Origin of the sequence: Chitinophaga sp. (assembly GCF_039596155.1) — a bacterium.
Lineage (GTDB): Bacteria > Bacteroidota > Bacteroidia > Chitinophagales > Chitinophagaceae > Chitinophaga.
The window spans coordinates 115344-230686 of the sequence record NZ_JBCNKF010000006.1; the positions used below are offsets into that span (position 1 = coordinate 115344).

Consider the following 115343-nt stretch of genomic DNA (forward strand, 5'->3'; position numbering starts at 1 on the left):
TCTGCGAATGGAAAGATTTATCCGGAAACAGAAGTAAAAGTTAGTTCTGACGTATCCGGTGAAATCGTTGACCTGCCGGTTATAGAAGGAGACTCTGTAAGAAAAGGACAAGTGCTGGTGAAGATCTATGCCGATGTGTATGGTTCAATGAGAGACAAGGCGAATGCAGCCCTGAGCCAGGCGCAGGCACAGCAGGCGAACAGCGCTGCCGCACTGGCCGCTTATAAAGCCAAATTGGATCAGAATAAACTGGCTTATGAGCGTAATAAGGAACTATTCGCTCAGAAAGTAGTATCCCGCAGTGAATTTGAAACAGCAGAAGGTACTTATCGTTCTGCATTGGCAGATTACAATGCTGCTGTTGAATCAGTGAACAGTAATCGTTTTGCCGTGGCGAGTGCCCGTGCCGGCCTTACAGAAGCCAATACTAACCTGAACCGTACTACAATCGTTGCACCCATGAATGGTATCGTATCACTCCTGCCTATGAAGAAAGGTGAGCGTGTGGTAGGTACTGCACAAATGACCGGTACAGAAATTATGCGTATTGCTGATCTGAATACCATGGAAGTGCAGGTTGATGTGGGAGAAAATGATATTCCGCGTGTAAAATATAATGATACTGCTATCATAGAAGTAGATGCCTATAATAACCGTAAGTTCAAAGGTATCGTGACCCAGATCGCCAGTTCCAGTAAAAATGCAGCCAGCAGTACGACTACCACCTCCTCTTCAGCTGATCAGGTGACAAACTATGTTGTACATATTCGCATCCTGCAGGATAGTTACAAAGACCTGATCACCGGCAACAAACCTTATCCGTTCCGCCCGGGCATGAGTGCTTCTGTAGATATTCAGACCCAGCGCAAGAGTAATGTACTGGCTGTTCCTATTAATGCCGTTACTAAAGAAAGAGGGGATAGTTCCAAAGATGACGCGGAAGTGGTCTTCATGCTGCAGCCTAACAAAACTGTGAAACAGGTTAGAGTCACTACCGGTGTACAGGATAATGATTATATAGAGATTGTAACCGGCCTTAAAAAAGGAGACGGTGTTGTATCTGCTCCTTATTCTGCCATTTCGAAAGACCTGGCAAATGATAAGAAGGTGAAAGTAGTTCCAAAGAAAGATCTTTTCGAAAGCACTAATACAAATCAATAGTTACTATTGATAGCCGAATTATAAAAAACGCTTCTGCCACGGGCAGAAGCGTTTTTGTTTTTTATTAACATATACTGGTTAGACGTTTGTACAGGTGTTGTAACACATAATTGACTAAACCTACAACTGTTTCAATGCAATTTTGCCGGGATGAGGATAGTAAAAACAGCGCAGTGGGAATAATATAGTATGGGGCATATTCAACTGGGTGGATATGCCCATTTTCGTTTTACGTGACGGTGTCATCAAAAACTTAACATTGCCCAATGTTAATTTAACATTAATTTTATGTTATCACATTAAGCAAATATTTAAGAGGTTATGTCAAGTACCAAAACACCCAAGGCTGGTAAATCTACCAGCAAAGATGCCCGTCATGATATTGAGAAGAAACTGGATCTACTGCTTGTCGATTTGAAGAAAGATCTGGGAGACACAAAGTTCAAGAGCAGAATTAAGAAGGCTGCAAAGCTGTTGAGTAAAGGTGTAGCGAAAGCAAAAAAGAAAGCGGTAACCGCCAAGAAAAAAACCAAACCTGCAAAAGCTGTTAAAACCAAGAAAGCGGCAGCTGCCACTGCAACAGCAGCAGTAGCTGAGTAAGTAACATACGTTTTGTTACGACGCCCACTTATACAGTACTCACTGGTATATGTGGGCGTTCTAGTATATATTTAGGCCTTTTAGTATGAAAAGGCTTATCATATACATCTTGAGCCTGCTGCCTTTGGTGGCGGCGGGTCAGCAAAGCAGTCAGGTGAATGTATTCCTTGGCTCATCCGGAGACCATGGGCAAATGTCCCCTGCAGCATCCTATCCTTTTAGCATGCTCAGTATAGGTCCGGAAACCTATCCATCTACCCACACGGGGTACGAGTACCTTGCAAAAGAATTCCTGGGTTTTACCCACAATCGTATGGAAGGTGTGGGCTGTCAGGGGTGCGGCGGCAACCTGCTGGTGCGACCTTTTCTGGGAGATGCGCCTGCAAAAGGAGACCTGATCAAGGCTGCAGAAAAAGCGTCACCTGGTAATTATGCGGTTGCCTTTGCAAATGGCATCGGCGCCTCCTTTACCGTTTATAAAAATGCCGGCTTACATCAGTATCAGTTTCCGGCAGGTAAAAAAGGGTTATTCATTGACCTTAGTTTTGCGCACGTTGGGCGCTTTGTAGCAGAACAACATACGATCAGCGGCAATGCTGTGAGTGGATGGATCGAATCCCGTACTACCTGTAGTGCAGGTATTTACCGTATTTACTACTACCTGGAAACGGCGCAACCTGTAACCTGGGATGCTATCGGCGATCACCAGTTAATCGCCCGTGTGGACAACAATACCACGTTGCTCAACGTACGGGTAGCCCTTTCTGCTGTTAGCGAATCCTATGCGAAAGCAGCGGTTAACAGGGACAGTTTCGAAGCTCTGAAAGCAGCCAGTGACAAAGATTGGAATGATATGTTGGGGCACATCAAAGTAAAAGGAGATCCGGCCCGTGAACAACTCTTTTATTCTTTATTCTATCGCGCTATCCAGTCTCCTTATGTAATATCAGAGCCAGATGGCAGCTATGTGGCTACGGATGGGACTTTGCAAAAGACAGGGAGCAGGATATATAATGGCTGGGCAGTCTGGGATAATTATCGTGCACAGTTACCATTGTTGTCTGTTGCATTTCCAGGCGAATACCAGGACATGATCACTTCTATTGCCGGCTTATATGCACATGGTAAAAAAGACATGGCTACCTTGCATGAGCCTAGTATCACTGTGCGTACAGAACATGCGGAAGTTGTTCTGCTGGATGCTTATCGCAAGGGGTATAAAGTAGATTTTGCCGCTATTGCTGATTCACTGGAGAAGGAAGCTGCTAATTTAGATTTTGCACATCCTGACAAGGCACTGGAATCTTCTTATGACCTGTGGGCCATGTCAGGCATTTTCCGTGCATTGAAGAACCAGCAAAAGGCCACTGCTTATCGTGAACAGGCAGCTAATTATAAGCAATACTGGACAAAGGATTTTCAGGACCTGACCCGTCGTGACGTAGACCAGATGCAGGCAAGAGGGCTTTATCAGGGTACTATCTGGCAGTATCGCTGGTTTGTACCTTTTGATATCAAAGGTCTGATTGAACTGTGTGGGGGAGAAGAGAAGTACATTGCGCAGCTGGATGAATTCTTTGGTCATGATTATTACAATCACACCAATCAACCAGACTTACAGGCGCCTTTCCAGTATAACATGACTACACAACCATGGAAATCACAGGCACTGGTACACAAGATTGCGGTGGATACCATGATCCAGCATTACTTCAATGACAACAGCAGGGGGATCGGATCAGAAATAGATGTGATCTATAAAAATCAGCCTGCAGCTTATGCAAGAACAATGGATGATGATGCAGGTACAATGTCTTCGTGGTTTGTACTGGTAGCTGCAGGGATCTTCCCGGCATGTATTGGAGAGCCGGTGTATTACCTGAATGTACCATTGTTTGAATCAGTAGAGTGGGTGTGGAAGGGGGGAAAGAAATTTCATGTGCAGGTGAAGAATTTCGGTGAAAAGAATGTGTATATACAACGGGTGCTGCTAAACGACCAGGTGCTGGATCGGAACTGGATTACGCAGGATGAGATTACCAAAGGAGGGGAGCTCACTATTGTAGCGGGAGATAAACCCAATGAAAAACAGGGTGTAACGAATATTTACCTCACTAAATAATCACAAAAAAACGCTTTTGCCTGTGGCAAAGGCGTTTTTTTATTGAAGTTCCTTTACTTTGCAGGAAATTGGATATAGGGATGAAAGCAGGTATTATTGGTAGCGGTAGCTGGGCTACAGCCATGGCCAAAATCTTAACGGACAATGGCAGACAGATCAACTGGTGGATCAGAAGTGAAGAGACGATCCGTTATATGCAGCAACGCCACCACAACAAGCATTATCTCACATCTGTATACTTTGATACCAGTCTGATACAGTTGAGCAATGACCTGGCGGCCGTAGTAGCAGCCAGCGATGTACTGGTACTGGCGGTGCCTTCTGCCTTCCTGGAAGAAGTGCTTTTACAGTTGCCAACAGATGCCCTGCAGGGGAAAAAGGTGATCAACGCCATCAAAGGACTGGTGCCTGGTGCGAACCAACTCATTAACGAATACCTGGAGGACATCTTTAGTCTTCCTTTGGAGCAATACTTTACGATTACAGGTCCCTGCCATGCGGAAGAAGTGGCCAACGAAAAGCTGTCTTACCTGACTTTTTCGGGCCTGGAAGAAGATGCGGCACAGCAAATGGCAGATCTTTTCAGCAACAGTTACCTGCAAACTATCGTGAACAGGGATGTGATAGGGGTACAACTGGCTGCCGTATTGAAGAATATCTATGCATTGGGTGCTGGTATTGCGCATGGACTGGATTATGGAGACAACTTTCTCAGCGTATATATCACCAACTGCTTCAGGGAAATGCAGCAGTTTCTGGAAACTTATAGTCAGGCGCATACAGAGCCGGTTACAGAACATAACTACAATGCCAGCGCCTACCTGGGTGATCTGCTGGTTACCTGTTATAGTCTCCACAGTCGTAACCGTACTTTTGGCAACATGATAGGGAAGGGGTATAGTGTAAAATCAGCCCAGCTGGAGCTGAACATGATTGCGGAAGGGTATTATGCCAGTAAGTGTCTGAAGGAAATGAATGAGCAGGTAGGGGCGTATATGCCGGTGGCACAGGCAGTATTTTCTATATTATGGCAGCACCAGAATGCTGCAGAAGCATTTCTGGCGCTGGAAAAAGGCTTTATTTAGCAATTGCTATTTTCACTTTTTTATTCTTGATCTTTTGATTTTGAATGAGGTTCAGTACATGACTGGCCTTGCTCTTACGTACAGCTACGAAAGAGTAGAAATCTTTCACCTCAATCAGACCGATATCTTCTTTCTTGAGCTCGCCTCTATTGCTCAGGAAGCCTACAATATCTATTTTATTCACTTTATCTTTCTTGCCGGCACCTATGAAGAAGGTAGTCCATTTGGGCTTTTCCGGTGTTTCGTAATCACCTTCCACATCGATCAGATCAACCTCTTCGGAGATATAATCCGGCAGGTGTTCATCGGGGCCTATGATCAGGATGGCGGTACCACTGGCATCCATTCTGGCAGTACGACCATTTCTATGGGTGAAGATAGCCTCTGTTGCAGGCAGGTGATAGTGAATGATGTAACGGATATTAGGTATATCCAGGCCTCTGGCTGCCAGATCGGTAGTTACGAGGTGATTGGATGAACCATTCCTGAATTTGGCGAGTGCTGCCTCTCTTTCATTTTGCTCCATGGCGCCATGATAGAATACGCTTACCAGTCCTTTATCTTTTAGTAAAGAGTTAGTGCGTTCCACAGCATCGCGGTGGTTACAGAAGATGATGGTAGAGCGGTTGCCTAGTTTGCAAACCAGCTGGAACAGGGTGTCCAGTTTATCCTTTTCCGGGCTTTCTACGTATTGTATAGCGAGGGCAGGAGCAGGTTCACCACTGAGGAAATCCAGGGTTACCGGGTTTTCCAGTTTAACAAATGCTGGTATTTCGACAGTGTCGGTAGCCGAGGTGAGCAGACGTTTCTTCAATCCGGGGAGGGAATGGAGAATAAATTCCAGTTCTTCTACAAATCCCAGTTCCAGGGATTTGTCAAACTCATCCAGCACCAGCATTTTGATGGTGTCGGTTTTGATATTTTCCCTGCGAATGTGGTCTCCGAGTCTGCCGGGAGTACCCACGATAAGTGCAGGAGCTTCGAGTAGGTTGTTTTCTTCCGTTTCTCTCTTGTGTCCGCCATAGCAACAGGTGATTTTAACTCCTGTACGCATATTTTTCCATACAGTTTCGATCTGCAGGGCCAGTTCTCTGGAAGGCACAACGATGAGGGCCTGGGTACCGGGAGCTGATTGGTCCAGTGACTCCAGTACAGGTATTAAGAAGCCCAGCGTCTTACCAGAGCCGGTGTCTGAGAGCAGGATGACATTGTCTGCTTCCTGATTTGCCTTGATAGATGCTTCCTGCATCTCATTCAGCGCATCAATCTGGAGCGCAGAGAGGATATTTTCGTATACGTTTTGCATTGCCCGGCAAAAGTACGGTAAGTTATTTAAACGCTATTGAGCGGAGGGCTCCGGACCAAAATAGTTCCTGATCATCCATTCAATATGTTCCGAGAGACCGGCTTCGGTGATGGTGGGTCCGGCCAGTTGTAGCAGTGCATTATCCTTTCCGAATGTGTATTCAAGTACTTCCCCCTTCATTATTACCAGGTACTTTTTTTCTTTCGCTTTTTTACGCAGGCTGATTTTCCTGCTGACTCCGTTGACTGTAATACTACAAGCAAGCGTACGCATGTGATGATGGAGTTTAATAAATGAATAAAGAATGATGGTTTCCACAGGAGACTGGTGGCGTAAGCCTGGCTAAATTGATAGCCAGGCATCGCTCAGGAACCTGTTAATAAAATGTACTTAAAAATGATGATAAGTCTGCTCTTCGGCAGGATTGTCTGATTAGCTTTTCGTCGTCTGACTCAAATGTAGCGTCTTGACAGGAGAAAATTGTGAACGCCATGTTAATGAAGTAAAATAGTCGATCGCATAAAAAAGATTGTCCCGGGTTACTACCCGGGACAATAAACTAAAACAACAGCTATGAATGAAAAAATGTTATGCTTCAGGAATAGAGTTTCAATTACCATACCATGCGATCTTTCTAATGATTCCACACATCTGCCCCGAAAGTTGTGGTCCCGGGGAAGCAGGAAATGTGGAATTAATTCTACACTTTTGCATATAAAATCTTGTAGAAGCTGCCACAGGCATAATGGATTGATATTTGAAACTAATAGACGGAGAGAAAAGAAGTGAAATACGAAGTATTGCCACACGCTGAAATGTGAGAACGAAAGAAGAATCCTTCTATTTTTTTGATAATCAATTTATTAATGGAACAAGTGTAAGCATGGCACAGCATATTAAACCGGATGTGGGACCCCCATCCGACTCATTATATACGCACGAGGGGATGAACAAATCATTTATTCTGATTATTGACGATGAACCGGACATCTGCAAACTATTACAGTTAAGTCTTGTTAAACATGGGTATAATGTAAAATATGTGCATTCACTCACGGAGGGAACGCAATATTTGCAGCAGCAACAACCGGACTTACTATTCCTGGACATTCATCTGCCAGACGGATCTGGCCTGGAAGCCTTGCCGGCTATTAAGAAAAAATGCCCGGCACTGCCAGTCGTTACCATCAGTGCATATGACAATGGAATGGAAAAACAGAAAGCATTGAAGGCTGGCGCCAGTTATTTCCTTGCGAAACCATTCAATGTAAAAAGCCTGGATGAGTTGATGCATAACATGTTAAGCAGATAGTGCGTTGCAATGAAAGGTATTAATTAGTAAATTTAAAAAAGCTGTTGTTCTAACACCACATATAACTTTTATGAGAAATATTCTGATTATAGACGATGAGATCAATATTTGTACACTGCTTAGCAAGTTTCTGGGTAAGCACGGTTTCAAAGTAGATACTACTATGAGCGGTGCTACTGCGCTGAAAATGATGAAGGAGAAAACATTTGATCTGGTGCTGTGTGATTATCGTTTAAAGGATACAGATGGTGCTCAGTTATTACAGGACATATTGCAAATCAATCCCCGTACAATCGTGATCATTATCACTGGTTATACCGATGTAAGAGTTGCAGTTGATATGGTGAAAAATGGCGCTTATGATTATTTATCTAAGCCCCTGTATCCGGACGAAATCCTCAACCTTGTACATAAAGCTTTTGCGCACATGGATGCTGAGCGTGAAAGAGAATCTTCCATGCCTGCCAGAACTTACAATACTGGTAGTGTTGGTGAGCGACCTGCCGTTGCAGCTGCATCTTCTGATGAAGCAAATGGTGAGATGCTGGATAAGAGCAATAAGTATGTATATGGTGAAAGTGGCGGTGCCCGTGAACTGATTCGTCAGATCAAGCTGGTAGCACCTACCGATTATAGTACCATTATATTTGGTGAGACAGGTACAGGTAAAGAATCTGTTGCCCACCTTATTCACCATCATAGTAAACGTCACTCTCAACCATTCGTAGCGCTGGATTGCGGAAGTCTCTCTAAAGAGCTGGCGGCAAGTGAGCTGTTTGGTCATGAGAAAGGTGCTTTCACCGGTGCTATCAATACAAAGATCGGTGCCTTCGAACAGGCCCATGGTGGTACACTTTTCCTCGATGAAGTAGCTAACCTCTCTTACGATATACAGGTAGCCCTGCTGCGTGTAATCCAGGAAAAGGTAATCCGTCGTGTAGGTAACCTGAAGGAAATTCCGATTGATGTACGCATCATTGTAGCGAGCAACGAGAAGCTGTCTGAATCTGTACAGAAAGGGCGTTTCCGTGAAGACCTTTTCCATCGCTTCAATGAGTTTACCATCTACATTCCACCATTGCGTGAAAGAGTAGAAGATCTGCCTTTATTCGTTGATGCTTTTATGCGTCAGGTAGAAAGAGAATTGCAAAAGAATTGTGGTAAGATCACGCATGAAGTATGGGAATGTTTCAACCGTTACAACTGGCCGGGTAATATCCGCGAACTGAAAAACGTGATTCGCCGTGCCTGCCTGTTGACACCGGAACATGAAGACATTACGCTGTCTACATTGCCACTGGAAATGAAAGAATCATTCTCCCAACAACCATCTTATGAAGAAGATCATCAGGTGAACATGTCAGGTGAACTGATCTCGATTACCAACGAAAATGATCTGAAAACAGTCGCTCTGCAGGCTGAATACAATAAGATCATTAACGTACTCAAAGAGGTAAAGTACAATAAAACCAAAGCCGCACAGCTGTTGAACATCGACAGGAAAACCCTGTACAACAAGCTACGGTTACTGAATATAAATTATTGATCAATATAGTGTTTGTTTATAGTTTATTGTGGGGCGCTTTATAGCGCCCCTTTTTGTTTTTAACAGGTATATTATTTGCCTTTTTATTTGTTATAAAAATGAAGTCATGAAAGCGCAACAAGGAAATGGAAACTTTTTTGAGAAATTTTCAAGCAGAGTGAGTCATATCACAGGTTCGCCAGGTGCCTTCTTTCTGGCGCTGCTGGCAATTGTAGTATGGGGAATAACAGGACCACTGTTTCATTATTCCGATACATGGCAACTAGTCATCAATACGGGTACTACGATCATCACTTTTCTCATGGTGTTCGTGATACAGAAGTCCCAGAATAAAGATTCGAAGTCACTTCAGTTAAAGCTAAATGAATTAATTGCGGCGAACAGACAGGCCAGTAACCGGCTTATTGTAGTCGAAGATTTATCGGAGGAAGAACTGGATACATTGCATAAATACTATTGCAAACTGGCAGAGGAAACTAAGAAGAGAATGTCCATGAAGGAATCGCACTCAGTAGAAGAAGCGATAGAAAATGCAGATGAGAAGATCGAAGCAGAGGAGAAAAATTAAGGCCGGATAACTATGAAGTCTCCGGCCTTTTTTATCTGATTAGTTAGCGGGCAAAACGACCGTAAACACACTTCCCTGGTCAATCTCACTTTCCACGTGTACGGTTCCTTTATGGTTCATTATAATATTCTGTGTACTTGTTAATCCAAGACCGGTGCCTTTCGGTTTATTTGTAAAGAAAGGGTCAAATAGCCTCATTTTTGTTTCTTCCGGTATTCCAGGGCCATTATCGCTGATCGTGATCACGGCTTTATCTTTCACACGTTCTGTGTTGATGGTAAGCACACCCTGGCCCGGTGTCATGGCTTCAATTGCGTTGATGATGATATTGAGTAGTGCAATGATCACCTTTTCTTCATCGGCAGGTACCATAATGTCCGGGTAACTGTAATCCTTGACTACTTTTATTTCATTCAGCTGTAACCTGTCTTTAGCCAGCAGCAGTGCTTTTTCGGTCAGTTCATTGGCACCATGTGCGTGGATGTTCAGTTCAATCATGCGTGTAGAACTGAGTAACTCTGTAATGAGCTGATTGATACGGGTACAGTTGCGCTCTATGATATCTACATATACCTGGCTTTCTTCCACACTTACCGGTTCGCCTTTGAACTGGCTGACAGCCAGCAGGATGTTAGTGAGCGGGTTTCTTACTTCGTGGGCTATGACACGGGCAATACGGCCGGTAACAATAAACTTCTGCTGTTGTTGTTTTTCCAGTTCTTCCCTTTTACGCTCTGTAATATCCTGTGCGATGCAGAGGAAGATCTGTTCAGCTTCGTCCAGCATAACGGCGCTGACCATTACATCCAGCTTTTTGCCTTCTTTGGTCACGAAGTTATATTCCGTTTGAAGGCTGCTATCTTCTCCGCAAATGTGATCGAAGAAGTGGCGGCTTTGTTCTTCCTGCAGGAACAGTTTTTTCAGGTTCAGTTGCAGGAATTCTTCCTTACTGTACAGCAGGGTTCTGATAGCTGCCGGATTGGCGTCAATGACATTTTTGTCACAGTCTGCCAGTATGATCAGGTCGTGTGCTTTTTCAAACACACTGAAATATTTCTTTTCTTTTTCTTCGATGGTACGCAGATGGCGGGCTTCATCCAGGGCGTAGCGGATGGAGCGTTCCAGCAGGTCTGCACTGATTTCCCCTTTCACCAGGTAATCGGAAGCTCCTGCCTGCATCGCTTCCTTATCGATGCTGTAATCGCCTTTACCAGTGAGCATTATCACCGGCGCCTTGTATTGCAGCTGCTGGAAATGGTGAAGGATGTCGATACCTGTATAAGGGCCCAGGCGATAATCTACGAGGTAGATATCGTGTTTTTTCCGGTCTATTTCCTCTACAGCTTTGGAGTAGGTAGGCGCCCAGTCAAGGTCATACTGTCCCGGAGAGATGTCCTGTAATAGCTGGCTTACCAGATAAAAGTCATCTTCATCATCGTCGATCATCAGTATGTGAACAGGTTGATCAGTCATTCTTTAAACGTTTGGCAGTTCTGCAATTTCGAACCAATATTTACTTAGTATACTGGTAAATTCTACGAGTCCTGAGTAGGTAACCGGCTTAATAATATAGCTGTTTACACCGAGTTCGTAGCTTGTAGCAATATCCTTTTCTTCCTGAGAGGTAGTGAGAATGATAACAGGGATACTTTTAAATAAAGATTCAGCCTTTATCTCCTTTAATGCCTCACGACCGTCTTTTTTAGGCATATTGAGGTCCAGCAATATAATGTGTGGAAGTGGGTGTAGCGTTTCATCCGCATACTGCCCACTCCGCTTGAGATAAAGCAACAGTTCTTCTCCGTTTTCAACGAAGTTAATCTGATACTGCGTGCTGTTTTCGTCAAAAGCGGCCTTAATCAATTCCCGGTCGTCTGCATCATCATCTGCAATAAGGATGCTAATTTTTCCGGCAGGTTTAATACTGCTCATCCTGATGGGTTTGTGTAAGTGGTAATATGACTATAAAACTGGCACCTTTGCCGGGTTCTCCATGTGCTTTGATATAACCATGGTGGCTGTCTGTGATTTTTTTACAGATAGCCAGGCCTATACCAGTCCCTGAGTATTCACTCATGCCATGTAGCCGTTGAAAAAGTAAAAAGATGCGCTCGGCATAGGCCGGTTCAAATCCTATACCATTATCGTCGAAAGAGAGGCGGCAGAAGGTATCTTCCAGTTGATTTTCTTTAACGGGGATGTCCAGGGCGGCACCTTTCAACTGCTGGCAGCGGATCCTGATGTCCAGATCGCGTTCAGGGCTGGCAAACTTAATAGCATTGGTCAGAATATTCTGAAAGAGTTGTTGCAGGGCGGTCGCATTCCCTTCTATTACAGGCAGATTTTCTGCATGGATCATTCCTTTCTTTTCCTGAAGGCCTTCCTCCAGGTCACTGCTTACCTGCTGAAGCAGGGTATTCAGATCTACTTTTACAATGTTCTCAGGGGCAATACGGCCCGCTCTTGAAAAGAGGAGCAGGTCATTGATCAGGACCCGCATGCGGGTCACTGCACCTCCCATCCGTTCCAGTAGTTCATTGGCTTCAGATGGTAGCAGGGCGCCATATTTTATTTGTAAGCGGTCGCTGAAGGTAGAGATCTTGCGAAGTGGTTCCTGCAGATCATGACTGGCTACATAAGCGAATTGTTCCAGTTCTTCATTGGATTTATTCAGCAGACTGATGTTTTGTTGCAGGTCGCGCTGGTAGGATTTTAACCGGGATTCGATGTGTAATTGCAGGCGATATTCCCGTGTGAGTGTTACGTAAGAGTAGATGCCTATGAAGATGGCGATGAGTGAAGAAATAAAGATGATAGGAGCCCATATCCAGGAGTAAAACCGCTGCATTTCTGATTGGTCCTGCAGGTGACCTTCTTCTATCTTCATCATATCCTGTACTTTCCGGTCTATCTTATCCATCGATTTTTCACCTTGTTGTACAGAAGACGTGTCTTTGCTGAAAGAGCGCCATTTGGTCTCTCCAGCAGCCAGCTGTTTATATTTGTTATCCAGCAACTGTTTTAATGTATCAAGATGCAGCTGTTGTTGCGCACTTGCTTTAGTCACCTGTCGCAGATGAAGATATTCTTCTTCAATCCGGATGCTCCTTTCCTGCATACTCGGACGCAGGAAAGCAGTATCCCTGGTGATGCTGAAGCCACGAATGGCTGCTTCCGCATCTTTTACCTGCTTGGTGATTACTTCCAGCCTTTTGGATACTTCAATCGTATGGTTCATCCATCTAGCATTATCAAGCAGGTTCTTAGTAACGACATAAGAGCAAACAGATGCAATGATCATTACAGTTGCAGCTATAAAAAATCCTGCGCGTAGCTTTTTCTGAACCGGGATATGCATAGTAGTTTATTCGAGAGCATTCGAATGTACTAAAAGTTTCCGGGTTACGAAGCGGAAACAAATTCTACAATGTGAAAGTACTTGTCAACAGCATGTGCAGCCGTGGTCGCTGTGCAAAATAATATAGCTGTCAGCGTTGGTAATATGTCTTTGAAATGATTTGTGGTATTGCTTTTTGGATGTTGTTAGTTTTTGTTTTCCGTTCAGAAATCAGCACTGGGAATGAACTTTGTTTTATTTCTTTAAAAACTAATCACCATGTTACACTATACAATGTTCGCAGGTGATCCACCTCCGGGAGGCGTACCTGAAAAACAACCCATACAGACGCCTCCAACGAACCCAAATCCAGCCCCCGGTCCGGAAATTACACCTCCGCCATCACCAACGGGGCCTGAAAGAAACCCGGTTCCGAACGAGGTGCCTGATCATGACACGCATCGTACTCCTCCTAATCCAAAAGCATAACACATAAAACTCCAAAAATTATGGCAACGACAAAGACTCAAACTAAGAGCGGCACAGCGGCAAAAAAATCAACTGCAAAAAATGCTATGCCTGAATCTAAATTCCAGAAATTGTTCAATGATGAACTGAAAGATATTTATTGGGCTGAAAAAAATCTCGTAAAGGCGTTGGGCAAAATGGCGAAAGCTGCCACTTCTGAAGAGCTGGCCAATGCTATATTAGACCACCAGGAACAAACAAAAGGTCATGTTGAAAGGCTGGAACAGGTATTTGAAATGCTGGGACAGGCTCCCAGAGCAAAGAAATGTGAAGCGATGGAAGGCCTGATCGCAGAAGGACAGGAAGTAGTTGACGACACAGAAGAAGATACCGCTGTAAGAGATGCGGGCATCATCATCTGCTCACAAAAAATAGAACACTATGAAATCGCTGCATATGGTAGCCTGCGTACACTCGCACATGTCATGGGTAATGATGATGTAGCTGCGGTATTGGAGCAGACCCTGGGTGAAGAAAAAGAGGCAGATAGTCTGCTCACACAAATAGCGGAATCTTCTATCAATGAAGAAGCTTCTGCAGAATAGTATATTTTCTTACTAATCATTGAAAACCCTGAGAGGCTCCTGCATTACAGAATGTACGGAGCCTTTTTTAAGGGTTAAAACTGAAGTTATGGATTTAGTCGCAGAAGCTATGGCCACAGCAAAGGCTGTGAAATTGAGATATGTAAGATCCGGTACGCCCGGTTATTCCCGTGTGAAAACAAAAAATGGCTTTTATTACCAGGATCAGCATGGAGATAAAATTACGGATGAAGATACCCTGCACCGCATCCGGGGATTAGTAATACCACCCGCCTGGCAGGATGTGTGGATTTCTCCTTATCCCAACGGCCACCTGCAGGCTACAGGCATCGATGCCATGGGGAGAAGGCAGTACCGATATCACACCACATGGGCAAAAGTTCGGAATGAAACCAAGTACGACCGCCTGCTACATTTTGGGGAGAAACTACCGCAATTGCGCCGCCATATTGACAATGCGTTGAAAAAGAAAATCCTGGATAAAGAAAAAGTAATCGCGATTGCTCTTAGTGTAATGCAGGAAACATTGATTCGGGTAGGTAATGTTGCTTATGAAAAACTATATGGCTCTTACGGCCTTACAACCTTACGTGATCAGCATGTGAAAATAAGTGGGGGTACCGCCTTCTTTAAATTTAAAGGCAAGAAAGGGGTCATGCATCAGATCACACTGAAACATCGTCAACTCGCCAGATTACTACAAAAAGTACGTGATATTCCCGGGCAGGAGCTATTTCAGTACTATGAGGGAGGGGAGCACAAATCTTTAGATTCAGGAGACATCAACGAATACCTGAAAATATGGACAGGAGAGGACTTCTCCTGCAAAGATTTTCGCACCTGGTCGGGTACCCTGCATGCTTTAAATCTGCTGGCAGATCTGACCCCTTTCCAATCGCAGCATGAGTGTAAGCAAAACCTGCTTGGGATTATCGACAGTGTTGCCGGAAAACTTGGAAATACCAGGGCCGTGTGTAGAAAGTATTACATTCATCCCCGTCTCGTGGAAGCTTATGAACAATGTCAGTTAGGCCCCTACCTGGATGCATTGAAATCTGGCCGGGAAAAATCCCCGAAAGGAGGATTGCATAATGATGAGAGAGTACTATTGAAATTTATGAAAGACGGACGATCGTAAATAACAATCGTCCGTCAGTCAATAAGTTTAAGTAGTTATTAATTAGGCAAAGATCAACTGATCTTCTCTGTCTTCTACCGGTATCTTCTGGATAAATTCATCGAAACCTGATTCTTCGTGCGTGCTATAAGCCCCATAGGCATCCAGTACATAGCCAATTTCTCCTTCCTTGTCCTCGATAAGATACAGTACAGACATATCGCCCGGATCTGATTCTCCTTCGAACCGGTAGGTTTTAATGATCTTCAACTCATCAGGGTTGTAGATCTTTTGTTTTTCTTTATTCTGCAACCGGCCGTGGTCACTCATTACCAACTCATGATCAAGACCCTTATTGTGCAGTTTTTCTAACACTCTGGTAAGTGTTGTCATTTCACCTGGCTTTTCCATAAACAAAGGTTTTTTTACAGATGAAAAATCCAAAAGCCGTGCCATGGCATATCCTTTGGATGCCAATAAAAGTATAAAAATCAATAACTATGAGAGCGATATGGTCAGGAACGATCGGCTTCGGGCTGGTCAATATTCCGGTAAAGTTATATAGCGCTGTTCAGGATAGCAGGCTCGACCTGGACATGCTTGATAAGAAGGATCATGCACATATCAAATTCCATCGTGTAAATGAAGATACCGGTAAAGAAGTACCGTGGGAAAGAATAGTAAAGGGATATATGTACAATGACGAATACATCATATTGGAGGATGAAGATTTCCAGGCAGCGAGTCCTGAGAAAACTAAGATTATCTCTATTGAATCCTTCGTGGAGGAAACAGAAATTGATGATATTTATTTTGAAACACCTTATTTTATTGAACCTGAAAAATCAGGGGCAAAAGCTTACGCATTATTGCTGAAAACGCTTCAGCAGACAGGTAAAGCGGGTATTGGCCGGTTTGTATTGCGCACCAGTGAACATGTTGTAGTAATTCGCCCACGCGAAAATTATCTGCTGTTGCATCAGCTCCGTTTCCAGGAAGAGATTCGTTCTGCAGACGAACTGGCATTGCCGGCAGGTACAGCGGCAAAAATTCAGAAGAAAGAACTGGATATGGCTATAAAGCTGGTAGAGAGTTATACGACTGAATTCGACATCAGCCAGTTCAAAGACGAATATCATGCAGAACTCCTGAAAATTATCAAACAAAAAGCCAGCGGTAAAAAACGTAGTGTGAAGAAAATGAAGGTCGTGCATACAAAGAGCACGGATCTGTTTAGTCAGCTGAAAGCCAGTCTGGGAAATGGCAAGCGGGCATCGTAAGCATCTACACTAACCAGCCTAACAGCAGGCAGGCTAATACAATGAAAGGAGAGGGGAGGCGAGAGAAAGTTAGTATAGCCAGTGTACTCAGGGTGATCAGGATATTATACCATGTGGGAGTAATAGCCATGAACAACATGAAGGTGGCTGCCCACATAATGCCAACTACTACTGCATTGATGCCTTCCAATGCACGGTAGATAACTACATATTTTTTCAGGTTCGTCCAGATAGGGAAGAAGAATAATACCAGTAGCAGACTAGGTAAGAATATAGCTATTGGAGCGAGCATACAGCCCAGTAACTGGTAACCTGGCCCCAGATTATGCATCACCATACCGCCTACATAAGCAGTAATAGAGAAAGTTGGACCCGGCAAAGCACGCATAATACCTGCACCGGTTAACAGCTCCTCTGCGCTCATAAACGCCGATTTTGCACGGGTTACATATTGCTCCAGCATCATTGCAATCAGGATATCACCACCACCAAATACAAGGCTGCCGAAACGATAGAAGTTTTCAAACAGGTTGAATGGACGACGGGTGATCCAGTTATGTGTACGTGCTACTTCGGAAAATACACCCGCGAGTATAAATAGTGTGGCGAATAACCAGATATTGGTCCACTGAATCTTTTTAGGTTGGTCTGGAATATCTGGAATACGCTTATTACTAAAGTTAGAGACAATACCGCCCAGGATAATCAAAGCGGGGAAGGTCCATGGAGACTTCAGGTAGATGGCCGTAAACAATGCTACTACCATGATGATAAAGGTTGCCAGGTTCCGGATACTGATACTGAAGGCACGTAAGCTACCAAATAGCAGGAAGCCTACCGCCATGGGTTGCACGTATTTGAAGATATCTGTATGCAGGGCTTTCTGATCAAAGTATTGTAACAGGAAGCTGAGAGATCCCATCAGGAAGCAGGCGGGTGCAATCCATATAAGTAAGGTAACGACTGCAAGCGGTACACCGCCACGTTTGTAGCCAATGAGGGTAAGTGTCTGAGAAGAAGATGCCCCGGGGAGCAGTTGACAGAAGGCATTGTATTCCATCAATTCCTGTTCTGTGACGTCCCGTCTTTGGTGGACGAATGTCTTCAACATCATTGCCAGGTGACCTTGTGGGCCACCATAGGCTGTTAAACTGTGTAAAAAGACAGCCCGAAGGAACGGAATATGACGAAGAAACACTATGTGGGAAATTACGGCTGCCCGAATTTCAATAAAATATTGAAGATATCAAACATTTATGCGACAAAAGGTTGCTTTTGTTGGGCTACCATGATATTTATCATGAAAAAAGCCGGCCACCCATGGCCGGCTCCTTAAAAATGATGTTACTTTTTCAATCCTATTTCTCTCAGGCGTTCATCCAGGTATTCGCCGGCAGTAATTGGTTCATACGCTCTCGGATGTTGTGCATCAATTGTACTTTCAAGGCAGTTCAGTGGCATTTCTGACTTGGGATGCAGGAAGAACGGAATTGAATAACGGCTGGTACCCCACAGTTCGCGGGGAGGATTTACCACGCGGTGAGTAGTAGATTTCAGCTTATTGTTGGTAAGTCTTTGCAGCATATCTCCCACATTCACCACGATCTGTTCAGGCAGAGAGGTGACCGGTACCCAGTTGTTCTGCTTATCAAGGATCTGTAAGCCGTCGGCGGAAGCTCCTACCAGCAAGGTAATCAGATTGATGTCCTCGTGTTGTTCTGCACGGATGGCGGACTTTGGTTCTTCCTTGATGGGAGGATAGTGGATCGCTCTCAGGATGGAATTACCGTTGTGAACAAACTTGTCAAAGTAATGTTCATCCAGGCCCAGGTACAGTGCAATAGCCTGTAAGAGGGAGATACCGGATGTTTCAAAAGCTTTATAAGCTTCAGTGCAGGTAGGCGTAAAAGCAGGTAGTTCTTTTACGGCTACGTTGTCTGGATATTCGTTGGCAATCGGATCGCCGTCTGTAACAGTTTGTCCAAACTGGAAAAATTCTTTCAGATCGGGTGCATCAAATCCTTTTGCGTGTTCCTTACCAAAGGAGGTATATCCACGTTGACCTGCCAGTTCGGGAATCTCGTAACTGCGCTTTACATCAGCTGGCAGCGTGAAGAACTGCTGTACATATTTATACAGGTCTTCAATCAGTTTGTCGGGAATACCGTGATTCTTCACTGCTACAAATCCTACTTCTTCGTAAGCTTTACCCAGCTGCTGCACGAAGGCTGCTTTGCTGGCGGCGTCGCCTTTTGTGAAGGCGGCGAGGTCTACAACAGGGATGGAGTGAGTTGTTACCATAGTTAATGCGATTTACATTACTAAGGTATTGAAAATGCCTATTTCAGTAATGCTTTTTCTTCGTTTGTGATATCAACCAGGGCATAGCGATCGACGCGGTTGATCAGCATTTCGTCCATGATGTCTACGATATTTTTGTAGTTGGCGTCGTTATCAGCTTTGATTAATACCATCAGTTTATTATCGCCGGTTTTTCTCAGGATGTTTTCTTTCTTTTTGATGATGGCCTCCCTGATATCGGCATAGGTAATGGTTTTCACGTCTTCAGGATGGTACATGCCTTCATAATATTTCACTGTATTATGCGCACCAAGCAGTACTGTCATGGCATTGCTTTCGGCCAGTGGTTGTGGTTTGCCATCTTCACGGGGCATGATAAGATCCATGGTTTTGGGTTGCAGCAGGGTAGTGGTCAACATAAAGAACGTGATAAGCAGGAATCCCAGGTCAACCATCGGGGTCATATCTACCCGTGTACTCAGTTTTTTAGCGCGCTGGCCACCTCTTTGTTTGCCAGTGTTGGATGGAGTGTTCATTTCAGCCATAACAAAAGATTTATAATATAGACGCGGCCGTAACGATATTCCATAAAAAAATAGCCCCGGATAAATTACCCGGAGCTATTCTAAATATTGTGCATATTAAAAATTAAAACTCTGCACTCTTAGGGGTTCTCGGGAAAGGAATAACGTCCCTGATATTTCCCATACCAGTTACGAACAATACCAGTCTTTCGAAACCTAAACCGAAACCTGCGTGTGGTGCGCTACCAAAGCGTCTTGTATCGAGATACCAGCTCATTTCCTCCACAGGTAATTTCATTTCTTCCATACGTCTTACCAGCTTATCGTAGTTCTCTTCACGCTGAGAGCCGCCTACAATTTCACCGATACCGGGGAAGAGAATATCCATTGCTCTTACGGTCTTGCCATCGTCGTTCTGCTTCATGTAGAAAGCTTTGATAGCAGCAGGGTAGTCTGTAAGGATCACTGGTTTCTTGAAATGTTTTTCTACCAGGTAACGTTCGTGTTCACTCTGCAGGTCTGCACCCCATTCTTCGATCAGGTAGTTAAACTTCTTGGATTTATTGGGCTTGCTGTTTTTCAGAATATCGATGGCTTCAGTGTAAGTGAGGCGTTGGAATTCGTTGTTCAGTACAAATTCCAGTTTTTCGATCAGTCCCATTTCACTTCTTTCCTGCTGTGGTTTTTGTTTTTCTTCCTCAGCGAGGCGGGCAGCCAGGAATTCCAGGTCTTCTCTGTTATTTTCCAGGGCATAGCCGATTACAGATTTAATGAAAGCCTCCGCCAGGTTCATGTTATCTTCGAGATCATAGAAAGCCATTTCTGGTTCGATCATCCAGAACTCAGCGAGGTGGCGGGCTGTATTGGAATTCTCCGCACGGAATGTAGGACCGAAGGTGTAGATATCACCAAAGGCCATAGCTCCCAGTTCACCTTCCAGCTGGCCGGATACGGTCAGGTTGGTTGCTTTACCGAAGAAGTCTTCTTTATAATCGATGTCACCGTTTTCAGTGAGTGGTGGATTTTTAGGGTCCAGGGTACTTACGCGGAACATTTCGCCGGCACCTTCAGCATCAGAAGCAGTGATGATGGGGGTATGCAGGTATACAAAGCCTTTTTCGTTAAAGAATTTGTGTACTGCAAAAGCCAGGGCATGACGCAGGCGGAATACAGCGCCGAAGGTGTTGGTGCGGAAACGCAGGTGTGCGATTTCACGCAGGTATTCCAGGCTCGGGCGGTTCTTCAGCTGCAGCGGATATTTTTCACCATCACAGTCACCCAGTATTTCCAGTTCTACAGCTTTGATCTCTACGCGCTGGCCTTTGCCCAAAGATGGGATCACTGTACCCGACACGCTGATGGCTGCGCCAGTGGTCAGACGCCTGGTCAGTTCAGCAGAAACGGAATTCAGATCCAATACAATCTGGATATTATTATTGGTAGAGCCATCGTTCAAAGCTATAAACTGATTGTTACGGAAAGACCGTATCCAACCTTTTACCACTACGTTGTAGTCTGTTTTTTCGTCAAGCAGTATCTGCTTAACCTTCGTTCTTTGGCTCATATATATTATATTTTAGGACTGCAAATTTAAGTGATAGGAAGCATACTGCATAACACCAGGTTACTACTTTCAGCCAGTTAATGGCTAAAAGGAAAATTTGGCCCCTAATCCCGGTTTCCAAATAAAATGTTAAATGTGGAGAAATACTGTCATCCCGGATTTGGCAGGAATGTTGCTGGCAATATGCGGGACCATATCCGGAGACAGGCTGTGGGCCGGTGTTTTCCTCCTTGAAACCGCTCTCCAAGCTGCCTCAGGGCCGGATTACAGGCTTTTCGTAACCTGCTTTTTTTTTGGATAATAGAGAAAGTTGTTTTAATCTTGCGTTACAATCTGTCTGATTAAGTTCAAATTTCCATCCTAATCGACAGTCCTAAACTCAACATTCCCTATCAGATTTAATAACCAGATTAAATTTATTGGACTCAAAAAACAATTATTTTGTAATTGGTGTATGTTGGTATGTAGTGGTACCCACCTTGCAACACTTCTAAAATTTGACAACACACGATGATGTACGACATCTTACAACTGAACGACATGCTCGTTCCTGAGCTGCTTGACATTGCAGAGAAACTGGATGTGCCAAACGCCAAAAAACTGAGCAAACAGGATCTTATCTACAAAATTCTCGACAAGCAGGCAGTAATGGCCTCAGAAGGTAACCCGGCCAATGGAGAAGAAAAGAAAACACGTAAACGGAAATCAACAAAGAAAGAAGACGAACACGATCACGAAGAACCAGTAATAGAAGCTGCATCAGATGAAAAACCAAAACGCGGCAGAAAACCTGGAACACTCAATAAAGCTAAAGAAGTTGAAGAACCTAAGGCATCCGAAACCAAACCCAAAAAGAAAAACTTCGATATAGACCTGGATAGTATTCCTTCCCTTACATTTGATGACGACGACGATGAAATCATCCCTCAGTTTACTGAAGACGAGGAGGATGAAGAGGAAGAAGTCATTACTAATACCAAGGCGCCTGTTGCTGCTCCTGCAAAGAAAGCAATAGAAGAGGATGACGAAGATGAGGAGGAAGAAGAGGATGACGACGACTTCGTAATGCCGGAAGAACCGATCGTGCCGCAGAAACAACGTTTCAACAACAAGCAGAAAGAACCTGCTTTCAATATAGAATTTGATGGTATTATTGTTAGTGAAGGTGTATTGGAAATGATGCCTGATGGTTATGGTTTCCTTCGCTCTTCCGATTATAACTACCTCAGCTCTCCTGATGATATTTACGTGTCTCCTTCACAGATCAAATTATTCGGTCTGAAGACAGGCGATACCGTTAAAGGTTCCGTTAGACCTCCGAAAGAAGGTGAAAAGTACTTCGCTCTCCTGAAAGTAGAAACGATCAATGGTAAATCACCGGAAGAAGTACGTGACCGCGTACCATTCGATTACCTGACACCACTGTTTCCTTTCGAGAAACTGAGACTTACTACTACCTCTAATAACTACTCTACCCGCATCATGGACATGTTTACCCCTATAGGTAAAGGTCAGCGTGGTCTGATCGTAGCACAGCCTAAGGTTGGTAAAACCATGTTGCTGAAAGAAGTAGCTAACGCAATCGCCACTAATCACCCTGAAGTTTACCTGATGGTAGTGCTTATCGATGAGCGCCCTGAAGAGGTAACCGATATGGAACGTAGCGTAAAAGCAGAAGTGATCGCTTCTACCTTTGACGAACCAGCTGAAAAACACGTAAAAGTTTCTGCCATCGCGCTTCAGAAAGCAAAACGTTTGGTAGAATGCGGACACGATGTTGTGATCCTGCTGGATTCCATCACCCGTCTCGCTCGTGCGCACAACACCGTAGCTCCTGCTTCCGGTAAAGTATTGAGTGGTGGTGTGGAAGCAAACGCTATGCAGAAACCAAAACAATTCTTCGGTGCGGCCCGTAAGATTGAAAATGGTGGTTCACTCACCATCCTGGCTACAGCACTGATCGATACTGGTTCTAAAATGGATGAGGTGATCTTTGAAGAATTCAAAGGTACCGGTAACATGGAATTACAACTGGATCGTAAGCTTGCGAACAGACGTATCTTCCCGGCTATCGATGTATCAGCTTCCTCTACCCGCCGTGATGATCTGCTCCTCGATAAGGATCATCTGAAACGCCTTCACATTCTCCGCAACCACCTCGCGGATATGAATACAGAAGAATCTATGCACTTCATGTTGCAGCACATGAGGGGGACTAAAAATAATGAAGAGTTCCTGATCTCTATGAACGGATAAAAGGACTTTCAAATATCAATAAAAAGAGCCTGTATCATTTTGATACAGGCTCTTTTTATTGAAAACGATAACTGTTTTTATAAACTTTACAGGCCTTGTTCTTATTCGTGACGGAGATTATTTAAGTTGTTTTAAATGCAGCAGTAAATCCTTCTTTCGTCGCTCGGCTATTTCCAGTGTTACGCCATTTCTCAATACCACATTTCCTCCTTCCATACTTACATGACCGATCTGACTCATCTGCACCATTTGCAGATTATTGACCTGGTAAAATTTCAATGTGCTGAATAGATCCGCATAGTACCTGAATGGACGGTTCGACTGTACCTGATGATGATCATCCAGGTAGAATATTGTCTTATCGCCTGATGCTTCAAGATATCCTAAAGTTGATAAAGTAATCGTTTTATCATCCCCTTCTGCCTGTGGCAAGACCAGCTCTGTACTTGTATTTCGTCCGTTATTGAAGTTTCCCAGCAACACTTTATACCTGTCTTTACTCTTCCCGGCAGTCAGCCTTGCACTGATGATATCAATAGCTGTTGTTAAGCTTTCCCTGTCTATAGGTTTTAAAATAATTTCTACTTCGCTGAAGCGGATGGTATGTAGAAATTTTTTTTCAAACGCGGTGACAAATATAGCTTCGAACGGAGACACATCCTGTGTACCTAATAGTACATCGAACCCAGTCCCATCAGGCATTTCCAGGTCGAGAAAAACCAACTCGGGCTGAAATTCCCGGATGGTACCAATACCATCTGCACAGTCAGAAGCTGTAGCTACAATTTGCACCTGCGGACAATACTTTTCCAGCATCAGCGAAATGATGTCCCGGCTATTGCGCTCGTCATCTATAATTACAGCCTTTATCATAAAAAGTCTAAAGCGTAGTAGTTGGCTTACAATTGGGGAATAAGTATCCGCACAATAGTACCACTTTCCACAGAATTTTTCTCCGATTTATCAATGATGTCTATGTAAATTCCAGTGTTGTACATTTTGTTGAGCAACTCAGCACGGTTAGAGCTGATCTCCATACCGGAAGACTGGTGATGCTTTGGCAGCTGACGCATGGATTTAGATCTGTTGATGCCGATACCATTATCTTCAATCAGGCACTCCAGCATATCCGGCTCGACCTGGTTAAATTGTATCTGCAATTGTCCGATATGGTGCTGGGAATTCGTCATCCCATATTTTACAGCATTTTCTACATAGGGTTGCAGCAACATTGCGGGTATTTCCAGTTCCGCGGTAGCAATGAGCGGATCTACCAGCAATTCATATTCCATCTTATTTTCAAACCGCATTTTTTCCAGGCCGAGATATGTATTGAGATATGCAATTTCATCTGCTAAGGATATGAAATTGCGTCTTGAGAAATCCAATGTTTTCCTGATCAGATAAGAGAAATCGGACAGATACTTCTGTGCATATTCATAGTCGCGCTGCATCACGAACAGCTGTATAGAATTGAGACAATTGAATATGAAGTGTGGATTGATCTGCGCACGGATTGCTTTTAGTTCTATCTCCGTCAGTTTTTTATTGTATTCTGTTTCCAGGTGTATTTTACGTTGTTCTTCCAGTTCCTGTTTCTTGCGAAGAATTTCAGTGGTCTGTTCTTTTACAAGTTCCTCCAGCTGCTCATTCAGCTTATGTTGCAGTTCTTTGTTTTTGTTCAGCTGTTTGATCAGCAATTCCTGGGTACGTGTTCTCTCATGATGTACCAGCTTATTGCGGTAACTCAATCCGGCCAGGAAGAACATAGATTCCAGTAATACACCTAAGATGATCAGCAGGGAAGGAGCAGATAATTCCCCCAGTGCACTGATCAGGCCCAAAGGCCTTATCAGCATGAGGAAGGAGCCAAAACTGGCCATATAGAAACACAATGACCCAAACAGGAAGAACCGCACCAGTGGATGATGGCGGGAACGCTTGGCCAGCGCTGCAAATACTGCCAGCAACGGGAGGAGAGTAGCGAGATACACATAACTGTAGATCATGCCTGGCACCTGATACAATCCCCTTGCAATACAGTAAAAGCAGATAATGATGATACCGCCAATGCAGGAGGCGAATATGTTGAATGACCTTTCCATGAGCGGATAACGTTCCTGCAGGTTGAGGAAGGATTTTCCGAAGGCGAGGTACATGAGATAAAAGCAGAATAACAATGCCGGTACATCCCAATAATATTTCAGCATAGGCCATTTATAGAACACGGATAGCTGATAGGGTTTACTATCCAGTCGTAATGCGAAGAATAAGATCAGTCCCAGCATATAGGCCGCAAAGTATAAATAGGAGCGATCCGGCAGTTGAATGTAGTTAATGATGGCTATGGTAAGGCATACCAGCAGCATACCCAGCAGCATAAATATCATGGCTGCCTCGTTGCGGAAGTGGGCTAATATGGTATTCCGGAAGTTGTTGTATTGCATGGCGTCGTACAATACAGGCATGAGGGGGTTCTCATTAAAGAACTGATTATTGATATGTAAATAAAAAGTACGTGTTTGCCCCGGAGGCACGGTAACAGGAAAAGCATAATGTTCCCAGCGGCGAATATCGTCCCTGTCCAGCATCATACCGGTCTGCACCAGCAGGCGTAACTGCTGACCTTCCTGTACGTACCAGTACATATGATCATGCCACCCTGCAAAGAGAGAGAGTACAGAATCTTCACTACCGGTATTTTTTACAGATAGTCGCAGCCAGCAATCGTGCCCTTTACCATTATTTTTCTTTGAATCGTGGAAAAGGGTGTTATTGTGGGTGAAATTTAAGTTAGGTATCTGTTGTGGTGTTACCTGTCCCTCCATATCTTCCATGCTCAGCAACCAGGGCCGCAGGTCCAAACCGGGTGGAAGATTATCGAAATCTGCTGCCAGCGTGTCTTTTGCGGTTATATTGCCCTGGGCAGTATTGGAGTAACAAAACAACAGTAATAAGAAAAAGATCCGAATCACTGTATAAGTATAAAAATTTAAAGGCAACCATCAATAGCTTTTGCCAGCGCATGGTCTTTGTCGGTGACAATATCCCCGGCATCATGTGTGCTCAGGTAAATCTCCACCTTATTATAGACATTGTTCCAATTGGGGTGATGATCCATTTTTTCAGCTATCAGTGCCACTTTTGTCATAAATGAAAATGCCTCTTTAAAGTCTTTGAAATTAAAGGCACGGTATAATTGATTGTTTTTCTCCTGCCACATAACAAAAAGATTTTAACCATGAAACAATTGAACTGTTCATGCAATAGTGTGATTCGGTGAGGAAAGCCGGTTGGTTCCGGTTAAAAGATGAGGTTCATCTTATTTTCGAGCTTTCTAATATCCAATAAAGATACTAATTGTACCGGCTCTACATGACGTAACTGGCCGATTAATTTTTTGACATCCTGCAACTGGTAATAATCTCCTTTTATGAGCCAGAGATAATCTACATTTTTCAGTTCCGGGAGCAGGAATTCTGCCTGGCAGTGATTGTTGTAGAAATAATGAGCAGCCGATTTGGTCGGTTCTTCAAATTCGAACACACTGAAGTAAAACGACCGCTGGTTTTTGGTCAGGTTGATTTCAAGCGAATTGTTGACCCTGAAATCGTAGTGCAGATCCCGATTTACCTGCCAGCACACCTGATAATCCCGTGCAGAAGACACGATACCAATTAAATGGGTCGATCCGAAGAAGTCTTCCACTAATTGGTCCTGATCCAGTTTTAGTTTGAGTACTGACATGCTAGTAGGTTGACTAGTAGTAGGTTGATGTTCAACAGCGTCTCTCATTGTAATAAAACCATTTTTCCCGGCGGACGCCAAAGTACACCTTTTAAGGTTACGGATTTGTCACACTTAACGGGCACTTTCCGTGCCAAGAACAGAAAAAGGCTGTCGATCTCAGCCTTTTTCTTTATTATTTAACTTCCGGGCATCCAGCAGATCGGTTCTGCGGGGTTCCGGAACTTTTTCGTAGTCGTATGGACAGTGTCTGCAACCATTACCACAGCAATACCCTCTTTTCAGGAGAAAGGCGGCAGTGAGTACCAGGTACCCGTCATCATTATAATAAAAATCAATTCCCTCCTTCAGCTGGGGCTGCATCCGACGGTAATTTTATAGATCGCCAGTCCATTGGCTGTTCCGGCAGTCTGAATTTGAGGTAACGGATCGTTCTGCCATCTTCCAGGTGCATTTTTTCGTAAAATGTCTTGATCTGTAAAAGTGCAGGTACTTCCGATAAGGCATAAATATCGGGAATATCTTCTATTAAAGTACAGCCACTATGTTCAATTACTTCCTGGGTGAAGGCATATAGCTCCGGAGAATCCGTTTTCAGGTTGATGGTGCCACCCGGTGCCAGCAGTGGTTGATACAATTGTAAAAACTTAGGATGGGTCAGTCTTTTCTTGGATTTAGACTGACGGAGGAATGGATCGGGGAAGGTGATCCATATTTCGCTGATTTCTCCCGGGGCGAAATAATTATTGAGTTTATCGATCTGTGTACGGAGAAAAGCCGCGTTATTGATCTTTTCGTCAATAGCAGTCTTAGCACCCCTCCAGATACGATTACCTTTCAAATCTACGCCCAGGAAGTTCCTTTCCGGGAAGCGTCTGGCAAGTCCGATCGTATAATCTCCCTTACCACAGGCAAGCTCCAGGGTAAGCGGATTAGTATTCTTATAGAACGACTGCCATTGGCCCGGCATACCTTCCGGATAGATCAGTACGTTCGGGAATGTCTCAATTTCTGCGAAACGTTGTAATTTTTTCTGTCCCATTTGGGTGCAAAAGTAAGAGAATTTGGAAACTGCATTCTTCCTGAGTGGAAGATGATGGGATTTTGGGGCAGGATAATTAAGGGAGAAAGGGGGGGCTGCGTAGAAGTAATAAAACAAAAAAGCTGTCCCGCGTGAACGGAACAGCTTTAAACCAAGGCTGTAGGGGGAGGACTCGAACCTCCACGGGGCAGTTAGCCGCAGCACAAATAAGATTAGTGGTCAACCCATTATGCTGTGTTTATCCTGGAATCCCCACCCCCGAGACAAGAGGGCATGTCTGCCAAATTTCATCACCCCACAATTTTTAAGAACTTCTCATTCCTTTTTCGCAACTTCGACCTCAGTTTTTTTGACGTCTGCATTGTTTTGAATGATTATTATGATGCAAATCTAAAGACATAACGGTTTTCTTGCAAATTTTTTAAGAAAAATTTTTGAAAATTCGATATTTTTCAAATATTTGCATGTAATTTTAATGCATTCAAAAACAAATTGTAAAAATGAGCCACAATTTGAATATTGACAAACTCGATTTGCAGATCATCAGTGAAATGATGCATAATGCAGAAATCTCCTACGCTGACCTCGGGAAGAAGCTTTTCGTTTCCGGTGGCACGATCCACGTTAGAATGAAGAAACTACAAGAACTGGGTATCGTTAAAGGTACAAAATTACACGTAGATTTAAAAATGATCGGATACGATGTGATTGCCTTCATCGGTATTTACCTTGAAAAAAGCTCCATGTATGATACTGTGGCTAAAGAACTGCGTAAGATACCTGAAATGGTACGTCTGAACTATACGACAGGTAGTTATAGCATGTTCGCAGAAATTATCTGTAAAGACATTACGCAACTTCGCCGTATACTCCACGATGAATTACAGAAGATAAAAGGTATCGAACGCACCGAAACACTGATATCCCTGGAAGAGAGCTTTTATAGAACTATCAACGTTGTGGAATAGGCCACCCCATGATATTTTCCCCTTCCCGTCAGCCATCAACAGCAGGGGAGGGGAATTCTAACTCTCATATACATATTTTATGGTTACAACAGAAATCGCCGACAAGATCAAGCGTCTTGAAGAGAAGTATGCTGCTATGGGCCAGGACCTGTCTTCCTACCTGGATGGGCTGCTCTATGCCGACTACCTGACATATTGGGATTATATCCAGCTGGACGTGTTGCTCAATCTCCAGCATCCACGAACCCCCATACCAGACGAGAACATCTTTATTATTTATCATCAGATTACCGAACTGTATTTCAAACTTACTCTTCAGGCTATCGAGCAGATTAGCTTTGCGCCTCAGCTCACCGTAGCAGGGTTTAAAACACAGTTGAAAAGGATTAATAATTACTTCCGTAACCTGATCAACTCATTTGAGATCATGGTAGATGGTATGGACAAAGATCAGTTCCTGCAATTCCGCATGGCCCTGTTGCCTGCCTCCGGCTTTCAGAGCGGCCAGTTCAGGAAAATAGAAATTTGTTCAACAGAATTGGTAAATCTTGTCTATCAACCACAGCGTCCTGGGCTCATGGGAGCTGAACTGGAAAAAGTATTGGATCAGATTTACTGGCGGAGTGGGGCCACGGAATTGTCGACAGGCAAGAAAACACTTACCCTGAGGCAGTTCGAACTGAAGTACATGAGTGAGTTCCTGCAACTGGCCACCCGCTACAAGGATAATAATATACAGGCGCAGTATCGCCGGTTATCTCCTGCCGATCAACAGGAAATCATACCTCTTCTTAAAGAGTATGATACCAATATCAACGTCCGCTGGCCATTGATGCATTATAAGTCAGCTGTGCGCTATCTGAACCGCAAGCCGGAAGATATAGCAGCTACAGGTGGTACAAACTGGCAGAAATACCTGCCTCCCCGCAATAAGCGCATTGTATTCTTCCCTGAACTGTGGACAGAAGAGGAATTGGAAAACTGGGGAAAAGAATTATAAAACATTCAGAAAAAGGGGGATTCTCTAACAGGAATGCACCATTTTCAAAAAAGGCGGCAAATAATACATGGCCGCCTTTTTTCATGTATATTATCGGGCGAGATAGCCGCCGTCCACAGGGTAATAAGAACCTGTGACAAATGATGCCGCAGGGCTACTTAGGAACAGCACCAGCTCGGCTACTTCTTCCGGCTTGCCCAACCTGCCTATCGGATGTAATGCCGCCAGCTGATCAATAGCTTCCTGCGACATATTCTTTCCTAAAAGGGGGGTATGAATAAATGCGGGACCAACTGCATTCACACGGATATTTTGTTGTGCATATTCAATGGCTGCATTTTGTGTAAGGCCCACTACACCATGTTTGGCCGCTACGTAAGCAGATGATTGGGCAAAACCGACAGCACCCAGAATAGAAGCAATGTTTACGATCACACCGCCGCCATTTTCCAGCATAGCCTGGATCTCCGATCGCATCCCATAAAATACACCATTCAGATTCACTCCAATCACTTTTTCCCATTCAGCAATGTCATACTCACCTACAGGAGCTGGTTTGCCACCAATACCTGCATTGTTACAGGCGATATCCAGTTTGCCATAATGAGATTTGATTTGTTTAATCAGACTGTCCCATTGCTCAGCATTGCCTGCATCTGATTTAATGAAAATCGCGTCTCCGCCATTCTTTTTGATGGTGGCTACTACATCATTTCCTCCCTGTTCATTTAAGTCCGAAACGACTACTTTAGCTCCTTCCCTGGCATAAACGAGTGCAATTGCTTCGCCGATGCCTGATCCTGCGCCTGTTACAAGCGCTACCTGGTTGTTCAGTGCTCCCATAAAATGTAATTTTAAAAGAATATGCGTTGTAACAAACAAATTTAGGGCCCGGATATTGAAGTAATATAGAAGTTGACTAATATTTAACATTTTTATTGGCAGCGCCCGGTGCTTCTATAGAAAAAGTTAAACTAGTTTTCACGAAACTCCCAGCTATCGTACAATTAAACTATTTTTCATAAGTTTGCATAGAACGGTTTGCTTTCACATGAAAAAAGCCATCCCGGCTTTAGCCAGAGCCCAGGGTACAAAATTGATAAATGTTCTCCTTTAGCACTTTTGCATTTGTGAATGCGCAAAGCACAAACTTACCTTTCAAGCAAGACTATAATAGTATTTTTTAAATTGTGATATGGAATACAATACCACCCGTAACCATTTGATTATGAAGGAGTATGGACGGAACATCCAAAAGATGATCGAGTACGTCCTGAGCATACAAGACCCAGATCACCGCCAGGCCAATGCAATGGCGCTTATCGAACTCATGGGAACGCTCAACCCCCACCTCCGCAATGTAGAAGACTTCCGGCACAAGTTATGGGATCACCTGTTTCTCATCTCCGATTTCCGATTAGATGTAGAATCACCTTACCCCATTCCAACGCGTGAAACCCTGAAAGCAAGACCTGAAAGATTACCTTATCCTAAAAAGTATCCCCGCAACCGACATTTTGGTAAAAATCTGGAAATGGTAATTGATAAAGCCATTGCTGAGGATAATACTGAAAAGAAGGAAGGGTTTACGCAGTGTATTGGTAACTACATGAAACTGGCCTATAGCAACTGGCATAAAGAAAGTGTGCATGACGATGCAATCAAGGCTGAACTCACCAGTATTACCAATGGCCAGCTGGACTTCCATGCAGGCTTTAATACAACGGCTCACGCAAGTGCGGTAATTGCTGCAACAAGTCCAAACTTTAACACCAATGCTGAATTTGTTCGTACATCCAGCAACAATAGTGGTGGTAGCAATAAGAAGCGTAATTTCCAGCAACAGAATAACTTCAAAGGCGGAAAAGCGAAGAACAACAATAACAATAAGAACCAAAAATATAAAAACAGGAACAAGTGAGTAGTGCTTTTGAAGTAAGAGGTGGCAACCGCCTTAAGGGGGAAATTGTACCCCAGGGTGCCAAAAACGAAGCTTTACAGATTGTCAGTGCTGTTTTACTAACTCCCGAAAAGGTAACTATCAGCAACATCCCGGATATTTTGGATGTAAACCTGCTGATAGAGTTATTGGGCGATATGGGTGTGAAGATTAACAGGGTCAGCCGCGATACCTGTGAATTCCAGGCCGATCAGATCAACCTTCCTTACCTGGAGAGTGCAGAATTCAAGAAGAAATCAGGACGACTGAGAGGTTCTGTCATGATAGCTGGTCCATTATTGGCCCGCTTTGGCAAAGCCTATATACCTAAACCCGGAGGCGATAAAATAGGTCGCCGCCGCCTTGATACCCATATCATTGGGTTCGAAAAACTGGGTGCTCAGTTTGTATATGATAATGATGATAATTACTTCAGACTCGAAGCTGGCGATGGCGGACTGAAAGGGACCTACATGCTGCTTGACGAGCCTTCAGTAACAGGTACCGCCAATATCGTAATGGCTGCGGTAATGGCAAATGGTACAACTACTATTTACAATGCAGCCTGCGAACCTTACCTGCAACAGCTGTCCAGAATGCTAAACAGTATGGGCGCAAAGATTAGTGGGGTAGGATCTAACCTGCTTACAATTGAAGGGGTCACTTCTCTCAGCGGCTGTAGTCATCGTATGCTGCCTGATATGATTGAAATTGGGTCTTTCATTGGTCTCGCTGCTATGACGCAGAGTGAAATTACTATCAAAGGAGCTGGTGTGCAGCACCTGGGTATCATTCCGGAAAAATTTCGTCAGCTGGGTATTCAGCTGGAAATTCAGGGCGATGATATTTACATTCCTGCACAGGATAAATATGAGATCCAGACCTTCCTGGACGGATCTATCCTCACCATTTCCGACCATCCATGGCCTGGCTTTACGCCTGATCTGCTGAGCATCGTCCTTGTGGTGGCTACACAGGCATCAGGGAGTGTGATGATTCACCAGAAAATGTTTGAAAGCCGTTTGTTCTTTGTAGACAAACTGATTGATATGGGTGCACAGATCGTATTGTGCGATCCTCACCGTGCAGTGGTGATAGGCCTGGGCCGCCAGCACAAACTGAGAGGTATTACCATGTCTTCACCTGATATCAGAGCGGGTGTATCCCTGTTGATTGCAGCACTGAGCGCAGAAGGAAAGAGCACCATACAGAACATCGAGCAGATCGATCGTGGATACCAGTACATCGATGAGCGCCTGCGTAAGCTGGGTGCCGATATCAAGAGAGTATAAGTACAATTAGCTGTACGCAGAATACTATAAGCCATAAGCTACAAGAGACCAACTCCTGCTGCTTATGGCTTAATTTTAATCAGGAAACTATATTATGGCTAATAAGATCATTATTATTACGGCCCCTTCAGGAGCAGGGAAAACCACCATCGTTAAGCAACTGTTGTCAGAAATGCCGCAGCTGGAATTTTCCATTTCTGCTACAACACGCACAGCAAGAGAGAATGAGGTGGATGGAAAAGATTATTATTTCCTGACACAGGAAGACTTTCATGAGAAGATAGAAGCCCATGAATTTGCAGAGTATGAAATGGTGTATGCAGGTAAATACTATGGTACACTCAAATCAGAACTGGAGCGCATCTGGCAGCATGGCCGTACGCCAATGGTAGACATTGATGTAAAAGGTGCATTGAGTATCAAGGAACATTACCAGGACGCCGCACTGACTATCTTTATTCAACCACCCACGCTGGATGCCCTGAGGGTACGCCTGAGTGAACGTGGTACAGAAACCCAGGCATCGCTGGAAGAAAGATTGGGGAAAGCACGGTATGAGCTTTCATTCTCTCACCAGTTTGATGAAATTGTGATCAATGACCAGTTAGCAATCGCACACGCAGAAGTAAAAGCGCTGGTAGAAGGCTTTTTGAAATAATCGCATTGTCGGGGGCTTACAGCCCCCTTCCCAAATTATCTGCACACTATTTGCAGTCAGGAAATTCGTTATTTTTGATAAATATGGAAACTTATACACTCCCGATACTGGCATTCCTGGTATTGCTGGCAGGTTTCTTTGCCGGGTTGGAAACAGCCTTCGCCAATGTGAATAAACTAAGCATTGAGCTCAAGAAGAAACAAGGACGCGCTACCGGAAAGATCCTCGCCAGTTTTAATGATAACCCCTCTCGTTTTCTGGCAACCAGCCTGCTGGGCCTTACAATCACTATTGTAATCTATGGCATTCTGTTCGCCGGGTTCTTTCAGCCCCTTTGGAATAAAGTGCTCTCCCCCCAGGAAAGTACCAGCTACCAGCCCCTGTTGTTATTGATGGAAGTGCTGCTGGCTACCCTCATCCTGCTTACGTTCGGCTTCTTCCTGCCCCGTGCCATATTCCGCTCACGGCCGGAAGGATTACTTAGTTTCTTTGCACTGCCTATCTCAGTGATTTCAAAGCCACTGTTTGTAGTAGGCAGTCTGCTCGTATCAGTTTCCGAGTGGATCCTGAAATATCTTTTCAATGTTAGAATTATAGAAACGGCTACATCTTTCCCCCGGGTAGATGTGGAGCATTTTATACGCCAGTCGCAACAACATGTAACCGAGAATCAGGAACTGAATACAGAGTTGTTCGAAAATGCGCTGTCGCTGGCACATGTCAAGATCCGTGGTTGCCTCATTCCGCGTAAGGAAATAGAGGCACTGGAAATAAACAGTCCTATTGCACAGGCACAGCGGAAGTTCATGGATACCAAACTGTCCAAGATAATTATTTACGAAAATACGATCGACAATATCCTGGGATATATTCACCAGCTGGATATGTTCAAAGGCCCCGGGGATATACAGGCTATCCTGCACCCAATCCTGGCAGTACCAGAAACGATGAGTGCCATCGACCTGTTGGGCAAGTTCAATAAAGAACGGAAAAGCATTGCCTGGGTAGTAGATGAATTTGGCGGTACAGCAGGTATCGTAACTATCGAAGACGTACTTGAAGAGATATTCGGAGAGATCAAAGATGAACACGATGAGGAAGAATTTGTAGACAAACAGATCGCTGAAAAAGAATATATCTTCTCTGGTCGCCTGGAACTGGATTACCTGAATGAGAAATACGGTTTTGATTTTCCGGAAGATGAAAGTGAAACGCTCTCTGGCTATATCATCAATCATCACGAGACCATTCCTCGCCAGAAAGAACGCATTATAATCAATGATTATGAGTTTGAAATTATTAATGTGACAGAAACACGTATCGAAATGATCAAGATGAAGGTACTCGGTTAAGTAAAGAGTATCATGTACTTATCCACATCTGGATAAAATGACGGCTTTTTTTGAGATAAAGTTCATTTTTAGTTGCTTATTTGTCAGGTATTTAGGAGAACTTACTAGTTTTTTATAAAATAAAAGAAATCAGGTGTTGATATTGTGATATTTTTTTTAATATATTTGCATAGTAATTAAGCATCTGACCTGCTAAAACGATTTAAAAAAAAGTAGTAGGGAATTAACACGGATTTTATACATTTGCTACAGATGATGTAACACAATGATTTGATTTTTGTTAAAAGGATGTAAAAAAAATTGTTACAACATTGATAATAACATAATTCTTTACTATTTTTGTAATAGAAATTTAAAAGTGACCAGAAACACGGACTATTTTGAAAGCTTGCCATCAATCGAATAGAAAGTGATACTGGAAACTAAAGACATTCTCGAATTCAACTTTTTTGGGGTTAACAAACAATGGATGAAAGGCCGGCTCTTGATTCTTCTCGGGCTGGCTCTCTTTTTTTAAGCACCTTTTGTTGCTGCTAAATCGTTAACCTTATATCAACTTCTTTGCCAGTCTATACAGTACTCTTCCCCCTCTGCATTTAAATCACATTAAAACCATCCGCTTTACTCTGTTTTCTTCCAGGCAACAGCTATATTTGTGCTCCTTAGGAAATAATGTTTAACTCAGCCTGACAAACAGATATGTTCAAAAGAATTTTTGCAAATAACAACGAGAAAGCGGAGATGACTTTCTTTGACCACCTGGAAGAACTACGAGGGCATCTGTTCCGCGCTGCTGTAGCAATTGTGGTGTTTGGTATCATAGGTTGGGTGTATACAAATGAAATATTGGATAAAATCGTATTTGGCCCTACCAACAGAGATTTTCCTTCCTATATCGCACTGTGTAAAATTAGCCACGCAACCGGGCTGGGAGATAAACTTTGTATCACCCCGGTAGATATCGTCTTTCAAAACCATGTGCTGACCGGTCAGATCATGCTCCAGTTCAAACTGGCATTTATTGTCGGCCTGGTATTGGGATTCCCATATATTTTCTGGGAATTCTGGCGCTTTGTAAAACCTGCGCTGAAAGAAAAAGAAGTGAGAGGAGCAAGAGGCATCATCTTCTGGGTATCTTTCCAGTTCTTTTTAGGAATCTGCTTCAGCTATTTCCTGATGGCGCCGTTTACGATCAACTTCCTGGCTGGCTATACCGTGACAACCAAAGCAGTTAACCAGTTCTTCATAGATGACTACTTCGACCTCATGACCCAGATCGTGATCGGTATGGGCGTATTATTTGAGTTACCCGTACTCATCTTCTTCCTCACCAAGATCGGATTGATTACGCCTACTTTCCTGCGTACCTACCGTCGTCATGCAATAGTGATTATCCTGGTACTGGCAGCAGTGATTACCCCTCCGGATGTGATCGATCAGCTGATCGTGTTTACTCCTTTATATTTGCTGTATGAAATCAGTATCTATATATCTGTTAGAGCACTGAAAGGTATGGAGGATAAAGAAAAAGAACCGGAAATAGAAGAGTGGTCCTGATAAAGCGTAACGGTTTCACTGTTTAAAAGTTTTTTTATGTCACAACAAACAACATTCAATTTGTCATTGCCAATTGCTATCGGCTCTGATCACGCTGGCTTCGACTACAAGGAGGAGATTATTTCTTATCTGGAAGCAAAAGGTTTGAAGATAAAGGATGTAGGGGCATTCTCGAGCGAATCGGCCGATTATCCAGACTTTGCTCATCCGGTTGCTACACTGGTAGAAAGAGAGCAGGCCGCGTTTGGCATACTCGTATGTGGTAGTGGTAACGGCGTAGCAATTACAGCTAATAAACATCAGGGTATCCGCGCAGCTATCTGCTGGGGCGAAGAACTCTCCCGCCTGTCCCGCTGTCATAATAATGCGAATGTGTTGTGCATACCGGCCCGCTTTGTAGATGATGCGGTCGCAAAACAAATGGTGGATGTATTTATCAATACCCCCTTCGAAGGCGGCAGACATGAAAACAGAGTAAGAAAAATTGCCTGTCTGTAACAGGTACACGATAAGAAAAAAGAAGGGCGTTGCACTTGCAACGCCCTTCTTTTTTCCTGATATTTTTCATTGCAATCGAAGTAAAACCATACTACCCCAGATACCTATCTAAAAGACTCGTTTTGAACGTAGAATTATTTTGAGATAATAAAATGTTTTGTTAAATTGTGTTAAGAGTCAGTCAGTTGAGTGTCATTTTATCGTAGAATCCAATCTGTACGACGCGTGCCTTTAGTAAATACCTACTACTATTTCAAATAACCGAAAACGCATTGTTACATCCGGGATTTAACATCGCACTGGAATTATTTATCAGACAAGAGAATAGCAAACCAAAAGCCCCATCATCAGTAACCTTAAAATTATACCACCATGGAAATACCTGCTACTACTGCAAGCCGGCGCCCAATCACTACTATTCTTCGTAATAGCGCAAAGACATTATTGGTAAAACATCGGGATACATGATCTGAAAAAAATGTGATGCAACCCCATCCGGATTTAGAGCAAGCAGCTATATTCACTTATCCCATACTGGTAATATTTGTTTTTCTTCAATCCGGTTTATCAGCTGAAACAACATTTTTTTTCAGATGTTTAAACTCCTCAAATATGTCTTCGACAGAATTTAATGCACTTTTACTCGGAAATGCCGATTTCCTGAGACCGTATGCTGTTACCCTCACTAAGGATGCCGAATCAGCAAAAGACCTTTATCAGGAAACACTTTTCCGCGCACTCGCCAATCGCGATAAATACCTGGCCGGTACTAATATCCGCGCCTGGCTCTATACGATCATGCGCAATATTTTTATCAACAATTATCGTCGCGGCAACAGGCAGTTCCGTTTGCTCGACAACTCCGCCGGCGAATTCCTTATGCATCAGCAAATCCCAACAATTGGCAATGCTGCTGAAACAAATCTGCGCATCAAAGATGTGCACTCAGCAGTCTACAACCTGCCTGTAATATTCAAACAACCCTTTATGCTGTATTTTGAGGGCTATAAATACTACGAGATTGCAGCGATGCTCAATGAACCGCTGGGGACAGTAAAAAGCCGTATCCACTTCGCCAGAAAAATGCTGAAGTCAAGGATCGTACGCTTCTAATCTTTTTATTACATGAATTCGGTGACTATTCGTGAATGCAGATATTTCATCTGCAGCGGATGTTATTTCTCTTTACCTTAAACAATTTAAAATATCCTGAAACCTACATCCGGCCTCGCTCCCCACATTGAGCGATGGGTACATGGATTTAATTCGTATTTTTACGGCTTCCCTTTAATTTTTTTGGCCATCAGTTCCTGATGGTAATGTGGATTTTTAATAACTATAATGAAGGCAAATTACTTAGACGAACTGAATGAGCGGCAGCGCGAAGCAGTTGTGCATATCAAAGGCCCGCTGATGATCGTGGCGGGTGCTGGCTCCGGTAAGACGAAAGTACTTACCACCCGTATCGCCCACCTGCTCCGTAACGGTGTAGATGCTTTTAATATCCTCTCACTCACCTTTACCAACAAGGCGGCAAAAGAGATGAAGGAACGTGTGGAAAAGATCCTGGGCGGCACCGAAGCCCGAAACCTTTACATCGGTACCTTCCACTCCGTATTTGCCCGTCTGTTAAGGGCCGAAGCCCATCGCCTCGGTTATCCTAATGACTTTACCATTTATGATTCCGACGATGCGAAAAGCGTATTGAAAACAATCATTAACGAGCAAAACCTGGACGATAAGCATTATAAACCTAATATGGTCTATAACCGCATTTCCTCCGCCAAAAACAGCCTCGTAGGCCCTGAAGAATATCAGCACGACTATGCCATCCAGCAGGAAGATATGAGGGCCAACCGCCCCATGACAGGCAAGCTGTATGAAATGTACGCCAAACGCTGCTTCAAAAACGGCGCTATGGACTTCGATGACCTCCTCTTCAAGATGTATCAGCTCCTGAAGAACTTCCCCGAAGTACTGCATAAATACCAGCATAAGTTCAAATATATCATGATCGATGAGTACCAGGATACTAACCCTGCCCAGTACGAAATCATCAAACTGCTGGGCGCTGCTCACGAAAATATCTGTGTGGTGGGAGATGATGCTCAAAGTATCTACTCTTTCCGCGGTGCTACCATTCAAAACATCCTCCAGTTCGAAAAGGACTATAACGATGCCAAAGTGGTAAAACTGGAACAGAACTACCGTAGTACCAAATCCATTCTCAAAGTCGCCAATGATGTGATTGCCAATAATAAAGGGCAGATCGAAAAGAATCTCTGGACAGACAACCCGGGTGGAGAAAAGATAAAACTGGTGCGTACCATGACCGACAATGAAGAAGGCAAATTCGTAGCCGAAACCATTGCCGAACAGAAGCTGCGCAACCATTACGCAAACAGGGACTTTGCCATCCTGTATCGTACTAACGCACAGAGTAGGGCATTTGAAGAAAATCTTCGCCGCAAAGCCATCCCTTACCGCATCTATGGAGGTATCTCCTTCTATCAGCGCAAGGAAATTAAAGACTTCGTGGCTTACCTCCGCATCGTGATGAACCCATCTGATGAAGAAAGCCTGAAACGTATCATCAATTATCCCATCCGCGGTATTGGTAAGACCACTGTCGAAAAAGTAGTGATCTACGCCAATGAACATAATATTACCTTCTGGAACGTGCTTGAAAGAGCACAGGAATTCGGATTTAAAGGTGGTACACTGGAAGCCATTGAAAACTTCGTGACCATGATCCGTAGTTTCCAGGCTATGCTGGGTAAACACAATGCTTACGATATCGCCGTACAGGTGGGTAAGTCTACCAACATCGTCAAGGAGCTCTTCAACGATAAAACAACCGAAGGTCTCGCACGCTATGAAAACATCCAGGAACTGCTGAACTCCGTAAAGGAATTTACCGAAACACCTACTGAAGACGGTGAGTTGCTGGAAAAATCGCTGGGCACCTACCTGCAGCAGATCACCCTGCTCACCGATGCCGATAAAGGCAACGATGAAGACAGCGACGTGGTGAAACTGATGACTATCCACGCTGCCAAAGGATTGGAATTCCCTGTTGTATTCAGCGTTGGCCTGGAAGAAAACCTGTTTCCAAGCTCCCTCTCCATCAACTCAAGAGAGGAACTGGAAGAAGAACGCCGGCTCTTCTATGTGGTGATCACCCGCGCCAAGGCAAGACTATTCCTTACTTATGCAAACAGTCGTTATCGCTTCGGACAGCTGGTCAATAACGAATCCAGCCGTTTCCTCGAAGAAATGCCTGAACAATACATTGACCGCAGCTACGCAGGTGGTGGCGCTGTAGGCGGCCGAAGCCCGATCAACAATGGAGGCGGCCTCTGGGGCAATAGCGGTGGTGGAAATATGTTCGACCGTATGCAAAAGAAAACACCAGGTAGTCCGTCTTCCCAACCTGTTGCCGGTCCTCGCCCTGCTCCCAGGCCTGTTGCCAATGCTGCTGCCAGTACCCACGTACCAAGCGCTGGTTTTACGCCAGATGATCCGGCTACCATGGAACCCGGTATGGAGGTAGAACATCAGAAGTTCGGTTTCGGTACTATCATGAGTATGGAGGGGGCTCCCAACAATCGTATCGCTACCGTAGTATTCCCTAAAGGTGGCGGTGAGAAAAAGATCATGCTGAACTACGCGCGATTGATGATCGTAAAGAAATAATGCAGACTTCTATTCTCTTAAAACTACGTCGTTACTGTGCCTATCAGGAACGCAGCCACAGCGAGGTGAAAACAAAAAGCCTTGAGCTGGGGCTGCGCGGTGATGAGATAGACGAGGCCATTGCTGCGCTCATTGCAGATAACTTCCTGAACGAAGAACGATTCGCCCGGGCCTATGCCGGCGGCAAATTCCGCTCTCAGAAATGGGGACGTAAAAAGATCATGGCCGGCCTCAAACAACACCAGATTTCCGCCTACTGTATCAAAAAAGGTATGGAAGAAATTGATGATGAGTATTATATGGATGTATTAAGGTCATTGGGCGAGAAAAAATATGCCTCGCTGAAAGGAGAACAATACCTGAAAAGACAGTTCAAGACCACCCAATACCTGCTTCAAAAAGGATATGAACCCGACCTGGTAAACGAAACCCTTAAACAAATTGCAAAAGACGAGCTATAATTTTAAAAGTTTTTAGCCGAAGTCATCGTATTTTTATGCAATTAGAAACCGATAATTTATGTCAGATCTGAAAGTAACACTTATACAGACCAAATTGCATTGGGAAGATATTGATGCTAACCTGAACATGTTCAATGAAAAGATTAATAGCATCAACGAGAGAACCGAAGTCGTGATCCTTCCTGAAATGTTCAGCACAGGATTCAGCATGGCACCTGAAAAACTGGCTGAAAAGATGGATGGTAAGGCAGTGCAATGGATGGCTAAGAAAGCAGCAGAGAAGAACATTATTATCGGTGGAAGCCTGATTATCGAAGAAGACGGCGAATACTACAATCGTTTCGTGTGGATGCAGCCGAATGGTGTTGCAGGCACTTATGATAAACGTCATCGTTTTGCCTATGCAGGAGAAGATAAGCACTACGCAGCCGGCGATACACGCCTGATCGCCTCTGTAAAAGGCTGGAAAATATGTCTTACCATCTGCTACGATCTCCGTTTCCCTGTATGGCAGCGGAACCAGATCTCTCCTGAAACAGGCGCTCCTGCATACGACCTCCTCATCAACGTAGCTAACTGGCCTGAGCGCCGCAGCACCGCCTGGAAAACATTAATTCAGGCACGCGCCATCGAAAACCAGGTATATGCAATCGGGGTGAACAGGGTAGGCGACGATGGTAACGGTATCTACCACAGTGGCGACACCAGCCTCATTGACCCAATGGGCGAAATACTCTACAGGAAGAGTCATGACGAAGATATATTTACTACTACACTTGAACGCACCAAACTGGACGAAATAAGGAAGAATATTCCTTTCCTCAGGGACGCCGATAAATTTCAGTTATTTTAATGTTACAATCCATTCATCATATAGCCGTCATCTGCTCAGACTACGAGCAGAGTAAGCAGTTCTATACCGAAGTACTCGGACTGGAAATCATCCGGGAAGTATACCGCGGGGAACGTGCATCCTACAAGCTGGATCTTGCATTGAATGGACAATATGTGATCGAGCTATTTTCATTTCCTTCGCCTCCGCCTCGCCCATCCCGGCCGGAGGCCAGGGGGCTACGTCACCTGGCATTTGCCGTGTCAGATCTCGACCAGGCTGTAGCTCATCTGACAAGTCATGCTGTCATTACCGAGCCAATCCGAATTGACCCATATACCGGAAAGAGATTTACTTTTTTTACCGATCCGGACGGGTTACCACTTGAGCTGTATGAACAGTGAGCCTGGCGGATCACAAACACATAACCCATGCTTAATGCTTATAGCAATTGCAGAATTTTCACCGGTGATAACTGGCTGGAAGACCACGTTGTACTTTCTGAAAATGGCAGGATCACTGATATCGTAGCCCCCAAAGCAATTCCCACCCACGCCACTATCCATGACCTGAATGGGGCCGATCTCGTGCCTGCATTTATTGACTTGCAGATCTATGGTGGTAATGGCCGTTATTTCCCCTCCCTTCCTGATGTAACGTCTATCCAGGCGACTTACGAATACTGTAAAGCAGGTGGTGCCGCATTCTTCATGATCACCATTCCTACACATTCTTCCGAAACAATTTTAAAGTCTATTGCTGCCGTTAAAGCATATTGGGAACAGGGCGGACAAGGTTGCTTAGGACTGCACCTGGAAGGACCATATATCAGTCCTGAAAAAAATGGGGCACACAAACATCAGTACATTATACAGCCTACAGACGAAGACATAGACTGGATACTGGAACACGGCACCGGTATTGTGAAAATGATGACTGTTGCACCTGAGCGTGTAGCGCCGGCACTCATTGTCCGGCTGCAGGAAGCCGGGATATTGATATCTGCTGGTCACAGCAATGGCACGTACCAGGAATGTTACCAATCCTTTGAAAATGGTATTACGACCTGCACTCACCTTTTCAATGCCATGTCGCAATTACAAAGCCGGGCCCCAGGTATGGTCGGCGCTATTTACGACCATCCACATGTACATGCAAGTGTGGTGGCCGATGGTATTCATGTTGATTTTAATACCATCCGCATCAGCAAGAAAGTGATGGGAAGCCGTTTATTCCTGATCACAGATGCGGTGGCAGAAAGTGGTGGAGAAGACTATGCTTTTCACTGGAACCCGATGTCCAATCGCTTCGAAGATGCAAACGGCACCTTAGCCGGTTCTGCACTCACTATGCTGGAAGCGGTACAGAATTGTATCGCCCAGGTGGGTATTGCACCGGAAGAAGCTTTGCGTATGGCAGCTGCCTATCCTGCTGTCGTTGCCGGACTGGCCCAGGAGCTGGGCCGTATCGCTCCCGGTTTCCGTACAGCCATGCTGGTACTGGATGAAAGCTGGGCCTTCCAGCAACTTATCTTATCTTAGCGGTTTCAAGCAGAAATTTCATGGGCATTCTACGCTACTTCACCAAGAATCAATATAAGAACCTTTTCCTGCTGGTTTGGTTCCTGCTTTGCCTCATACAGGCAGGGTATACAGAACTGATGGATGATGAGGCTTATTACTGGGTATATGCCCACCACCTGAGCTGGGGTTATTTTGACCACCCTCCCATGGTAGCCTTGCTGATTAAGTTGGGGTATGCACTCTTTCACAATGAATTTGGTGTACGTGTGGGAATGGTAATCCTGAACCTGGGTACAATTATCATTACAGATAAATTGATTCCCCGCAAGGATAATCGCCTCTTTTACCTCTTATTGCTGGTAATGGGTGCGATGCAATTGGGCGGGATGCTGGCTGTGCCGGATGTGCCACTGATTTTCTTTGCCGCCTTATATTTTTATATCTATCGTGCGTTCCTTGAACAGCAAAGCTGGAAGAATACCTTCCTGCTGGCACTGAGCATGGCGCTTATGTTCTATAGCAAATATCATGGTGTACTGTTGGTGGGCTTTACCGTTATTTCTAACCTGAATCTACTGAGGGTATTCAAGTTTTATGTAGCTGTAGTGATCACTACGATTTTATTTTTCCCACATCTATACTGGCAATACGCACATAACTTTCCTTCGTTACAGTATCACCTGATTGAAAGAAATGCATCCGTTTATCAGTTCGACTTTACGTTGGAATATATCCTCGGCCAGATCCTGTTATTTGGTCCGCTGGCGGGTTGGTTAGTGTTGTACTACGCTTTTGTATGTCCTATACAGAGCGCTTTTGAAAGAGCGTTGAAGTTCTGTACAATAGGTGTATTGGTGTTCTTCCTGTTCAGTACCTTCAAGGGAAGAGTAGAGGCAAACTGGACTGTGATGTTGTTTACTCCGGTAATGGTGCTGGCACATCAGTCTGTACGGAGAAAGAGATCTATTCGCCGGTCATTGAAAGTGATTCAGTACCTGGCACCGGCAACCCTGGTAGTTGTTTTCATAACACGTGTGTATATGATATGGGATTTCATGCCAGGGGTAGATATCCGTCCTGAAATTCATCATAACAGAGAGTGGGCAAAAGCATTACAGGAGCATGCCGGGGGCCGTCCGATCGTATTTTTGAATAGCTACCAGCAGCCTTCCAAGTACATGTTCTATAGTGATAATGGGGTGTCGTATAGTATCAATAGCCGGTATAATCGCCGCAATCAGTATAACTACTGGGAGACGGAAAAACAACTCTGGGGTAAGCAGGTAGAGATCACCTATGATACAGAGAACATCCCGGTAACTGATAGCTTCAGCACATCAAAAGGATTAGTGAAGTTTCATCTGCAGGATCCATATTATTCTTATTCACTTGTGCAGTTTATACCTGCTATGCGGGAGGTAAAAGTAAAACCGAATAGTACCATGGGCTTCCTGTTGCAGGTAGATAATGGGTATCATCAGGCAGTACCTGTGGATACAGTAAATGAAGCGCTGGTAGGATATGCTTTTACACAAAAGGATGTAGAATTTCCCGCAGTAAAAACAGCATTGACAATCAGTAGAGCAATTGAGCGTAGAATCGTGAGAATAGAGGTACAGATGCCTGATAAGCCGGGTACCTACCAGTTGAAGTTCTGTGTGTTCGCAGGAGTATTACCACCCACACATAATAGTCAGACAATAAAAGTGATCGTTCAATAAGAACATTCCTAAAAAGACCGGTTAGCGAAGCTAACCGGTCTTTTTAATTATAATGATTTCAGGAATGCAATCACCTGTCCACGCTCACCAGCTGTCAACTGGGTAAACTTTGCCTTCACCTTTGCAGCCTCGCCATCATGCCATAGTATCGCCTCTTCTAATGTTCTTGCCCTGCCATCATGCAAATAAAATGGCGTCCCGTTCGTCTTCTCAAATAGTCCCACACCCCACAGCGCCGGCGTCTTCCACTCGCTGCCACTCGCTTTAAAATCCGGTCTTCCATCCGCCAGTCCGTCTCCCATATCATGCAATAACAGATCTGTATAAGGATGTATCCGCTGATTACTCAGATATGGATACCTTACATCCACGCCTGTTTGCATAGTAGGAATATGACAATTACTACATCCCACCTGCGCAAACAATTTTTCACCGGCCATCACATCTCCATCTGTCGTATTTCTTCTGGCAGGTACAGCCAGCGACAAAAGATAAAACTCCACCGCATTCAGCAAACTATCCGGCAACTCCGGATCATCTGCCAGGTTATCCATCTGCGGCTGTCCAAACGAACTTTCCTTTGGGAAAATTTTGTTCGTAATTCCCATATCCTGCTGATACGCAGCTGCTGCCTGTGTAAGAATGGTCGCTGTATTCGCCTTCATCCCGAACCTACCCAGCATCATCTTATCTTTCGAAGCATCATATACATAGTTCGGCCGGCCACTGATCCCATCTCCGTTCGCATCATTTTCATCAGCATAGGAAAGGATCGTAGACTCCGGAATCGTGACCAGCAATCCCAACCCAAAAAACGGCGGCGCCATACGTGGTGATACCATCAGGTCAACCGGCAATGTAGTATAAGGATTAATGAAAGTATAAGCCGGTTTGCGTAGTGTAGTTACGGTACCATCAGGGTAAGTATACACCTGTTCCGTATAAGTGATCTTCACAGAGGCTTCGGCTGTTTCCCCGAATACCGCCAGGTCCTGCAATTGTAAACCATATCCCGGTACCGGTAGTGGTCCGCCATGGGCATCTGTACCCGGTATGCTCAATCGCATCAGCATCGAAGATGTGACCGTACCGGTAGTGGGACTTCCCTTTCCATCGTTATGATGGCAGCTGCGACAGCTCACATTGTTGAAGATGGGCCCTAAGCCACTATTGATAGTAGCCGGTGCTGTTACAAAAGTCTGATCCACACTGTTGTCGCCCAGGTCATGGATATGCTGATCGTAGTTGCTCAGACCCGGGATGACATTGCCAAAAGCTTTGCTGGTCGCATCAAATACGGTAGCAGCACCACCGCTTAGCCGGGGGTCGTAATCTTCATCACTGAAGGGGGCCGGTTTGGTACACATCATCAGCAATGCAGGGCAGGCTAATAAAGCCGCTGCTAAATAGATCTTCCTTATCCGCATTGAAAAGTATATTAAAAAAGTGGCCGGCCTTCAGATGAAGTGCCGGCCGGTTCAAATCAATCTTTGATATTAGTGAGGATGAAATTCTCAAGATCACCTTCAATGGTGCCTTTCAGCGTTACGAGATTACTCATGGTTTTAGCGGCTACTATACGCTGAGCATTATCAAGTATCGCTTTCTCATAAGGCATTGTAATGGCATCAAAGGAGCTGATGGCTGCCTGGAACTGTTGCTGAATTGTATTATCCAGGCTCAGATTCTTCGCTGCTACCAGTGCATGCAGGCTCTTACCATTACTACCCAGGAAGGTACCCATATATACGTCATATGCCCCTACAATATTGTTCTTGAAATCAGTAGTAGAGTTGCCGCTGAATGGAGACTCTACGATATTAGGATCTTTCGCATCATAAGGTTCCTTCATTTTAGATTCCCCCACCTCTCCGCAGATGTCTGCCAGCGCTGCCGCCATAGCGGTGAACAGGCTTTGTCTGGTAGGGAAGGGCTGGGAACCTTTGCCAGCTGCCATTACTTTAGCTGAGTAGTTGCCGCCGGAGGCAATCCAGCTATTACGCAGATTAGTACAGGTATTTTTTAGGTCTACTGTCAGGCTGGTAATGTATTTCTTTTCACGGGCAGTGAGTGCAGCCGCGGCACGCTTGCCATCGGTACCCCACAGAATATATTCGATCGGGTGATAACCTCTCAGGGAAAGTGTCGCCAATCCCTCTATGTCGGCTATCTCCAGTGCATTGGAGCTATTGAGGAGGGAGTCCATTTGCACATAGTCTACCGGCCAGGTGTCCATATTAGGGTCGTAATTATCATCTTCAACGGGGCCAAACAGGTAACCTTCACATTGTTCCCATGTCTTACGCATATCTTTCCATGCAGTTTTTGCAGCAGTCAGATTAGCTTCAGTTGTAGAAGAGTTAAGGGCAGTTACTACATTGTTGAAAGTAGTGGCTTTGGCAAGCAGGTCTTCATAGCCTGGAATAGCGGTTTTATTAACGAAGTTGATGGTTACCGAGTCTTCCAGGGCAGCAAAATCACTGTTAGAAGTACCATTGTCGCTGTCTTTGCTACAAGACAGTAACGCGAAGGTACCTGCAGTGAACAGTAATACAAGTTTTTTCATGATGTTAGTTATATATGTATGATCAAATTGGTCGCCGTGGTTTCCGTTTGCAGAACAGGGAGTGGTTTTTCAGCAGGCCCTTTTTTTACTTTACCGGTTTTATCATACTGGCTGCCATGGAGGCTGCACAGGTAGCCATTGCCGGTAGGCACGAGCGGATTATGCTGATGTGTACAGCGTAGTAATAATGCCTGGTAAGTATTATCAGGGTTCTTTTGTACGGCTATTTCGTATTCATAGTTCCTGGGGCTGATGATCTGTGCATTACCTGCATCAAACAGCGTCAGGGGAACGGTGACTTTCTGGTTGTCTACTGTTGTTTTAAACCCTTTCTGCGTGGTGCCGCACGAGGCCAGGAAGTCAGCCACAGAAAATGATACAGCGCCCAGCACACAGATCTTGCAGGTATCCTTCAGAAAAGTTCTTCTGCCATTGTTTTCCATAAATTCCGATTGTCAGAATGAATAACCGATACCAATATTCAGGAATGAGTTGTTGACCCTGTAAGGGACTCTTGCCGGACTTGGGTTGATGACCAGTGCAGGATTTTCATCGCCCGTATGCAGGAGCCTCACATCTGCCTTGATCGCTACGTTGGGGATAGGCAGGTAGGTGAAGCCGGCAATGATATGCTGCTGTTTCAGTGTACCATCGTAAATGCCGTTCGAAGGAATGGAGGAGTTGAGGTCGAGCATTTCATATCTGCCGAATACATTCAGCTGCTGGTCTTTGTACTTCACAGAATTTTCCAGCAGGTTGTACGCCAGCTCTCCGTAGGCGCCATACATTACTTTGGCTACGTTGTTCGCGTAGGCCTTGTTTACGTCACTGGCGTTGGGAAAGGAGATCATAGTACCAATTGCCTTGGCAGAGAAACCTTTGTTGCTGTACATGATATCTGCTTCGCCCAGGTAAATAGGGAGGCTGAAGGTACCATGATTCAGGTGCAGGCTATCCGACTTACGGGCGTTGAGACCATTGGTACCGCCGGCATAACCGGATACCTGGAACCGGAAGTTCTGCCAGTAGTATTGCAGGCTGGCGGTTACGGCGAGGTTGTTGGCATAAGCACCTTTTCCTTCTGCCTTGCCATCTGCTACCCCTGTACCGTGGGTAAAGGTGGCATCATTCAGGCCATTCACGACTGCCAGTGTGTAGTTAAGGGGAATGCGGCGGGCACGCCCATAAAAGCCGATACCCAGTTCGCGCCAGGTAGCAGGAATCACGAGCTGCTCTACCATTGGGCGCTCTACACCGTTGAAATTGACAGGAAGATGGTTTTCGTTCAGGATACCGATACGCGGTACGAACAAACCAGCTACGATGTACTGGCGGGGATTGAGACTGAATTTGAGGTAGGCTTGTTCCATCGATAGCTCACCGGCAAAGCCGTTATCTACGGCATTGGGTTGAACTTTCGCATTTTCCAGTTCCATTTCGCTGAAGAAGGCGATTTTGGAGTTAAACTGGTGTCCTACAAATAATACGACCCTTTCTAGTGTGGCGCGGGCCATCTGTTCATTCATATCACGCTGGTAGAACGCTGAGCCATACCCAGAGATCACAGTTCTACTGGAAGATGTGCCTGCAGTCAGGGAATCCTCACCGGTGTTCAGGACTAGTTTTTGCGCCGGCGTGATTTGTTGAGAGAAAATTGGTTGAAAGGAAATTACGATGCTGCCTAGTGTCAGGATCAGCGCATGCTTGAGTGTCATGGAGTAGTTTTACAGTGGGACAAATGTCTACTGAAAAACAGCGGGTTACATTACGCAAAACGGAAAATTAATGATCCAAAACGGAAATATTTGTTAATAGAAAAGCGCTTCGGAGAGAAGCGCTTTCTATTTGAATGAGTTATTGTTGAAACGCATTCCATCCCTGCGCTACTAACTTATATTTATTACCACCTTTTGTAAGGATATGGGCGCCTTCGCTGATATCTGCCATATACCCGATCACACTAATCTCTTCGGATAGCACGATTTTGTCGTAGTCTTCCTGCTTCATGGTGAACAGCAGTTCATAGTCTTCACCACCACTCAGGGCACATGCAGTAGGATCCATTCCGAACTTCAGCGCCATTTCCTTACTCTCCTGTGCAATCGGGATCTTCTCTTCATAAAGTACTACGCCCAGGTTAGATTGCTTTGCGATGTGCAGGATCTCGGAACTCAAACCATCACTTACATCCATCATAGCGGTCGGTTTGATATCGTTCTTTTCGAGCCACTCTATGATATCTCTTCTTGGTTCAGGTTTCAGCTGTCGGCCTATGATGTAAGTCTGATCTTCCAGGTCTGGCTGTAATTGCGGACTTTCCAGGTAGATCTTTTTCTCTCTTTCCAGCAGGGTCAGACCTAAGAATGCCGCACCCAGGTCGCCGGATACGCAAAGCAGGTCGCCTTTTTGGGCAGTAGAGCGTTTTACAAACTGGTCAGGGGCTACCTCACCGATAGCGGTCACGCTGATGATAAACCCTTTCTGTGAACTGGAAGTATCCCCGCCAATCAGGTCTACACCATATTTTTCACAGGCTGCATACACCCCTTCGTAAAACTCATTCAGTGCCTCCACCGAAAAGCGGTTGTTAAATGCAATGCTCACCGTGATATGCGTGGGTGTTGCATTCATAGCATATATATCGGAGAGGTTCACAGCCACAGACTTATATCCCAGGTGCTTGAGCGGGGTATACATCAGGTCAAAGTGAATGCCTTCTACCAGCATATCGGTAGATATGACTGTCTGGCGGCCAAAGTGGTCTATCACCGCTGCATCATCACCCACACCTAGAACGGTGCTGGACTGCTGGATTTCAATATTCTTAGTGAGAAACTCAATCAGGCCAAATTCGCCTAACGAGTTAATCTCGGTTCTTTCTTCACTCATTATTTTGCTCAGTATTTTCCATTAACGACATCTACCAGCTGCGCATGAATATTGCCATTGGTAGCAATCAGTGTACGCTGGTAAGGAGAGTATCTGTTGCCTTTAAAATCGGTGACTTTTCCACCAGCTTCTTCCACGATGAGGAAACCGGCAGCAGCATCCCAGGCATTCAGGGTATGTTCATAATACCCGTCAAAACGACCATCAGCAACCCAGCAGAGGTCAATAGCGGCGGAGCCGAGACGACGCACGGCCTGGCCTCTCTTCACGAAGTAAGCGAAAATGTCTACCGGATCATTTTCACCACCTTCCCACTGGTAAGGGAAACCCGTTGCCATACAGGCACTACCCAGATCTGTTTTGGCAGATACGTGAATAGACTTGTCATTTTTGGTAGCCCCTTTCCCTTTTTCTGCAAAGAAGAACTCCTGCAGGAAGGGGTTGTACACTGCTCCCAGCACCATTTCACCATCTACTTCCACACCGATGCTAACGCAACAGATAGGAATACCATGTGCAAAATTCACCGTACCATCCAGTGGATCAATGATCCATTTGGTATTAGAGCTGGTAACCAGCTCACCCGACTCCTCGCTGAGGATAAAATGGTCAGGATATGTATCCCGGATCACCTTAAAGATGGCAGTTTCTGCCCCTTTGTCGGCTTCTGTTACCAGGTCATTGATGGTACTTTTGCTGCTGATCTGAAAAGCGCCGTTGAAATAATGCTGTAAAACTTGTCCGCCAGCCTGTGTTGCCTTGAGAAGGGTTTCTTTTAACATGGTGCAAAGGTACGTTTCAATTTTTTTACCTGCCATATCGTTTTTAGTAATATGTTTGTAGAGGATTGCCAATTGGGGACAAAATTTACCAGAAGAATGTTCAGGCCGCCAACGGTCGGGTATAATAAAATTCAGTCTCCACCCAATCCGAATTCGCCGTATTTTTGCAGTTAATAAAGAAGAAGGTAATTAATGGCCATTTTAGGTAATCTTATATCCAGGTCACTGCGCATCAGGAAGAAGTTCACATTCAAGTTAGGTACGCCACGTCAGTATCAGTTACAGGTATTGTACAGGCTACTTACAAAAGCTAAGGATACGCAGTTCGGTCAGCATTACAACTTCCAGGAAATATTAAATAGCCCGAATATCATCGCTAATTATCGTTCCACTGTACCCGTACATAACTATAACAAGATGCACGCGGAATGGTGGCATAAGTGCCTGGAAGGTCAGGCTAATGTAAGCTGGCCTGAAAAAATCAAATACTTCGCCCTCAGTTCGGGAACCTCCGAATCTGCGAGCAAGCACATACCCGTTACCCGCGACATGCTGCGTAACGTGAAGAAGGTGGGCGTAAAGCAGCTGTATTCTATGGCTAACTTTGACATTCCACCTAAATCATTCTCCAAAGGGATCCTGATGCTGGGTGGTACCACCGCCCTGTACGAAAAAGGGGATTACTATGAAGGGGATATGAGTGGTATCCAGGCGAAGAATATACCCCGTTGGTTCAGACGTTTCTACAAACCAGGCGGTAATATTTCCAAAAAACCAAACTGGGAACAGCGTATCAAGCTCATCGTGCGCAAAGCGCCACAGTGGGACGTAGGTACCGTATGTGGGGTGCCTGCCTGGGTACAGATCGTACTCGCAGAGATCATCAAGTACCACGGTGTGAAGAACATCCATGAGATCTGGCCCAACCTGGCCGTATATATCCATGGGGGTGTTTCCTTCGAACCTTACCGCGACAGCTTCCAGAAACTGCTGGGCAAACCGATCAACTTCATTGAAACATACATGGCTTCGGAAGGCTCTTTCGGCTTCCAGGCCCGTCCGAACGTCAGGGGCATTAAACTGGTCCTGAATGCCGGCATCTTCTACGAATTCATTCCATTTACAGAAGAAAACTTTACCAGCGAAGGCGAAGTAAAAGCAAATCCTAAGTCTTACATGATCCACGAGGTGGTGGAAGACGTGGAATATGCGGTGATGCTGTCGACCTGTGCAGGAGCATGGCGTTACCTGATCGGCGACGTTGTAAAGTTCACCTCCGTAAAGGAACATGAAATAATCATAGTAGGACGTACCAAGCAGTTCCTCAGCCTTTGCGGCGAACACATGAGCATCGATAACATGAACAATGCGATCGATGCCGTGCAGAAAAAGCTGGGTATTACCGTCAAGGAATTTACTGTAGCAGGTTTCCCTTACGAGAACCTGTTTGCACACCGTTGGTTCATCGGTACAGATGATGTGAACGTAGACAGCAACCGCGTACGTGAGATCATTGACCAGACCCTGAGTGAGGTAAATGACGACTATGCAGTAGAACGTACCTCTGCACTGAAGGAAATCTTTGTTGAGATTATGCCAAATGATGTGTTCATCGACTACCTGCGCCTGAAAGGTAAAGAAGGTGCGATGAACAAGTTCCCACGTGTGATGAAAGGAGAAAAACTGAAAGACTGGGAAAACTTTCTGGCGTCGAAACTGAAGTCAGTGTAAGAATTTTAACGAATTATAAAGTAAAAAGAGGGGTAACTTCATCAACAAAGGGGAAAGTTACCCCTTATTTTTAGATAGGGAATCTCGTAGCGCATGACATCTGCTTTCTTATCGGCGGTCTTTTCCGGAGTGGCACTAGGATTGGTTTTATCTGTATCTGTCGGCCCCGTCATATTCGCGATTATTAAATATAGTGTAAATAACGGCTTCAAAGCCGGGATCAGTTTTGCGCTGGGCGTATCATTCAGTGATATTTTTTACGTGTTGCTGGGCAACCTGGCTACAGCGTTTTTCCTGGATCTGAAGGAGTATAATAAGCCTATCGGTATCGTCGGTGGCTGCCTGCTGATCTGCATGGGACTGTACGGCCTGCTGTTCAAGAAGGTAAAGATCAGTACCGGCGATGAGAAGCCGGAAATGTTCAGAACGCATGATTATTTAAAGATCTGGCTGGCAGGATTCCTCATGAACTCCCTGAATCCGGGTGTGATCCTGTTCTGGCTGGGGATCTGTGTATCCAATAGCGCGCATACCACCGGACATAAGATCATAACTTACGGGGTATGCCTGGTATGGGTATTATCTACAGATATATTAAAAGTGTTTGTGGCAGATAAGATCCGGCATAAGCTGACCCTGACGAATGTTAAGTGGTTGAACAAGATCTCGGGAGCTAGTATGATCATCTTCGGATTACTGCTGCTGTATCAGATGGTATTTAACCTCGGCACACTGGGCCATTAAAATATTCAAAAAGGGGCGGCTACCGAAGGTGGCCGCCCCTTTTTCTTTGTAACAAAAAAGCATCCCCTTGCGGAAGATGCTTTCTATTTATTGGTGGATTAAAAGCGCTTATTTAATCGTCCAGGTCTCTCTGCCAGCCAGCAGCTTATCCAGATCACCAGGGCCTTTCGTGCTGAACGCATCGGCTACCTGGAAGTTCAGCTGGTCCTCGTAAGTCGGGCGGAATGCCTGATAGAACACCCCAAACGGACGAGGCAGATGTCCTTCTATACGAGGATCATCGAACATACGTGTCAGGATCTGTGCCTTGTAGAAATCCTGCTCATCATGGATCCACAGGTCGTCAGCGCTATACTCAGCACCCACTTCCACTACCACAGGTTTCAAACCATCCAGGCGAACACCTTTATTCTTTTGCGGACCGAACAACAGTGGTTGTCCCTGCTCTACAAAGATCGCCTGTTCAGCTTTGCTTGACTTTTCTGTGAATACTTCAAAAGCACCATCATTAAAGATGTTACAGTTCTGATAGATCTCCAGGAAAGAAGCTCCCTTGTGTGCATGGCTGCGTTTCAGCATTTCCTGCAGGTGTTTCGGGTCGCGGTCCATACTTCTGGCAATAAAAGTGGCATCAGCACCCAATGCCAGCGCCATCGGGTTGAACGGATGGTCTATACTACCAAAAGGCGTAGACTTCGTTACCTTATTCTCTTCTGAAGTAGGGGAGTACTGTCCTTTGGTCAGACCATAGATCTGGTTGTTGAACAGCATCACGTTAATATCAAAATTACGGCGCAGCAGGTGAATGGTATGGTTACCACCGATAGACAAACCATCGCCGTCCCCGGTTACAACCCACACACTCAGCTCAGGACGTACAGCCTTCAGACCAGACGCAATCGCAGTAGCACGGCCATGGATGGAGTGCATACCGTAGGTATTCATATAGTAAGGAAAGCGGGATGAACAGCCAATACCGGAAACAATCACGATGTTCTCCTTCGGTATACCCAGCCCGGGCATAATGGTCTGCACCTGTTTCAATATAGAATAATCTCCGCAACCCGGGCACCAGCGTACTTCCTGGTCCGTTGCAAAATCCTTCGCCGTTAATGCCTGCGGAGCTATAGTTGCTGTTGACATTGTTGTATTGTTAATAGAAAAAGTAATTATTGGTTGGCAAAGTTACGAATTGTAACCCGATAGGGATTACGCAATCCGGAATAACTGTATAGGGAACTGACCACAATCAGCTTTCCTGTGCCAACAGCGCTTCCCAATATTCAGCCGCTCTTCTTGTATGTGGTATTACGATCGTACCCCCAACTATATTAGCTACTGCAAAAATTTCGTACATCTCTTCAGTGGAAACTCCCTGCTCATGGCATTTGCCCAGATGGTATTTGATACAGTCGTCACAACGTAATACCATAGACGATACCAATCCCAGCATTTCTTTCACCTTCGTACTAAGGGCACCCTCCATATAAGTGTTGGTGTCCAGATTGAATAACCGGTTGATCACTTTGTTCTGCTTGCCCAGAATGACCTCATTCATCTTTTCCCGGTACTCGTTAAATGCTTTTATCTCGTCCGCCATTTTATTGTATTTGCCCACTAAAGCTATGAAACGATTCCCAAATATAAATCAATCTACTTAACGAGTAGACTAGTGCGGTTGGTGGTTAAAATGCTGATTTCCTAAATGTTTGAAATTTAATTAATTATAAGATTTTGTATAACTCCGGGTTATAGCTCATAACAATTAGTAATCACCAACAGGCATTTAAAGCCGGCCGGTTAGGGGGGATTCCAATGCCCCCGCCTCCTGGCATTTCCTTGCCGGTCGCAGGTTAATCCCGAAAAAATGACGGCTGCCGGAGCCAATATGAGTTTTTCGTCCCCATTTAATTTCACCCAATTAACAATGGCGTAACATTAGAATATTTCCTTTGCACCACTATTCAACCACATGTTTTGAACTAAATGCTCACCAGCAGGTCTGGGGAACCTGCCTCTATTCAACTATGCGAAAAAATCCCACACTTTAATTCAACCTTTATGCGGAAATTAATTTTCACTCTGCTTTTCTCGTGGCTCAGCGTTATCTGTCTGGCCCAGACTACCGGCCTGGTTACTGGTAGTATCGTCGACAAAAATCAGGCTTTATCTCTTCCCGGAGCTACCCTGAAACTGAAACCCGGCAATCATTACACTGTATCCAATCAACAGGGTAAATTCGAATTCCTCGGCGTACCGGTTGGTCATTACACGCTGGAGGTTACTTACATTGGTTATCAATCTTATACACAGGAATTAACCGTCGCTGCCGGTAAAGCTACCGACCTGAAACTGCAACTTGAAGCTGGTGGCATAGCAGGAAAAGAAGTATTGGTGGTGGGCGACCGGCTGCGTGGTCAGGCAAAAGCCCTGAATCAGCAGAAAAACAATCCGAATGTAACCAATATTGTGTCTGCCGACCAGATTGGCCGTTTCCCGGATGCAAACATCGGCGATGCGATGAAACGTATTCCTGGTATCACGATGCAGAATGACCAGGGAGAAGCCCGCAACATCATCATCCGTGGCCTGGCCCCTGAACTGAACGCTGTCACCTTGAACGGCGACAGGATTCCTTCTGCCGAAGGTGACAACCGCCGCATACAGATGGACCTCATCCCTTCTGACATGGTGCAGACCATCGAAGTGAACAAAACCCTTACACCTGATATGGATGCAGATGCGATTGGTGGTTCTGTAAACCTCGTTACCCGCGCTGCTCCTAATGGCCTGCGTGTATCTGCCACTCTCTCCGGCGGTGTAAACCCGATCCGAAACAAGCCGCTATATACAGGAGGACTGGTTTTGGGTAACCGCTTCTTCAACAATAAACTGGGCGCTGTAGTAAGTGCCTCTTACAATAACAACGACTACGGCTCAGACGACGTAGAAGCTACCTGGAAGAAAGACGATGCAGGACATGTATATACCGAAGAGATGGAGGTACGTACTTACAATGTACAGCGTATTCGCCGGAGCTTATCCGGTGCATTTGATTATAAGATCAATTCAAAAAATACCATCTACGCCAATGCAATGTATAACTGGCGTGATGACCGTGAAAACCGCTACCGCCTGAGATATAGCGATATTGAACCTGAGTATGCAACTGATGGTAGCATCACTGCCTACACCGGCCAGGTACGTCGTGAAACCAAAGGTGGTATCAACAATGATCGCAATAAAGGCAGAAGACTGGAAGATCAGCGCGTGCAGAACTATTCACTGCGCGGTGAACACCTGCTGGGCAGTAAGGTAGATCTGGATTGGGCCGTGAGTTATTCTTCTGCAAGCGAAGATCGCCCGAATGAACGTTATATGGAGTTCCGTGTAAAAGATGCGCCGGTATCGCTGGACCTTTCTGATACCCGTTTTCCATTAGTAACAACGACTGTAACAGAGAATGCCCTTAAGTTCAATTCACTGTCAGAGAATCATGATTATACCCGCGAGAATGAGCTGGGACTGAAAGTGAACCTGCGTTTTCCATTCAGCATTTTGCCTGATCAGAAAGGCCGTTTGCGTGTAGGTGCCAGAATGCGTATCAAGGATAAAAAACGTGAGAATAATTACTTCGATTATGAACCGGTGACTGCTTATGGCTCACTGGCAACTATGCCACTGGTTAACTATACCGGTAAAGCTTACGAGCCGGGAAGTAAATACAATCGCGGGTCGTTTGTATCCAAAGATTATCTGGGTAGTCTGAATCTGAATGATGCAGCTAAATTCACAGGTGAAGATAACCCGGCTGAATACCTCGCAGTAAACTATAAAGCGAATGAAACGATTACTGCTGGTTATGTTCGCTGGGACCAGGACTTTACGTCCAGACTCTCTATGATTGCGGGTGTACGTTTGGAGAATACTGCGATCGACTACAAAGGAAATGTGGTGGAAGATGAAGAAGAACTGTCTGGACAGCGAAATGTAAAGAACAGTTATTTGAATGTATTGCCTGGTATAACTTTCAGGTACAATGTAAATAATGACCTGGTATTGCGCGCTGCAGCAACTACCTCTATTGCACGTCCTAACTATTATGACATTGCACCCTATGTGAGCAGTGTAGCAGATGATGCCGCGATCAGCGCTGGCAATCCTGACCTGAAAGCCGCATATGCATGGAACTTCGATGTGATGGCGGAGCAGTATTTCAAATCAGTGGGTATACTGTCTGGCGGCGTGTTTTATAAGAGTATCAATGACTTCATTTATACGTATAAAAATGTGTCTTATTCAGCCGCAGATTTTACTGCTGATTATGGTAATACCGCAACGAATCCAATTCCAGCAGGAGAGAACTGGACATATAAACAGGCGCGCAATGGTGATAATGTGAAGGTCTACGGATTTGAAGTAGCGTTACAGCGTCAGTTGGATTTCCTGCCTGGGTTTGCAAAAGGTTTTGGCGTGTATGTGAACTACACTTATACAAAATCGACTGCAAGTGGTGTGTATAATTCAGATGGTGAAAAGCGTACCGGCGTTACATTGCCGGGTACCGCACCGCATATGTTCAATGCGTCTCTTTCGTTTGAGAATAAGCGTTTCTCTGCAAGATTGTCCGGTAACTATACAGCGGCTTACCTCGATGCGTTGGGCGGTAGTGATTTTGATGACAGCTATTACGATAAGCAGTTTTTCCTGGATGCAAATGCGTCTTACAAATTTGCAAAGAACTGGCGCTTCTTCGCGGAGGCAAATAACCTGACTAATCAGCCATTGCGTTATTATCAGGGTATTGCTTCCAGGACAATGCAGGCGGAGTATTATAAGCCGCGTTATAACTTCGGAGTGAAGTTTGACCTGTAAAAAATAAGCGCTCAAAGGATTGATCAAAAGTAAAACGACATCCTGAAAATGTGATATAACACCATCAGTTCCTGCCAGGTGTAAAAACAAAAGGAGCCTGCATCAGAAAATGTAAGATGCAGGCTCCTTTTACAATTATGGAAGTGTTGTTAAAACTTGAATGCCACTGTACCGGTAAAGCTTCTGGTCCTTTGAGGATTCATGGAAGAATAGCCGATCCAGTAGTGCTTGTCCGTCAGGTTATCAACTTTAGCAGCAAACCTGAACTTAGACGTTTCATAGGCAAGCGTAGCATTCATGACTACATAAGAAGGAAGTATGAACACACCCTGGCTGATGCTGTTTACGATTTTTACATCGCTTGCGTAGTTGCCACCCGCACCAATGCTCAAACCTTTCAGTTTACCATTTGATAAACGATAGTTCAACCACAGGTTTGCTGAAGTGGGAGAGGAAGCAGTAGATGGGCGACGGCCATTAACGTCAGGCAGGCCATCCACATCAACATTGATGTATTTGGAATCATTGTATCCATAGCCTGCTACAACACTAAAGCCCTGGAATGGATTCGCAATAATACTTACTTCTACACCTTTGCTCTTCTGAGAGCCATTCTGGAGATAGTAATTGGGATGCGCATTGTCTGCACGAAGCACGTTTTTTACCATGATGTCGTAGTAGCTAACAGTACCGGTCAGTTTACCATCAAACATATCCATTTTTACACCACCTTCCCATTGATTAGCCTGTTCTGGTCTGGATGTTTTTGTATCGCCATTGCTTACAAAAATTGGAGAGTTGGTATTGGTAAAACCATTCTGGTAGTTGCCAAATAAAGACAGGCGGTCTTTAATAACCTGGTAAACGATGCCAAATTTAGGCGATAATGCCACCTGATTATATGCACCCGAAGTAGTGCCTGCAGTCTCACTATAGTTTCCTTTAAAATCATAGTAATCTACACGTAAGCCTGCCTGTACTGCCAGTTGATCTGTGATATTGAATACGTCAGAAACGTATGCACTGTAATTATATCTCTTATAGATGTAAGGATATCTGACAAGACTACCTTTTGCCTTATACACATCATTCATGTTGGCAGCATTGAAATCATTGTAGTTGGCTACTGTACCATGTGTAGATACGGTATCATAATTAGTGCTGATAAATATCTGATCGGAATTCAGATAAAAGAAGTCAATACCGCCTACAAAACGGTTCCTGAATTTCCCAAGCTTGAAATCACCGATAAAGTTCTGTTGAATTTCTGTAGTATTCGCTTTACTGTTGCGGGTTGTCTGATCTTCGCGGGAAATACGATCATTGGCTAACAGGTAGAAGTAAGGACCAAAACCATTAGAAAAACTGTTAGTCATAGATACTACTGTCTGGGAGTTCCACTGATCAGAGATCTTATAATTCATCGTACCAAAAAAGTTCGCATTGCGACTGGTAGATGTCATATCCTCGTTAGCGAAAGTACGATTGTAATCAATATTCAGTTTGTCGGCTCTCTGTGCCGTCAGTTCTGAAACATTGTGGCCCCATGGAAAGAAGAAGAATGTATTCCCATTACCTTCTCCGCTGAAGAATTCACCTTCGAGTAATAAACTTAATCTATCGTTGATTTTGTAAGAAAGACTGGGTGCAAATGCAAATGTTTTGTTATGTCCATTGTCCATCCAGCTACCTTGTGAAGTATAAGCTGTGTTCAGGCGGAGTAGTACATTCTTTGCTGAGTCTAACGGTGTGTTGATGTCAGCCATGATACGGTTATAAGCATAGCTGCCACCTGCCACTGCTACCTCACCGCCAAAGTGGTCATAAGGTTTCTTCGTTACACGGTTGATCAGACCACCATAAGAAGTCAGCTGGTTACCGAACAAAGTGGCATTGGGGCCTTTGATCACCTCGATGCTTTCAATGTTCGCAGCGTCGATTACAGAAGATACGTTACCAGATACGCCGTTGCGGAACTGGCTTTGTACAACAAAACCACGTGAGTTATAATAAGCGCCACCATCGCCACTACGGTTAGTCGCCTCCCACATCTTGGTAATACCAGGTGCATTTCTCATCGCATCATCCACTGTATATACCTGTTGCTGTGCCATCAGATCTTTGGTAATTACTGAATATACAGTCGGGTTCTCAACATTTGCCAGCGGTAATTTCGCCACATAGTTGCTGGCGCGTTTCACCAGCTTCGTCTGATTACCTGTGATAACAATTTCAGAAAGTTGCTTACTGGATACCTCCAGCTGGAATGTCACTGTAGCTATTTTACCAGTTTCCACAACTACATCTTCTGTCTTATTAGCATATCCTGTAAAAGAAATCGCAACCTGGTAATTCCCGGCAGGTACATTCCTGAATACAAAAGTTCCGGCACCATCAGAAACCGTCATAAAACTGGTTCCCTGTAAAATCACGGACACGTCCGCAGCTGGTTTCCCGTCAGATGTCACGATTTTACCCTTAATTCCACCATTATTGTCTTCTGATGTAGTTGCAGTAGCGGCATAGAAGAAGGAAACAATCATGCTCAGTGTAAGCATGAAGGACTTAATAGTCATCCTTATCATAAATCTTTGTTATTTTTTGCGCAGCAAAAATGCAGCTAGATAAGCTGCATTTTTTATCGATTCGGGAAATTCGTTTACGCAAAAGGGAAAATTTATAACAAAACCGGTCTTCTTTTACTGATCTGAGCCCGGGCCTTCCTCACTTGCACCAGACGCTGCTGCCTGCTCCGCCGCCTTTCTTGTTATCTTATCCTGCTCCGCCTCCCGCAGGAAATCCTTAATCCCTGCCATGATCCTGTCCACCATTTTTTGCCGGAAACCTTCATCCAGCACGTTCATCTCATCTTCCGGATTACTCAGGAACAATGTTTCTATCAGCGCATCAGGGAACTCAGTTGGATTATTCAATATAAAATTGAAGTCCCCGTTATTGCCGAAGTCCGATAACCCTATACCCAGCAACTGTGCATGGATCGCCCTGTTAAAAGGCTCACAGAAAGGGTGTTTATAATAGTTCGCCGTACCATGTACATCCACCGGGTTCACGGAAGAATTCAGGTGGATGCTGATGAGCAGGTCGGGATTCATTTGCCTGTAGTAGGAGAGCCTGTCTTCATTAGGCACATACTGATCTGTAGTACGGGTCATAAGTACCCTGGCGCCTTCCTTCTCCAGCGCAGTCTTCAGTAGCAGGGAGATCATCAGCGTCAGCTGCTTTTCGTAATAACCTGCCGCCCCCAGGGCACCTACATTCGTGCCCCCGTGACCCGGGTCCAGGCCCAGCGTCAGGTTTTTCAGCTGGAAACTGGTGGGTATATGCTTTACCGCAATGATGAGGCGGGTACTGTCATAATAGACCTTGTAACCCCACGGCTGTTTATGCTTCAGGGAAATATTTATTCTGAGTACGTCCGATCCGATCTGTTCCCATTTGATTCCCTTTACTTCCTGCATAGAATCAGAGATGGGGGTAAAATCCGGTTCCAGGTTGGCTCCATGGATGTCTAAAGTGATCCTTCCCGGATCTACCTGCTGTGTGCTGAGGTAAGGGAGTCTTTCAGATAGTCCGACAGCAATGTAGTCATACTTTGCATCACTCCATGTGCGGGTTTCCTCCACAATATTGAGGGGAGTAGGCGCTGCCAGTGTCTGTGTATCCAGGAGTAATTCAGGGATAAATGCGGTCTGCTGGTTGCTGAGTTTTACCTTGAAGTAGTTGCCTTGTTTACCGGTGATGTGCAGCAGTACATCCTGATCCAGGTAGCCGATCTTAACAGGTCCAAGACGGTCACCATCCGGTGCTATTGTGAGATAAGTATTTCTGTCTATCGTTCTGCCCGCGAGCAGTTGGTTGCGTTGATAGGTAAGTTTATTACTGCTCTGCAATACAGCTGTACTGCCATTTTTATGCCTGAGGAAAACTGCCACTTTATTGTCCAGCAGGGAATCTGATTCCTGGATCACATAACTGCCTTCATAGAACCCTTCGGCGCCGTATTTGGAAGACGGTAGTTCATGCAGGGGTGTCTCATGCATCCAGTAAGCTTTGCAGCCCGGATAGCCTTTTATTCTCACACGGATGGTATCGCCGGGAGAGAGTGTACTATTCCCTTTGGGAAATACCTTGACATCATCTATTCTGAATACACTTGTTGCCCGCACAGGAGGCAATGTCGTATAGTAGTAATTGTAAGTACGGGATACTTTTTTACCGGTGCTATCCTTAGTCGTTAATGTAAAAGAAGTTTTGCCTGGTTTGATGATCCGTTTTAACGCGAATACGCCGGTGGGATATACATGGATGGTATCATCATTCAGCGTCACTTTACAACCTACACAGGTGCGACCTGACATATATTGCTTAGAACTACTGGTATTGATTTCAGTCCTTACCGGCTGCACCATTTTAAGGAAGGCTTGCTCCTGCGCTTTTACTCCAGTAAAGGCTGTCTGTATCAGTATGATTAATGCTATGATTCTCATGATTGTCCGGTCGCAAATAAACAAAAAAAATGCCATCCGGCTCTTCGCGGGATGGCATTTAAATAGAAATCGAATAAATTGTTTTAAAAGAAAATTTTACCGGTAGGGAGTATCGCTCCTGCTTAAGTTTTACAGACTGTACTTATTGTCTGCCAGCAACTTGTCAGCAATTCTCCTCCTTGCATCTTTTGTGTTTACTGGTGCGGCTTTGGTAAAACGCTTGATACCTAACAGCATCATACGTTGTTCGTCGCCTTCTGCAAATGAATTGATCGCGTCTTTTGCATACTTGTTGATGCGGTCGGCGGCATCGTACAGGTACGTCTTCACAATATCAGCCTGCAATGCATTGCTGGCTTCTCCTTCTATCTCTATGCGCTTAAGCAGACGCAGCAGTGCACTCTCTGCAAGGAAAGTCTCAATTGCCATATCTGCAATATTCATGAGTATCTCCTGTTCGCTTTCCAGCTTTACCATCAACTTTTGCGCAGCTGCACCTGCTACCAGCAGAATGGCTTTTTTCAGGTTCAGGATCTGCTTCTTTTCGGCGCTGTAAGGAGTCTCGTCATCATTGCCGAAATCAGGAATGCTCATCAGCTCTTTCATCACATTCATGGCAGGATTCATCAGGTCCAGTCTTCCCTTCATGGCACGTTTTAGCGTCATGTCCAGTGTGAGCAGGCGGTTGATTTCGTTAGTGCCTTCAAAGATGCGGTTGATACGGCTGTCGCGATAGGCTTTAGAGATGACATATTCGTCACTGAAACCGTTACCGCCATGGATTTGTACGCCTTCGTCCACCACGTAATCGAGGGCTTCTGAACCACCTACTTTCAGGATGGCACATTCTACTGCATATTCTTCTGCAGCACCCAGCAGGGCTTCGTTAAAAGGCTTGCCGGCAGCCAGCAGCTCTTTTTCTTTTTCGTCTATGAGCTGCGCAGTGCGATACAGGGCGGACTCATTTACCCAGATCCGGATAGCCATTTCGGCTAATTTATGCTTAATGGCCCCGAAGTTACCAATAGCTTGTTTAAACTGCTCGCGGGTATTTGCGTATTCAATGCTGATGGTCGCTGTCGCCTTGGCGCCTCCCAGTGCCGCAGCACACAGTTTCAGACGGCCGATGTTCAGGATATTGAATGCAATGAGATGACCTTTTCCGATCTCACCCAGTACATTTTCTACAGGTACCTGTGCATCCTGGAAATAAATCTGGCGGGTAGAAGAGCCTTTGATCCCCATCTTGTGCTCTTCCGCACCCAGGGTAAATCCAGGGGTGTCTTTATCAACAATGAAGGCAGTAAATTTATCGCCATCTATTTTAGCAAATACCGTGAATACATCGGCAAAACCGGAGTTGGTGATCCAGCATTTCTGGCCGTTGAGTAAATAGTATTTACCATCAGCCGAAAGTTTGGCAGTGGTTTTCGCACTGAGGGCATCGGAACCGGAGTTAGGTTCTGTCAGGGCATATGCTCCTTTCATCTGGCCGGTGCCAAGCAAAGGAATGTATTTTTGTTTCTGTGCTTCGGTACCAAAGTACAGGATAGGGAGGGAGCCAATACCCGTATGGGCAGCCATGGCCACAGAAAAGGAGTGACCCGCTCCCAGGGCTTCATTGATGAGGGTTGCGGTGATGAAGTCTTTGCCTAACCCCCCATATTCTTCCGGGAAGGCGGCACCCAGCAACCCCTGCTCACCGGCTTTTTCCAGTAAGGAAGGCATAAGCCCTTCTTCCAGTTTATCAATACGGTCCAACACAGGTGTGACTTCCTTTGCCACAAACTGCTCGGCCATCTCTTTGATCATTTTTTGTTCTTCGTTGAAATCTTCGGGAGTAAACACTTCATGTACGGGGCTCTCTTTGATCAGAAACTCAGCGCCCTTCAACGTGGACTTATCAACGGTTGCTTCCATTGTGATAAAGTTTTGTCAGTTAATTTGAGTTACTATTCAATTTACTTTTTTTACCTCATATAACAATTTTAAATCAGGAAATTCCACCTCCGCAAATCCCCGCCTTTACAGTAATAAAGTGCTGCTTTCCGGTCTGAATGCGCATACGGGAAGTTTCATAGCTATTTACCCGCAGCGAATAAAAAATCGTTAAAATTGAAAAGGGTACATTTGCGGCATGCAGTCATTCTACCTGCCATATCAAAACAGCCGCATTCATGGAGCCGTCGCCGGCAACGGTGAAGATCTCCTCGTATGCCTGCACGGTTTTGGAGAAAGTACACTGCCTTTTTCCCGGCTGGTCCCCGCACTGGGTGAAATTTTCACCATCGTGGCCCTCGACCTGCCCCTTCATGGGAAAACCCGGTGGGAAGAAAACCGCCCTTTCGAAAAGGAAGACCTCCATGCCATCATTATCCTCCTCCTGAAAACGCAGCAAAAAACCGTTTTCTCGTTGTTAGGCTACAGTATGGGTGGGCGTATTGCGCTCTGTCTCACTGAGATGATGGCCCCACAGATCAGGGGCCTGATCCTGCTGGCTGCCGATGGGCTCAGTGACAATCCCTGGCACCTGTTCGTGACCCGGACCCGCATCGGCCACCGGCTCTTTAAACACATTACCTATCACCCCGGGTTTTACTTCTGGTTACTCAATACGGGAAACAAACTGAAGCTGATCAACAACAGCCTGCACCGATTTGCCAATAACAGTATGAATACCCTGCAAAAGCGCGAACTGGTCTTGCATGTATGGACTATCATGGCCCATATGATGCCCGACCGGAAACATATTAAACAGCTGCTGGCGCAATATCATATCCATACCCTGCTCATATTTGGCAAATATGACAGGGTCATACCATCGTCATTGGGTATACGCTTTATGGACGGTACGTTTCCCTGCGAAATGATGGTGCTTGACAAAGGGCATCAGCTACTCACGGAAGACCTGGGTGAAATAATATTAGATAAGATTTAAATTCGCGTATGTATTTTTTTCTCACCGTCTTATTCCTGCTGGGAGGATTGTATGGCATATTAATGATACGATATGGACATGGCTGGAAGGCATTACCACCTTATACACCGACTCAACCCATTAGCGGACTCACCAAAGTAACCGTCATTATTCCTGCCCGCGATGAAGAAGATAACCTGCCGCCGTTACTGGCAGCATTGCATGCACAGGACTATCCGGTACATCTTTTTGAAGTGATCGTGATTGACGACTTCTCGGCAGACAGCACGCCTGCTGTCGTACAGCACTTCCCCGCTGCCAATATCAAACTGCTGCAACTAAGCCAATATCTTAGTGCTACCGAGCGGCTGAACTCCTATAAGAAGAAAGCCATTGAACTTGCTATAGAACAGGCTACCGGCGACCTGATTATGACGACAGATGCTGATTGTGTAATGGGACCACTATGGATCAGTACGATGGTGAGATTCTATGAACAATACCGTCCAAAATTCATCGCTGCCCCGGTGAGTTTCTATAAAGAAAACAACTTCTTCAAGGTGCTGCAGTCACTGGACTTCATGACCATGCAGGGCATTACCGGTGCACTTGCCCAGCTGAAAGATGGTACCATGTGTAACGGAGCTAACCTGGGTTATGAAAGAAAAGTCTTTTACGAAGTAGGGGCTTTCAAAGGCATCGACAATATTGCTTCCGGAGATGATATGTTGCTGATGTTCAAGGTATTTAAAGCATATCCGGATGGCGTGAAATATCTAAAAAGCCAGGATGCGATTGTAGAAACTTTACCAGTCGACACTTTCAAAGCTTTTATGAACCAACGGATCCGCTGGTCTTCCAAAGCGGATAAGTATGACGATAAGCGCCTGACCTGGGTACTGGCACTGGTGTATTTCTGGAACGTCGTCTTGTTGTTCGGCGGGCTGTTTTGCCTGTTTGCACCTGCTGCGCTGCCTTACTTCCTGATAGCTATGGTCTTTAAGGTGGTGCTGGAGTTTTACTTCCTCATCCCGGTATCCCGGTTCTTTGGTAAAAAAGGAATGCTCAGCTGGTTTATACCCGGACAGTTATTTCATATTCCCTATATTGTAGCAGCGGGGTGGCTGGGTAAGTTTGGTTCTTACCAGTGGAAAGGACGAAAAGTTAAATAAGTTATGGCGGAGCGCAATAGAGGATCATCATTCCGGCAGCAGGCCTGGGCCAGGCTGCGACGCAATAAGGGGGCAGTAGCAGGGATGTTGCTGATCGCCATAGCCGTCGTCGTCAGCATTATCGCGTATTGGGTGAGTCCTGATGGTACACCGATGGCAAACAGGATGATTGTGGAGATAGGAGGGCAGCACCCGGGTTTCCGCATAGACCTGCTGGCATTGCCGGGACAACAACCGGTAGAAAAGGTAAATTTCCTGAAAAGACTGGCGGACGGACAGGCAGAGAATGTCAGTTGGATACCTGTCAACGGGTACCAGCGGGCAGGCGACAGCATCATTGTACAACGCTATGTAGATGAAGAGACAACTATGAGAGAAAGCTATCCTGCCAAAGGGACTTTCATCAGGCATTATACAGCCTGGCTGGGCACAGACAAGTTTGGACGGGATATATTAAGTCGCCTGCTGGTCGGTACAAGAGTCAGTTTGAGTGTAGGTTTTATTGCTGTGGTCATTTCACTCACTATAGGCATTCTTTTAGGAGCAGTAGCGGGTTACTTCCGTGGGGTAACAGACGATGTAGTCATGTGGTTAGTGAATGTGATCTGGTCAGTACCAACTTTGTTGCTGGTATTTGCCATTACGCTGGCACTGGGCAAGGGCTTCTGGCAGGTGTTCATTGCTGTGGGTCTTACGATGTGGGTGAATGTAGCCCGCATCATCAGGGGACAGGTCATGTCGCTGCGGGAGCTGACTTTTATAGAGGCCACCCGTGCACTGGGATTTGGGCATACCCGGACGATAGTCAGACACATTTTACCCAATATATTAGGGCCGGTGATGGTGGTAGCGGCAGGCAATTTTGCCACGGCGATTGTGGTAGAGGCGGGATTGAGTTTCCTGGGGGTGGGGGTACAGCCACCGCAGCCCTCCTGGGGCCTGATGATCAAGGAGAATTACAATTTTATTATCACCCATAATCCTTTGCTGGCACTGGCACCTGGGGTAGCTATTATGCTGATGGTACTGGCATTTAACCTGTTGGGAAACGGGTTGAGAGATGCGATGGATGTGCGGCAATAGCCCTTGTTTCGTATTATAAAAACTGTTAATTTTATCGTTATTCAGAACATACTTACATTCTTATGCCTTTGAAATCATATCTTTTACCTATCCTGGCCCTGTTTGCACTGACCTTTTCCTCCTGCAAAAAGAAAGATAGCGGCTCCGTAGTAAAGCCTGCTGAAGAGGGATTGAAAGTAACGCTCACAAACGTCACCGAGGCTTCTTATACAGCAGCAGCCGGTTCTACTTATACTTTTCAGGCAGCTGTAACGTCCAAATTACCAGGCAGTGGTGTGACCATCACCGTCAAAGCCGTAACAGATCCCGGTGGAATTAATATTCCACAGAATGCAGTGGCCCCCAGCACTACCGGCGCCATTGAAATTACCCTGATCGGGCTGCAGCCACTGCGCGTTACCCTGGTGACGGTGGTGATCACTTCTGTAGACAACCCGGATAATACAATTACCAAAACTTTCTGGATTACTAACAAGGCGGAATAAGATAGCGATGCTATAGCCGTACAATTACAATGCTGTAACCCGGGTTACAGCGATGGGATAACTATGCCCTGACTATAACCTGGATATACAACAAAGCCGTAATCAATAGTACACTAATAGTACACCAATAGTACACCAGTATATCACCTCAATATCCCTGGGATATTGAGGTGATATACTGGTGACCTTTTAATGCTAGTTTGGTGGCCTTTTAGCATTATAGTCAGGGCGAAGTTGACCTGTATGTATTGCTTGGTACAAAAGCTGTAGCTTTGCACCCATCAGAACAAGCAGCTTAACTATGCGTATAGGAGTGAATGCCGCCGGCCTTGCGGGTGATAGGCCGGCAGATACAGGAAATATCAGCACAGCGCTTTTAAAGGAATTATGCCGTTTGCATCCGGAGCACCAGTTTGTCTTTTTTGTAGACCGTCCGGGGGTATCTCTGAGTGAATTCGCTGATAATGTGCAACTTGTGGAGGTGCCGCTCAAGGGTCGCAAGGCATGGCAACTATACTGGTGGAGGGAATGGCAGCTGCCGGCGGCCATCAAAAAGCAGCAGCTGGACTTATTTCTCGGCATGGATGGGCAATTGCCCCTGCGCAGCAAGGTACCTGCCCGCATATTGATCACTGATACGGGTTTTCTGCATGGAGTAGCTGGTATGTCGAAGGACTTGCGGCGATATCTGGCGAAGCATACCCGGAAATATATACAGGCAGCAGAGAAAGTCCTGGTGGTATCGCCGGTGGTAAAGGACGATTTGTTAACTTATGCCCCCGCTGTAGCAGAAAAGCTCATCTTGCTACCTGCCGGGTTAGATAGCAGTTATCGCCCGGTGGAATGGGAAGAGAGAGAGCAGATTAAACAGGAGTTTACAGGAGGGGTAGAATACTTTGTTGCCATTGGCAGCATGCATCCCCGGAATAATATCCTTCCTTTGCTGAAGGCTTTCTCCGCATTGAAACGCCGGCTGCGTTCCAATATGAAACTGGTCCTCGCCGGAGCTCCTACCAATGCCGGTGCAGAAATCATTGAGAATATGGCTACCTACAAGTTTCGTAACGACGTCGTCTGGTTGCAGGATGCCAGTCAGGAGACCTTGTCCCGGGTAGTGGCGGGCGCGTATACCCTGGTATATACCAGCCGGTTCGAGGGACTGGCGTTGCCGGTGTATGCAGCGCTCAGTGCCGAAGTTCCGGTGGTGGCTATAGAAGGGCCTGCTGCCAGGGTTGCCGGAGGGGAAGGTGTACTGTATACAGACCCTGAAAGTCTGGATGACCTGGCAGAAAAGATGTCCTTATTGTATAAAGATGAGGTGTTGCGCAGCAGGATGCTGGAACGTGGCAGGCAGGTGACCCTGCCGGGAAGCTGGACGGAAGCGGCTTCCATGATATTAAAATAATAACATAAGTATCATAAATCTGGACATCAGCACATTCGCAGTTTAATAGTAAATTTGCGTTTCTAAAATATTGGAACTATTTTTTATGGCAAAGACATCTACCATACAGATCCAGGTTGAACTGGACAATGACAGGATACCTGAGAAGATTGAATGGAGGGCAACGGATAGTACTCAGGCAGACCGTTTCCAGCAGGCGAAGGCGATGATGGTTGCTTTCTGGGACGGCGCTGATAAGACCGCACTGCGGATAGATTTGTGGACAAAGCAGATGATGGTGGATGAAATGGCTGATTTCTTCTTTCAGACGATGATGACCATGGCTGATACTTACCAGCGTGCTACTCCATATAAGGATCAGGCAGACGAACTGAGAACTTTTGCCCGTGACTTCTACAAGAAGTTTGAAGAGAAGCAAAAGGCAGAACAGTAATAAACGAGGATTTCAAAACAACCATATATGTCTCTGGAACTAAACATTAACGCAGCGATTAAAACAGCCATGCTGGCAAAAGCAGAAGCAGATCTGCGTGCGCTGCGTGCTATTAAGGCCGCTATCCTGCATGCCAAGACTGCAGAGGGCTTTAGCGGAGAGCTGAGCGAAGCAGATGAAACAAAGCTGTTACAAAAGTTAGCCAAACAAAGAAAAGATTCGCTGGATATATACCGTCAGCAAAACAGGGAAGACCTCGCCGCTAAGGAAGAGGAGGAACTGGTTGTGATCGAGAAATACCTGCCAAAGCAAATGGACGAAGCGGAACTGAAAGCTGCTATCCAGGCAATTATCACGGAAACGGGGGCTAGCTCTCCTGCCGATATGGGTAAGGTAATGGGCGTGGCTACCAAGCAGTTAGCTGGTAAAGCGGACGGTAAAGCCATTTCCGGACTGGTAAAAGAGTTATTGGCAAAATAATCGGGGACTTTCAATTCTTTTTCCCTGGTCTCCTATCTTCCTATAGAAATATATGGGTATAGACATTGTATTCGCCATCATCCTTGTAATTGCTATTTATAAGGGATATAGCCGTGGCCTGATAGTAGCGGTATTTTCCTTTGTAGCAGTGACACTGGGACTGGCTGCAGCATTGAAGTTGACCACCGTAGCTGTATTGTACGCCCAATCACATTGGGATGTGCATACGCGTTGGTTACCAGTTATTTGCTTCATAGCCCTGTTCCTGGGAGTGGTATTGTTAGTACGGCTTGGTGCCACCCTGCTGCAAAAGCTGGTAGAGGTGGCGATGATGGGCTGGCTAAACAAATTAGGCGGGATCTTACTGTATAGTGCTATCTTTATCATGGTCTATAGTGTCCTTTTATGGATAGCCAACCAGTTGTACTGGTTGAGTCCGGAGATCAAAATGCAATCTGTTGTATATCCGTACATTGAACATCTCGGGCCCGCTGTCATGAATGGAGTTGGCAAGTTAATTCCTGTCTTTAAAGACATGTTTGCCAGTCTGCAATCATTTTTTGACAATGCAGCCAGGGAGATACAGAGCAAACAATAGCGGGTGATAAACATAGATTAAATGATCTATATCCTTCGCTTCAAAGATTATTTGAATTAATAAAAAGAATTATTTTAGCGCAAAATTGACTTTCAAGCTTTGGCAATGGATTACGAAATCAAAACACAGGGAAAGTTTAAGTTTGTTGAAGAAGGGGAGGGTGAACCGCTGGTATTATTGCACGGGCTATTTGGTGCACTGAGCAACTTCGGGGGCCTGATCGAATATTTCCGCCGCTACAACAAGGTAGTTGTACCGCTTTTGCCTTTGTTTGATCTGAATATTCTGGATACTTCCGTAGCTGGCCTGGCCAAATACGTTCATAAGTTCATTGAGACAATGGAATATACCAATGTGCACCTGCTGGGTAACTCCCTGGGTGGTCATGTTGGCCTGGTATACCTGTTGAAACATCCCGAAGCGCCCGTTAAATCACTCACACTGACTGGTAGTTCCGGTCTGTTTGAAAACGGGATGGGGGAAACTTATCCTAAAAGAGGAGACTACGAATATATCCGTAAGAAAACGGAACTTACCTTCTACGACCCGGCAATGGCGACCAAAGAACTGGTAGACGAAGTGTTTGACATTACGACTAACCGTCTTAAGGTAATCAAGATCATTACACTGGCTAAGTCGGCTATACGCCATAACCTGGGTGAAGAGCTACGCGAAATCAAGATCCCGACCTTGCTGGTATGGGGGCTGAACGATACCGTGACACCGCCAATGGTAGGTGAGGAGTTCCAGAAACTGATCCCTAATTCAGAACTGCACTTCATCGATAAATGCGGACATGCACCTATGATGGAACAACCGGATCAGTTTAATCAGATCCTGCACCCTTTTTTACAGAAATTAGGTAGTAAATAAACTTGCTACTCACATTACTATATTGGAGCTGGTTCAACAGGATCAGCTCCATTTTTTTTACCACTCATCCACTACCATCCTATTGCGCTGTATGTAACAAACCACGCGGATCTAGCGTTACGTATATAATCAGGGAGACATGCTTTATTCATAAATCCCCTCGTCCGGTACGAGGACGTTAGCGATTCTTTTCCTATTATTGTATCACAATAGCGCAATTTCATAATGCTGGCACGTGATCTCATATCGACTGTTATACCAATCCTCCATCCTCTTGATCCAGGGTCCAGAGCCCTGCGCCTGATGAACGAATACCATCTTTCGCAACTGCCCCTGGTACTTGAGAACAAATATCTGGCACTGGTTGAAGAAGATGATATCCTTGATCTGGAAGATACCGAGGTATCGCTGGAGAATATGGAATACAATGGTCCGAAGCCGGGCGTATTGGAAAGTGCGCACTTTTATGAGACACTACGGGTTTTTTATGACCTGAAGTTGTCCGTATTACCAGTCATCAGCCGTGAAAATGAGTACCTGGGTGTACTCACGAAAGATAACCTGCTGGCCGTACTGGCACAATACAATGGCGTAAAGGAACCTGGAGGTATTATTGCGCTGGACATTGACCCCCGCGATTACAGCCTGAGTGAAATCGCGAGAATTGCAGAATCGAATGATATTACACTGCTCAGTGTGAATACCATTACCAGTCCGGCTACAGGCAGACTGGAAGTACTGTTGAAGACGAACCGTCAGGAGCTGCATGGGCTGGTGGCAACATTTGAGCGGTTCAACTACACAATTAAATACACAATCACCGAAGAGCAGGAGGAAGACATGCTCCGGAAAAATTACGACCTGCTGATGAATTATATCAGTATGTAATCGTCCCTTCACATTAGTTATGCAGATTGCAATATATAGCCGTGGATTTGTAAGAGAAGACCTGCCAATCATCCAGCTGCTGCTGAATGAGCTGGCAAGAGAAGAGATTGATGTGATCATTTATGAAGCTTTCTTTCAGGCCTTACAGCCACATATTACATATACAAAAGAGCCAGCTACCTTCGCCTGTGCAACCGACCTGCATGGCCGGGCAGATATTCTTGTGAGCCTTGGAGGGGATGGTACCCTGCTGGATACAGTTTGTTACGTACGGGATAAGAATATCCCGGTACTGGGGATCAATTTTGGAAGATTAGGCTTCCTGGCAAGCATAGGAAAAGATGCGATTTATGCTGCAGTACAGGCTTTGAAACAGCGTACTTATGTGGTGGATAAGCGAACGCTGATCCATTTGGATAGTAATGTGCCTACGCTGTTTGGAGAAGTGCCCTATGGATTGAATGATTTTACAATACATAAGAAGGATACTTCGGCGATGGTGAAGATTCATACTTACCTGAACGGGGAGTTTTTGAATACTTACTGGGCGGATGGATTGATAGTGGCTACGCCTACAGGGTCCACAGGATATTCCCTGAGTTGCGGAGGCCCGGTGGTGTTTCCGGAGGCAGGAAGTTTTGTGATTACACCGGTGGCGCCGCATAATCTGAATGTAAGGCCGATTATAGTGCCGGACGATAATGTGATCAGTTTTGAAGTAGAAGGTAGGAGCGATCAGTTTCTTTGTACCCTTGATTCGAGAATGGAAACGATCGATAATACCGTGCAGCTGGCAATAAAAAAAGAATCGTTTAAATTAAGCCTGCTAAGGCTGGATGATAGTAACTTCCTGCATACCTTAAGACATAAGTTGCTTTGGGGGATTGATGCGAGGAATGCCTTAAAATAGTTGGAACGGAGAAAGATGGCTGCTGGCCATCCGGTTTTTGTTCGGTGCCGGCATATTTGTTTTGGGGGAGTAAAACCGGACATTATAGGTGAACAAAATGAAAATTCGCTACAGTGAACAACATCCTTTATGCTATGTTGTAGTAAATAACCTACATATTTGCGTATTAGCACATTAAGATTTTTTATTACATTTGTTTACTTGGATTAATACCAAAAGCAGGATAATCGCGTTTAAAGGAATTATCGCGTTTAAGCAAACCGATTTATGGGCAAACCTTTTTTTTACAAACGTATCATCACCTCCACCCTTATAGCAGTGGGATCCCTATTCCTGACGCCTGCTTTTGCGCAGAACGAGCTGTCTTATACCGGTGAACTGGGCCTTTCCATAGGAGCTGCCCACTATTTTGGAGATCTCAATACCAATGGACGTCTGAACGCCCCCAAACCGGCTATCGGGATCTTTTACCGCAAGTACATGAACGACTATATCGGCGTACGCTTTCATGGTCGGTACATGATGCTGGGTTATTCTGATACCTACAACGACAACGATTTTCAGAAACGCCGTAACCTCAGTTTCAATACCGACGTATTTGAATTGGGTGTTCAGGGCGATTTTAACTTCTTCCGCTTCGAACCCGGCTCCAGCTATTACCGCTTTACGCCGTATTTTACAGGTGGTGCATCACTGTTTTACTTCAATCCATACGCTTACCTGAACAACAAGAAGTATTATCTCCAGCCGCTCCGTACAGAAGGGCAGGGGAGTGCCATGTACCCTGACAGGAAGCCGTACAGCCTGGTATCTACCGCCTGGTTGCTGGGTGGTGGTTTCAAATACAATTTGTCTAAGAAAGTTAACCTGGGGCTGGAAGTATTATACCGCTTCACCAATACAGATTACCTGGATGATGTAAGTAAAACCTATGCTGGTACTGCTTTGTTCCCTCCAGATGCGAATGGCAACCCAACAGCCGCTTACCTGTTACAGGACCGTAGTTATGCTACCGGCGACAGGATCGGAATTCCGGGCAGGCAACGGGGTAACAGCCGTGACAAAGATCAGTTCGTTACTGCGGAACTGACTATCAGTATCCTGTTTACCTCTTATAGATGTAAATTCTAGTTTGGCAGGCGAAATTTGTCTATCTGTAGTCCTTTCAGGCCAGTTGGCCTATTTTTTATACTTTCTATAAGCGTTTTTTCGAGTCAAACGGCCAACAGCAAAGGATTTCGCTGTTAAAAATCCGTTAAAACCCCTACCCCCCCTTTGCCGGGAAAGGCATATATCTATTTTTGTATCTTTGCACACCTTAATAAAAATCTGTATCGATATATATAATACGCCGGAGATACTCATGAGTTTGAAGGATAAATTAGACTTACAACGGTTGCCACGACATATTGCTGTCATTATGGACGGCAATGGCCGTTGGGCTAAGGAGCGCGGTCAGGACAGGCTGTTTGGTCATTATGAGGGAGTGGAAAGTGTGCGTAATATTACGGAAGCCTGCGCCGAACTGGGAATTGGTTACCTTACCCTGTACGCCTTTTCAACCGAGAATTGGGATAGACCTGTTTACGAAGTGAACGGGATCATGGAGCTATTGGTCAATACGATCCGTAGTGAAGTGAGCACGCTCATTAAAAATAACATCCGGCTCCATGTGATCGGAGATATGAACATGTTGCCCGGAAACTGTAAAAGCGAGATGGAAGAGGCAATAGCCCTTACCAGTCCATGTACAGGCCTCAACCTGATCATGGCGCTCAGCTATAGTGCCCGTTGGGAAATCCTAAATGCTGCCAAAAAAATTGCCCAGGATGTGAAAGATGGCAAACTCGAACCCGAGGCCATTACTCCTGACAAGTGGCAGCAATACCTGTGTACGGCCGACCTGCCGGATCCGGAACTGATGATCCGGACCAGCGGGGAATGCAGAATCAGTAACTTCCTGCTTTATCAGCTGGCTTATGCGGAGCTGTATTTTACAGATACCCGTTGGCCCGACTTCCGCAAAGAACATCTTTACGAAGCTATCTTAAACTTTCAGAACAGAGAACGACGCTTTGGCAAAACAAGCGATCAAATACAGCAGAATGAAGAAATTATTTCCTAAGAGCCTACTGGCCATAATATTATGTTGCAGTGCTGGCATTCGTGTATCCGCCCAGGAGAGAGATACCATCCCTGCAGCAGACCAACCAGTGGGATTGAACTTACCATTGGGAAATTCACAACCTCAGCAATACGAGATAGCCGACATCGTTGTATCAGGCACTCAGTATCTGGATAAGTCCCTGCTGATCTCCCTCTCCGGATTGAACGTAGGGGACAAAGTCGTTTACCCCGGCGGCGACCAGTTTGCCAAAGCAATTCAGGCCCTGTGGGGACAAAGATTGTTTGCCAACGTCGCTATCTATGTAACTAAAATTGCAGACGGTCAGATCTGGCTGGAAATTGAATTGCAGGAGCGCCCACGTCTGAACCAGTTCCTTTTCAAAGGCGTAAAAAAATCGGAACAGGAAGAGATCATCAAGAAAACCGGTATGCGTAAAGGCCAGGTGGTCACCGAAAGCATGGAACAAAATGCAGTAGGTATCATCAGGAAATATTATAGCGAAAAAGGTTATCGCAACGCTGAAGTAAACGTAAGCGAGAAAACTGACAGCGGTCAGACCAATGCAACCAACGTACTGTTCACCGTGGCAAAAGGTAACAAAGCCAAGGTTGACAACATATATATCGTAGGTAATCAGAATATCTCTGATACCAAACTGAAAAAGAAAATGAAGGGTACCAAAGAAAGGACCCGCCTCACCATTTATCCGGATTACGAGCCAGTATGGCCTGATTCGACAGATGATAATGGTGACTACTGGCGTACTTTTGGTTTCCTCCAGCCGTCCCGTACACTGGAAGAACTGGATCCTTATTTTCGCTTCAAACTGTTTGCTTCTGCTAAGTTCAACGAAAACAAATACGCTGAAGATAAAGAGAAGGTAATCTCCTACTATAACACACAGGGTTATCGTGATGCGGTGCTCGTGAGAGATACGACTTACAAGTCCCTGAACGGTGGGGTGAATGTGAGCATGCAGGTGATGGAGGGTAAGAAATATTACTTCGGTAAGATCACCTGGAAAGGGAATAGCCGTTATTCCGACTCGCTGCTGGCAAAAGTATTAGGCATCAAGGAAGGAGACACTTATAACCAGGAATTGCTGCAGAAACGCCTGCTGTCGTCTGAAGGTGGTGACGTAGGTGGTCTGTACATGGACTATGGTTACCTGTTCTTCCACGCTGATCCGGTAGAAGTAGGTATACATGGTGATACCATCGACTACGAGATCAGGGTATCGGAAGGTCCTCAGGCTACGATCAAGGAAGTGCGTATTGCAGGTAATGAAAAGACAAATGAACATGTGATCCGCCGTGAGTTGCGTACACTGCCTGGTGAAAAATTCAGCCGTACTGACCTGATCCGTTCCAACCGTGAGATCGCGAACCTCGGTTTCTTCAACCCTGAAAAGATCGGTATGAACCCGGTGCCTAACATTCAGGATGGAACTGTGGACATTGATTATACAGTGGAGGAAAAAGCGAATGACCAGCTGGAACTCTCAGCAGGATGGGGTGGTTATATTGGTTTGACCGGTACACTCGGTGTGACCTTCAATAACTTTTCCCTGCGTAATATTTTCAACAAAGAAACATGGGATCCATTACCGAGTGGTGACGGCCAGAAATTATCTGTTCGTATCTCTTCAAACGGGAAGGCTTATCGCTCCTACAACTTCTCCTTCACCGAGCCATGGTTAGGTGGTAAAAAGAGGAACCAGTTCTCTGTAAGCTTCTATAACAGCTATCAGAACCCGAATGCTTATTCTTCTTATATATATGGTACCACCCTGTCGAACAGTGCATACTTCAAGGTAATGGGTGCTTCCGTATCACTGGGTAAGCAGCTGAAGTGGCCTGATGACTATTTCACCCTGATCTATGCGGTGAACTATCAACAGTATAAACTGAAGAACTATAACTACTTCAATATCGCAGGTTTCTCCAGCGGTACATCTAATAACATCAACCTGAAGCTGACGCTGGCCCGTTCATCTGTCGACCAGCAGATCTTCCCAAGATCCGGTTCCAACTTCATGCTGAGTGGTCAGTTCACACCTCCATACTCTATGTTCCACCCGGACAGAGATTACAAACTGGAGTCTATCAAAGATCAGTTCAGCTTTATCGAATATCAGAAGTACCGTTTCAATGCTGAGTGGTACGTTCCGTTGAGCAAGCCAATAGGTAGCGACAACAAGATGTTTGTAATGAAGATTGCAGCTAAATTTGGTTACATCAGCCGGTATAACAACAGGACAACCCTGTCTCCATTCGGTCGCTTTGAATTGGGTGGTGATGGTCTGAGTAACTTTGCGATCTATGACCGTGATATCGTATCTCAGAGAGGTTATCCCGTATATTATTCATCTGATCCGAGACGTAACTCAGAAAACAGTCAGCCAAGTGGCTATGAAGGTTTCACGATCTTCAACAAGTACGTGATGGAATTGCGTTATCCATTCAGCCTGAACCCAAGCTCTACGATCTTTGGTCTGGCGTTCCTGGAGGCGGCAAACGGTTACAGGGATGTACAGGAGTACAATCCATTCAAGCTGCGCCGTTCAGCAGGTCTGGGTATGCGCTTCTACCTGCCGATGTTTGGTCTGCTTGGATTTGACTATGGTATTGGATTTGACCGTATTACCTCTGGCAATGGTCTGAAAGACGCCGCCAAGTTCACCTTCATGTTGGGCTTCGAACCGGAATAATCGAAAGAATATTACAGTATGAAGCTCTCCAGACGGGGAGCTTTCATACTATTAGGGGGATACGTGACGTTGGAATAAATTTTAAATTATATATTGCAAATCCGAAATCCCCGGGGGTGCCTATAGTTTAAATCAATAAACATTATGAAGAAACTAAGCCTCATGATTGCCCTGGTGCTGGGAACTGCCCTGATGGCAAGTGCACAGCGCTATTGCGTGATCGATACCAAGTATATTCTGGACAATATCCCTGAATATAAAGAAGCTCAGAGTAAACTTGATGCAGTTGCTGAGCAATGGCAGAAAGAAATAGATGCAAAATTCCTCGAAGTAGACAAGATGTATAAGTCTTATCAGGCCGAGCAGGTAATGCTTACAGACGAACTGAAGCACAAACGTGAAGAAGAGATCGTAGCAAGAGAAAAAGAGGCAAAGGATTTGCAGAAGAAACGTTTTGGTTACGAAGGGGACCTATTCAAAAAGAGAGAGGAACTGGTAAAACCTATACAGGACAGAGTCTATAATGCCGTACAAAAAATCGCGGCCACGCGGATGTACGACTTTGTACTGGATAAGGCCGGAGGAGTTACAGTAATTTTCTCTGATCCCAAACTGGATAAAAGTGATGATATTCTGAACACACTTGGTGTAAAGAAACAATAACAAAACATCCAACAGACGGGGGATTTAGGAATTATTAACCTTTTGTACCGATTTTAAACCTTAGTTTTAGTATTCAAAATCTTTTTTAAACACAGACAACATCATGAAGAAGTATGTAATTATTGCTTTCGTGGCAGTATCCGGATTGTTCAGCGTGAAGACAATGGCACAGTCCAAAGTGGCTCACATTAACGCACAGGCCCTGATTGAGGCAATGCCGGAAGCCCAGACGGCAATGAAAACCCTGCAGTCTTATGCAGAGGAACTGGATAAGGATGGTAAAGGACTGATTGATGAGTATCAGAAGAAACTGAAAGAATTTAACGACGGTGCAGAGAAGATGACTGACAACATGCGTGAGATCAAGGGTAAAGAGCTGCAGGCAGCTCAGAAAAACATCCAGGACTACCAGGATGCTGCTCAGAACAAGATCGAAGCTAAACGTCAGGAACTGCTGAAACCAATCTATGATAAAGCTCGCAAGGCTATCGAAGATACAGCGAAAGAAAAAGGTTACGCTTATGTAATCGACAATTCTCAGAGCATTCTGCTGGTAGCACCAACCGGTGACGACCTGGCTGCTCCTGTAAAAGCGAAGCTGGGTATCAAATAATCCAGGCACAGGAAACTAATCATAATCACCCCGGGACCCGCTCCCGGGGTATTTTTTTAGATAATGATACCCGTCGGTTTCAATGCCGGCCACCAGTCATTCGTAAATGAGGCACTACTTTTTTTAAAATTTCCTTTATTATCTCATAAAATTCTTTACCTTTGCCTTCCGTTTTAAAAACAGGATTCCGCAAAACGGGAGAGTGTTTAGTATAGTACAGGTAAAAACAAAATATTAAAATGAAACGTACTTTTCAACCGCATAACAGACGCAGAAAGAGCGTTCATGGTTTTAGAAAGAGAATGGAAACTGCTAACGGCCGTAAAGTATTAGCTTCCCGCAGAGCTAAAGGACGTAAGAAATTAACTGTTTCTGACGAGCGTAAGCTGAAATAAGGTCAGCTTTAACTGCATGAGCCTTAGTGCTTAACTTGCAGCTTTTAAGGCTGGTTCCTGATCGAACAGAATGTTATTGCTTTTGATAGATAAATCGGACTTGCCATAAAAACTTATTCTTTTACAAAAGAAGAAAGGTTAAAAAGCAGAAAAATCATTGAAACGCTTTTTCGGGAAGGAAAAGCGTTTTCTGTTTTTCCCTACCGCATAGTATATATGCCGGTAGATACACCTGTTACCCCATATCCCGTTCAGGCCGGTTTCAGCGTTTCCACCAGGCGTTTTCCCCATGCTGTGGATCGTAACCGGGTCAAACGCCTGACCAGGGAGTGTTACCGCCTGCAAAAAGGTGAACTGTACGAACAATTACGGGCACAGCAACCCAACAGCCAGCTGGCCGTGTTCTTCATCTATACAGATAAGAAAATAGCTCCCTTCACTACCCTCCAACACAAAATTTCCCTAATTTTAAAGAAACTGGCGAAAGAAGCGCTGGCTGCATCATGAAGATCTTCAGCTTGTTGAGTTACCCGTTTATATGGGTTATCCGGATTTACCAATGGGGTATTTCACCGCTGTTGGGCAATAAATGCAGGTATACACCCACCTGTTCACAATATGGCGTAGAAGCATTGAAAAAGCACGGGCTTATCAAAGGTGGTTACCTGACTGTGAAAAGGGTCCTGTCATGCCATCCATGGGGCGGCCATGGACATGATCCGGTGCCATAGTCCATTTGCCCGTCTTCGTATTTTAACTTTTCAAATACGTAAAGAACTTGTAGCTTACGACTGCTTTATAAATTAGCTCACATTAACTTTTACCTATGCGTGCATTTTTTCAAAGAAAGAGGAGGATTGTTGTGATATTGGTGTTGCTTATCATAGGTGCTACCGGTATCAAAGCTTACAGTGACAAAGACAAATACTTTGAGATCGCTAAAAATCTGGACATCTTCGCAGCTTTCTACCGGGAGCTGAACACCTACTATGTAGACGACCTGCCCCCTGAAAAACTGATGCATAAAGGCATAGATGCCATCCTGGAAGAAACAGATCCATATACAGACTTCATCCCCGAAGAGAACCTGGATGAACTCAAATTCATGGCTACCGGTAAGTATGGTGGCGTAGGCATCTCTGTTATTACAGATAGTGTGCGCACCGTTGTTACTGACATTTACGAAGGTAGTCCAATGGACAAGGCCGGCGTAAAAACAGGCGACCTGATCCAGTCCCTGGATGGTAAACCCACCAAAGACATGGACCAGGACGACATCAGCCATATGCTGAAAGGTGTACCGGGAACTACCCTGCAAATTGTGATTAAAAACCCGTCTACAGGCGTAGAAACGACTAAAACCATTACCCGGGAAGAGATTAATGTAAAGCCTGTGAGCTATGCTGGTTTGGTAGGTAATGATATCGGATATATCCGCATGACACAGTTTACCGAGAATAGCGGCGATGCTGTATCTGATGCCTTTACCCAGTTGAAAAAGGAGCATCCGAACATGAAAGGGGTGATCCTGGACCTCCGTGGTAACCCTGGTGGTTTACTGGATGAAGCAGTGCTGGTAGCAAATATCTTCGTAGACAAAAATAAAGTGATCGTAAGTACCAAAGGGAAGGTAAAGAACTGGGACCGCGATTATAAAACTGAAGGCAATGCCCAGGATGCAAAAATTCCACTGGCAGTATTGACGAACCGGTCTTCTGCTTCGGCTTCCGAAATCGTGGCCGGAGCGATCCAGGACCTGGATCGCGGCGTGATTATCGGGCAGCGCTCTTTTGGTAAAGGATTGGTACAAACCACCCGTCCGCTGCCTTATAATGCGAAACTAAAAGTAACAACAGCTAAATACTATACACCAAGTGGCCGTTGTATCCAGGCGATCGACTACTCCCGCCGCAATGACGATGGCGAGGTGGAATCCGTACCGGATAGCCTGCGTAAATCATTCAATACTGCCGATGGCCGTAAAGTGCGTGATGGCGGAGGGATAGAACCTGATGATGCAGTGGATCCGACCATTTTAAGCCAGGTAACGGTGACCCTGCTGCGCAGACAGTATATCTTTGATTACGCTACACAATACTATTATTCCCATCCGCGGATTGCCGCAGCCGGCAATTTCTCGCTAAGCGAAGATGATTTTGCTGATTTTATGCGTTACCTGGATGGCAGGAATTATAGTTATAAAACACGTACAGAAGAAGCCCTGGACAACTTCCAGGCGACGGCCCGCAAAGAGAAATACTATGATGCCGTGGCGAAGGAATATGAAGCCCTGCAGGCTAAGATGAAGCATGATAAGAAACAGGATCTGCTGAAGAATAAAGCCGAAATCAAGCACCTGCTCGAAGAGGAGATCACTAACCGCTATTATATGCAGAAGGGAAGGATTGCACAGTCACTGATAACAGATAATGACGTGTCAGAAGCGGTGAAAGTACTGCACGATTCACAACGGTATCAGCAATTACTACATTGAAAATATTGAATCGCTTTTGCCGCAGGTAAAAGCGATTTTTTTTGCATCGTCTATTCAGCGCAACATAAATTTCACAGTATGAAAAAACGTTTCCTACCCCTTATTGTTGTCATCCTCGCTGCTTGTAATAACGCCAGCAGCGGCCATGAACACGACTCTGTCGCCGTGATCAGAAAAGATACCACTATGGAGCAGTTTGATACAACGGCAATGAATATATTGAGTGAGACAGAACGTGTGGAAGGGTGGCAGTTACTCTTTAATGGAAAAGATCTGAACGGATGGCATTTGTATCAGCATAAGACAGGTGGGGCATGGTCTGTAGATAGTGGTATGCTACATTGCAAAGGGGATAAGGATTTCAAAGCGAATCGTGCGGATCTGACGACAGACAGCACCTATGCAAATTTTGAACTGTTCCTGGAGTGGAAGATCGCACCGCAGGGGAATAGCGGGATTATTTATCTGGCATCAGAAGAATATCCTGCTGCTTACCAGAGTGGTCCGGAATACCAGCTGATAGATGACAGGAATTTTCCGGAGAAGCTGGAAGACTGGCAACTGACAGGCTGTAACTATGCGATGAGTGCGCCGCTGGTAAATGCAACCCGGCCGGCAGGTGTGTGGAATCATGCCCGGATTGTGGTATACCATGGGCATGTTGAGCATTGGCTGAATGGTCAGAAAACAGCAGATTACATAATTGGATCACCGGAGTGGAAAGCGCAAAAAGAGAAAGGGAAGTGGAAAGATGCTGCAGGGTATGGTGCTACAAAGAATGGATTTATAGATTTACAGGATCACGGGAGTGAAATCTGGTTTAAGAATATTAAAATTAAAAGGTTGTCATAAGAAAAGGCCATTGCGAAGCAATGGCCTTTTCTTATTGCATTATTAAAATTAATTAAAGAGCAGCTTCGTAACGTTTGCTCACTTCATTCCAGTTTACAACATTCCAGAATGCTTTCAGATAGTCAGGACGACGGTTCTGATATTTCAGGTAGTAAGCATGTTCCCATACATCCACACCTAAGATTGGCGTACCTTTTACTTCAGCTACGTCCATCAGGGGGTTATCCTGGTTAGGGGTAGAAGAAATTTCCAGTTTACCGCCCTTTACCAGCAGCCAGGCCCAACCTGAACCGAAGCGGGTAGCACCGGCAGCATTGAATTTTTCTTTGAACTCTTCGAAAGAACCGAAGGTGCTCTTGATCGCATCAGCCAGTTTGCCGGTAGGTTCACCACCTGCATTAGGGCCGAGGATAGTCCAGAAGAAGCTGTGGTTCCAGTGGCCGCCGCCATTGTTTCTGATCGCAGGGCTCAGTGTGCCGGCGATAGCAACCAGTTCTTCCAGTGATTTATTTTCGTTTTCAGTACCGGCAATTGCTTTGTTCAGGTTATCAACGTATGCCTGATGGTGCTTACCGTGGTGAATTTCCATTGTCTGCTTGTCGATATGTGGTTCCAGTGCGTCTGTAGCATACGGTAAGCTCGGAAGTGTAAATGCCATAACTTATGTTTTTTTATTGCGTTAATAAATAAGAGTGTATCAATAGGTACCAAATTTACTGCCTAATCAGGGAAATATCAAAAGGCGCATATGAATTGGGCACCTTCCTGGATGCGGTCGCCATGTGACCTGGTTATGATTGTCAACAAAACATGGGTATTTCCGCCCAATTCACGTACCAAAGCAGTTGGATATATGCTTTTTTATTTTATATTTACATTAAGTGTTGTAACAACTTTAGTACGGCATTCCGCTTACGTACACACGTAGAGGTTACTGTTGTTTGTTTAAAACTGAAAGCATGTTGTCAGACTCAGACATGGGCCAAAACTACTCCCTCACCGCCTTACAGAAGGAAAATGAACTGTTGAAGACACGGATCAAGTGGCTCGAGACCCTATTGGACCATGTTCCCGCTATGTTATATACTCATCAGAATGATATCAAGACGGTCAACTGGTGTAACCGTTATATGGAGGAGGTGACGGGGTATACGCAGGCTGAGATGAGCAGTATGGGGCTTGATTTTTTCAAAGCTGTTATGCATCCGGAAGACTTCGACCTGGCTGTGATCGCTCAGCAATCGTTTCAGGAAAATAAAAGTGTATTTGGCGGGGTGTTACGCTTTCGGAAGCGGGACACCGAACACTGGTGCTGGCTGGTGGGGTTGGCAATGCCGTTTACGCGGGATGAGGCGGGGAATGTAAGAGATGTAATCTGTGCCTTCCTGGACCTGACCATGGCAATGGATACAAATGATCAGTTGGCCGAAGCGATGCGGGAGGTCTTGCGCAGGCATAATGACGACCTGCTGGCAAAATTGACCATAAGAGAAAAAGAGATCCTCAAACTGGCTGTCAACGGCCTGAATAATAAAGAGATAGCTGAATCCCTCAACCTAAGCCGACATACGATTGAAACCCACCGGAAGAATATTCGAATAAAACTTAAAGTAAGGAATACTACTGAATTAGTAGCCCTGGCAAGAAAAGTTGGTTATCAATAATTTAGGTAAATTTTCTATCATTTGCCTGCGCCTGCACTGCAGAAAAATACCCAAGCTTGGGTATTTGCACAACACTCAAACTCAATTAATTTAGTAGTCTATTAACCAAAAGGAGAGATTGAAACGTTAGGAAAGACATTTTTTAAAAAAGGAAAAAGCTAGTTAGTAATACCCCTATTGCTATGATTACCGAGGAAAGCGCATTACAAGTTTTGCAGCTGGATGTTTCTGCAACAGCAGAGGAGATAGTTGCCCGCTACGAGTCATTGAAAGATCAATATAAAAAGATCAAAAATGAAACTGAGGATCTAAAAACACTGTTGGCTTATCAGCTTAAACAGATAGAATTAGACGATGTCTATATTTATTTCAGAAAAAAACAAAGGATTTAACCTGAAGCTATTACCCTTTCATTCGTTGTATTTTAGCTCGGCTTTCATCCATTGTTTGTCGCTGTATTTGACTTGATATACTATCGAGGTAATTTACCGTTTCCGCTTCTAATCTTTTACCCCGTCATATTTCCCAGATTAATAGCGTCGCGCACACTGGTGCCCTGGCATCAGTATGCGCGTATTTATGTGCCGGTAATAACCATATTGCCGACTTTTATTATATATTTACCTCTAAATCTCCTATATATGGGTACAATTGCTATTATTGTTCTGGTTTTAGCTGTACTGGTGGTATTCTCAAGTTTCGTTACCATACAGCAAGGTACTATTGGTGTAACCACAATCTTTGGAAAGTATAACCGTGTTTTGTTCCCCGGTCTTAACTTCAAAGTTCCACTCGTTGAAAAAGTATTCAAACGTATTTCGATTCAGAACCGCTCGGTAGAGCTTGAGTTCCAGGCCATCACTGTTGACCAGGCCAATGTTTACTTCAAGGCTATGTTGCTGTATTCTGTATGGAATCAGGAAGAAAACACCATCAAGAATGTGGCTTTTAAGTTCCTGGATGAGCGCAGTTTTATGCAGGCGCTGGTGCGCACTATTGAAGGTTCGATCCGTGGATTTGTAGCTACAAAAAGACAATCTGAAGTATTAGGCTTACGTCGTGACATCACAGAGCACGTAAAAGAACAGATTGATTTAACCCTGGAAGACTGGGGTTATCACCTGCAGGATCTGCAGATGAACGACATCACTTTTGATGATGCGATCATGAAATCTATGGCGCAGGTGGTGGCTTCTAATAACCTGAAAGCAGCTGCGGAAAATGAGGGCCAGGCATTGCTGATCACCAAAACCAAAGCAGCGGAAGCAGAAGGTAATGCGATTAAGATTGCAGCGGAGGCTGAACGCCAGGCAGCCCAGTTGCGTGGTATGGGTGTGGCCCTGTTCCGTGAAGAGGTGGCGAAAGGTATGAGCATGGCGGCAAAAGAAATGCAGCAGGCTAACCTGGATACTTCTGTGATATTGTTCTCCATGTGGACGGAGGCGATTAAGCACTTCTCTGAAAATTCGAAGGGAAATGTGATCTTCCTGGATGGGTCCAGTGAAGGAATGGAGCAGACAATGAAACAGCTGATGGCATTGAATAAATTGCAGGCGAAGTAAAAGCGCCAATATGTAAATAATCAATAAAAAAGCCGGCTTGCATTGCAAGCCGGCTTTTTTATTGGGTGTCATTGCAGCTCCCAGGGATTTTGCAATAGCACCGTTTGTATACTATCTTCTTTGCGCGAAGAAGGTTTTTACAAGCTGCAGGCTTTCTGCTTCCCCCGGCCCCTGTTCTACCTTTGTTTTTGGATGAAAAGGATTTGTCTCACCGGTTGATCTCCTGTAACTATTCTTCTCATCTTTCGCCGCATAGACGATCCTGCCAATCTTACTCCAGTAGAGCGCACCTGCACACATCAGGCAGGGTTCGAGTGTGACATACAGGGTCGCTTCCATCAGGTATTTGCTACCTAAAAAATTGAATGCCGCTGTCAGTGCCAGCATCTCTGCATGTGCTGTACAATCGTTCAGCTTTTCTACCTGATTGCTTCCGCGCCCAATAATTTTGTCATTGAGTACCACGATAGCTCCGACTGGCACTTCTCCCTCATCAAAAGCCTTGCGTGCTTCGCGCATGGCCTGCTGCATATAAAACTCATCGGTCATGCCTGTTGCTGGTTAATCAGGTTCAAAAATTCATCTTCACTCAGAATGCGTATGGTATTGATCTTTTTTGCTTTTTCCAGCTTACTGCCTGCTTCTTCACCTACTACAAGGTAATTCAGCTTGCTGGATACCCCACTCATGATCTTACCTCCCTGCTGTTCTACCATTTCTTCTGCTTCACTTCGTTTCAGTTTATTAAGTGTACCGGTAAAGAGGAATGTCTGACCATTGAAAGTACCATCCACCGGATGATCAGAACGGGAGCTTTTCAGGTTCAGCCCTAATTCTTCCAGGTGTTTCAGCATATCCAGGTTTTCGGGTGTAGCAAAGAACTGTTTGATGCTACCTGCTACTTTCGGCCCGATATCTTCCAGTGCCAGCAGCTGTTCTTCGGTCCAGTCTTTGAAATCCGGCAGGTAACTGACAGCATTGGCCAGCGTCTTTGCGGTGGTTTCCCCTACATAGCGGATACCCAGCCCAAAGATCAGGCGGTGTAATGGCTGGGACTTAGAGGCTTCAATCGCCGTTTGCAGGTTGGTGAGAGATTTCTTTCCAAATCCTTCCAATTGTTCCAGTTTACTGAAATCTATGGTATAGATACCGGGAATGTCTTTCATCAGTTGAAGACCATAGAACTTACGCACATTGCTTTCGCCCAGGCTCTTGATGTCCATGGCATCCTTGCTTACGAAGTGGATCATTCTTTCAACTACCTGTGCTTCGCAGTTGATATTAATACAGCGCCATACGCTTTCACCTTCCGGTTTGAAAAGTGGCTCTTTACATACAGGGCATTCTTTTGGGAAAACGATGTCCCTTTCAGTACCATCCCGCAGGTCGGCGACTGATTTTACAATATAAGGGATCACGTCACCCGCTCTTTCGACCAGTACGGTATCGCCAAGTTTCAAATCCTTTTCACGGATTACATCTTCATTGAATAAGGAAATGGAACCAACTGTAACCCCTCCGATCGGTACGGGATCAATCTTGGCTACAGGGGTAATAGAGCCGGTACGACCTACCTGGAACTCCACATCTCTGAGCTTGCTGGTTGCCTGGCGGGCCTTGAACTTATAAGCCATAGCCCAGCGCGGGTGGTGGGTGGTCATACCCAGTTTATCCTGCAGTTCGTAATCATTTACTTTTATTACCATTCCATCTATTTCATATGGAAGGTTATCCCTTTCATTTTCGAAAGTCAGCACATAATCGATTACTGCCTGAATGCCTTTTACGACTTTCTTTTCCTTTGCGGGAGAGCGGAATCCCAGCTGGGTAAGCATATCCAGGGTATTGCTGTGAGATTGAATCTCTTTGGGTTCATTCTGCCCGTCTTCCATAGAATGAAAGCTCATATGGTAGAGGAAGGCTTCCAGCCCACGTTTTGCGACTTCTTTCGGGTCTACCATGCGCAGGGACCCGGAGGCGGCGTTGCGTGGATTGGCCAGTGGGGGCTGGTTTTCGGCAGCACGCTGGTCATTAAAGGCCTTGAAAGTGCTTTTATTGATCAGTACTTCCCCGCGGATCTCTATGGTATGGATGCCGAACTTTGAGAAGTTGGCAGTCAACGGAATAGAGCGGATCTGGCGGATATTGGTGGTGATATCATCGCCGGCCACACCGTCGCCCCGGGTAGCGCCCCGGGTAAGGCGATCGTTTTCATATATTAATGAGATGCTGGCGCCATCGAATTTAGGCTCAATACAATACTCAATATCGGAGAGTCCGCTGATTTCACGGGCTTTACGGTCCCAGTCCAGCAGGTCATCGGCATTGTAAGAGTTCTCTAGGCTCAGCATGGGTACCAGGTGTTGTACAGTAGGGAATGCCTTATTCAGCCCCAGGGCCACGCGTTGGGTAGGGGAGTCCGGGCTTACGAGATCCGGATGGGCAGTTTCCAGTTGCTTCAACCAGGCAAAGAGCTGGTCATATTCGTAATCGCTCAGCACAGGATCACTCTGTACATAATAGCGCCAGTCATTGTAGAGTATGACACGACGCAGGTTTTCCAGCGTTTCGTCAATGGATGAGGGGCTTTCTTTTTTTTGCAATTGAGCTAACAGTTGCTTCGCTAATTGCGTTAAAGTGATTTCTATTTCTTTCGTATACATATATTTTTACTATCGGCGTGTAAATTTAAAATACTTTCCCAATTATTTCTAAAATAGGCTTTTCCCTTTACAGTATTGGGTTTGGGTGCATTTTGATGCTGTGCACACCTATTTATTTTAAGAAAAAGATGATCAAAAAGTTTTTTATTAACAAAATATTAATTAAGATTGTGTAACGAAACGAAAGCAACTGAAAGACGGATACAAAAATTGCAGATTGATAAGGAACAAGTGAAAGGTTGAATGTTATTTGCCTATGCGCTCCTTAAAGAAATCTATCAACGAAGTGAAAAACGACCAAAATTAGTTTAAAGCCATTTATAAATTTCACGTAAGCCTTTATAAATTCCAAAAGTTTGTCTTTGTAAATTCCACAAGGCCTTTATAAATTCCAGCCTTTATGAATTCCACGAAAGCTATTTAAGCTATTAATGTAGATTCCACGTACAATATTGAATAATTCCACGTCAATGAAATCTGGCAGTGTGTATTGCTGATTTTGTGAGATACTTCCCCTGCATAAAAGGTTTTATGCAGGGGAAACTTTTTTAAGGGAAGACCGAAGGTCGATGCAGGGGTAATTCCAGCTACATATTTCTTCTATACTGTCCACCTACTTCATATAATGCATGCGTGATCTGCCCCAATGAACAGCATTTCACCGTCTCCATCAATTCAGAAAATATATTTCCGTTGCTGATCACCACCTCCTGTAATTTTTTCAATGCGTTCGCACTTTCATTTGCATGCCGGGCATGAAATGCTTCCAGCGCATGGATCTGGAAATCCTTTTCTTCCTGTGTACTTCTTATGACCTCTGAAGGAATAATCGTAGGTGATCCTTTTGCGTTCAAAAAGGTATTTACCCCAATGATCGGATATGCCCCGCTGTGTTTGAGTGATTCGTAATGTAAACTCTCTTCCTGTATCTTATTGCGCTGGTACATGCGTTCCATTGCGCCAAGTACACCACCTCTCTCTGTGATCCTGTTAAATTCAGCCATGACAGCCTCTTCCACGAGGTCTGTCAGTTCTTCGATGAAGAAAGATCCCTGTATAGGGTTTTCATTTTTAGCAGTACCCAATTCCCTGTTGATAATAAGTTGTATGGCCATCGCCCTCCGCACACTTTCTTCGGTTGGGGTGGTGATTGCTTCATCATATGCATTTGTATGCAGTGAATTACAATTATCGTAGATCGCATACAGTGCCTGTAGGGTAGTGCGAATGTCATTGAAATCGATCTCCTGTGCATGGAGACTTCTACCTGATGTCTGTATATGGTATTTGAGTTTTTGTGAACGGTCGTTTCCTTTGTATTTATATTTAATGGCCTTTGCCCAGATGCGGCGGGCAACGCGTCCTATTACTGCATACTCCGGATCCATTCCATTGCTGAAAAAGAATGACAGGTTCGGTGCAAAATCATTGATCTTCATGCCCCGGCTCAGGTAGTATTCTACATACGTGAAACCGTTCGCCAGCGTAAATGCCAGCTGTGTAATCGGGTTTGCACCTGCTTCTGCAATGTGATATCCGGATATACTCACCGCATAGAAATTGCGCACTTTCTCCTCAATGAAATATTGTTGTACATCTCCCATCAATTTCAATGCAAACTCAGTGGAAAAGATACAGGTATTCTGTGCCTGGTCTTCTTTCAGGATATCTGCCTGCACTGTGCCTCTCACGGCGCCCAGTGCCTTGGCTTTTATTTTTGCATATATTTCTGCAGGCAGTACCTTATCGCCGGAAATGCCCAGTAATTTTAATCCCAATCCATTATTCCCCTCCGGTAGTGCACCTGCGTACTTTGGTCCATTCTCCACCTCTGTAGAGAGACCATGTTTCTCCATATACTTTTCGCACTCCTGGTCAATTGCAGCATTCATAAAAAATGCCAGCAGGATAGGCGCAGGACCATTGATGGTCATAGATACTGAGGTCATAGGATCGCAAAGATCAAAGCCACTATACAGTTTTTTTGCATCATCTACTGTTGCAATGCTGACACCGGAATTACCTACTTTCCCATAAATGTCCGGTCTGAAGCCAGGATCTTCACCGTACAGGGTGACGCTGTCAAATGCGGTACTGAGGCGCCTTGCCGGCTGACCTGCGGATACATAATGAAATCGCTTATTGGTACGTTCAGGGCCGCCTTCACCTGCGAACATACGGGTCGGGTCTTCTCCTTCTCTTTTCATGGGAAATACACCAGCTGCGTATGGGAAAGAGCCGGGGATATTTTCTGTCAATAACCAGCGTAGCTGATCACCCCAGTCCTTGTAAGCAGGCAGACTGATTCTGGGAATACGGAGGCCTGCCAGGCTTTCGGTGAATAGTGGCAGATTGATGGTTTTATCTCTTACTGTAAATGAGTATTGATCTTCCCTGTATTGTTGTTGTATAGCAGGCCATGCCTGCAAAAGCTGGCTACAGTCAGCATGCAGTTCTTTTTGGAGCTGATCAGCGATCAGTTGTAATTGTTGTTGTACGTGTGGTTGTTTAACCAGTGCAATACTTCCATTCAGCTGATAGAGTTTAGTGGCGATCGTACATTGTTCCTTTACCCAATTATTATATTCTTCCAGCGAAGCCACAATTTCTGAAAGATATCGTGCCCGTGAAGGAGGGATGATCTGTGTGCGTGTAGCAGGATGATGATCCTCATCTTTTGCAGCAGGTAACCCGAGTGCCTTCAGCAATTTTTGAAATAACAGGTTGATGCCTGTGTCGTTGAACTGCGATGCGATGGTGCCTACAATGGGGAGTTCGTTATCTGCAGCATTCCACAGGTGGTGAGCTCTTTTGTACTGTCGCCTTACATCCTGCAAGGCATCCAGCGCTCCGGCTTTATCGAATTTATTGATCGCGATCACATCTGCATAATCCAGCATATTAATCTTTTCCAGCTGGCTCGCTGCGCCGTATTCGGGTGTCATCACATACATAGATACGTCGCAGTGATTGATGATGGCAGTATCGCTCTGCCCGATCCCGGAGGTTTCCAGAATAATGAGGTCAAAACGTGCCAGGCGGCAGATGTCGATCGCTTCCTGTATATGTGCGCTAATAGCTCTGTCACTATCGCGGGTAGCAAGTGACCGCATGTATGCCCGGGGGTGGTGAATGGCATTCATCCGGATGCGATCACCCAGTAAGGCACCGCCTGTTTTCTTTTTAGAGGGATCGACAGAAATAACGGCGATGGTTTTGTCTGTAAAGGTGTGGAGAAAACGGCGCACGAGTTCATCGGTCACACTGCTTTTTCCTGCACCGCCAGTACCTGTGATGCCCAGCACCATGCTGCCTTCGGTAACTGCTGGTAGTGACAGCAGATCACTTTCGGCCGCAGTAATAGCTGCTGCAATGAGGTGATCATTTTTGGCGGGTAGTTGCGCCAGTTCACCATTCAGTTGTCGTGCCGTAGAGAAATTACATTGTCTGATCACATCGGCGATCATGCCTTCCAGGCCCATTTGCCGGCCATCATCAGGGGAGTAGAGGCGGGTGATACCATAGTTATGTAATGTTGTTATTTCGGCAGGTAAGATGGTGCCACCACCCCCGCCAAATATTTTGATATGCCCGCATCCTTTTTCCTGCAGCAGGTCATAGATGTATTTGAAGAATTCAACGTGGCCTCCCTGGTAGGAGGTAATAGCGATGCCCTGGGCATCTTCCTGGATGGCACAGTCCACAATTTCCGCTGCGGATCGGTTGTGGCCCAGGTGAATCACTTCGGCACCCTGGGATTGCATGATTCTGCGCATGATATTGATCGCTGCATCATGGCCGTCAAAGAGTGCTGCTGCTGTAACGATGCGAATTTTGTGGGCGGTAGTATCAGTCATTTGCTTTGGTGTTTATCACTTACGTGGTATCGTGGAAATCAACTATGTAATTTACAAATTACAGATTACTTAATATTCCCGTATTTTTTTATTTTACACCCATTATTCACGTTTATTGACTTGCATTTCCACAAAAAGCGCAAATCATAATTGAAAACTTATAACAGAAATGGTGGCAAGAAGAGAATTTATCAGGAACAGCGGTTTGCTGGCAGGCGCTATGGCGCTGGGATTCCCTGGGGCTGTATTCGCCCGGGCAGGATACGTTTCCAAGCGTCCTCCGCTGGCAGATCGTAAGTTTACCAGTCAGGCAGTAGAAAAGATGATCGCAACCATCAAGAAAGAAGTTGCGGATCCGAAGCTGGGCTGGCTGTTCGAGAACTGTTTTCCCAATACCCTGGACACCACGGTGCAATTCAAGGTAGAAAACGGTCGTCCCGATACCTTTGTATTGACAGGCGATATCCACGCGATGTGGCTGCGCGACTCGACCGCCCAGGTATGGCCTTACCTGGAGCTGGTAAATGAAGATGATAAGCTGAAGCAGCTGATCGCTGGTGTGGTGAACAGGCAGACTAAATGTGTGATCATCGATCCTTATGCAAATGCGTTCAACGAAGGCCCTACCGGTTCGGAGTGGGATAGTGACCTGACTGATATGAAACCTGAACTGCATGAAAGGAAATGGGAAATTGACTCTCTGTGCTATACTGTAAGGCTGGCGTACAACTACTGGAAAAAAACCGGTGATACCAGCGTACTGGACGATACTCATAAGAAAGCGGCTAAACTGATCGTGAAGACCTTCAAGGAGCAGCAGCGCAAAGATGGTCCTGGTCCTTACCATTTTCAGCGTAATACACCGAAGCAGTCAGACACGGTAGCCAACAGCGGTTATGGTAGTCCTATTCTGCCTGTGGGGCTGATCGCTTCCATGTTCCGTCCATCTGATGATGCAACTGTATTTCCATTCCTGATCCCATCCAACATGTTCGCAGTAGTATCGCTGCACCAGTTGTCAGAGATCAGCGAAGTGGTGTACAAGGATGCTGCTTTTGCGAAAGAGTGTAAAGACCTGGCCGAAGAAGTGGACCGGGCAATCAAGGCGTATGCGATCGTTGAACATCCATCTCTTGGTAAGATGTATGGATTTGAAGTAGATGGTTTTGGTAACCGCCTGTTCCTGGACGATACCAACGTACCGAGCCTGTTGTCAATCCCTTACCTGGGTTATACGACTGCTGATGATCCGTTGTACCAGACGGCACGTCACTTCGTATGGAGTCCGTTCCATTGCTGGTTCTACAAAGGTAAGTATGGCGAAGGGGTAGGTAGTCCGCATACAGGTGTAGATAAGATCTGGCCAATGAGTATTATAATGAAGGCGCTGACCAGCAGCGATAAGGAAGAAATAGCCGGCTGTCTGAAAACGCTGCGTAATACCGATGGAGAAACCGGGTTTATACATGAATCTTATCATAAGGATAATCCTTCAGATTACACCCGTCCATGGTTTGCATGGGTGAACACATTGTTCGGCGAGCTGATTGTGAAAATTCACAATGAGTATCCTGAATTGCTGAAGCGCAATTACGCATGATAACTACCTTCTAAAGGATTTGCAAAAAATCGCTTCTGTCTTTGGCGGAAGCGATTTTTTGCTTTTATTACAGTCGTTAAATATTGAAATATGGCCCCGATTGCTATTTATGAAGAACAGATAGACAAATGCAGGCAGGAACTGGGCAGGTTCCGGCGACAGTTAAGTCTGTTGGGATATGTACGATTGCTCAGTTTTCTGATCATGTTAATTTTTGGATACCTGTTTTTCCACGATGGATTTGAGCTGATGTGGTTATGGCCTGCCTTCCTGATGTTAACTGCGTTTGCAGTGGCACTGGTTGTGTATACACGGGTACAGCGTAAACAGACGTTGGTAAATACTTTACTGCAACTGAATGAGAAGGAGTATGCACTGGCTACAACGGGTCATTCTTCTTTTTATGACGGGGAATTTTTTATAGATGAAACCCATCCCTATACCGGTGATCTTGATGTATTCGGGCGTTCATCACTATATAGTCACATGAACCGCACAGGAACCCAGACGGGAGCCACTGTGCTGGCGCAGTTCCTGCAACAACCAGTCCTGGGAGTAGTGGACACACTGGAAAGGCAGGAAGTGGTAAAGGAGCTGGCGCCCAAACTGCAATTCAGGCAAATGCTGACTGCTCAGGCAATGCTGGCAGGGGAGAAGACGGATGACCGGAAAGAGTTGAGATTATGGCTCGACATGCCCATTACTTTTGCTAATAACAAATTTATACAGATAGCCCGTTGGGTGAGTCCCTTGTTGAGTATTACGGCGCTATGGTACCTGATTGCTGCGTCCAATAAGCTTCCGATACTTGCAGTGTTGGTAATTAATGGTCTGATATTGAGGCAGTATCTGGTAGGGCTAAATCGTCAGCATATACTCATCTCCAGCAAGGAACGTGTATTTGCGAAGTTTAGTCAGCTGTTGCAGATGATCAATGCGGAGCATTTTGGAGAAGCCGCTATGCTGAAAAGAGACCAGGAAAAAACAAGGGAGGCGGGTGTAGCATTGAACAAACTGGCGGGCATTGTGAATATGTGGGACCAGCGTATGAATATGCTGATAGGTATAGTATTGAACGGACTGGGATTGTATGATCTGCATTGTGCTGTGGTCCTTGAAAAATGGAAACTGAAATATAAAGACAGGGTACCTGGCTGGCTGGATGTGATCTACGGATTCGAGATTTATAATAGTATGGCCACATTTGCCTACAATCACCCGGAATTTGTATATCCCGAAGTAGATGATACGCAATCACAGCTGACGGGGAAAGGTATTGGTCATCCATTGATCCCGGCACAGGAGAGTGTGAAGAATGATATTGCTATCGGTACACCGCAGCAGTTCCTGATTATAACAGGTTCGAATATGAGTGGCAAGAGTACTTTCCTGCGCAGTGTGGGGAGTAACCTGTTGCTGGCGATGTGCGGGTTGCCGGTGTGTGCAGAGGAGTTCAGATGCAGCCCGATGAAGATCATGACAAGTATGCGGATCAGGGATTCCATAGAGAAGCATACGTCTTATTTCCAGGCGGAGTTGCTGCGGTTGCAGGAGATTGTGAAGGTATTAAAGTCCGGTGAGCAGGTATTTATCCTGCTGGATGAGATATTAAAGGGGACGAATTCAGAAGATAAGTTGTCAGGTAGCCGGAGCCTGATCGCGCATTTCCTGCAATACCGTTGTCTGGGAATGATAGCGACGCACGACCTGGAGTTAGGGCATATGGAAACGGAGTATCCGGGACGGGTGCGTAATTATTGTTTTGAGAGTACGATCAGAGATGAGCAGTTGTTCTTTGATTACCGGATCAGGGAAGGGGTAGCCAGGAATAAGAATGCGACGTTCCTGATGAAGAAGATGGAGATCATTTAGCGCGCACAGCTGTAAAATAATTAAAATTTGGCCATGCTAATTTAATTAGTATTTTAGCTAAAAATATTAGCTATGACCTTGCCTTTTCAGGAGAGTGTACCGGAGAATCTCTATTATAAAGGACGTGGTGCCCAATTAAATCCTAAGAACAAATATCTGAAGAACGAATATGCGCAGGAGCATGCCGAAGGCATAGACGAATGGTGGCAGGCAGACGTGCCTACCCAGGTGCTGGAAGAACATGCTAAGACATTGGTGAATAAAGTAGACAGTCCTGATGTAGGCATGTGGTACAGCATGAATCCTTATCAGGGATGTGAGCATGGTTGTATTTACTGTTATGCCCGGAATGCGCACCAATTCTGGGGTATGAGTGCAGGTCTTGATTTTGAGCGAAAGATAGTGGTAAAGAAGAATGCGCCTGAGTTGCTGCGAAAGTTCCTCGACAACAAAAGCTGGGTACCTAAACCCATTTCCCTTTCTGGCAATACAGATTGCTATCAGCCATTGGAAAGAAAGATGTTTCTGACCCGTTCCCTGCTACAGATAGCGTGGGAGTATAAACAGCCGATTGGAATCATTACAAAGAACTCCCTGGTATTAAGAGATAAGTATATACTGCAGCAAATGGCGCAGCATAACCTGGTATGTGTATATGTCTCCATCACGACGGCGGATGAAGAGCTGCGGCAGAAGATGGAGCCGAGGACTACCACGGCAGCGCAGCGATTTAAGATAGTAAAGGAATTGAGTGAGTTGGGGATACCGGTGGGGGTAATGACAGCGCCGATGATCCCTGGGTTAAATGATCATGAAATGCCGCAGCTGTTAGAAATGGCCGCAGTGAATGGCGCTAAATTTGCAGGGTATACGGTCGTTCGGCTGAATGATGCGGTGAAGGTGATCTTTAATGACTGGTTGTATAAGAACTTCCCTGACAGGGCGGACAAGGTCTGGCATCATATAGAAGGGATGCATGGTGGGCAGGTGAATGACAGCAACTTTGGAAGGAGAATGAGAGGAGAGGGAAATATTGCAGACCTGATCCGGCAACAATTCAAAGTACATACGAAAAGGTTTGGGTTGAATCAGGAGAAGTTTGAATTCAACACGGCATTATTTCAACGCCCGCAAGTGCAGCTACGTTTGTTTTAGCACATATCATTGCTACTGATTATATTAGATTGCTCTATAAAAAAATAGAAAAAATTTATTAAAGAATATAGCAGAAATAAAAAAATAAAAAATATCTTTGTGGAGCAATAAAAAATATAAATGAAACGCAGTCCAAAACATATTAATTCAGCGATGTCCTGTAAGCAAAAGCAGGCCAGCTGTGGGTTGCGGGAATGTTGCACCAATTGATAACGAAGAAATAACTTATCAAATGATAAAACAAAGGTCCCGCAGGTGATGCGGGACCTTTTGCTTTTTAAGCACTGAAATGAAGACGACTGAGTTAGATAAGGAATCGATACAGACAACTGTTATGTGTATATACTACCCGGGAAAGCCGGAAGTATCTGCGCGATGGATCGCATTGGCCTCTGCGGGGCCGAATGGGCCAGGTATGTACTGACATAGGGAAACTTATGTATATACACCCGGCCCGTATGTAAGGAGCCGGGTTTTTTATTTTATGAATGAGCCGGTGTAACTTAAAAACAAACTATGGACATTAATATTTTATAATACTGTTATGTACTAACCGTGTACAGAAAGTGGATCGGGATAGGGTGCATAACCCCAAACAGCAAGAAGATGAGAAACGTAATACAAGTAGTAAGAGAGGCATTGCTCACCAATTTCAGGGAGTTAGACAAGTGGTTTGAAAAAGACGCTGACCTGTTACACTATAAACCTGACGCGGGGCACTGGAATGCCAGAGAAGTGCTGGAACATATCAGCCTTACAAATTATTTCCTGTTACTGATCATTAACAAGAGTACACGGCGTGCACTGGATCGCAGGCATGCGGCCGGAGCGATCACATTACCTGCAGACTATCATGAAAAGTTTGATCAGATTGATGTGATAGGTAGCCGTTCTTTTGGCTGGATCAGGCCAGAACACCTGGAACCTAGTGGTTTAAAGGATCTGCATGAAATCAGAACATTGCTCAAACAACAGTTTGCACAATGTATGTATAATCTAAGTCTGCTGAAAAATGGAGAAGGCAGGTTGGTACTGACCAACATGTCTGTGAATCACCTGGGCAAACTGGATATTTACCAGTACATCTACTTTTTAACCAAACACATTGAGCGCCATATTCGCCAGATGGAAAGGTTGAAAAGAGAATACAATGGAGAAAAGGAGCCGGCTACACGTATTGTGACAGCCATCGTAGATGCACCAGACGAAGCAGCAGCAGATATCGCAGTGCTATAATGGTCAACTATATTTCTCATCCTTTGTTTTTAATTCCGCTGTTCTAATACCATCAATGTACCGGTGACAATCTTGTCGCCGGTATTTTTGTAGAACGGGCAGCACCATAAAATTTGTTTATACCCCAGGGGTTATTGATTTAATGGACATTTTGTCCCGGAAAGCGAGTGGCTTGCAGCCAGCGTCAGGAAGGGAAAAGCCAGTCAGAAAACCCCAATGATATTGTAAGAAACATCGTACGTAGACCGCGGGGTAATCCTGCCCTGCCAGTTTTCTTGTATAAGAGTGTACCTTTGCAATCATTTTTTTAAAACAGCATGGAAAATATTTTACAGCAGCGGGTGATCAGTGGGGATACTATATTTGGCAATGGCTTGCTGGAGAGCAGACCTTTTTACCTGTATTATTTCAATAGAATACCTAATATAAGCATGGTTTACGGCATTAACGGCGAGAAATCTTTCGCTGGTTTTAAGAATGCCTATAAGGATAAGATATCAGAAGTATACAGAAGAGAAGAGATCGATAAGAAAGATAAAACTTATCAGCATGACGTCTCCATCGTGGTCCTGAACAATGAGTGTATGGTGGAGTTCGGTGATGGATACTGCGAAATACTGCACAATGGACAGTCCGACGCCTTTGTCAAAGAGATCACTACCTTCGTAAGAAGATACCGCACCCGCGAAAAGAAGAAGAAATTTGAACTGAACCTCATCACGGTGGAGAATGGTGCACTGACCCTGAAAGCCATGGAGTTCAAGCGCACCAAACTGGACCTGCACCTCTATTATGAAGACGACTTTATAGCCATTGACCAGTTGATCTACAAGCGGCTTAATACAGAGGATGATAAAGGAATTGTATTACTGCATGGATTGCCCGGTACTGGTAAGACAACTTACCTGCGCTACCTGATCGGCAGATTGAAGAAGAGGGTATTATTCCTCTCTCCGGCAGTAGCCCGTAATATCATGCAGCCTGAGTTTATCGATCTGCTGATAGATAATCCGAATACCATCCTGGTGATTGAAGATGCCGAGAACATCATTATGGACAGGAAGACGACCGGTAATTCATCCGTATCCAACCTGTTGAACCTGTCCGACGGGCTGCTGGCAGATTGCCTGAATGTACAGGTGATCTGTACATTCAATAGTGATATATCGCAGATAGACAGTGCGTTGATGCGGAAGGGGCGATTGATCGCTAAGTATGAGTTCGGCAAGTTGTCAGTAGATAAGGCAAGGCAGTTGTCTGGTAATCAGGGATTTCAGACGATGATCGATAAGCCGATGACGATAGCAGAGGTGATGAACCAGCATGAGCCAAGCTTTGAGAAGCAGGAGGCAACGATTGGGTTCAGGGCAGGGTTTAAAGTATAATTTGTTGAGTGTAGGCAATAAATAGCCAGTTAAGGAGCCTGTATCGGAAGATACAGGCTCCTTGTTTTATATAGCTACCCGGCGGAGCCGGTCATTCCCCGGTAAAAATATATGGCTGACTTTTCCAGGAGAATTATTGTGGAAAGGATTCAAAAGAGCCTTAATTAGTCCATTAGAATTGTAGACTATTTAAATTATTTTATGTAATATTGCCTTGATCTTGCTCCATTGGCCACCAACAGTAGGGCTTTTACCCGTAATTCGAAATCATTCTTGGCGTGCATTTAAATCACATGGCCTGGGCCGTTCCGTTGTTCCTGGGATTGATGGGCTTAGAGTATCTTGTTGCCCGTAGAACAGGTAAGAACTATTTTGGTTTTGCCAACTCTGTCAGTAATATTAATGTTGGTATTGCAGAGCGGCTGCTGGATACCTTTACTGTGGGGATTTTTTATTTTGTGTATGAATTCCTGCATACTCACTTTTCAATTTTCAACATTCAATCGGGAGTATTGCTCTGGTTTTGTCTGCTACTACTTACAGACTTTATCTGGTACTGGTACCACCGGTTGGCCCATGAGGTGAATTTTCTCTGGGCGGCCCATGTAGTACACCATCAGAGTGATGACTTCAACTATACCGTATCGGCCAGGATCACCGTATTCCAGGCATTCGCGCGTATGTGCTTCTGGTCCATACTACCTGTGATTGGTTTTCCACCCGCTATGATTATCAGCGTGCAACTGGTACATGGCATTTATCCTTTCTTTATACATACCCGTACGATCCCCAAGCTGGGATTTTTGGAGTATATTTTTGTAACACCTTCACATCATCGTGTACACCATGCATCCAATGATCAGTACCTGGATAAGAACTATGGTGACGTATTCATCTTCTGGGACAAGCTGTTCGGGACTTTTACGGTGGAAAAAGAAGAACCTGTGTATGGTTTGACTAAACCCCTGGATAGCAATAGTTTCCTATGGCAGCACTTCCATTTTATACTTGAAATTATCTATACAGTCAGGCAGACCAGGGGATGGAGAGAGAAAATAAAAGTGATTTTTGGACGGCCGGATAAGATTGATCCGAATATGCGGGCTGAGCTGGAAAAGAAATTTCTGAAGGTGAACAGGAGCATTCAGGTATCCTCCCGGTTGAATGCCTATGTCACCTGGCAGGTGGGCATGTTGCTGGTATTACTGTTTTCATTTTTACTACTGGAACACTATATTCCCGTATTTATTCAAATCTGCACCACTATTATCATCTTCCTCACGCTGATCAACACCGGTGCTATACTGGAACAAAAACGCTGGGTTTTTTATTTGGAATATGTTCGGTTACAGACCGGGTTTATAATTATATCCTTTTACTGGCCTCATCCATTCTTGTTTTTATCATTGTTAATAATACAATTACCATTCTTTCTTCTACGGGGAGAAATTAAGCGGGGGTATTTTCGTTTGCTCTATGGCGGCTGATTTTCCTCTTAAAGGTTATAATAAATAGATATTATACCTGAATCGAAGCGTGGGTTGTAAATTGGGGTATCTACCCGGCTACATTGGATGTTAACTGGCTAATCCTGAACGTTTACGCAGATATTCCTAAAAACCTGGCAGCTATTTTTGAGTCATCCGGGCGATTGGGTTGTTCATATAAGCAGGATCCGTTTAATGAGGTGTGTAAGCAGCTCATAATTAATAACATAGCTCTCCTTACAGGAACCTGTCCGGCATTGGAATAATGGCTGTTCCAGCGATTTGAAATTTGTTATTCCATTGTAAATCAGGCGATTTTAATATCAAAAAAAAACTGGTGACTAATCGTAACGATCGTCACCAGTTTTTCGTTTTAACAGGGGCGGTAAAATGGTTATTTCCGCCCGGCTGACATTTATATGATATTTTTAATAGATTTGCAAACGTATTCTCGTCAATTAAAGTGATTGGAATACAGCATGTTAATCTGTTTACTATAATCCTAAGAAGAAATTTTATCTGATAGTTCATGTCCAAAAAAATACTTCTACTGCAACTGTTAATGCTGTTTATCGGTCTGGGGGTAAAGGCACAAATTTCGACCAATAGCATGACATCCAGTCAGTTGAGTCAGATAAAGGTGAGTAATCTAAGTGATGATCAGATTAGGCAGTTAGTTGCTGAAATGAAGAAAAACAATGTTTCTTATGATCAGATAGGTACATATGCCAGGCAGAAAGGGATTGCAGATTCTGAGGTAGAAGCACTTAAATCAAGGATAAAGCAACTGAATCTTGATACAGAATTATCTTCTAACAGTTCCAATAAGAACGGGTTGGATTCTACGGGTCGGCAATATGAGGATGAAGCAGCAGATACGACTTATTACTGGAATCAGAAATATAAGAAAATACTGGATAGGCAGGACCTGGAAAAGGAACTGAAACGCAGAAAAATATTCGGTTCAGAATTATTCAGTAATAAGAATCTCACTTTTGAACCTAATCTTCGTATGGCAACCCCGCCTAACTACAAGCTGGCGGCAGATGATGAAGTTATCATCGATGTATATGGTTATTCCGAAGTGCAGCACAAGCTGAAAGTAAGCCCTGATGGTTATATTCGTATACCATATCTGGGACCTGTATATGTGAATGGTCTGACGATGGCTGAAGCTACTCAGCGTATTACCAAACAACTTTCTACAATCTATGGCGGCATCAAAACAGGCAATACTTCTGTACAGGTGACGCTGGGCAATATCCGCAGCATTAGAATTCTGTTAATTGGTGAGGTGACCCAACCAGGTACGTATACGTTGCCTTCTCTTGCCACGGTGGCCAATGCACTGTATGTGTCAGGCGGTCCGAACGAAAATGGTTCCTTCCGTAATATAGATGTGATCCGGAATGGAAGTGTAGTCAGCACTTTTGACCTTTACGATTTTCTGGTGCATGGTGATCTTTCTAATAATGTGGTATTACAGGATCAGGATATTGTGAAGGTGAATGCGTATAAGTTGAGGGTTGAAATGACCGGAGAGGTAAAACGCCCTGCTATATTTGAGGCGAAAGAAAGTGAAACTTTACAGAACATCATTGATTTTGCAGGAGGATATACCGACAATGCTTTCCGTGACATCATCAGAGATTACAGGATTAACAAGCGGGCAAGGGAAGTTGTAAACATTCCAGCTGATTCTGTAGCTTTTTTTCGTCTGAAAACAGGTGATAAATTCTATGTAGACTCCGTGGTATCACGCTATACAAACAGGGTAACCATTGCCGGGGCTGTATTCCATGCCGGGGATTTTGCATTGGAGCCTGATATGACTGTGGCCGACCTGATTAAAAAGGCAGATGGTGTACAGGAAGAGGCAGTGATGTCCCGGGGTGTGATCCGTCGTTTACAGGACGACTATACTCCTTCTATAGTGAATTTTAACGTGCAGGATGTGCTGGATGGTAAAGAAAATGTGCCGTTGAAACGGGAAGATAGCGTCATTATCTTTTCAAAGCTGAAAGTACGTGAGGAATTTCTTGTAAAAATAGATGGTGAAGTTAATCAGCCAGGTTATTATGTATATGGTGATAGCATGCATCTGGAAGATCTGATTCTGTTGGCGGGAGGACTAAAGAATGCAGCAAGTTTGACACATGTAGAAATCTCGCGTCGTATTCATAATAAAGGCGTATATGACTCTGCAGACTATAGAATGGCCATTACACGGCAGTTTGATCTGAATGCTGACTTATCGGCCAATAGAGAAGCAAATACTTTCGCCCTTCAGCCTTTTGATGAGGTCATGATTCGCAGGGAGCCTTCTTATACAGAACAGGCTAATGTGATAGTAAATGGAGAAATCGCATATCCTGGAATTTACACTATCAACAATAAGAAAGAACGTATTTCTGATGTGATTCGCAGAGCTGGCGGCCTTCGTCCGGATGCATCCCCCGAAGGAGCCTTACTGCTACGCAAAACTTTCTCGAACACAGCTGACAGCACCTTCCTTTCCAGTAAACTGCAAGTGTTTTACAATAAATTGAGAGATAGTTCGAATGTAGAAAGGGTGAAGGATGAGATGACAAAGAAAATGCAATTGCTTGGCATTGAGCTTAAAAAGGCACTTGCTAATCCAGGGTCTAAATACGATCTGTATCTTGAAGAAGGAGATATAATCAGGGTGCCCAAAAAGCTGCAAACTGTGCAGCTGTTCGGCGAAGTGTATTTCCCCAAAAAAGTAAGATTTGATAGAAACTTTACTTTCCGGGATTATGTAAATGGATCAGGTGGCTTTACGGCCTCAGCCTTAAGAAGAAGAAGCTATATTGTATATGCCAACGGTAAGGTAAAAAGCACGCATAAAGTATTGTTTTTTAACCGTTATCCCAAAGTAGAACCAGGCGCGGAAATCTATGTTCCTCCAAAGAAGCAGCATCCGGGTATATCAACAGGTGAAGCTGTTAGTGTTGCTAGTGCGCTCGCCTCTATTGCACTTGTGATTGTTACAATTATAAACACAACCAAATAAACTGTCCAACTTATTAAAGTTTAAAGAAAGCAATATGGAACAATCAAACGAGTTGGCTGGCAGGGTGAAAAATGAGGAGATTTCATTAAAAGAATTGATTCTTAAAGTACAGGAATGGTGGCGATACTTATTAAGTAAATGGATAGTAATTGGAATATTTGGATTAGTAGGCAGTGGGATCGGACTCACCCTTGCTCTTTTTAGTAAACCCAGGTATGTTGGAGATCTGACTTTTGTGTTGGAGGAAAGTAATAAGTCTGGCGGATTAGCCAGTTATGCAGGAGTAGCAAATCAGCTCGGAATAGACCTTAGTTCGATGGGTGGAGGAACCAGTGGCCTGTTTTCTGGTGATAATGTAATTGAATTCCTGAAGTCGAGACTGATGATTGAGAAAACATTATTGACCCCGATAAATGTGAACGGAAAGGAGCTAAGCCTCGCAGATTATTATATTGAATTCAATGAGATGAGGAAGGGTTGGGGACCTCGGCTTTCTAATATACATTTTCCTGTTAATCCCGACAGGAAGAAATTCACCCTATTGCAAGATAGTATCCTGAATAGTATGTATGAAATGCTCATTAAGGGAAACCTGCAGATAGCAAAGCCCGATAAGAAGCTGAGCTTTATTGATGTGCAGACTATCTCCCGGAATGAACTATTCTCCAAGATCTTTACAGAACGCCTGGTAGATGAAGCCACTACTTTTTATACCATGATGAAAACCAGGCGATCCAAAGCAAATGTAGATATACTTCAGAGAAAGGCCGATTCAATTGAAACGTTGCTGAACCGTAAAACGTATAGCGCTGCGGTTGCCCAGGATCTGAACATGAATCCGGTGAGAAGTCAGGCGTCTGTTGGAACAGAACTCGTATTGAGAGATAAGGTAGTGTTGCAAACAATGTATCAGGAAGTGATGAAGAACCTGGAGGTAAGTAAGCTAACAATGTCACAGGAGACACCTATTATACAAATTGTGGATACTCCCATATTACCGCTGAAAAAGGAGAAATTAGGAAAAACAAAAGGAATATTGATCGGAGGTATTTTAGGAGGATTCCTGACGATAATTGTTCTTTTGGTGAGGCGGATTTATAAAAAGATCATGGAATAAATTAAATATTAATTATGAAGGTAGTAATTCTTGCAGGAGGATTAGGTACAAGATTGTCGGAGGAAACAGTCATTAAGCCCAAACCTATGGTTGAGATTGGTGGCATCCCCATTCTTTGGCATATTATGAAACTATATTCTGCATATGGATATAATGATTTTGTGATCTGCCTGGGATATAAGGGGTATGTGATCAAAGAATATTTTGCGAATTATTTCCTACATAAATCAGATGTAACTATAAACCTGAAAGATAATTCTATGAAGGTGCATGATTCTCAGGTGGAACCATGGAGCATCACCCTCGTAGATACGGGAATGGATTCAATGACAGGAGGTCGCATTAAGCGTATACAGCCACATATAGGCAACGAACCCTTCCTGTTAACATACGGAGACGGGGTGAGTAATGTCAACATTGAGGAATTGGTGAAATTTCACCGTAGTAATAATCGCTATTGTACAGTTACATCCGTACAGCCATCCGGCCGCTTTGGTGCATTAAACATTGATAAGGAAAGTAACCAGGTACATTCATTCCTCGAGAAACCTAAAGGTGACGGCGCCTGGATAAACGGGGGATTCTTTGTATGTGAACCACAGGTCTTTGATTATATCGATGGTGATGCTACTATTTTTGAACGTACCCCAATGGAACGGTTGGTTGCAGACAATCAAATGAGTGCTTTTAAGCATGAAGGATTCTGGAAACCCATGGATACGCTGAGAGATAAAATGGAGCTGGAAGAGGCCTGGGTAACTAATGCAGCACTATGGAAAATATGGTAACGATGTTTGAAAAATTGAAAAGTACTTATCAGGGTAAGCGGGTATTCCTGACAGGGCATACCGGATTTAAGGGAGCCTGGATGACAGCGTTGTTGAATATGCTGGGTGCAGAGGTGAAAGGATTTGCGTTGGCTCCGGAATATGAAGGTTGTATTTATTCTCTACTCGAAAAGGAGTTGAATGTCGATAGCATCATTGCGGATATCAGAGATAAACAACGCCTGACTAATGAAGTACTTTCCTTTCAGCCTGATTATATTTTCCATCTCGCTGCTCAGCCATTGGTACGCCGTTCTTATGCTATTCCTGCAGAGACCTTTGAAGTAAATGTAATTGGAACAGCGAATGTACTGGAAGCCTTAATTCATTTGAATAAACGTTGTACAGTCGTAGTGATCACTACTGACAAAGTATATGAAAATAAGGAGAAAAACCTCCTGTACAATGAAGCTGACGTATTGGGTGGATATGATCCATATAGTGCCAGCAAAGCCTGTACAGAGCTTGTAGTGAACTCTTTTCGAAATTCATTCTTTAATGTAGCTACGTACAGCGATCATCATAAGGCACTGGCGAGCGCCAGAGCAGGGAATGTAATTGGTGGCGGGGACTTCAGTGAGAACAGGATCATTCCTGATATTGTCCGTGCCCTGACCGCACAGGAAGTAATAACTGTGAGAAATCCATCTTCGGTAAGACCGTGGCAGCACGTGCTGGAGCCGATAAGCGGATATCTTTTGCTAGGTGCCCTTTTAAATGAGGACCCTGTAAAATATGGGAAAGCCTACAATTTTGGTCCGCAACCTCAGGATCATTTAACGGTAAAGGAACTGGTTGAACGAGCGATCTCGGCCTGGGGTAAAGGTGAATGGAAGGATAATTCTGATATCAATCAGCCGCATGAAGGACAACTGTTACAGCTTGATATATCATTGGCTGGTCAGGAACTACAATGGCTGCCTAAGCTGGATTCAAAACAGGCAATAGCATGGACGATCGATTGGTATAAAAAGAGCTTGCCGGAGAAGGTGACTTTTACCTTTGAACAAATTAAAAGCTACCTGAATTTATGATATTTAATGAAACTCCTTTAGCTGGCAGTTATGAGATAACTCTACAACCCTTCAGTGATGACAGGGGCTGGTTTGCAAGAACTTATTGCAAACGGGAGTTTGAGTCAATTGGACACGTGGAAGAATGGGTGCAAATGAATCACTCTTTTACTAAGCAGAAAGGTTCTATTCGTGGCATGCACTTCCAGCATTCTCCACATGAGGAGATCAAAATGATCAGGTGTATTTCAGGTGCTATCTATGATGTGATCGTAGATATCCGAAAAGATTCGCCCACTTATCTGCAATGGTTTGGCATTGAGTTATCCGCAGAGAATGGCAAAATGCTCTATATACCTAAAGGCTTTGCTCATGGATTTCAGACCTTGGAAGATAATTGCGCACTCATCTATCACCACAGTGCATTTTATATGCCTGAGGTGGAAGGTGGCTTACGATATGACGACCCTAAACTTAATATCAAATGGCCGTTAGCCGTTAAAGATATATCAGCAAGGGATAGACAACATCCGTTAATTAACTAATTAATTTCAATATACCGCCTCATGTGGGGCGCAAAATAAGGTTCACTTATGCACTGCAGATTTTGTAAGACCGAATTAACAAATACTTTCATAGACCTTGCTAACTCACCGGCATCTAACTCCTTTCTGACTGGTGAACAATTGAATGAACCAGAAACTTTTTATCCGCTAAAGGTATATACCTGCAGTAATTGTTTTCTGGTTCAGGTAGATGAGTATAAGAAATCTGATGCAATTTTTAATAGTGAGTATGTATATTTTTCTTCCTATTCCACTAGTTGGCTGGCACATGTAAAAAAGTATACTGAAGCGATGATAGCGCGGTTTGGATTTAATCAACAATCACAGGTGATTGAAATTGCATCCAACGATGGTTATCTCTTGCAGTATTTTAAAGAAAACCAGGTGCCGGTGTTAGGAATAGAACCTACTGCCAATACAGCAAAGGTTGCGATTAGCAAGGGAATTGACTCCATCGTAGACTTTTTTGGTGTAAGACTTGCAAGTGAGCTGGCAGCTAAGAACATACAGGCTGATCTTTTACTGGGCAACAATGTACTGGCGCACGTTCCGGATATTGTTGACTTTGTTAAGGGCATGAAGATCATTCTGAAGAAGAATGGGGTCATTACCATGGAATTCCCTCACTTGATGCAACTGGTGGAAAACAATCAATTTGATACCATTTACCACGAGCACTTTTCTTATTTGTCTTTTTACACCGTGAAAGAAATATTCGCGGCACAGGGGCTGAAGATGTTTGATGTAGAGGAAGTGCCAACTCATGGAGGGTCTTTGCGCATCTATGCATGTCATGCTGAAGATGATTCAAAAGAGCTTTCAGATCGTGTAACAGCTATGTTGAAAAAGGAAGCTGATAAAGGGATGTTATCGCTGGCTTATTATGACAATTTTCAGCAGAAAGCACTCAAAATTAAACTGGACCTTATTGATTTCCTCATCCGTCAAAAGAGAGACGGGAAGCAGGTAGCTGCATATGGCGCCGCTGCTAAGGGTAATACGCTATTGAACTACTGTGGTATTAAGAATGATCTGATCGACTTTGTTGTAGATGCTAATCCTCATAAGCAGAATAAATTTCTCCCGGCTAGTCATATTCCTGTAACTAATGAAGATTATCTGAAGGCAGAAAAACCTGCTTTTGTAGTCATACTGCCCTGGAATCTCAAAGAAGAGATTATGAATCAGCTGTCTTATATACGTAGCTGGGGAGGACAGTTTGTGATTGCAATTCCTGAACTACAAATTCTGTAACATGAAGAAGGTGTTGGTAACGGGAGCAACCGGGTTCATTGGAAATTATGTGGTGAATGAATTACTGCAAAGTAATTGTACGGTGATTACCTCTTCTTCCAGTCTGGAGAAAGCGCAGCAAGCCAGCTGGTATCCGGCAGTAAATCATATTGTATTTAATACTGAGTTATTCGACGACAGTGTCGACTACTTTGAATTTTTTGGAGCGCCTGATGCTGTTATTCATCTTATCTGGGAAGGATTGCCCAATTATAAATCGGACTTCCACTATAAGGTGAATCTGCCCCGGCATTATGCATTTCTGCAGAATATGATCAAACATGGATTGCGTGATCTTACAGTTACGGGTACATGTTTTGAATATGGAATGAAAGAAGGTTTGCTGCGTGAAGATATGGAAACGGCCCCCCAGAACCCTTATGCGATAGCAAAAGATACACTGCGGAAACAGTTACAGGTACTGCAGTCGGAAATTCCCTTCGATCTAAAATGGCTAAGGTTGTTTTACATGTATGGAAAGGGGCAGCATCCTAAATCGCTTTTATCTCAACTCGATACAGCGCTTTCCAGTGGCGATGCGGTATTCAATATGAGTGGGGGAGAGCAGGTACGGGATTACCTGCCAGTGAATAAGGTTGCTACATACATTGTCAGTGCCGCATTACAAAATCAGGTCACTGGTGTGATTAATTGTTGCAGTGGTAAACCGATCACCGTAAAGCAACTGGTGCTTGATTACCTGGAGGAAAAGAAAGCTGCCATTTCGTTAAATCTTGGTTATTATCCGTATGCAGATTATGAACCAATGGCTTTTTGGGGCGATACAAATAAATTAAGTTCAATCGGGTTGTTATGACAATATCTTTGTCCAGAGAGGAACTAGAGAAATATACATCAAAACAGCTGAATTTTTTCTTTCCGGACAATCATCCGGTACAGTTGTCAGATTTTTCTGCAGAGGTGGATCTGGCTTTGCAGCGACTGGAATATTGTTTTAAGCATTGTAGTCTGAAGCATTATTTTGATGGCTCCGATGTCAAATTCAATCACCTTTATAGTGATCACTATGTAATGTATCTGTGGTTCCTGGCTAATACAATCTGGAAGCAAAAACAGGCCACAGATGTATGCAATAAACTGTATTACCTGAATAAAGCCCTGCATGGACTGGATTGTATGTATAATACAGCGTTGCCGGATATTTTCCTGCTCTTCCATTGTAGTGGTACTATGTTGGGAAAAGCAACCTACTCGGACTTTTTTGTGGCGTTGCAGGGGTGTACTGTAGGATCTCATAAAGGAATTTATCCGGTAATGGGCAAGGGCGTTTCCCTGACAGCACACAGCGCACTCATAGGCGATTGCAGAATCGGACACAATGTGTCTATCAGCGCATATACATCGATATTTGGTACTAACATTCCGGATAGCAGTATTGTATTCAGGAATGACCAGGGAGCAACAGTCATCAGAGCCGCTGAGAAATCATATGCTCAAACATTCTTTAATGTGCAAATAATATAATTTGGCTTCTATCAAGGTGAACATAGTATCGAATTTACTCGGGAAAGTATGGGGTGCAGCCATCAGTATCCTGATGTTGCCTCTGTATATTAAATACCTGGGTATAGAATCTTATGGTTTGGTTGGATTTTATGCAACACTGATTGGAACCATGGCAATTCTGGATATGGGTTTAAGTACAACACTCAACCGCGAGTTGGCTAAATATAAAGTAGAAAATAAATCTGTGGAGGAGGTAAGGGACCTTACCTTTTCGCTTGAATGTATATATTGGTTAATTGGCCTGGTGATTGGAGCGATTATCGTTTTATTTTCCGGCCTGATAGCTACGCGCTGGGTAAAAGTAGAAACATTATCTCCGTCGATGGTAAAGCATGCGGTGATGTTAATGGGCATGGTTGTTTCTTTTCAATGGCCGGTAAGCTTGTACAATGGCGGATTGACAGGGTTGGAAAAGCAAATTGTCAATAATGTCATAACTGTAGTGATGACCACGTTAAGGGCTGCAGGCGTAATAATTGTTCTAAAGTTTATTTCATCTACCATTGATGCCTTTTTTTTATGGCAGGCAGCATTGAGTCTCTTATATGTTGTAACGATGCGTTGGGGATTATGGAAGCAAATGCCTGTTGCACCTGGGAAACCGAAATTTTCAATAACACAGCTAAAGATTATCTGGCGATTCGCTGCCGGCATGACCAGTATCAGTATTGTATCTTTCCTGCTGTCACAAATTGATAAAATCGTATTAAGCAAAATGTTGCCACTCTCCCAGTTTGGTTACTATACACTGGCATATACACTGGCTACGACAGTGAATCTGGTAGTGATACCCGTGAGTGAAACGTTTTTCCCCCGACTGGCGAAACTGGTGGCTTCAGATAGTGAAGAACAGCTCAAGACAGCGTATCATCAGGCTTGTCGGCTAATGGCAGCGCTGATTTTTCCTTTTTGTCTGGTACTTTTATTTTTTACAGAGGATGTAGCGCAGGTTTTGTTCAAAAATGCTGCAACTACTTCGCATGTATATGTGCTTACCCGTGTACTATTAATCGGCAGCATTTTTAATGCCTTGATGGTTATGCCATATAATCTCATTGTGGCCAATGGCTGGACTAAATTTACAGTAGTCCAGAACTTAATTGCGGCAATATTACTGATCCCTTTGCTTTTCGTGTTAACTAAACAATATGGCGCTATAGGAGCTACTTCAGTTTGGGTGATTGTGAATACCGGATACATATTGATCAGCCAACCACTCATGCACAGAAAGCTATTGAAAACAGAATTATTCAGGTGGTACTGGAAGGATACATTTTTGCCAATGTTACCTCCGCTGGCAGCTGTAGTCCTGATAAAACTGGTCACTATTTATACACTGCCGGGTATACAATTGAATTTCATTGCACTTGCTGGTATAGGAGTCATCGTGTTTTTCTGCTCCGGGTTATGTATGAAAGAAGCAAGACAGTATGCTGGTATGTTGTTAAAAGGATATGTATATGACAGACATAGGTAGAAAGCCATTAGTAAGTATCATTATTACTTCTTATAACAGGGCGCGATGGATAGGAGATGCAATTCAATCGGCGCTTCACCAGGATTATGAGAACTTTGAGATAATTGTTTCCGATAACTGTTCGGATGATAATACGGCAGATGTAATTACACCTCTCTTAATCGATTCGAGGGTGAAATTTTTCAGAAATGACATCAATGTGGGGATGCTGCCTAATTTCAAACTTGCCATCGAAACAAGGGCAACGGGAGATTATTTTGTAATACTGAATAGTGATGATTTGTTACCAGATGCCAGCTTCATTTCAAAAGCGGTAGCATTGGTACAGCAGTATCCTTCTGCTAATTTTGTAAAAGGCAGGTGTAAAAACCGCTATGAGGCAACGGGAAGAGAGGAAGATGCTGCAGCAGGTGATTTATTTGGTCATGAATTTCGCAAAGGAATCGATGTATTCCTGGGCTATTCCGGTAAAGAAGATTTAAGCTGGGCAGGCATTCTTATCAATAGGAGTATCTTTAATTCATTGCATGTATTTGATAGCAATTATACAGCAATTGACGTGGGGAGTAACTTGATGCTCATGCTCCTGGGAGATGTTGGATTCATCAATGAAGTCTGTTATACATTTCGTGTACACGGATCGAATGCACATATTCAGACAAGTGCACAACACTGTATCAACAATTTCCTGATGATCACGAAGCCCTACGAAATGGCCCTGGCACAAGGTACCATAGATAAGGGACAGCTTGATAAATGGAAGCATCGTTTCCTGATGAATCTTATAAAGGATAATTTGACCCAGCTCTATATCGGGAAGAGAGATGCTTACCGACAATTGCGTAATTATATCATTGAAAATTATTCGAATGAATACATAGAGCTGACAAACAGGATTAAATGGAAGCTGTTTCTGCTTTTATACGCACAGCCCATGATAGGTAAGACATTCATAAAACTCATTTTCAGGAAGTAAAAAGATTAGTTAATGGCAAATGCTAGATTATTTGTTGTATTTCATCATGAGCTCAAGCAGAACTATTACGATGGATCTTTGCTTGGTCAGTATGTATTTATAAATGTGAATCCTAAGAATGAGGCTGCTGTTCGGTATCCGGATTATAATATTATCAATCAGTATGAATTCAGAGATTTCCATTCATTAGGAAAGTGGTATACAGAATCGGAAGTGATGTATAATATTTTTAAGAATCCTTATTTATGTGAGGGAGCTGATCATCTTGGTTTTCTCCAGCATGATATCGATTCATCGGGTTTAAATGAGCGTATGATCACAGAACTCTTAGAAAAATATGACCATGTAAATTTTCAACCATATTTATTTGAAACGGACTATGCCCAGCGAATATTGATGG

103 protein-coding genes (2 of these 103 cut by a window edge) are annotated in these 115343 nt (G+C 44.6%); 71 read left to right on the plus strand and 32 right to left on the minus strand.

The features are described 5' to 3' along the window. From ABDW33_RS07865 to ABDW33_RS07880, 4 genes are all read left to right on the plus strand, one after another. Positions 1–1161, plus strand: the 3' portion of a protein-coding gene (locus ABDW33_RS07865) for an efflux RND transporter periplasmic adaptor subunit (RefSeq protein ID WP_343689511.1). It extends 150 nt beyond the left edge of the window; 1161 of the gene's 1311 nt are visible here — the last part of the coding sequence; the start codon falls outside the window, past its left edge; it ends in the stop codon at positions 1159–1161. Between the two features lie 321 nt (positions 1162–1482). Next, a complete protein-coding gene (locus ABDW33_RS07870; RefSeq protein WP_343689512.1) occupies positions 1483–1761 on the plus strand; it encodes a hypothetical protein in 279 nt (92 codons plus the stop codon). An 85-nt stretch (positions 1762–1846) separates the two neighbouring features. After that, positions 1847–3883 (plus strand): glycoside hydrolase domain-containing protein, encoded by a 2037-nt coding sequence (locus ABDW33_RS07875; RefSeq protein WP_343689513.1) that lies wholly within the window; start codon positions 1847–1849, stop codon positions 3881–3883. An 80-nt stretch (positions 3884–3963) separates the two neighbouring features. Then, positions 3964–4968, plus strand: coding sequence for an NAD(P)H-dependent glycerol-3-phosphate dehydrogenase (locus tag ABDW33_RS07880; protein ID WP_343689514.1), 1005 nt, complete (start codon positions 3964–3966; stop codon positions 4966–4968). Here ABDW33_RS07880 and ABDW33_RS07885 read toward each other — a convergent pair. Both ABDW33_RS07885 and ABDW33_RS07890 read right to left on the minus strand, forming a co-directional pair. After that, positions 4961–6274 carry a DEAD/DEAH box helicase gene (locus ABDW33_RS07885; RefSeq protein WP_343689515.1) on the minus strand — a complete coding sequence of 438 codons (1314 nt, stop codon included), beginning with the start codon at positions 6272–6274 and terminating at the stop codon, positions 4961–4963. The genes ABDW33_RS07880 and ABDW33_RS07885 overlap by 8 nt on opposite strands. 33 nt (positions 6275–6307) lie before the next feature. Next, positions 6308–6547: a hypothetical protein gene (locus ABDW33_RS07890; RefSeq protein ID WP_343689516.1), complete on the minus strand. Its 240-nt coding sequence runs from the start codon at positions 6545–6547 to the stop codon at positions 6308–6310. 610 nt (positions 6548–7157) lie between these two features. Between ABDW33_RS07890 and ABDW33_RS07895 the strand changes: the two genes are divergently transcribed. The 3 genes from ABDW33_RS07895 to ABDW33_RS07905 all read left to right on the plus strand — a co-directional run bounded on the left by ABDW33_RS07895 (position 7158) and on the right by ABDW33_RS07905 (position 9700). Continuing rightward, complete coding sequence (locus tag ABDW33_RS07895; RefSeq protein ID WP_343689517.1) at positions 7158–7586, plus strand: response regulator; 429 nt, start codon at positions 7158–7160, stop codon at positions 7584–7586. 70 nt (positions 7587–7656) lie between these two features. Further along, positions 7657–9132, plus strand: coding sequence for a sigma-54 dependent transcriptional regulator (locus tag ABDW33_RS07900; protein ID WP_343689518.1), 1476 nt, complete (start codon positions 7657–7659; stop codon positions 9130–9132). A 106-nt stretch (positions 9133–9238) separates the two neighbouring features. After that, positions 9239–9700: a low affinity iron permease family protein gene (locus ABDW33_RS07905; RefSeq protein WP_343689519.1), complete on the plus strand. Its 462-nt coding sequence runs from the start codon at positions 9239–9241 to the stop codon at positions 9698–9700. A gap of 39 nt (positions 9701–9739) precedes the next feature. Here the strand turns inward: ABDW33_RS07905 and ABDW33_RS07910 are convergent, their stop codons facing one another. From ABDW33_RS07910 to ABDW33_RS07920, 3 genes are read right to left on the minus strand one after another with little or no spacing between them, the layout of a single operon-like run. Further along, positions 9740–11173 carry an ATP-binding protein gene (locus tag ABDW33_RS07910; protein WP_343689520.1) on the minus strand — a complete coding sequence of 478 codons (1434 nt, stop codon included), beginning with the start codon at positions 11171–11173 and terminating at the stop codon, positions 9740–9742. Between the two features lie 3 nt (positions 11174–11176). Then, a complete protein-coding gene (locus ABDW33_RS07915) occupies positions 11177–11632 on the minus strand; it encodes a response regulator (protein WP_343689521.1) in 456 nt (151 codons plus the stop codon). After that, positions 11619–12938: an ATP-binding protein gene (locus ABDW33_RS07920; protein WP_343689522.1), complete on the minus strand. Its 1320-nt coding sequence runs from the start codon at positions 12936–12938 to the stop codon at positions 11619–11621. Before ABDW33_RS07920 ends, ABDW33_RS07915 begins: the two co-directional genes overlap by 14 nt. 378 nt (positions 12939–13316) lie before the next feature. Between ABDW33_RS07920 and ABDW33_RS07925 the strand changes: the two genes are divergently transcribed. The 3 genes from ABDW33_RS07925 to ABDW33_RS07935 all read left to right on the plus strand — a co-directional run bounded on the left by ABDW33_RS07925 (position 13317) and on the right by ABDW33_RS07935 (position 15248). Continuing rightward, positions 13317–13526, plus strand: coding sequence for a hypothetical protein (locus tag ABDW33_RS07925; protein WP_343689523.1), 210 nt, complete (start codon positions 13317–13319; stop codon positions 13524–13526). 20 nt (positions 13527–13546) lie between these two features. Then, positions 13547–14110, plus strand: a complete 564-nt coding sequence (locus ABDW33_RS07930; protein ID WP_343689524.1) for a ferritin-like domain-containing protein — start codon at positions 13547–13549, stop codon at positions 14108–14110. A gap of 88 nt (positions 14111–14198) precedes the next feature. Beyond that, positions 14199–15248 carry a DNA topoisomerase IB gene (locus ABDW33_RS07935; protein ID WP_343689525.1) on the plus strand — a complete coding sequence of 350 codons (1050 nt, stop codon included), beginning with the start codon at positions 14199–14201 and terminating at the stop codon, positions 15246–15248. Between the two features lie 42 nt (positions 15249–15290). On the opposite strand, the gene ABDW33_RS07940 is transcribed toward ABDW33_RS07935, so the two are convergent. Continuing rightward, positions 15291–15638: a hypothetical protein gene (locus tag ABDW33_RS07940; protein WP_116853252.1), complete on the minus strand. Its 348-nt coding sequence runs from the start codon at positions 15636–15638 to the stop codon at positions 15291–15293. 89 nt (positions 15639–15727) lie between these two features. On the opposite strand from ABDW33_RS07940, the gene ABDW33_RS07945 reads away from it, so the two are divergent. Continuing rightward, a complete protein-coding gene (locus ABDW33_RS07945) occupies positions 15728–16507 on the plus strand; it encodes a Ku protein (RefSeq protein ID WP_343689526.1) in 780 nt (259 codons plus the stop codon). Positions 16508–16511: 4 nt separating this feature from the next. On the opposite strand, the gene ABDW33_RS07950 is transcribed toward ABDW33_RS07945, so the two are convergent. From ABDW33_RS07950 to asnS, 4 genes are all read right to left on the minus strand, one after another. Continuing rightward, the gene (locus ABDW33_RS07950) at positions 16512–17705 is read right to left on the minus strand and encodes a chromate transporter (RefSeq protein ID WP_343689527.1); all 1194 of its coding nucleotides are present in this window, start codon (positions 17703–17705) and stop codon (positions 16512–16514) included. 146 nt (positions 17706–17851) lie between these two features. Next, on the minus strand, positions 17852–18808 hold the full coding sequence (locus ABDW33_RS07955) for a 2-oxoglutarate and iron-dependent oxygenase domain-containing protein (protein WP_343689528.1): 957 nt from the start codon (positions 18806–18808) through the stop codon (positions 17852–17854). 38 nt (positions 18809–18846) lie between these two features. Continuing rightward, entirely contained in the window at positions 18847–19353 is a 507-nt protein-coding gene (locus tag ABDW33_RS07960; RefSeq protein WP_343689529.1) for a biopolymer transporter ExbD, read from the minus strand. A gap of 103 nt (positions 19354–19456) precedes the next feature. Further along, the gene (gene asnS, locus ABDW33_RS07965) at positions 19457–20896 is read right to left on the minus strand and encodes an asparagine--tRNA ligase (protein WP_343689530.1); all 1440 of its coding nucleotides are present in this window, start codon (positions 20894–20896) and stop codon (positions 19457–19459) included. A gap of 513 nt (positions 20897–21409) precedes the next feature. On the opposite strand from asnS, the gene rho reads away from it, so the two are divergent. Continuing rightward, positions 21410–23152: a transcription termination factor Rho gene (rho, locus tag ABDW33_RS07970; RefSeq protein ID WP_343689646.1), complete on the plus strand. Its 1743-nt coding sequence runs from the start codon at positions 21410–21412 to the stop codon at positions 23150–23152. Between the two features lie 117 nt (positions 23153–23269). On the opposite strand, the gene ABDW33_RS07975 is transcribed toward rho, so the two are convergent. From ABDW33_RS07975 to trmB, 6 genes are all read right to left on the minus strand, one after another. Beyond that, a complete protein-coding gene (locus ABDW33_RS07975) occupies positions 23270–24025 on the minus strand; it encodes a response regulator (RefSeq protein ID WP_343689531.1) in 756 nt (251 codons plus the stop codon). A 26-nt stretch (positions 24026–24051) separates the two neighbouring features. Then, complete coding sequence (locus ABDW33_RS07980; protein WP_343689532.1) at positions 24052–26127, minus strand: histidine kinase; 2076 nt, start codon at positions 26125–26127, stop codon at positions 24052–24054. Between the two features lie 17 nt (positions 26128–26144). Continuing rightward, on the minus strand, positions 26145–26375 hold the full coding sequence (locus tag ABDW33_RS07985) for a 4a-hydroxytetrahydrobiopterin dehydratase (RefSeq protein ID WP_343689533.1): 231 nt from the start codon (positions 26373–26375) through the stop codon (positions 26145–26147). Between the two features lie 80 nt (positions 26376–26455). Beyond that, on the minus strand, positions 26456–26899 hold the full coding sequence (locus ABDW33_RS07990; RefSeq protein WP_116853262.1) for an IPExxxVDY family protein: 444 nt from the start codon (positions 26897–26899) through the stop codon (positions 26456–26458). A gap of 159 nt (positions 26900–27058) precedes the next feature. Continuing rightward, the gene (locus ABDW33_RS07995; protein ID WP_343689534.1) at positions 27059–27262 is read right to left on the minus strand and encodes a DUF5522 domain-containing protein; all 204 of its coding nucleotides are present in this window, start codon (positions 27260–27262) and stop codon (positions 27059–27061) included. Further along, the gene (trmB, locus tag ABDW33_RS08000; protein ID WP_343689535.1) at positions 27234–27941 is read right to left on the minus strand and encodes a tRNA (guanosine(46)-N7)-methyltransferase TrmB; all 708 of its coding nucleotides are present in this window, start codon (positions 27939–27941) and stop codon (positions 27234–27236) included. The genes ABDW33_RS07995 and trmB overlap by 29 nt, the downstream gene beginning before the upstream one ends. Before the next feature lie 500 nt (positions 27942–28441). On the opposite strand from trmB, the gene ABDW33_RS08005 reads away from it, so the two are divergent. Beyond that, the gene (locus tag ABDW33_RS08005) at positions 28442–28909 is read left to right on the plus strand and encodes an Lrp/AsnC ligand binding domain-containing protein (protein WP_012788686.1); all 468 of its coding nucleotides are present in this window, start codon (positions 28442–28444) and stop codon (positions 28907–28909) included. Positions 28910–28988: 79 nt separating this feature from the next. Beyond that, a complete protein-coding gene (locus tag ABDW33_RS08010; protein ID WP_343689536.1) occupies positions 28989–29909 on the plus strand; it encodes a tryptophan 2,3-dioxygenase family protein in 921 nt (306 codons plus the stop codon). Between the two features lie 90 nt (positions 29910–29999). Here ABDW33_RS08010 and ABDW33_RS08015 read toward each other — a convergent pair whose 3' ends face one another. Beyond that, positions 30000–30752 (minus strand): glucose 1-dehydrogenase, encoded by a 753-nt coding sequence (locus ABDW33_RS08015; protein ID WP_343689537.1) that lies wholly within the window; start codon positions 30750–30752, stop codon positions 30000–30002. Between the two features lie 352 nt (positions 30753–31104). On the opposite strand from ABDW33_RS08015, the gene ABDW33_RS08020 reads away from it, so the two are divergent. From ABDW33_RS08020 to ABDW33_RS08080, 13 genes are all read left to right on the plus strand, one after another. Beyond that, positions 31105–31830 (plus strand): DUF4290 domain-containing protein, encoded by a 726-nt coding sequence (locus tag ABDW33_RS08020; RefSeq protein ID WP_343689538.1) that lies wholly within the window; start codon positions 31105–31107, stop codon positions 31828–31830. Continuing rightward, positions 31827–33140, plus strand: coding sequence for a UDP-N-acetylglucosamine 1-carboxyvinyltransferase (gene murA, locus ABDW33_RS08025; protein WP_343689539.1), 1314 nt, complete (start codon positions 31827–31829; stop codon positions 33138–33140). The genes ABDW33_RS08020 and murA overlap by 4 nt, the downstream gene beginning before the upstream one ends. 94 nt (positions 33141–33234) lie before the next feature. Next, positions 33235–33798 (plus strand): guanylate kinase, encoded by a 564-nt coding sequence (gmk, locus tag ABDW33_RS08030; RefSeq protein ID WP_343689540.1) that lies wholly within the window; start codon positions 33235–33237, stop codon positions 33796–33798. Between the two features lie 83 nt (positions 33799–33881). After that, positions 33882–35150: a hemolysin family protein gene (locus tag ABDW33_RS08035; protein ID WP_343689541.1), complete on the plus strand. Its 1269-nt coding sequence runs from the start codon at positions 33882–33884 to the stop codon at positions 35148–35150. 699 nt (positions 35151–35849) lie between these two features. Then, positions 35850–36707, plus strand: a complete 858-nt coding sequence (gene tatC, locus ABDW33_RS08040; protein WP_343689542.1) for a twin-arginine translocase subunit TatC — start codon at positions 35850–35852, stop codon at positions 36705–36707. A 36-nt stretch (positions 36708–36743) separates the two neighbouring features. Then, positions 36744–37205 carry a ribose 5-phosphate isomerase B gene (gene rpiB, locus ABDW33_RS08045; protein ID WP_343689543.1) on the plus strand — a complete coding sequence of 154 codons (462 nt, stop codon included), beginning with the start codon at positions 36744–36746 and terminating at the stop codon, positions 37203–37205. 612 nt (positions 37206–37817) lie between these two features. Continuing rightward, positions 37818–38318 carry an RNA polymerase sigma factor gene (locus tag ABDW33_RS08050; protein ID WP_072362852.1) on the plus strand — a complete coding sequence of 167 codons (501 nt, stop codon included), beginning with the start codon at positions 37818–37820 and terminating at the stop codon, positions 38316–38318. A gap of 228 nt (positions 38319–38546) precedes the next feature. Continuing rightward, a complete protein-coding gene (locus ABDW33_RS08055) occupies positions 38547–40901 on the plus strand; it encodes a UvrD-helicase domain-containing protein (RefSeq protein WP_343689544.1) in 2355 nt (784 codons plus the stop codon). Beyond that, positions 40901–41362, plus strand: a complete 462-nt coding sequence (locus ABDW33_RS08060; RefSeq protein WP_343689545.1) for a regulatory protein RecX — start codon at positions 40901–40903, stop codon at positions 41360–41362. The genes ABDW33_RS08055 and ABDW33_RS08060 overlap by 1 nt, the downstream gene beginning before the upstream one ends. Positions 41363–41420: 58 nt before the next feature. Beyond that, positions 41421–42215, plus strand: a complete 795-nt coding sequence (locus ABDW33_RS08065) for an amidohydrolase (protein WP_343689546.1) — start codon at positions 41421–41423, stop codon at positions 42213–42215. Continuing rightward, the gene (locus ABDW33_RS08070) at positions 42215–42598 is read left to right on the plus strand and encodes a VOC family protein (protein ID WP_343689547.1); all 384 of its coding nucleotides are present in this window, start codon (positions 42215–42217) and stop codon (positions 42596–42598) included. The genes ABDW33_RS08065 and ABDW33_RS08070 overlap by 1 nt, the downstream gene beginning before the upstream one ends. A 27-nt stretch (positions 42599–42625) precedes the next feature. Beyond that, complete coding sequence (gene nagA, locus ABDW33_RS08075; RefSeq protein ID WP_343689548.1) at positions 42626–43735, plus strand: N-acetylglucosamine-6-phosphate deacetylase; 1110 nt, start codon at positions 42626–42628, stop codon at positions 43733–43735. A gap of 20 nt (positions 43736–43755) precedes the next feature. Then, positions 43756–45438: a glycosyltransferase family 39 protein gene (locus tag ABDW33_RS08080; RefSeq protein WP_343689549.1), complete on the plus strand. Its 1683-nt coding sequence runs from the start codon at positions 43756–43758 to the stop codon at positions 45436–45438. 47 nt (positions 45439–45485) lie between these two features. Here the strand turns inward: ABDW33_RS08080 and ABDW33_RS08085 are convergent, their stop codons facing one another. The 6 genes from ABDW33_RS08085 to ABDW33_RS08110 form a co-directional block, all read right to left on the minus strand. After that, positions 45486–46865: a di-heme oxidoredictase family protein gene (locus ABDW33_RS08085; protein WP_343689550.1), complete on the minus strand. Its 1380-nt coding sequence runs from the start codon at positions 46863–46865 to the stop codon at positions 45486–45488. A gap of 56 nt (positions 46866–46921) precedes the next feature. Further along, entirely contained in the window at positions 46922–48004 is a 1083-nt protein-coding gene (locus tag ABDW33_RS08090; RefSeq protein WP_343689551.1) for an imelysin family protein, read from the minus strand. Between the two features lie 8 nt (positions 48005–48012). Continuing rightward, the gene (locus ABDW33_RS08095) at positions 48013–48447 is read right to left on the minus strand and encodes a Rieske (2Fe-2S) protein (protein WP_343689552.1); all 435 of its coding nucleotides are present in this window, start codon (positions 48445–48447) and stop codon (positions 48013–48015) included. Between the two features lie 12 nt (positions 48448–48459). After that, a complete protein-coding gene (locus ABDW33_RS08100; protein ID WP_343689553.1) occupies positions 48460–49719 on the minus strand; it encodes a hypothetical protein in 1260 nt (419 codons plus the stop codon). 139 nt (positions 49720–49858) lie between these two features. Next, positions 49859–50893: a thiamine-phosphate kinase gene (gene thiL, locus ABDW33_RS08105; protein ID WP_343689554.1), complete on the minus strand. Its 1035-nt coding sequence runs from the start codon at positions 50891–50893 to the stop codon at positions 49859–49861. 8 nt (positions 50894–50901) lie between these two features. Continuing rightward, positions 50902–51675, minus strand: a complete 774-nt coding sequence (locus ABDW33_RS08110) for an inositol monophosphatase family protein (RefSeq protein ID WP_343689555.1) — start codon at positions 51673–51675, stop codon at positions 50902–50904. Positions 51676–51867: 192 nt separating this feature from the next. Here ABDW33_RS08110 and ABDW33_RS08115 point away from each other — a divergent pair, with 192 nt between their 5' ends. Together ABDW33_RS08115 and ABDW33_RS08120 are read left to right on the plus strand one after the other, a co-directional pair. Continuing rightward, positions 51868–53406 (plus strand): GH3 auxin-responsive promoter family protein, encoded by a 1539-nt coding sequence (locus ABDW33_RS08115; protein ID WP_343689556.1) that lies wholly within the window; start codon positions 51868–51870, stop codon positions 53404–53406. Positions 53407–53499: 93 nt separating this feature from the next. Further along, complete coding sequence (locus tag ABDW33_RS08120; protein WP_343689557.1) at positions 53500–54150, plus strand: LysE family translocator; 651 nt, start codon at positions 53500–53502, stop codon at positions 54148–54150. A 108-nt stretch (positions 54151–54258) separates the two neighbouring features. On the opposite strand, the gene ABDW33_RS08125 is transcribed toward ABDW33_RS08120, so the two are convergent. Together ABDW33_RS08125 and ABDW33_RS08130 are read right to left on the minus strand one after the other, a co-directional pair. After that, a complete protein-coding gene (locus ABDW33_RS08125; protein WP_343689558.1) occupies positions 54259–55293 on the minus strand; it encodes a 2-oxoacid:ferredoxin oxidoreductase subunit beta in 1035 nt (344 codons plus the stop codon). 106 nt (positions 55294–55399) lie between these two features. Then, positions 55400–55750: a carboxymuconolactone decarboxylase family protein gene (locus ABDW33_RS08130; protein WP_343689559.1), complete on the minus strand. Its 351-nt coding sequence runs from the start codon at positions 55748–55750 to the stop codon at positions 55400–55402. A gap of 461 nt (positions 55751–56211) precedes the next feature. On the opposite strand from ABDW33_RS08130, the gene ABDW33_RS08135 reads away from it, so the two are divergent. Next, complete coding sequence (locus tag ABDW33_RS08135; protein WP_343689560.1) at positions 56212–59025, plus strand: TonB-dependent receptor; 2814 nt, start codon at positions 56212–56214, stop codon at positions 59023–59025. Positions 59026–59174: 149 nt separating this feature from the next. On the opposite strand, the gene ABDW33_RS08140 is transcribed toward ABDW33_RS08135, so the two are convergent. The 3 genes from ABDW33_RS08140 to ABDW33_RS08150 all read right to left on the minus strand — a co-directional run bounded on the left by ABDW33_RS08140 (position 59175) and on the right by ABDW33_RS08150 (position 65453). Next, positions 59175–61610, minus strand: coding sequence for a TonB-dependent receptor (locus ABDW33_RS08140; protein WP_343689561.1), 2436 nt, complete (start codon positions 61608–61610; stop codon positions 59175–59177). A gap of 114 nt (positions 61611–61724) precedes the next feature. Continuing rightward, positions 61725–63533, minus strand: coding sequence for an N-acetylmuramoyl-L-alanine amidase (locus ABDW33_RS08145; RefSeq protein ID WP_343689562.1), 1809 nt, complete (start codon positions 63531–63533; stop codon positions 61725–61727). Positions 63534–63662: 129 nt separating this feature from the next. Beyond that, a complete protein-coding gene (locus ABDW33_RS08150) occupies positions 63663–65453 on the minus strand; it encodes an acyl-CoA dehydrogenase family protein (protein ID WP_343689563.1) in 1791 nt (596 codons plus the stop codon). A gap of 217 nt (positions 65454–65670) precedes the next feature. Here ABDW33_RS08150 and ABDW33_RS08155 point away from each other — a divergent pair, with 217 nt between their 5' ends. From ABDW33_RS08155 to ABDW33_RS08255, 21 genes are all read left to right on the plus strand, one after another. After that, the gene (locus ABDW33_RS08155; protein WP_343689564.1) at positions 65671–66471 is read left to right on the plus strand and encodes an alpha/beta fold hydrolase; all 801 of its coding nucleotides are present in this window, start codon (positions 65671–65673) and stop codon (positions 66469–66471) included. A gap of 8 nt (positions 66472–66479) precedes the next feature. After that, a complete protein-coding gene (locus ABDW33_RS08160; RefSeq protein WP_343689565.1) occupies positions 66480–67622 on the plus strand; it encodes a glycosyltransferase in 1143 nt (380 codons plus the stop codon). A gap of 3 nt (positions 67623–67625) precedes the next feature. After that, entirely contained in the window at positions 67626–68705 is a 1080-nt protein-coding gene (locus tag ABDW33_RS08165) for an ABC transporter permease (RefSeq protein WP_343689566.1), read from the plus strand. Positions 68706–68767: 62 nt separating this feature from the next. Beyond that, a complete protein-coding gene (locus ABDW33_RS08170; RefSeq protein ID WP_343689567.1) occupies positions 68768–69190 on the plus strand; it encodes a hypothetical protein in 423 nt (140 codons plus the stop codon). A gap of 301 nt (positions 69191–69491) precedes the next feature. Next, positions 69492–70595 carry a glycosyltransferase gene (locus tag ABDW33_RS08175; RefSeq protein WP_343689568.1) on the plus strand — a complete coding sequence of 368 codons (1104 nt, stop codon included), beginning with the start codon at positions 69492–69494 and terminating at the stop codon, positions 70593–70595. An 85-nt stretch (positions 70596–70680) separates the two neighbouring features. Continuing rightward, complete coding sequence (gene gldC / locus ABDW33_RS08180) at positions 70681–71028, plus strand: gliding motility protein GldC (protein ID WP_072362873.1); 348 nt, start codon at positions 70681–70683, stop codon at positions 71026–71028. Between the two features lie 27 nt (positions 71029–71055). Then, entirely contained in the window at positions 71056–71508 is a 453-nt protein-coding gene (locus ABDW33_RS08185; RefSeq protein WP_343689569.1) for a GatB/YqeY domain-containing protein, read from the plus strand. Between the two features lie 52 nt (positions 71509–71560). Further along, complete coding sequence (locus tag ABDW33_RS08190; RefSeq protein WP_343689570.1) at positions 71561–72106, plus strand: CvpA family protein; 546 nt, start codon at positions 71561–71563, stop codon at positions 72104–72106. 105 nt (positions 72107–72211) lie between these two features. Beyond that, complete coding sequence (locus ABDW33_RS08195) at positions 72212–72979, plus strand: alpha/beta hydrolase (protein ID WP_343689571.1); 768 nt, start codon at positions 72212–72214, stop codon at positions 72977–72979. A gap of 225 nt (positions 72980–73204) precedes the next feature. Further along, complete coding sequence (locus tag ABDW33_RS08200; RefSeq protein WP_343689572.1) at positions 73205–73867, plus strand: CBS domain-containing protein; 663 nt, start codon at positions 73205–73207, stop codon at positions 73865–73867. Positions 73868–73886: 19 nt separating this feature from the next. Then, positions 73887–74777, plus strand: coding sequence for an NAD kinase (locus ABDW33_RS08205; RefSeq protein WP_343689573.1), 891 nt, complete (start codon positions 73887–73889; stop codon positions 74775–74777). 267 nt (positions 74778–75044) lie between these two features. Continuing rightward, positions 75045–75908: a DUF6089 family protein gene (locus ABDW33_RS08210; RefSeq protein ID WP_343689574.1), complete on the plus strand. Its 864-nt coding sequence runs from the start codon at positions 75045–75047 to the stop codon at positions 75906–75908. 232 nt (positions 75909–76140) lie between these two features. Beyond that, positions 76141–76902, plus strand: a complete 762-nt coding sequence (locus ABDW33_RS08215) for an isoprenyl transferase (protein WP_186828981.1) — start codon at positions 76141–76143, stop codon at positions 76900–76902. After that, on the plus strand, positions 76883–79615 hold the full coding sequence (locus tag ABDW33_RS08220; RefSeq protein WP_343689575.1) for a POTRA domain-containing protein: 2733 nt from the start codon (positions 76883–76885) through the stop codon (positions 79613–79615). The genes ABDW33_RS08215 and ABDW33_RS08220 overlap by 20 nt, the downstream gene beginning before the upstream one ends. Positions 79616–79759: 144 nt before the next feature. Next, positions 79760–80278, plus strand: a complete 519-nt coding sequence (locus ABDW33_RS08225) for an OmpH family outer membrane protein (protein WP_343689576.1) — start codon at positions 79760–79762, stop codon at positions 80276–80278. A 103-nt stretch (positions 80279–80381) separates the two neighbouring features. Continuing rightward, on the plus strand, positions 80382–80891 hold the full coding sequence (locus tag ABDW33_RS08230) for an OmpH family outer membrane protein (RefSeq protein WP_343689577.1): 510 nt from the start codon (positions 80382–80384) through the stop codon (positions 80889–80891). 239 nt (positions 80892–81130) lie between these two features. After that, the gene (rpmH, locus tag ABDW33_RS08235; RefSeq protein ID WP_012788729.1) at positions 81131–81286 is read left to right on the plus strand and encodes a 50S ribosomal protein L34; all 156 of its coding nucleotides are present in this window, start codon (positions 81131–81133) and stop codon (positions 81284–81286) included. 105 nt (positions 81287–81391) lie between these two features. Continuing rightward, positions 81392–81793 carry a ribonuclease P protein component gene (locus ABDW33_RS08240; protein ID WP_343689647.1) on the plus strand — a complete coding sequence of 134 codons (402 nt, stop codon included), beginning with the start codon at positions 81392–81394 and terminating at the stop codon, positions 81791–81793. Beyond that, positions 81790–82017, plus strand: a complete 228-nt coding sequence (gene yidD, locus ABDW33_RS08245; RefSeq protein ID WP_343689578.1) for a membrane protein insertion efficiency factor YidD — start codon at positions 81790–81792, stop codon at positions 82015–82017. The genes ABDW33_RS08240 and yidD overlap by 4 nt, the downstream gene beginning before the upstream one ends. 95 nt (positions 82018–82112) lie before the next feature. Then, on the plus strand, positions 82113–83780 hold the full coding sequence (locus ABDW33_RS08250; RefSeq protein ID WP_343689579.1) for a S41 family peptidase: 1668 nt from the start codon (positions 82113–82115) through the stop codon (positions 83778–83780). A 78-nt stretch (positions 83781–83858) separates the two neighbouring features. Continuing rightward, the gene (locus ABDW33_RS08255) at positions 83859–84632 is read left to right on the plus strand and encodes a DUF1080 domain-containing protein (protein WP_343689580.1); all 774 of its coding nucleotides are present in this window, start codon (positions 83859–83861) and stop codon (positions 84630–84632) included. Positions 84633–84684: 52 nt separating this feature from the next. Here the strand turns inward: ABDW33_RS08255 and ABDW33_RS08260 are convergent, their stop codons facing one another. Further along, the gene (locus ABDW33_RS08260) at positions 84685–85290 is read right to left on the minus strand and encodes a superoxide dismutase (protein ID WP_343689581.1); all 606 of its coding nucleotides are present in this window, start codon (positions 85288–85290) and stop codon (positions 84685–84687) included. 301 nt (positions 85291–85591) lie between these two features. Between ABDW33_RS08260 and ABDW33_RS08265 the strand changes: the two genes are divergently transcribed. From ABDW33_RS08265 to ABDW33_RS08275, 3 genes are all read left to right on the plus strand, one after another. Beyond that, on the plus strand, positions 85592–86296 hold the full coding sequence (locus ABDW33_RS08265) for a LuxR C-terminal-related transcriptional regulator (protein WP_343689582.1): 705 nt from the start codon (positions 85592–85594) through the stop codon (positions 86294–86296). 182 nt (positions 86297–86478) lie between these two features. Next, complete coding sequence (locus ABDW33_RS08270; protein WP_343689583.1) at positions 86479–86688, plus strand: hypothetical protein; 210 nt, start codon at positions 86479–86481, stop codon at positions 86686–86688. 249 nt (positions 86689–86937) lie between these two features. Then, positions 86938–87858, plus strand: a complete 921-nt coding sequence (locus ABDW33_RS08275) for an SPFH domain-containing protein (protein WP_343689584.1) — start codon at positions 86938–86940, stop codon at positions 87856–87858. 111 nt (positions 87859–87969) lie between these two features. Here ABDW33_RS08275 and ABDW33_RS08280 read toward each other — a convergent pair whose 3' ends face one another. The 3 genes from ABDW33_RS08280 to ABDW33_RS08290 form a co-directional block, all read right to left on the minus strand. Then, on the minus strand, positions 87970–88407 hold the full coding sequence (locus ABDW33_RS08280) for a nucleoside deaminase (protein ID WP_343689585.1): 438 nt from the start codon (positions 88405–88407) through the stop codon (positions 87970–87972). Continuing rightward, on the minus strand, positions 88404–90521 hold the full coding sequence (ligA, locus tag ABDW33_RS08285) for an NAD-dependent DNA ligase LigA (protein ID WP_343689586.1): 2118 nt from the start codon (positions 90519–90521) through the stop codon (positions 88404–88406). Before ligA ends, ABDW33_RS08280 begins: the two co-directional genes overlap by 4 nt. 587 nt (positions 90522–91108) lie before the next feature. Beyond that, on the minus strand, positions 91109–94378 hold the full coding sequence (locus ABDW33_RS08290; protein WP_343689587.1) for a methylmalonyl-CoA mutase family protein: 3270 nt from the start codon (positions 94376–94378) through the stop codon (positions 91109–91111). 169 nt (positions 94379–94547) lie between these two features. On the opposite strand from ABDW33_RS08290, the gene ABDW33_RS08295 reads away from it, so the two are divergent. The 17 genes from ABDW33_RS08295 to ABDW33_RS08375 form a co-directional block, all read left to right on the plus strand. Next, a complete protein-coding gene (locus ABDW33_RS08295; RefSeq protein WP_343689588.1) occupies positions 94548–95978 on the plus strand; it encodes a glycoside hydrolase family 125 protein in 1431 nt (476 codons plus the stop codon). A gap of 90 nt (positions 95979–96068) precedes the next feature. Continuing rightward, positions 96069–97850, plus strand: coding sequence for a hypothetical protein (locus tag ABDW33_RS08300; RefSeq protein ID WP_343689589.1), 1782 nt, complete (start codon positions 96069–96071; stop codon positions 97848–97850). A 72-nt stretch (positions 97851–97922) separates the two neighbouring features. Then, a complete protein-coding gene (locus ABDW33_RS08305) occupies positions 97923–99005 on the plus strand; it encodes a PA0069 family radical SAM protein (protein ID WP_343689590.1) in 1083 nt (360 codons plus the stop codon). A 606-nt stretch (positions 99006–99611) separates the two neighbouring features. Next, positions 99612–100241, plus strand: a complete 630-nt coding sequence (locus ABDW33_RS08310) for a DinB family protein (RefSeq protein ID WP_343689591.1) — start codon at positions 99612–99614, stop codon at positions 100239–100241. A 317-nt stretch (positions 100242–100558) separates the two neighbouring features. Further along, positions 100559–101626 (plus strand): AAA family ATPase, encoded by a 1068-nt coding sequence (locus ABDW33_RS08315; RefSeq protein ID WP_343689592.1) that lies wholly within the window; start codon positions 100559–100561, stop codon positions 101624–101626. Positions 101627–101904: 278 nt separating this feature from the next. Further along, positions 101905–103113, plus strand: coding sequence for a sterol desaturase family protein (locus ABDW33_RS08320; RefSeq protein ID WP_343689593.1), 1209 nt, complete (start codon positions 101905–101907; stop codon positions 103111–103113). A gap of 529 nt (positions 103114–103642) precedes the next feature. Next, on the plus strand, positions 103643–106147 hold the full coding sequence (locus tag ABDW33_RS08325; protein ID WP_343689594.1) for an SLBB domain-containing protein: 2505 nt from the start codon (positions 103643–103645) through the stop codon (positions 106145–106147). A 34-nt stretch (positions 106148–106181) separates the two neighbouring features. Then, on the plus strand, positions 106182–107264 hold the full coding sequence (locus ABDW33_RS08330; protein WP_343689595.1) for a lipopolysaccharide biosynthesis protein: 1083 nt from the start codon (positions 106182–106184) through the stop codon (positions 107262–107264). Positions 107265–107278: 14 nt separating this feature from the next. Further along, entirely contained in the window at positions 107279–108052 is a 774-nt protein-coding gene (rfbF, locus tag ABDW33_RS08335; protein WP_343689596.1) for a glucose-1-phosphate cytidylyltransferase, read from the plus strand. After that, positions 108037–109125, plus strand: a complete 1089-nt coding sequence (gene rfbG / locus ABDW33_RS08340) for a CDP-glucose 4,6-dehydratase (RefSeq protein ID WP_343689597.1) — start codon at positions 108037–108039, stop codon at positions 109123–109125. Before rfbF ends, rfbG begins: the two co-directional genes overlap by 16 nt. Beyond that, positions 109122–109649 carry a dTDP-4-dehydrorhamnose 3,5-epimerase gene (gene rfbC / locus ABDW33_RS08345; protein ID WP_343689598.1) on the plus strand — a complete coding sequence of 176 codons (528 nt, stop codon included), beginning with the start codon at positions 109122–109124 and terminating at the stop codon, positions 109647–109649. Before rfbG ends, rfbC begins: the two co-directional genes overlap by 4 nt. Before the next feature lie 48 nt (positions 109650–109697). Continuing rightward, entirely contained in the window at positions 109698–110924 is a 1227-nt protein-coding gene (locus ABDW33_RS08350) for a class I SAM-dependent methyltransferase (protein ID WP_343689599.1), read from the plus strand. Position 110925: 1 nt separating this feature from the next. Beyond that, on the plus strand, positions 110926–111780 hold the full coding sequence (locus ABDW33_RS08355) for an NAD(P)-dependent oxidoreductase (protein ID WP_343689600.1): 855 nt from the start codon (positions 110926–110928) through the stop codon (positions 111778–111780). Continuing rightward, positions 111777–112448, plus strand: a complete 672-nt coding sequence (locus tag ABDW33_RS08360; protein WP_343689601.1) for a hypothetical protein — start codon at positions 111777–111779, stop codon at positions 112446–112448. The genes ABDW33_RS08355 and ABDW33_RS08360 overlap by 4 nt, the downstream gene beginning before the upstream one ends. Positions 112449–112464: 16 nt before the next feature. Beyond that, positions 112465–113967 (plus strand): oligosaccharide flippase family protein, encoded by a 1503-nt coding sequence (locus ABDW33_RS08365; protein WP_343689602.1) that lies wholly within the window; start codon positions 112465–112467, stop codon positions 113965–113967. Continuing rightward, the gene (locus tag ABDW33_RS08370; RefSeq protein WP_343689603.1) at positions 113951–114943 is read left to right on the plus strand and encodes a glycosyltransferase family 2 protein; all 993 of its coding nucleotides are present in this window, start codon (positions 113951–113953) and stop codon (positions 114941–114943) included. The genes ABDW33_RS08365 and ABDW33_RS08370 overlap by 17 nt, the downstream gene beginning before the upstream one ends. Before the next feature lie 12 nt (positions 114944–114955). Continuing rightward, a protein-coding gene (locus tag ABDW33_RS08375; protein WP_343689604.1) for a hypothetical protein crosses the window boundary here: on the plus strand, positions 114956–115343 show its start. Its footprint extends 392 nt past the window's final position; 388 of the gene's 780 nt are visible here — the first part of the coding sequence; the start codon lies at positions 114956–114958; its stop codon lies off the right edge, out of view.

Bases quoted from the DNA above. Each gene is read 5' to 3' on its own strand.
- ABDW33_RS07870 (WP_343689512.1), top strand. From the start codon at position 1,483: ATGTCAAGTACCAAAACACCCAAGGCTGGTAAATCTACCAGCAAAGAT.
- ABDW33_RS07875 (WP_343689513.1), top strand. From the start codon at position 1,847: ATGAAAAGGCTTATCATATACATCTTGAGCCTGCTGCCTTTGGTGGCG.
- ABDW33_RS07880 (WP_343689514.1), top strand. From the start codon at position 3,964: ATGAAAGCAGGTATTATTGGTAGCGGTAGCTGGGCTACAGCCATGGCC.
- ABDW33_RS07885 (WP_343689515.1), bottom strand. From the start codon at position 6,274: ATGCAAAACGTATACGAAAATATCCTCTCTGCGCTCCAGATTGATGCG.
- ABDW33_RS07890 (WP_343689516.1), bottom strand. From the start codon at position 6,547: ATGCGTACGCTTGCTTGTAGTATTACAGTCAACGGAGTCAGCAGGAAA.
- ABDW33_RS07895 (WP_343689517.1), top strand. From the start codon at position 7,158: ATGGCACAGCATATTAAACCGGATGTGGGACCCCCATCCGACTCATTA.
- ABDW33_RS07900 (WP_343689518.1), top strand. From the start codon at position 7,657: ATGAGAAATATTCTGATTATAGACGATGAGATCAATATTTGTACACTG.
- ABDW33_RS07905 (WP_343689519.1), top strand. From the start codon at position 9,239: ATGAAAGCGCAACAAGGAAATGGAAACTTTTTTGAGAAATTTTCAAGC.
- ABDW33_RS07910 (WP_343689520.1), bottom strand. From the start codon at position 11,173: ATGACTGATCAACCTGTTCACATACTGATGATCGACGATGATGAAGAT.
- ABDW33_RS07915 (WP_343689521.1), bottom strand. From the start codon at position 11,632: ATGAGCAGTATTAAACCTGCCGGAAAAATTAGCATCCTTATTGCAGAT.
- ABDW33_RS07920 (WP_343689522.1), bottom strand. From the start codon at position 12,938: ATGAACCATACGATTGAAGTATCCAAAAGGCTGGAAGTAATCACCAAG.
- ABDW33_RS07925 (WP_343689523.1), top strand. From the start codon at position 13,317: ATGTTACACTATACAATGTTCGCAGGTGATCCACCTCCGGGAGGCGTA.
- ABDW33_RS07930 (WP_343689524.1), top strand. From the start codon at position 13,547: ATGGCAACGACAAAGACTCAAACTAAGAGCGGCACAGCGGCAAAAAAA.
- ABDW33_RS07935 (WP_343689525.1), top strand. From the start codon at position 14,199: ATGGATTTAGTCGCAGAAGCTATGGCCACAGCAAAGGCTGTGAAATTG.
- ABDW33_RS07940 (WP_116853252.1), bottom strand. From the start codon at position 15,638: ATGGAAAAGCCAGGTGAAATGACAACACTTACCAGAGTGTTAGAAAAA.
- ABDW33_RS07945 (WP_343689526.1), top strand. From the start codon at position 15,728: ATGAGAGCGATATGGTCAGGAACGATCGGCTTCGGGCTGGTCAATATT.
- ABDW33_RS07955 (WP_343689528.1), bottom strand. From the start codon at position 18,808: ATGGTAACAACTCACTCCATCCCTGTTGTAGACCTCGCCGCCTTCACA.
- ABDW33_RS07960 (WP_343689529.1), bottom strand. From the start codon at position 19,353: ATGGCTGAAATGAACACTCCATCCAACACTGGCAAACAAAGAGGTGGC.
- asnS (WP_343689530.1), bottom strand. From the start codon at position 20,896: ATGAGCCAAAGAACGAAGGTTAAGCAGATACTGCTTGACGAAAAAACA.
- rho (WP_343689646.1), top strand. From the start codon at position 21,410: ATGTACGACATCTTACAACTGAACGACATGCTCGTTCCTGAGCTGCTT.
- ABDW33_RS07975 (WP_343689531.1), bottom strand. From the start codon at position 24,025: ATGATAAAGGCTGTAATTATAGATGACGAGCGCAATAGCCGGGACATC.
- ABDW33_RS07985 (WP_343689533.1), bottom strand. From the start codon at position 26,375: ATGTGGCAGGAGAAAAACAATCAATTATACCGTGCCTTTAATTTCAAA.
- ABDW33_RS07990 (WP_116853262.1), bottom strand. From the start codon at position 26,899: ATGTCAGTACTCAAACTAAAACTGGATCAGGACCAATTAGTGGAAGAC.
- ABDW33_RS07995 (WP_343689534.1), bottom strand. From the start codon at position 27,262: ATGCAGCCCCAGCTGAAGGAGGGAATTGATTTTTATTATAATGATGAC.
- trmB (WP_343689535.1), bottom strand. From the start codon at position 27,941: ATGGGACAGAAAAAATTACAACGTTTCGCAGAAATTGAGACATTCCCG.
- ABDW33_RS08005 (WP_012788686.1), top strand. From the start codon at position 28,442: ATGAGCCACAATTTGAATATTGACAAACTCGATTTGCAGATCATCAGT.
- ABDW33_RS08010 (WP_343689536.1), top strand. From the start codon at position 28,989: ATGGTTACAACAGAAATCGCCGACAAGATCAAGCGTCTTGAAGAGAAG.
- ABDW33_RS08015 (WP_343689537.1), bottom strand. From the start codon at position 30,752: ATGGGAGCACTGAACAACCAGGTAGCGCTTGTAACAGGCGCAGGATCA.
- ABDW33_RS08020 (WP_343689538.1), top strand. From the start codon at position 31,105: ATGGAATACAATACCACCCGTAACCATTTGATTATGAAGGAGTATGGA.
- gmk (WP_343689540.1), top strand. From the start codon at position 33,235: ATGGCTAATAAGATCATTATTATTACGGCCCCTTCAGGAGCAGGGAAA.
- ABDW33_RS08035 (WP_343689541.1), top strand. From the start codon at position 33,882: ATGGAAACTTATACACTCCCGATACTGGCATTCCTGGTATTGCTGGCA.
- tatC (WP_343689542.1), top strand. From the start codon at position 35,850: ATGTTCAAAAGAATTTTTGCAAATAACAACGAGAAAGCGGAGATGACT.
- rpiB (WP_343689543.1), top strand. From the start codon at position 36,744: ATGTCACAACAAACAACATTCAATTTGTCATTGCCAATTGCTATCGGC.
- ABDW33_RS08050 (WP_072362852.1), top strand. From the start codon at position 37,818: ATGTCTTCGACAGAATTTAATGCACTTTTACTCGGAAATGCCGATTTC.
- ABDW33_RS08055 (WP_343689544.1), top strand. From the start codon at position 38,547: ATGAAGGCAAATTACTTAGACGAACTGAATGAGCGGCAGCGCGAAGCA.
- ABDW33_RS08060 (WP_343689545.1), top strand. From the start codon at position 40,901: ATGCAGACTTCTATTCTCTTAAAACTACGTCGTTACTGTGCCTATCAG.
- ABDW33_RS08065 (WP_343689546.1), top strand. From the start codon at position 41,421: ATGTCAGATCTGAAAGTAACACTTATACAGACCAAATTGCATTGGGAA.
- ABDW33_RS08070 (WP_343689547.1), top strand. From the start codon at position 42,215: ATGTTACAATCCATTCATCATATAGCCGTCATCTGCTCAGACTACGAG.
- nagA (WP_343689548.1), top strand. From the start codon at position 42,626: ATGCTTAATGCTTATAGCAATTGCAGAATTTTCACCGGTGATAACTGG.
- ABDW33_RS08080 (WP_343689549.1), top strand. From the start codon at position 43,756: ATGGGCATTCTACGCTACTTCACCAAGAATCAATATAAGAACCTTTTC.
- ABDW33_RS08085 (WP_343689550.1), bottom strand. From the start codon at position 46,865: ATGCGGATAAGGAAGATCTATTTAGCAGCGGCTTTATTAGCCTGCCCT.
- ABDW33_RS08090 (WP_343689551.1), bottom strand. From the start codon at position 48,004: ATGAAAAAACTTGTATTACTGTTCACTGCAGGTACCTTCGCGTTACTG.
- ABDW33_RS08095 (WP_343689552.1), bottom strand. From the start codon at position 48,447: ATGGAAAACAATGGCAGAAGAACTTTTCTGAAGGATACCTGCAAGATC.
- ABDW33_RS08100 (WP_343689553.1), bottom strand. From the start codon at position 49,719: ATGACACTCAAGCATGCGCTGATCCTGACACTAGGCAGCATCGTAATT.
- thiL (WP_343689554.1), bottom strand. From the start codon at position 50,893: ATGAGTGAAGAAAGAACCGAGATTAACTCGTTAGGCGAATTTGGCCTG.
- ABDW33_RS08110 (WP_343689555.1), bottom strand. From the start codon at position 51,675: ATGTTAAAAGAAACCCTTCTCAAGGCAACACAGGCTGGCGGACAAGTT.
- ABDW33_RS08115 (WP_343689556.1), top strand. From the start codon at position 51,868: ATGGCCATTTTAGGTAATCTTATATCCAGGTCACTGCGCATCAGGAAG.
- ABDW33_RS08120 (WP_343689557.1), top strand. From the start codon at position 53,500: ATGACATCTGCTTTCTTATCGGCGGTCTTTTCCGGAGTGGCACTAGGA.
- ABDW33_RS08125 (WP_343689558.1), bottom strand. From the start codon at position 55,293: ATGTCAACAGCAACTATAGCTCCGCAGGCATTAACGGCGAAGGATTTT.
- ABDW33_RS08130 (WP_343689559.1), bottom strand. From the start codon at position 55,750: ATGGCGGACGAGATAAAAGCATTTAACGAGTACCGGGAAAAGATGAAT.
- ABDW33_RS08135 (WP_343689560.1), top strand. From the start codon at position 56,212: ATGCGGAAATTAATTTTCACTCTGCTTTTCTCGTGGCTCAGCGTTATC.
- ABDW33_RS08140 (WP_343689561.1), bottom strand. From the start codon at position 61,610: ATGATAAGGATGACTATTAAGTCCTTCATGCTTACACTGAGCATGATT.
- ABDW33_RS08145 (WP_343689562.1), bottom strand. From the start codon at position 63,533: ATGAGAATCATAGCATTAATCATACTGATACAGACAGCCTTTACTGGA.
- ABDW33_RS08150 (WP_343689563.1), bottom strand. From the start codon at position 65,453: ATGGAAGCAACCGTTGATAAGTCCACGTTGAAGGGCGCTGAGTTTCTG.
- ABDW33_RS08155 (WP_343689564.1), top strand. From the start codon at position 65,671: ATGCAGTCATTCTACCTGCCATATCAAAACAGCCGCATTCATGGAGCC.
- ABDW33_RS08160 (WP_343689565.1), top strand. From the start codon at position 66,480: ATGTATTTTTTTCTCACCGTCTTATTCCTGCTGGGAGGATTGTATGGC.
- ABDW33_RS08165 (WP_343689566.1), top strand. From the start codon at position 67,626: ATGGCGGAGCGCAATAGAGGATCATCATTCCGGCAGCAGGCCTGGGCC.
- ABDW33_RS08170 (WP_343689567.1), top strand. From the start codon at position 68,768: ATGCCTTTGAAATCATATCTTTTACCTATCCTGGCCCTGTTTGCACTG.
- ABDW33_RS08175 (WP_343689568.1), top strand. From the start codon at position 69,492: ATGCGTATAGGAGTGAATGCCGCCGGCCTTGCGGGTGATAGGCCGGCA.
- gldC (WP_072362873.1), top strand. From the start codon at position 70,681: ATGGCAAAGACATCTACCATACAGATCCAGGTTGAACTGGACAATGAC.
- ABDW33_RS08185 (WP_343689569.1), top strand. From the start codon at position 71,056: ATGTCTCTGGAACTAAACATTAACGCAGCGATTAAAACAGCCATGCTG.
- ABDW33_RS08190 (WP_343689570.1), top strand. From the start codon at position 71,561: ATGGGTATAGACATTGTATTCGCCATCATCCTTGTAATTGCTATTTAT.
- ABDW33_RS08195 (WP_343689571.1), top strand. From the start codon at position 72,212: ATGGATTACGAAATCAAAACACAGGGAAAGTTTAAGTTTGTTGAAGAA.
- ABDW33_RS08200 (WP_343689572.1), top strand. From the start codon at position 73,205: ATGCTGGCACGTGATCTCATATCGACTGTTATACCAATCCTCCATCCT.
- ABDW33_RS08205 (WP_343689573.1), top strand. From the start codon at position 73,887: ATGCAGATTGCAATATATAGCCGTGGATTTGTAAGAGAAGACCTGCCA.
- ABDW33_RS08210 (WP_343689574.1), top strand. From the start codon at position 75,045: ATGGGCAAACCTTTTTTTTACAAACGTATCATCACCTCCACCCTTATA.
- ABDW33_RS08215 (WP_186828981.1), top strand. From the start codon at position 76,141: ATGAGTTTGAAGGATAAATTAGACTTACAACGGTTGCCACGACATATT.
- ABDW33_RS08220 (WP_343689575.1), top strand. From the start codon at position 76,883: ATGAAGAAATTATTTCCTAAGAGCCTACTGGCCATAATATTATGTTGC.
- ABDW33_RS08225 (WP_343689576.1), top strand. From the start codon at position 79,760: ATGAAGAAACTAAGCCTCATGATTGCCCTGGTGCTGGGAACTGCCCTG.
- ABDW33_RS08230 (WP_343689577.1), top strand. From the start codon at position 80,382: ATGAAGAAGTATGTAATTATTGCTTTCGTGGCAGTATCCGGATTGTTC.
- rpmH (WP_012788729.1), top strand. From the start codon at position 81,131: ATGAAACGTACTTTTCAACCGCATAACAGACGCAGAAAGAGCGTTCAT.
- yidD (WP_343689578.1), top strand. From the start codon at position 81,790: ATGAAGATCTTCAGCTTGTTGAGTTACCCGTTTATATGGGTTATCCGG.
- ABDW33_RS08250 (WP_343689579.1), top strand. From the start codon at position 82,113: ATGCGTGCATTTTTTCAAAGAAAGAGGAGGATTGTTGTGATATTGGTG.
- ABDW33_RS08255 (WP_343689580.1), top strand. From the start codon at position 83,859: ATGAAAAAACGTTTCCTACCCCTTATTGTTGTCATCCTCGCTGCTTGT.
- ABDW33_RS08260 (WP_343689581.1), bottom strand. From the start codon at position 85,290: ATGGCATTTACACTTCCGAGCTTACCGTATGCTACAGACGCACTGGAA.
- ABDW33_RS08265 (WP_343689582.1), top strand. From the start codon at position 85,592: ATGTTGTCAGACTCAGACATGGGCCAAAACTACTCCCTCACCGCCTTA.
- ABDW33_RS08270 (WP_343689583.1), top strand. From the start codon at position 86,479: ATGATTACCGAGGAAAGCGCATTACAAGTTTTGCAGCTGGATGTTTCT.
- ABDW33_RS08275 (WP_343689584.1), top strand. From the start codon at position 86,938: ATGGGTACAATTGCTATTATTGTTCTGGTTTTAGCTGTACTGGTGGTA.
- ABDW33_RS08280 (WP_343689585.1), bottom strand. From the start codon at position 88,407: ATGACCGATGAGTTTTATATGCAGCAGGCCATGCGCGAAGCACGCAAG.
- ligA (WP_343689586.1), bottom strand. From the start codon at position 90,521: ATGTATACGAAAGAAATAGAAATCACTTTAACGCAATTAGCGAAGCAA.
- ABDW33_RS08290 (WP_343689587.1), bottom strand. From the start codon at position 94,378: ATGACTGATACTACCGCCCACAAAATTCGCATCGTTACAGCAGCAGCA.
- ABDW33_RS08295 (WP_343689588.1), top strand. From the start codon at position 94,548: ATGGTGGCAAGAAGAGAATTTATCAGGAACAGCGGTTTGCTGGCAGGC.
- ABDW33_RS08300 (WP_343689589.1), top strand. From the start codon at position 96,069: ATGGCCCCGATTGCTATTTATGAAGAACAGATAGACAAATGCAGGCAG.
- ABDW33_RS08305 (WP_343689590.1), top strand. From the start codon at position 97,923: ATGACCTTGCCTTTTCAGGAGAGTGTACCGGAGAATCTCTATTATAAA.
- ABDW33_RS08310 (WP_343689591.1), top strand. From the start codon at position 99,612: ATGAGAAACGTAATACAAGTAGTAAGAGAGGCATTGCTCACCAATTTC.
- ABDW33_RS08315 (WP_343689592.1), top strand. From the start codon at position 100,559: ATGGAAAATATTTTACAGCAGCGGGTGATCAGTGGGGATACTATATTT.
- ABDW33_RS08325 (WP_343689594.1), top strand. From the start codon at position 103,643: ATGTCCAAAAAAATACTTCTACTGCAACTGTTAATGCTGTTTATCGGT.
- ABDW33_RS08330 (WP_343689595.1), top strand. From the start codon at position 106,182: ATGGAACAATCAAACGAGTTGGCTGGCAGGGTGAAAAATGAGGAGATT.
- rfbF (WP_343689596.1), top strand. From the start codon at position 107,279: ATGAAGGTAGTAATTCTTGCAGGAGGATTAGGTACAAGATTGTCGGAG.
- rfbG (WP_343689597.1), top strand. From the start codon at position 108,037: ATGGAAAATATGGTAACGATGTTTGAAAAATTGAAAAGTACTTATCAG.
- rfbC (WP_343689598.1), top strand. From the start codon at position 109,122: ATGATATTTAATGAAACTCCTTTAGCTGGCAGTTATGAGATAACTCTA.
- ABDW33_RS08350 (WP_343689599.1), top strand. From the start codon at position 109,698: ATGCACTGCAGATTTTGTAAGACCGAATTAACAAATACTTTCATAGAC.
- ABDW33_RS08355 (WP_343689600.1), top strand. From the start codon at position 110,926: ATGAAGAAGGTGTTGGTAACGGGAGCAACCGGGTTCATTGGAAATTAT.
- ABDW33_RS08360 (WP_343689601.1), top strand. From the start codon at position 111,777: ATGACAATATCTTTGTCCAGAGAGGAACTAGAGAAATATACATCAAAA.
- ABDW33_RS08370 (WP_343689603.1), top strand. From the start codon at position 113,951: ATGACAGACATAGGTAGAAAGCCATTAGTAAGTATCATTATTACTTCT.